Origin of the sequence: Streptomyces achromogenes (assembly GCF_030816715.1) — a bacterium.
Lineage (GTDB): Bacteria > Actinomycetota > Actinomycetes > Streptomycetales > Streptomycetaceae > Streptomyces > Streptomyces achromogenes_A.
In genome coordinates this window covers 2,057,803-2,173,145 of sequence record NZ_JAUSYH010000001.1, presented here as the reverse complement: position 1 = coordinate 2,173,145, position 115,343 = coordinate 2,057,803, and the positions used below count along the sequence as shown (strand labels likewise).

94 protein-coding genes, 3 rRNA genes and 3 pseudogenes (2 of these 100 only partly in view) are annotated in these 115,343 nt (G+C 71.6%); 66 read left to right on the top strand and 34 right to left on the bottom strand.

Features of this window, described 5'->3' with window-relative positions; translation table 11 throughout:
• The 3 genes from QF032_RS09820 to QF032_RS09810 all read right to left on the bottom strand — a co-directional run.
• Positions 1-323, bottom strand: the 5' portion of a protein-coding gene (locus QF032_RS09820) for an SURF1 family cytochrome oxidase biogenesis protein (protein WP_307041599.1). The gene continues 469 nt to the left of window position 1, outside the view; 323 of the gene's 792 nt are visible here — the first part of the coding sequence; its start codon is at positions 321-323; its stop codon lies beyond the left edge, outside the window.
• 97 nt (positions 324-420) lie between these two features.
• Positions 421-654 (bottom strand): hypothetical protein, encoded by a 234-nt coding sequence (locus QF032_RS09815; RefSeq protein WP_307041597.1) that lies wholly within the window; start codon positions 652-654, stop codon positions 421-423.
• Positions 655-790: 136 nt separating this feature from the next.
• Complete coding sequence (locus QF032_RS09810) at positions 791-1,792, bottom strand: DEDDh family exonuclease (protein ID WP_307041595.1); 1,002 nt, start codon at positions 1,790-1,792, stop codon at positions 791-793.
• A gap of 290 nt (positions 1,793-2,082) precedes the next feature.
• Here QF032_RS09810 and QF032_RS09805 point away from each other — a divergent pair, with 290 nt between their 5' ends.
• The 3 genes from QF032_RS09805 to QF032_RS09795 all read left to right on the top strand — a co-directional run bounded on the left by QF032_RS09805 (position 2,083) and on the right by QF032_RS09795 (position 4,594).
• Positions 2,083-2,793 (top strand): VIT1/CCC1 transporter family protein, encoded by a 711-nt coding sequence (locus QF032_RS09805; RefSeq protein WP_307041593.1) that lies wholly within the window; start codon positions 2,083-2,085, stop codon positions 2,791-2,793.
• 194 nt (positions 2,794-2,987) lie between these two features.
• Positions 2,988-3,917: a sterol desaturase family protein gene (locus tag QF032_RS09800; protein ID WP_307041591.1), complete on the top strand. Its 930-nt coding sequence runs from the start codon at positions 2,988-2,990 to the stop codon at positions 3,915-3,917.
• On the top strand, positions 3,914-4,594 hold the full coding sequence (locus QF032_RS09795) for a lysoplasmalogenase (RefSeq protein ID WP_307055764.1): 681 nt from the start codon (positions 3,914-3,916) through the stop codon (positions 4,592-4,594). The genes QF032_RS09800 and QF032_RS09795 overlap by 4 nt, the downstream gene beginning before the upstream one ends.
• Positions 4,595-4,607: 13 nt before the next feature.
• Here the strand turns inward: QF032_RS09795 and QF032_RS09790 are convergent, their stop codons facing one another.
• Positions 4,608-6,020, bottom strand: coding sequence for a CoA transferase (locus QF032_RS09790; RefSeq protein WP_307055762.1), 1,413 nt, complete (start codon positions 6,018-6,020; stop codon positions 4,608-4,610).
• Positions 6,021-6,158: 138 nt separating this feature from the next.
• The gene (locus QF032_RS09785) at positions 6,159-7,688 is read right to left on the bottom strand and encodes a S8 family peptidase (protein ID WP_307055761.1); all 1,530 of its coding nucleotides are present in this window, start codon (positions 7,686-7,688) and stop codon (positions 6,159-6,161) included.
• 294 nt (positions 7,689-7,982) lie between these two features.
• On the opposite strand from QF032_RS09785, the gene QF032_RS09780 reads away from it, so the two are divergent.
• The 3 genes from QF032_RS09780 (at position 7,983) to moaA (ending at position 11,133) form a co-directional block, all read left to right on the top strand.
• Entirely contained in the window at positions 7,983-8,339 is a 357-nt protein-coding gene (locus tag QF032_RS09780; protein ID WP_057582277.1) for a DUF485 domain-containing protein, read from the top strand.
• Positions 8,336-9,961, top strand: coding sequence for a solute symporter family protein (locus QF032_RS09775; RefSeq protein ID WP_307055759.1), 1,626 nt, complete (start codon positions 8,336-8,338; stop codon positions 9,959-9,961). Before QF032_RS09780 ends, QF032_RS09775 begins: the two co-directional genes overlap by 4 nt.
• A 182-nt stretch (positions 9,962-10,143) precedes the next feature.
• Positions 10,144-11,133 (top strand): GTP 3',8-cyclase MoaA, encoded by a 990-nt coding sequence (gene moaA / locus QF032_RS09770; RefSeq protein WP_306953509.1) that lies wholly within the window; start codon positions 10,144-10,146, stop codon positions 11,131-11,133.
• 98 nt (positions 11,134-11,231) lie between these two features.
• Here moaA and QF032_RS09765 read toward each other — a convergent pair whose 3' ends face one another.
• The gene (locus QF032_RS09765) at positions 11,232-11,465 is read right to left on the bottom strand and encodes a hypothetical protein (protein ID WP_307041583.1); all 234 of its coding nucleotides are present in this window, start codon (positions 11,463-11,465) and stop codon (positions 11,232-11,234) included.
• A gap of 186 nt (positions 11,466-11,651) precedes the next feature.
• Positions 11,652-12,059: a DUF3099 domain-containing protein gene (locus tag QF032_RS09760; RefSeq protein ID WP_307041581.1), complete on the bottom strand. Its 408-nt coding sequence runs from the start codon at positions 12,057-12,059 to the stop codon at positions 11,652-11,654.
• A gap of 202 nt (positions 12,060-12,261) precedes the next feature.
• On the opposite strand from QF032_RS09760, the gene QF032_RS09755 reads away from it, so the two are divergent.
• A complete protein-coding gene (locus tag QF032_RS09755) occupies positions 12,262-12,543 on the top strand; it encodes a GlsB/YeaQ/YmgE family stress response membrane protein (protein WP_307055757.1) in 282 nt (93 codons plus the stop codon).
• A gap of 91 nt (positions 12,544-12,634) precedes the next feature.
• On the opposite strand, the gene tyrS is transcribed toward QF032_RS09755, so the two are convergent.
• The 3 genes and pseudogenes from tyrS to QF032_RS09740 all read right to left on the bottom strand — a co-directional run bounded on the left by tyrS (position 12,635) and on the right by QF032_RS09740 (position 16,871).
• Entirely contained in the window at positions 12,635-13,900 is a 1,266-nt protein-coding gene (tyrS, locus tag QF032_RS09750; RefSeq protein ID WP_307041577.1) for a tyrosine--tRNA ligase, read from the bottom strand.
• A gap of 55 nt (positions 13,901-13,955) precedes the next feature.
• Positions 13,956-15,351 (bottom strand): annotated as a pseudogene (locus QF032_RS09745) (metallopeptidase TldD-related protein).
• Complete coding sequence (locus QF032_RS09740; RefSeq protein WP_307041573.1) at positions 15,348-16,871, bottom strand: TldD/PmbA family protein; 1,524 nt, start codon at positions 16,869-16,871, stop codon at positions 15,348-15,350. Before QF032_RS09740 ends, QF032_RS09745 begins: the two are co-directional and overlap by 4 nt.
• A 353-nt stretch (positions 16,872-17,224) precedes the next feature.
• On the opposite strand from QF032_RS09740, the gene QF032_RS09735 reads away from it, so the two are divergent.
• From QF032_RS09735 to QF032_RS09715, 5 genes are all read left to right on the top strand, one after another.
• Positions 17,225-23,113 (top strand): hypothetical protein, encoded by a 5,889-nt coding sequence (locus tag QF032_RS09735; protein WP_307055756.1) that lies wholly within the window; start codon positions 17,225-17,227, stop codon positions 23,111-23,113.
• A 3-nt stretch (positions 23,114-23,116) separates the two neighbouring features.
• Positions 23,117-24,619, top strand: coding sequence for a hypothetical protein (locus QF032_RS09730; RefSeq protein WP_307055755.1), 1,503 nt, complete (start codon positions 23,117-23,119; stop codon positions 24,617-24,619).
• A 189-nt stretch (positions 24,620-24,808) separates the two neighbouring features.
• Positions 24,809-25,528: a 3-oxoacyl-[acyl-carrier-protein] reductase gene (gene fabG / locus QF032_RS09725; protein ID WP_306953517.1), complete on the top strand. Its 720-nt coding sequence runs from the start codon at positions 24,809-24,811 to the stop codon at positions 25,526-25,528.
• 5 nt (positions 25,529-25,533) lie between these two features.
• Positions 25,534-26,301, top strand: coding sequence for an enoyl-ACP reductase FabI (gene fabI / locus QF032_RS09720; protein ID WP_306953518.1), 768 nt, complete (start codon positions 25,534-25,536; stop codon positions 26,299-26,301).
• A 178-nt stretch (positions 26,302-26,479) separates the two neighbouring features.
• The gene (locus QF032_RS09715) at positions 26,480-26,830 is read left to right on the top strand and encodes a hypothetical protein (RefSeq protein WP_307041566.1); all 351 of its coding nucleotides are present in this window, start codon (positions 26,480-26,482) and stop codon (positions 26,828-26,830) included.
• Between the two features lie 25 nt (positions 26,831-26,855).
• Here QF032_RS09715 and QF032_RS09710 read toward each other — a convergent pair whose 3' ends face one another.
• Positions 26,856-27,545: a FadR/GntR family transcriptional regulator gene (locus QF032_RS09710; RefSeq protein WP_307055753.1), complete on the bottom strand. Its 690-nt coding sequence runs from the start codon at positions 27,543-27,545 to the stop codon at positions 26,856-26,858.
• A gap of 70 nt (positions 27,546-27,615) precedes the next feature.
• On the opposite strand from QF032_RS09710, the gene QF032_RS09705 reads away from it, so the two are divergent.
• The 4 genes from QF032_RS09705 to QF032_RS09690 all read left to right on the top strand — a co-directional run bounded on the left by QF032_RS09705 (position 27,616) and on the right by QF032_RS09690 (position 30,361).
• Positions 27,616-29,097 carry a CynX/NimT family MFS transporter gene (locus tag QF032_RS09705; protein WP_307055751.1) on the top strand — a complete coding sequence of 494 codons (1,482 nt, stop codon included), beginning with the start codon at positions 27,616-27,618 and terminating at the stop codon, positions 29,095-29,097.
• Positions 29,098-29,160: 63 nt separating this feature from the next.
• Entirely contained in the window at positions 29,161-29,277 is a 117-nt protein-coding gene (locus QF032_RS09700) for an SGM_5486 family transporter-associated protein (RefSeq protein ID WP_306953524.1), read from the top strand.
• Positions 29,278-29,558: 281 nt separating this feature from the next.
• Positions 29,559-29,765: a hypothetical protein gene (locus QF032_RS09695; protein WP_307055750.1), complete on the top strand. Its 207-nt coding sequence runs from the start codon at positions 29,559-29,561 to the stop codon at positions 29,763-29,765.
• Positions 29,766-29,842: 77 nt separating this feature from the next.
• Positions 29,843-30,361 (top strand): SixA phosphatase family protein, encoded by a 519-nt coding sequence (locus QF032_RS09690; protein ID WP_307055748.1) that lies wholly within the window; start codon positions 29,843-29,845, stop codon positions 30,359-30,361.
• Between the two features lie 139 nt (positions 30,362-30,500).
• Here the strand turns inward: QF032_RS09690 and serB are convergent, their stop codons facing one another.
• Together serB and QF032_RS09680 are read right to left on the bottom strand one after the other, a co-directional pair.
• On the bottom strand, positions 30,501-31,715 hold the full coding sequence (serB, locus tag QF032_RS09685) for a phosphoserine phosphatase SerB (protein WP_306953530.1): 1,215 nt from the start codon (positions 31,713-31,715) through the stop codon (positions 30,501-30,503).
• A gap of 250 nt (positions 31,716-31,965) precedes the next feature.
• Positions 31,966-33,960: a streptophobe family protein gene (locus QF032_RS09680; protein WP_307055746.1), complete on the bottom strand. Its 1,995-nt coding sequence runs from the start codon at positions 33,958-33,960 to the stop codon at positions 31,966-31,968.
• Between the two features lie 245 nt (positions 33,961-34,205).
• On the opposite strand from QF032_RS09680, the gene QF032_RS09675 reads away from it, so the two are divergent.
• Positions 34,206-36,719, top strand: a complete 2,514-nt coding sequence (locus tag QF032_RS09675) for an ABC transporter ATP-binding protein/permease (RefSeq protein ID WP_307055744.1) — start codon at positions 34,206-34,208, stop codon at positions 36,717-36,719.
• 84 nt (positions 36,720-36,803) lie between these two features.
• Here the strand turns inward: QF032_RS09675 and QF032_RS09670 are convergent, their stop codons facing one another.
• From QF032_RS09670 to QF032_RS09660, 3 genes are all read right to left on the bottom strand, one after another.
• Positions 36,804-37,532, bottom strand: a complete 729-nt coding sequence (locus tag QF032_RS09670) for a transglycosylase SLT domain-containing protein (protein ID WP_307041553.1) — start codon at positions 37,530-37,532, stop codon at positions 36,804-36,806.
• 441 nt (positions 37,533-37,973) lie between these two features.
• The gene (locus QF032_RS09665) at positions 37,974-39,083 is read right to left on the bottom strand and encodes an S-adenosylmethionine:tRNA ribosyltransferase-isomerase (RefSeq protein WP_307055742.1); all 1,110 of its coding nucleotides are present in this window, start codon (positions 39,081-39,083) and stop codon (positions 37,974-37,976) included.
• Entirely contained in the window at positions 39,080-39,778 is a 699-nt protein-coding gene (locus QF032_RS09660; protein WP_307055740.1) for an SDR family NAD(P)-dependent oxidoreductase, read from the bottom strand. Before QF032_RS09660 ends, QF032_RS09665 begins: the two co-directional genes overlap by 4 nt.
• Positions 39,779-40,025: 247 nt before the next feature.
• Between QF032_RS09660 and QF032_RS09655 the strand changes: the two genes are divergently transcribed.
• The 4 genes from QF032_RS09655 to QF032_RS09640 all read left to right on the top strand — a co-directional run bounded on the left by QF032_RS09655 (position 40,026) and on the right by QF032_RS09640 (position 42,636).
• Positions 40,026-41,171: a GAF domain-containing sensor histidine kinase gene (locus QF032_RS09655; protein WP_307055738.1), complete on the top strand. Its 1,146-nt coding sequence runs from the start codon at positions 40,026-40,028 to the stop codon at positions 41,169-41,171.
• Positions 41,164-41,805, top strand: coding sequence for a response regulator (locus tag QF032_RS09650; RefSeq protein ID WP_307041548.1), 642 nt, complete (start codon positions 41,164-41,166; stop codon positions 41,803-41,805). The genes QF032_RS09655 and QF032_RS09650 overlap by 8 nt, the downstream gene beginning before the upstream one ends.
• 153 nt (positions 41,806-41,958) lie before the next feature.
• Positions 41,959-42,204, top strand: a complete 246-nt coding sequence (locus QF032_RS09645; RefSeq protein WP_057582301.1) for a chaplin — start codon at positions 41,959-41,961, stop codon at positions 42,202-42,204.
• Between the two features lie 192 nt (positions 42,205-42,396).
• On the top strand, positions 42,397-42,636 hold the full coding sequence (locus QF032_RS09640; RefSeq protein ID WP_307041546.1) for a chaplin: 240 nt from the start codon (positions 42,397-42,399) through the stop codon (positions 42,634-42,636).
• Positions 42,637-42,906: 270 nt separating this feature from the next.
• On the opposite strand, the gene QF032_RS09635 is transcribed toward QF032_RS09640, so the two are convergent.
• Entirely contained in the window at positions 42,907-43,695 is a 789-nt protein-coding gene (locus QF032_RS09635; RefSeq protein ID WP_307055735.1) for a hypothetical protein, read from the bottom strand.
• 153 nt (positions 43,696-43,848) lie between these two features.
• Between QF032_RS09635 and QF032_RS09630 the strand changes: the two are divergent.
• The 3 genes and pseudogenes from QF032_RS09630 to QF032_RS09620 form a co-directional block, all read left to right on the top strand.
• Positions 43,849-44,379, top strand: a pseudogene (locus QF032_RS09630) (ABC transporter ATP-binding protein); the annotation flags it as partial.
• 320 nt (positions 44,380-44,699) lie between these two features.
• Complete coding sequence (locus tag QF032_RS09625; protein WP_306953545.1) at positions 44,700-45,131, top strand: NfeD family protein; 432 nt, start codon at positions 44,700-44,702, stop codon at positions 45,129-45,131.
• 142 nt (positions 45,132-45,273) lie between these two features.
• Positions 45,274-46,233: an SPFH domain-containing protein gene (locus QF032_RS09620; RefSeq protein ID WP_307055734.1), complete on the top strand. Its 960-nt coding sequence runs from the start codon at positions 45,274-45,276 to the stop codon at positions 46,231-46,233.
• A gap of 71 nt (positions 46,234-46,304) precedes the next feature.
• Here QF032_RS09620 and QF032_RS09615 read toward each other — a convergent pair whose 3' ends face one another.
• The 3 genes from QF032_RS09615 to QF032_RS09605 all read right to left on the bottom strand — a co-directional run bounded on the left by QF032_RS09615 (position 46,305) and on the right by QF032_RS09605 (position 48,373).
• On the bottom strand, positions 46,305-46,811 hold the full coding sequence (locus tag QF032_RS09615) for an HNH endonuclease (protein ID WP_057582307.1): 507 nt from the start codon (positions 46,809-46,811) through the stop codon (positions 46,305-46,307).
• A gap of 197 nt (positions 46,812-47,008) precedes the next feature.
• Positions 47,009-47,548 (bottom strand): YbhB/YbcL family Raf kinase inhibitor-like protein, encoded by a 540-nt coding sequence (locus QF032_RS09610; protein ID WP_307041540.1) that lies wholly within the window; start codon positions 47,546-47,548, stop codon positions 47,009-47,011.
• Positions 47,549-47,590: 42 nt separating this feature from the next.
• The gene (locus QF032_RS09605) at positions 47,591-48,373 is read right to left on the bottom strand and encodes a sporulation protein (protein WP_306953551.1); all 783 of its coding nucleotides are present in this window, start codon (positions 48,371-48,373) and stop codon (positions 47,591-47,593) included.
• 155 nt (positions 48,374-48,528) lie between these two features.
• Here QF032_RS09605 and QF032_RS09600 point away from each other — a divergent pair, with 155 nt between their 5' ends.
• The 6 genes and pseudogenes from QF032_RS09600 (at position 48,529) to QF032_RS09575 (ending at position 57,044) form a co-directional block, all read left to right on the top strand.
• Entirely contained in the window at positions 48,529-49,170 is a 642-nt protein-coding gene (locus tag QF032_RS09600) for a DNA-3-methyladenine glycosylase (protein WP_306953553.1), read from the top strand.
• A 530-nt stretch (positions 49,171-49,700) separates the two neighbouring features.
• Positions 49,701-51,226: ribosomal RNA gene (locus QF032_RS09595) — 16S ribosomal RNA — on the top strand.
• Between the two features lie 314 nt (positions 51,227-51,540).
• Positions 51,541-54,662, top strand: a 23S ribosomal RNA gene (locus QF032_RS09590).
• Between the two features lie 101 nt (positions 54,663-54,763).
• Positions 54,764-54,880, top strand: a 5S ribosomal RNA gene (rrf, locus tag QF032_RS09585).
• The 16S, 23S and 5S rRNA genes sit together here, the layout of an rRNA operon.
• Positions 54,881-54,974: 94 nt before the next feature.
• A pseudogene (locus tag QF032_RS40880) lies at positions 54,975-55,814 on the top strand (tetratricopeptide repeat protein); the annotation flags it as partial.
• Positions 55,815-56,279: 465 nt separating this feature from the next.
• Entirely contained in the window at positions 56,280-57,044 is a 765-nt protein-coding gene (locus tag QF032_RS09575; RefSeq protein WP_307050008.1) for a tetratricopeptide repeat protein, read from the top strand.
• An 82-nt stretch (positions 57,045-57,126) separates the two neighbouring features.
• Here QF032_RS09575 and QF032_RS09570 read toward each other — a convergent pair whose 3' ends face one another.
• The gene (locus QF032_RS09570) at positions 57,127-58,410 is read right to left on the bottom strand and encodes a DUF1015 domain-containing protein (protein ID WP_307041537.1); all 1,284 of its coding nucleotides are present in this window, start codon (positions 58,408-58,410) and stop codon (positions 57,127-57,129) included.
• An 83-nt stretch (positions 58,411-58,493) separates the two neighbouring features.
• On the opposite strand from QF032_RS09570, the gene QF032_RS09565 reads away from it, so the two are divergent.
• From QF032_RS09565 to QF032_RS09550, 4 genes are read left to right on the top strand one after another with little or no spacing between them, the layout of a single operon-like run.
• Positions 58,494-59,522 (top strand): HAD hydrolase-like protein, encoded by a 1,029-nt coding sequence (locus tag QF032_RS09565; RefSeq protein ID WP_307041534.1) that lies wholly within the window; start codon positions 58,494-58,496, stop codon positions 59,520-59,522.
• Between the two features lie 44 nt (positions 59,523-59,566).
• Entirely contained in the window at positions 59,567-60,613 is a 1,047-nt protein-coding gene (locus tag QF032_RS09560; RefSeq protein WP_306953562.1) for a FecCD family ABC transporter permease, read from the top strand.
• A 53-nt stretch (positions 60,614-60,666) separates the two neighbouring features.
• Entirely contained in the window at positions 60,667-61,716 is a 1,050-nt protein-coding gene (locus tag QF032_RS09555) for a FecCD family ABC transporter permease (protein WP_307060197.1), read from the top strand.
• Positions 61,713-62,618, top strand: coding sequence for an ABC transporter ATP-binding protein (locus QF032_RS09550; RefSeq protein ID WP_307055731.1), 906 nt, complete (start codon positions 61,713-61,715; stop codon positions 62,616-62,618). The genes QF032_RS09555 and QF032_RS09550 overlap by 4 nt, the downstream gene beginning before the upstream one ends.
• Here QF032_RS09550 and QF032_RS09545 read toward each other — a convergent pair.
• Positions 62,602-62,949, bottom strand: coding sequence for an SCP2 sterol-binding domain-containing protein (locus tag QF032_RS09545; protein ID WP_306953566.1), 348 nt, complete (start codon positions 62,947-62,949; stop codon positions 62,602-62,604). The genes QF032_RS09550 and QF032_RS09545 overlap by 17 nt on opposite strands.
• Before the next feature lie 42 nt (positions 62,950-62,991).
• Between QF032_RS09545 and QF032_RS09540 the strand changes: the two genes are divergently transcribed.
• The 5 genes from QF032_RS09540 (at position 62,992) to QF032_RS09520 (ending at position 68,363) form a co-directional block, all read left to right on the top strand.
• Complete coding sequence (locus tag QF032_RS09540; RefSeq protein WP_307055729.1) at positions 62,992-63,297, top strand: hypothetical protein; 306 nt, start codon at positions 62,992-62,994, stop codon at positions 63,295-63,297.
• A 58-nt stretch (positions 63,298-63,355) separates the two neighbouring features.
• Positions 63,356-64,171, top strand: a complete 816-nt coding sequence (locus tag QF032_RS09535) for a TlyA family RNA methyltransferase (RefSeq protein ID WP_307041527.1) — start codon at positions 63,356-63,358, stop codon at positions 64,169-64,171.
• Positions 64,168-65,073, top strand: a complete 906-nt coding sequence (locus QF032_RS09530) for an NAD kinase (RefSeq protein WP_057579867.1) — start codon at positions 64,168-64,170, stop codon at positions 65,071-65,073. The genes QF032_RS09535 and QF032_RS09530 overlap by 4 nt, the downstream gene beginning before the upstream one ends.
• 164 nt (positions 65,074-65,237) lie before the next feature.
• Positions 65,238-66,956 (top strand): DNA repair protein RecN, encoded by a 1,719-nt coding sequence (gene recN, locus QF032_RS09525; RefSeq protein WP_307060195.1) that lies wholly within the window; start codon positions 65,238-65,240, stop codon positions 66,954-66,956.
• A 276-nt stretch (positions 66,957-67,232) separates the two neighbouring features.
• Entirely contained in the window at positions 67,233-68,363 is a 1,131-nt protein-coding gene (locus QF032_RS09520; protein ID WP_307055728.1) for a glycosyltransferase family 4 protein, read from the top strand.
• A gap of 57 nt (positions 68,364-68,420) precedes the next feature.
• Here QF032_RS09520 and QF032_RS09515 read toward each other — a convergent pair whose 3' ends face one another.
• Positions 68,421-70,064, bottom strand: a complete 1,644-nt coding sequence (locus QF032_RS09515) for a PucR family transcriptional regulator (protein WP_307055725.1) — start codon at positions 70,062-70,064, stop codon at positions 68,421-68,423.
• Positions 70,065-70,199: 135 nt separating this feature from the next.
• Between QF032_RS09515 and QF032_RS09510 the strand changes: the two genes are divergently transcribed.
• On the top strand, positions 70,200-71,159 hold the full coding sequence (locus tag QF032_RS09510; protein WP_307055724.1) for an LLM class F420-dependent oxidoreductase: 960 nt from the start codon (positions 70,200-70,202) through the stop codon (positions 71,157-71,159).
• On the opposite strand, the gene QF032_RS09505 is transcribed toward QF032_RS09510, so the two are convergent.
• Positions 71,146-72,528 (bottom strand): FAD-binding oxidoreductase, encoded by a 1,383-nt coding sequence (locus tag QF032_RS09505; RefSeq protein ID WP_307041520.1) that lies wholly within the window; start codon positions 72,526-72,528, stop codon positions 71,146-71,148. The genes QF032_RS09510 and QF032_RS09505 overlap by 14 nt on opposite strands.
• Before the next feature lie 110 nt (positions 72,529-72,638).
• Positions 72,639-74,441: a glycoside hydrolase family 15 protein gene (locus tag QF032_RS09500; RefSeq protein ID WP_307041518.1), complete on the bottom strand. Its 1,803-nt coding sequence runs from the start codon at positions 74,439-74,441 to the stop codon at positions 72,639-72,641.
• 469 nt (positions 74,442-74,910) lie between these two features.
• On the opposite strand from QF032_RS09500, the gene QF032_RS09495 reads away from it, so the two are divergent.
• The 11 genes from QF032_RS09495 to QF032_RS09445 all read left to right on the top strand — a co-directional run bounded on the left by QF032_RS09495 (position 74,911) and on the right by QF032_RS09445 (position 87,923).
• Complete coding sequence (locus QF032_RS09495; RefSeq protein WP_307041516.1) at positions 74,911-76,560, top strand: CTP synthase; 1,650 nt, start codon at positions 74,911-74,913, stop codon at positions 76,558-76,560.
• A 92-nt stretch (positions 76,561-76,652) separates the two neighbouring features.
• On the top strand, positions 76,653-77,279 hold the full coding sequence (locus tag QF032_RS09490) for an NUDIX domain-containing protein (RefSeq protein ID WP_307041514.1): 627 nt from the start codon (positions 76,653-76,655) through the stop codon (positions 77,277-77,279).
• Between the two features lie 185 nt (positions 77,280-77,464).
• Complete coding sequence (locus tag QF032_RS09485; RefSeq protein WP_307055722.1) at positions 77,465-79,531, top strand: tetratricopeptide repeat protein; 2,067 nt, start codon at positions 77,465-77,467, stop codon at positions 79,529-79,531.
• A 136-nt stretch (positions 79,532-79,667) separates the two neighbouring features.
• Positions 79,668-80,792: an alanine dehydrogenase gene (gene ald / locus QF032_RS09480; protein ID WP_307041509.1), complete on the top strand. Its 1,125-nt coding sequence runs from the start codon at positions 79,668-79,670 to the stop codon at positions 80,790-80,792.
• A 400-nt stretch (positions 80,793-81,192) separates the two neighbouring features.
• Positions 81,193-82,329: a ParA family protein gene (locus QF032_RS09475; protein ID WP_173985691.1), complete on the top strand. Its 1,137-nt coding sequence runs from the start codon at positions 81,193-81,195 to the stop codon at positions 82,327-82,329.
• Positions 82,314-82,892, top strand: coding sequence for a hypothetical protein (locus tag QF032_RS09470; protein WP_306953585.1), 579 nt, complete (start codon positions 82,314-82,316; stop codon positions 82,890-82,892). Before QF032_RS09475 ends, QF032_RS09470 begins: the two co-directional genes overlap by 16 nt.
• Positions 82,893-82,910: 18 nt before the next feature.
• Complete coding sequence (locus tag QF032_RS09465) at positions 82,911-84,251, top strand: segregation and condensation protein A (RefSeq protein WP_307055721.1); 1,341 nt, start codon at positions 82,911-82,913, stop codon at positions 84,249-84,251.
• Between the two features lie 53 nt (positions 84,252-84,304).
• Entirely contained in the window at positions 84,305-84,874 is a 570-nt protein-coding gene (scpB, locus tag QF032_RS09460) for an SMC-Scp complex subunit ScpB (protein ID WP_057579916.1), read from the top strand.
• Positions 84,874-86,040: a pseudouridine synthase gene (locus tag QF032_RS09455; RefSeq protein ID WP_307055720.1), complete on the top strand. Its 1,167-nt coding sequence runs from the start codon at positions 84,874-84,876 to the stop codon at positions 86,038-86,040. The genes scpB and QF032_RS09455 overlap by 1 nt, the downstream gene beginning before the upstream one ends.
• A gap of 84 nt (positions 86,041-86,124) precedes the next feature.
• Complete coding sequence (locus QF032_RS09450) at positions 86,125-86,904, top strand: NUDIX hydrolase (protein ID WP_307055717.1); 780 nt, start codon at positions 86,125-86,127, stop codon at positions 86,902-86,904.
• Positions 86,901-87,923: an ADP-ribosylglycohydrolase family protein gene (locus QF032_RS09445; protein WP_307041499.1), complete on the top strand. Its 1,023-nt coding sequence runs from the start codon at positions 86,901-86,903 to the stop codon at positions 87,921-87,923. Before QF032_RS09450 ends, QF032_RS09445 begins: the two co-directional genes overlap by 4 nt.
• A gap of 41 nt (positions 87,924-87,964) precedes the next feature.
• Here QF032_RS09445 and QF032_RS09440 read toward each other — a convergent pair whose 3' ends face one another.
• Genes QF032_RS09440 through QF032_RS09430 form a run of 3 tightly spaced genes read right to left on the bottom strand, consistent with a single transcriptional unit; the run spans position 87,965 to position 89,656 of the window.
• Positions 87,965-88,384 (bottom strand): Rieske (2Fe-2S) protein, encoded by a 420-nt coding sequence (locus QF032_RS09440; protein ID WP_307041497.1) that lies wholly within the window; start codon positions 88,382-88,384, stop codon positions 87,965-87,967.
• On the bottom strand, positions 88,381-88,965 hold the full coding sequence (locus QF032_RS09435; protein ID WP_307055716.1) for a DUF6529 family protein: 585 nt from the start codon (positions 88,963-88,965) through the stop codon (positions 88,381-88,383). Before QF032_RS09435 ends, QF032_RS09440 begins: the two co-directional genes overlap by 4 nt.
• Before the next feature lie 34 nt (positions 88,966-88,999).
• Positions 89,000-89,656 carry a hypothetical protein gene (locus QF032_RS09430; RefSeq protein WP_307055713.1) on the bottom strand — a complete coding sequence of 219 codons (657 nt, stop codon included), beginning with the start codon at positions 89,654-89,656 and terminating at the stop codon, positions 89,000-89,002.
• Positions 89,657-89,855: 199 nt separating this feature from the next.
• Here QF032_RS09430 and aroH point away from each other — a divergent pair, with 199 nt between their 5' ends.
• The 5 genes from aroH (at position 89,856) to der (ending at position 94,400) form a co-directional block, all read left to right on the top strand.
• Positions 89,856-90,218 (top strand): chorismate mutase, encoded by a 363-nt coding sequence (gene aroH / locus QF032_RS09425; protein WP_307041491.1) that lies wholly within the window; start codon positions 89,856-89,858, stop codon positions 90,216-90,218.
• Positions 90,215-91,300 carry a prephenate dehydrogenase gene (locus QF032_RS09420; RefSeq protein ID WP_307055711.1) on the top strand — a complete coding sequence of 362 codons (1,086 nt, stop codon included), beginning with the start codon at positions 90,215-90,217 and terminating at the stop codon, positions 91,298-91,300. The genes aroH and QF032_RS09420 overlap by 4 nt, the downstream gene beginning before the upstream one ends.
• Positions 91,301-91,493: 193 nt before the next feature.
• A complete protein-coding gene (cmk, locus tag QF032_RS09415; protein WP_307041487.1) occupies positions 91,494-92,180 on the top strand; it encodes a (d)CMP kinase in 687 nt (228 codons plus the stop codon).
• A gap of 62 nt (positions 92,181-92,242) precedes the next feature.
• Positions 92,243-92,830: a lysophospholipid acyltransferase family protein gene (locus QF032_RS09410; RefSeq protein WP_306956159.1), complete on the top strand. Its 588-nt coding sequence runs from the start codon at positions 92,243-92,245 to the stop codon at positions 92,828-92,830.
• 88 nt (positions 92,831-92,918) lie between these two features.
• Positions 92,919-94,400: a ribosome biogenesis GTPase Der gene (gene der / locus QF032_RS09405; protein ID WP_306953606.1), complete on the top strand. Its 1,482-nt coding sequence runs from the start codon at positions 92,919-92,921 to the stop codon at positions 94,398-94,400.
• A gap of 87 nt (positions 94,401-94,487) precedes the next feature.
• On the opposite strand, the gene QF032_RS09400 is transcribed toward der, so the two are convergent.
• Together QF032_RS09400 and QF032_RS09395 are read right to left on the bottom strand one after the other, a co-directional pair.
• Complete coding sequence (locus QF032_RS09400; RefSeq protein ID WP_307050002.1) at positions 94,488-94,895, bottom strand: hypothetical protein; 408 nt, start codon at positions 94,893-94,895, stop codon at positions 94,488-94,490.
• Between the two features lie 195 nt (positions 94,896-95,090).
• On the bottom strand, positions 95,091-95,873 hold the full coding sequence (locus tag QF032_RS09395) for a hypothetical protein (protein WP_306953608.1): 783 nt from the start codon (positions 95,871-95,873) through the stop codon (positions 95,091-95,093).
• Between the two features lie 534 nt (positions 95,874-96,407).
• Here QF032_RS09395 and QF032_RS09390 point away from each other — a divergent pair.
• The 3 genes from QF032_RS09390 to QF032_RS09380 all read left to right on the top strand — a co-directional run bounded on the left by QF032_RS09390 (position 96,408) and on the right by QF032_RS09380 (position 98,916).
• Complete coding sequence (locus QF032_RS09390; protein WP_307041486.1) at positions 96,408-97,169, top strand: LysM peptidoglycan-binding domain-containing protein; 762 nt, start codon at positions 96,408-96,410, stop codon at positions 97,167-97,169.
• 111 nt (positions 97,170-97,280) lie between these two features.
• Entirely contained in the window at positions 97,281-98,294 is a 1,014-nt protein-coding gene (locus tag QF032_RS09385; protein ID WP_307055710.1) for a helix-turn-helix transcriptional regulator, read from the top strand.
• Between the two features lie 406 nt (positions 98,295-98,700).
• The gene (locus QF032_RS09380) at positions 98,701-98,916 is read left to right on the top strand and encodes an I78 family peptidase inhibitor (RefSeq protein ID WP_306953613.1); all 216 of its coding nucleotides are present in this window, start codon (positions 98,701-98,703) and stop codon (positions 98,914-98,916) included.
• 140 nt (positions 98,917-99,056) lie between these two features.
• Here the strand turns inward: QF032_RS09380 and QF032_RS09375 are convergent, their stop codons facing one another.
• Both QF032_RS09375 and QF032_RS09370 read right to left on the bottom strand, forming a co-directional pair.
• Positions 99,057-100,091 (bottom strand): phosphatase PAP2 family protein, encoded by a 1,035-nt coding sequence (locus QF032_RS09375; RefSeq protein ID WP_306953615.1) that lies wholly within the window; start codon positions 100,089-100,091, stop codon positions 99,057-99,059.
• Between the two features lie 207 nt (positions 100,092-100,298).
• Positions 100,299-101,573: a mannosyltransferase family protein gene (locus QF032_RS09370; protein WP_307041482.1), complete on the bottom strand. Its 1,275-nt coding sequence runs from the start codon at positions 101,571-101,573 to the stop codon at positions 100,299-100,301.
• Positions 101,574-101,932: 359 nt separating this feature from the next.
• On the opposite strand from QF032_RS09370, the gene QF032_RS09365 reads away from it, so the two are divergent.
• Together QF032_RS09365 and QF032_RS09360 are read left to right on the top strand one after the other, a co-directional pair.
• Complete coding sequence (locus QF032_RS09365; protein WP_307055708.1) at positions 101,933-103,528, top strand: MFS transporter; 1,596 nt, start codon at positions 101,933-101,935, stop codon at positions 103,526-103,528.
• 122 nt (positions 103,529-103,650) lie between these two features.
• On the top strand, positions 103,651-104,841 hold the full coding sequence (locus QF032_RS09360; protein WP_306953619.1) for an acyl-CoA dehydrogenase family protein: 1,191 nt from the start codon (positions 103,651-103,653) through the stop codon (positions 104,839-104,841).
• Between the two features lie 33 nt (positions 104,842-104,874).
• Here the strand turns inward: QF032_RS09360 and QF032_RS09355 are convergent, their stop codons facing one another.
• Complete coding sequence (locus tag QF032_RS09355) at positions 104,875-105,312, bottom strand: cell division protein SepF (protein ID WP_306953620.1); 438 nt, start codon at positions 105,310-105,312, stop codon at positions 104,875-104,877.
• Positions 105,313-105,584: 272 nt separating this feature from the next.
• Here QF032_RS09355 and QF032_RS09350 point away from each other — a divergent pair, with 272 nt between their 5' ends.
• From QF032_RS09350 to QF032_RS09335, 4 genes are all read left to right on the top strand, one after another.
• Entirely contained in the window at positions 105,585-106,871 is a 1,287-nt protein-coding gene (locus QF032_RS09350) for a DUF5685 family protein (protein ID WP_307055706.1), read from the top strand.
• A gap of 371 nt (positions 106,872-107,242) precedes the next feature.
• Positions 107,243-107,890, top strand: a complete 648-nt coding sequence (locus tag QF032_RS09345; protein ID WP_307055704.1) for a GTP-binding protein — start codon at positions 107,243-107,245, stop codon at positions 107,888-107,890.
• A 491-nt stretch (positions 107,891-108,381) separates the two neighbouring features.
• On the top strand, positions 108,382-109,293 hold the full coding sequence (locus QF032_RS09340; protein WP_306953626.1) for a S1 family peptidase: 912 nt from the start codon (positions 108,382-108,384) through the stop codon (positions 109,291-109,293).
• 513 nt (positions 109,294-109,806) lie between these two features.
• Positions 109,807-110,889 (top strand): S1 family peptidase, encoded by a 1,083-nt coding sequence (locus QF032_RS09335; protein ID WP_307055702.1) that lies wholly within the window; start codon positions 109,807-109,809, stop codon positions 110,887-110,889.
• A 93-nt stretch (positions 110,890-110,982) separates the two neighbouring features.
• Here the strand turns inward: QF032_RS09335 and QF032_RS09330 are convergent, their stop codons facing one another.
• A complete protein-coding gene (locus tag QF032_RS09330; protein WP_307055700.1) occupies positions 110,983-112,032 on the bottom strand; it encodes a DUF3533 domain-containing protein in 1,050 nt (349 codons plus the stop codon).
• 219 nt (positions 112,033-112,251) lie between these two features.
• Here QF032_RS09330 and QF032_RS09325 point away from each other — a divergent pair, with 219 nt between their 5' ends.
• Positions 112,252-115,343 carry the 5' portion of a DNA polymerase III subunit alpha gene (locus tag QF032_RS09325; RefSeq protein ID WP_307055698.1) on the top strand. It continues 364 nt past the right edge of the window, so only the first 3,092 of its 3,456 coding nucleotides appear in the window; the start codon lies at positions 112,252-112,254; its stop codon lies off the right edge, out of view.

Sequence of the window (115,343 nt, the reverse complement as noted above, 5' to 3'; positions counted from 1 at the left end):
ACGAGCGGGGTGAGGACGTGGAAGCCGACCGTGTCGTCGGCGTTGACCCGGCGCCGGACGACGACCTCGTGGCCGGTGTCGAAGACGCCGGTGGCGCTCACGTTGCGGTACCGCTCGCCGCGGGTGACGACGTGGCCGACGGCGGTCAGCCTCTCGACGGGCACCGCGTCGGAGGACAGCGCGTCGGAGACGAGCTGGTTGCGCGCGGTGCGCTCCTCGTAGCGGTGCATCTGCCAGAAGCCCAGCCTGATCATCGTGGGGATGAGGAGGAGGGAGACCAGCGTGAGGATCACCCACTGCCGGGACAACAGGAAGCGGTACACCCCACGACCGTACAACTCGGTCGTGGGGCGCATGCGGCCGGGTGCCGCGGGACGTCCTCGGCGGCCGGCCGCCACGGGCCGCCGGCCGGGCGCGGGCTCAGACCCTGTCGACGATCCCCACCCGGCCCTCCGCGCGGGCGCAGTGCGCGCCGCAGTACCAGTGACCCTCCACCTCGACGCCCTGGCCGATGATCTGCACCCTGCAGTGCTCGCAGATGGGGGCCATGCGATGGATCGCACAGGAGAAGCAGTCGAAGACGTGGACCGCGCCCTGCGCGTGCACCTCGAAGGTCATTCCGTAGTCATTGCCGCAAACTTCGCATCTCGCCATGCGCCACAGGGTGAGCCGTCGCCCCCGCGCGGGCGAGCGGGCGGCGGGCGAGTCGCGCGGCAATCACCCGTACGCACCGGTCGGCGCCGGCGGCTTCGCGCAGCCGTGCCCGCGGGTGCCCAGCCGTCCGCGCCGGTCACTCGTCGGCGGGCTCCACATCCCGCAGGAGCTGCCCGAACGCGGCCTCGTCCACCACGGGCGTGCCGAACTGCCGCGCCTTCACCACCTTCGACGTGCCCGAGTCGGGGTCGTTGGTGACCAGCAGGCTGGTCAGCCGGGACAGGCTGGTGGCGACATGCAGTCCCGCCTCGGCGGCACGGTCCTCCAGCAGCTCGCGCTCGACCGAGGTGTCGCCCGAGAAGGCGACCCGCATGCCCTGCTTGAGCCTCTTGCCGTCCTCGTACCGCCCGGGGTTCGGGTGCGGGCACACCGGCCTCTTGCGGGACGGCCGCCAACTGCTGGGCCGGTAGCCGCCGTAGCCGCCGCCCGGACCGCCCGCCTGCCGCCCGATCAGGGACGCCGGACGGTCGGCCCACTCCGTCAGCGGCCGGCACTCGAGCAGCGGCAGCCGGACTCCGCCCTCCGCCGCGGCCCGCAGGCTCGGCCGGAACGCCTCCGCGAGGACGCGTGCGTCGTCCAGCGCGTGGTGCGCCCGCTGCTGCACGACGCCGAAGTGGGCCGCGAGCGACTCCAGCTTGTGGTTGGGCAGCGGCAGGCCCAACTCCTTGGACAGCGCGATGGTGCACAGCCGCTGCCGCACGGGCGCCTCGCGCTCCGCGCGCGCGTACTCCCGCGCGATCATCTGCCAGTCGAAGACCGCGTTGTGCGCGACGAGCACCCGGCCGTCGAGCCGGGCGGCGAACTCCTCCGCCACCTCGTGGAAGAGGGGCGCGCCCGCCAGCACGTCGCTCGTCAGACCGTGTATCCACACCGGACCCGGGTCGCGTTGCGGGTTGACCAGCGTGTACCAGTGGTCCTCGACCTCACCGCGCGCGTCCAGCCGGTAGACGGCCGCGGAGATGATCCGGTCGTCCCGCGCCAGGCCGGTGGTCTCCACGTCAACGACCGCGTATCCCCGGGGATACGCGGTCGGCCACTCCGTGGGGGACGACGCTGTCGTCGTGTGGTCTTCGAGCATGGTCACTGAGGATACGGGCCCGCACCGACACCCCGCCGCCCCCGCCCCGCGGCACCGGGCGCGGGAAGTCCTCCGGGCCGCACGGGAGTTCGCGGTGCGCACGCACGCGTGCGTCGGAGGGCAGGCCGACGACGGGGCAACTCCGGCCGCGCTCCCTGTCGTTGCGCCTCTCCGTCCCTCGTCCGTCCGTGGCGCCCCTCGTCCACGTCCCGGCCGCTCCGCCCGGACCCTCGCGTGCGGCCCGGCGTCGCAACGCGACCCGCGGCCCGCGAGGTGCCATCCTCCGTCCTGTGACGGAACCCACCCACGCAGAGGCCCACGACGGCTCGCTCGGATCCCGGCTCAACTGGCTGCGCGCCGCGGTCCTCGGCGCCAACGACGGCATCGTCTCCACCGCGGGTCTCGTCGTCGGCGTGGCCGGCGCGACGGACGACCGCTCGGCGCTGCTGACGGCCGGCCTCGCCGGGCTGCTCGCCGGGTCGATGTCCATGGCGGCGGGCGAGTACGTCTCGGTGTCGACCCAGCGGGACTCCGAGAAGGCCGCGCTCGCGCTGGAGCGGCAGGAGCTGCGCGAGCAGCCCGAGGCCGAACTGGAGGAGCTGACGGAGCTGCTGGAGGAGCGGGGCCTGTCCCGGGACGTGGCCCGGGAGGCGGCCGTCCAGCTCACGGAGCGGGACGCCCTGCGGGCGCACGCGCGCGTGGAGCTCGGCATCGACCCCGACGACCTCACCAATCCCTGGCATGCGGCCTGGGCGAGCTTCCTCGCCTTCACGGTGGGCGCCCTGCTGCCGCTGCTGGCCGTCGTGCTGCCCCCGGCCGACCTGCGTCTCCCGGTGACCGTCGTGTCCGTCCTGGTGGCCCTGACCGCCACGGGCTGGTCCGGCGCGCGGCTGGGCGCCGCACCCCCCGGGCGGGCGGTGGTGCGCAATGTGGGCGGCGGGGCCCTCGCCATGGGGGTGACGTACGTGGTCGGATCACTGCTGGGGGCCACGGGGGTGTGAGGCGGCGCGGGCGCGAGGCCGAGGGAGTGCGGGGAGGCGTGCGTGCGGGGCGGCGGGGTGTGAAGGAGGCGTGAAGCGGGCGGGTCCGCCGCCGCGGGTTGGCGGGGATCACCAACAAGCAAGCGCGTACCCCAGGAAATACTTGTCGGTAACACCGTCTAGCCGCAGCCCACCAGCGGTTCTACGGTTCCTGCATGCCGAACCTGCCCGATGTCGTGCTGTGGTCGATACCCGCCTTCGTGCTGCTCACCGTGATCGAGATCATCAGCGTCCGCGTCCATCCCGACGAGGACGCCGCCGGGTACCAGACGAAGGATGCCGTGACCAGCGTCGGCATGGGGCTGGGAAGCCTCGTCCTCGACTTCGTCTGGAAGATCCCGATCGTCGCGATCTACACCGCGATCTACGAGCTCACACCGCTGCGCGTGCCCGTCCTGTGGTGGACGCTCCCGCTGATGCTGCTGGCGCAGGACTTCTTCTACTACTGGTCCCACCGCGGCCACCACGTCATCCGGGTGCTCTGGGCCTGTCACGTGGTCCATCACTCCAGCGAGAAGTTCAACCTCACCACCGCCCTGCGCCAGCCCTGGACCACGCTGACCGTCTGGCCCTTCTACGTTCCGCTCGTCGCCGCCGGCGTCCACCCGGCCGCGCTGGCCTTCTGCTCCTCGGCCAACCTCGTCTACCAGTTCTGGATCCACACCGAGCGGATCGACCGGATGCCCCGGTGGTTCGAGTTCGTGTTCAACACGCCCTCCCACCACCGCGTCCACCACGCCTCCCAGGGCGGCTACCTGGACCGCAACTTCGGCGGCATCCTCATCGTGTGGGACCGGCTGTTCGGCTCCTTCGTACCCGAGACCGACCGGCCCGTGTACGGGTTGACCAAGAACATCAACACGTTCAACCCGATCAAGGTGGCGACCCACGAGTACGTGGCGATCGCCAAGGACGTGAGGGCGGCGTCGGGCTGGCGCGAACGGGCGGGGCGGGTCTTCGCCGGCCCGGGCTGGCAGCCGGCGGCCCCGTCGGAGCCGGCCTCGTCCGAGCCGAACCCGTCCGAGCCGGCCCCGCCCGCGCCCACGCCGCCGGGCGCCCCGGTCGGGGAGACGACCGCCGCGTGACCCGTTCCCGCGTCCCGTCGGCCCTGTTCTGCCTGTTCGCGCTCGCCGCCGTTGTCGACCTGCTCAGCCTCGCCGTCGGCTTCGAGCCCGGACACGCCGTCGTCAAGCCGCTCCTGATGCCTCTCCTCGCCGCCTGGGCGGCCCTGCGCGGCGCGCCCCGGCTCCTCGTCGCCGCCCTGCTGTGCGGCTGGGGCGGCGACACCCTGCTGCTGTTCGACGCCGACGCCGCCTTCCTCGCCGGCATGGCGTGCTTCGCCGCCGGACACGTCTGCTACCTCGTGCTGTTCACCCGCGTCGGCCGGTCCCGCACGGGCGCCCTGCTCCTCGCTCCCTGCTACGCCGTCGCCCTGATCACCACGGTCGTCCTGCTTCGGCCCGATCTGCCCGCCGAGCTGCGCCTTCCCGTCGCCGTCTACAGCACCCTGCTCACGGCCATGGCCTACACCGCCGGCACCCGGCTCGGCCCCGTCGCCGGCGTCGGCGGCGCGCTCTTCCTGCTCTCCGACACGCTCATCGCCACCGGCGTCGCGGACTGGCCGCAGCCGCCGCGCCCCGACCTGTGGATCATGCTCACCTACCTCGCCGCGCAGTTCCTGCTGGTCCGCGGCGCCCTCGGCGAGCGACGCCCGGCGCGGGAACGGGCCGACAGCCTGCCGGTGGCCGCCGGCCCCGGATGACGGGCCCCGCCGTTCAGAGCCAGCGGGCCGGATCGGCTCCCCAGCGGCCCGGCGGGCGCGCCCAGTCGGTCGGCCCGCCGTCGAAGCGCACCGGCGGCAGGGCGTACCGCAGCCGTCCGAGGGGACTGTCGGCGCGCGCGAGCCAGGGCGACAGGTCGACGCCGCCGTCCCCGGTCCGCCGCACGTCGTGTTCCGGGCCCCCTGGCGCGCCGGTCCGGGCGTCCTCGGTCAGCCATGCCGCCGTCCGGGCCAGTGCCAGCCGGACGAGGCGGGAGCCGCCGTCGGCCGACCGGTCGGTCAGCGCCCGCAGCACGCCGGCTGCCAGCAGATAGCCGCTCCCGTGGTCCAGGGCCTGCGCCGGCAGCGCCCCGGGCTGCTCGGCCGAGCCCTCGACGGCCGCGATGCCGGTGGCCGCCTGCACGAGGCTGTCGAAGCCCCGCCGGTCGCCCCAGGGCCCGTACGCCCCCCACGCCGACACCTGCGCGACGACCACTCCGGGCCGGCGTTCGGCCAGCGCCTCGGGGGAGAGCCCGAACCGGTCGAGCGCGCCCGGCCGGTAGCCGGTGACGACAACGTCGGCCGTCGCGAGCAAGTCCTCGAAGGCCCGCCGGTCCGCGGCGAGGTCCAGCAGGGCCGAGCGCTTGCCGAAGCCCGTGTCGGCGTGCTGGTCGGGCAGCTCGGGCAGACCGGGAGCGTCCACACGCAGGACGTCCGCGCCGAGCAGGGCGAGGGTGCGGGTGGCGACCGGCCCGGCGAGGACCCGCGTCAGGTCCAGGACGCGCACTCCGGCGGCCGGCAGCAGGGGGCCGCCGTCCACCGGCGCGAAGGCACGCGCGCGTGCCCCGTCCAGCCTGCCCCGCTCGACCAGGGGCCGGCCGGCGATCGCGGCGGCCTGCTCGTGCGCCGCCCATTGCCGCGGCGTGCGCACCGCGACGGCCAGACCGCCGGCCGCCTGCACCGCGTCCTCGACGTCCTGTGCCCCGCGTCCGGCGAGAACGGCCTCGACGGCGGCGGGCAGGGAGTCCACGCCGTCGGCGTCCGCGGGCAGGCCGAGCGCGCACAGCAGGCGCTCGCGGTGGTGCGGGTAGTTGGCGTGGGTGCGCACCCAGCCGTCGGCGGTCCGCCAGAACCGGGACAGCGGGGCGAAGAGCACCGGAGCCCGGTCGTCGACCAGCGTCTGCCGTTCACTGACGAACGCCGCGGCCACCGCTCCGTCGTCCACCCGCACCTGTGGCGGCTTCGGCAGGCCCGCCCGTCGCGCCCCCAGCTCGGCCGCGGCCAGCGCGCACACGCCCACACAGGCGCTCGCCAGCTGCCGCACGGGCAGACGCGACGGCAGAGCGCCCTCCCGGACGACCGTCGACACATGCGCGAGGAGAGCGGGATCGCCGCCCAGTTCCGACCATGCGAACTTGATGTCAGTCATGACTGTATGATGCATTATTGATTCAATCAATATATGTGGGTCGGTCGAGCCGGCGTCGTCGCACGGGAAAGGGCCGGGCGGATGACCGCCCGGCCCTCGAACCCGTGCGCCGCGGTGACGGCGGCGACGGCGACGCGACTACTTCACGGCGCGCAGCGCGTTCACGACGCCGTGGCCGAAGAAGGCGTTGTACCGCTTTCCGCCCACGCACGTCGCGTCCACGACGCCGTTGCCGTCACCGTCGTACGGCTCGGCCGGGCACGCCGTGCTGTCCGCCTGGAGCTTGAGCAGCGCCCGCAGCTGGGCGGGGCTCGCGTACGGGTGGGTCGACTTCAGCAGCGCGGCCACGCCGGCCACGTGCGGCGACGCCATCGAGGTGCCCTGCAGGTAGCCGTACGTGTTGTTCGGCAGCGTCGACAGGATGCGCCCGTTGGCCGACGGCGTGTCCGGGATCTGGTACTTGTCGCCGCCCGGGGCCGCCACGTCGATCGCGCCCAGACCGTAGGTCGAGTAGTACGACTTGGTGCCCTTGACGCCGGTGGCGCTCACGGTGACGACACCCGGCAGCTGGGTCGGCACGTCGAAGCACTCGTGCGGGTCGATCGTGCGCGGGACCGGCGTGGCGTCGTCGGGGCTGGACTCGTCCACGATGGCGTCGGAGTCGAGGTCGTGGTTGGAGTTGCCCGCCGAGGCCACGTTGAGCGTGCCCTTCTTCTGGGCGTACAACTGGGCCCTGTTGACCGCGTCGACGATGGCCTTCTGGTCCGGGTCGTCCATGCAGTTGTACAGCCACGGGTCGACGTAGTAGCTGTTGTTCGTGACCTCGACGCCGTGGTCGGCGGCGAACACGAAGGCGCAGACGACGTTCTCCGGGTAGAAGAGGCCGTCCTTGGGGTCGCTCACCTTGATGCTCGCGACCTTGACGCCCGGTGCGACGCCGGCGACGCCTACGCCGTTGCGGGCGGCCGCGATCTCACCGGCGACATGGGTGCCGTGGTAGTCCTCCGCGGTGTACGGACGCCAGGCCCCCGCGCTGGTGTCCGCGACGCCGCCGACGCAGTTCGCCGACTGGGACGCGGAGAAGTTCGCGGTGAGGTCCGGGTGGGTGTCGTCGACGCCGGTGTCGATCACCGCGACCGTCACCCTCTTGCTGCCCGGGTTGATCGTGGCGGCCTTGTCGGCGCCTATCGCGCGCAGGTCCCACTGGTCCGCCTCGAGGGGCTCACTCTGGCCCGCCGAGCCGGACGCCTTCGCGACCTTCGCGGCCTCCGCCTTCGACAGGACCTGCACCGCGCCCTCGTCGGTGGTCCCGGCGGCGGTCAGTGGAGTCGTGCGGGTGGCGCCGGCCGACTGCACACCCCGCACCGCGCGTATCCGCGGACCGAAGTCGGGGTTCGCCGAGTGGACGACGAGCACGCCGATCCGCTCGTACGACGCGACGACGGTGCCGCCGACCGAGGCGATCGCCTTCTTCACCGACCCGATCGTGCGGTGGTCCACCCTCGTGTTGACGACGTACGCCAGCGTCGGGGCGTCGGTCGCCCGGGTGGCGGACGTCGTGGCGGGAGCCGCGGAGGCCGCCGTCGGCAGGAAGCCGAGGGAGGCGGTCAGCGACAGCACGACGGGCACCGCGAGTGCGAGGCGGCGTCTGGAAGGCAGATGAGCCATGGGGTCTCCACATCATCCGGAAAGGGGACCTGACCGAGCACAGGTCTGCTCGGCAGGTACATGACGGGTGGTGCTGAGCCGAAGCTATCCAACTGACTCGCCGGCCAGCAACGACCTGGGGCGACGACTTCCGAGCAAGGCCGCCGCCCCGGCCCGCACGGACACGACGGAACCCCGGTCGACAAGTGCCCGATCGAGTTGAACCGCCCCTAGCGCGCCGCCGTGCCCTTGGTCAGGGAGCCCGTGCACGATCGAGCCCCGCCCGACCCGCCGTCCGCAATGCGAGGAGACTCCGTGGCCACCGAGACACCGCCCCCCTCGAAGACCCCCAGCCGGCTCCCCACCACCGAGGAGTTCGTCGCGGTGCAGGAGAGCGCGGAGTTCGGTGAACTGCGCGGCGCCTACCGCGGCTTCGCCTTCCCGCTCACCGTCGCCTTCATCGCCTGGTACCTGCTGTACGTCCTGCTCTCCAACTACGCGGGCGACTTCATGGGCACCAAGCTCTTCGGCAACTTCAACGTGGCGATGACCCTCGGCCTCGCCCAGTTCCTCACCACGTTCCTCATCGCCTGGTGGTACGCGCGGACCGCCGCCGCCAAGTTCGACCCCAAGGCCGACGCGATCAAGTCCCGGATGGAGAGCGGAGAATGAGCACCGCACAGCAGACCCTGCTCGCCGCGGGCGAGGCCAGTGAGCACCGCACACTGATCATCGTCCTGTTCTCGGTGTTCGTCGCCGCGACCCTCGTCATCACCGTATGGGCCGGCCGCCAGACCAAGGACGCCGCCGACTTCTACGCCGGCGGCCGCCAGTTCACCGGCTTCCAGAACGGCCTCGCCGTCTCCGGCGACTACATGTCCGCCGCGTCGTTCCTCGGCATCGCGGGCGCCATCGCCCTCTTCGGCTACGACGGCTTCCTGTACTCCATCGGCTTCCTGGTGGCCTGGCTGGTCGCCCTGCTCCTGGTGGCGGAGCCGCTGCGCAACTCCGGCCGCTACACCATGGGCGACGTCCTCGCGTACCGCATGCGCCAGCGTCCCGTCCGCACCGCCGCCGGCACCTCCACCATCGTGGTCTCGATCTTCTACCTGCTCGCCCAGATGGCGGGCGCGGGCGTCCTGGTCTCGCTCCTGCTGGGCATCACCAGCGACGCCGGCAAGATCGGCATCGTCGCCCTCGTGGGCGTGCTGATGATCGTCTACGTCACCATCGGCGGCATGAAGGGCACCACCTGGGTGCAGATGGTCAAGGCCGTCCTGCTGATCGCCGGGGCCCTGCTGCTCACCTTCCTGGTGCTGCTGAAGTTCGACTTCAACGTCTCCGACCTGCTGGGCTCGGCCGCCGACAACAGCGGCAAGGGCGCGGCCTTCCTGGAGCCGGGCCTCAAGTACGGCGCCAGCGGCACCACCAAGCTGGACTTCATCTCGCTCGGCATCGCCCTCGTCCTGGGCACCGCGGGTTTGCCGCACATCCTGATCCGCTTCTACACGGTGCCCACCGCCAAGGCCGCCCGTAAGTCGGTCCTCTGGGCCATCGGCCTGATCGGCGCCTTCTACCTGATGACCCTCGCCCTCGGCTTCGGCGCCGCCGCGCTCATCAAGCCGGACGAGATCATCGCCTCCAACAAGGCCGGCAACACGGCCGCACCGCTCCTCGCGCTGCATCTGGGCGGCGTCGACTCCAACTGGGGCGCCATCCTGCTGGCCACCATCTCGGCGGTCGCCTTCGCCACCATCCTCGCCGTCGTCGCCGGCCTCACCCTGGCGTCGTCCTCGTCCTTCGCCCACGACATCTACGCCAACGTCATCAAGAAGGGGCAGGCCTCCGAGAAGCAGGAGCTCAACGCGGCCCGCTACGCCACCGTCGGCATCGGCGCGGTCTCCATCCTGCTCGGCGCCCTCGCCCGCGACCTGAACGTCGCCGGCCTGGTCGCCCTCGCCTTCGCGGTCGCCGCCTCCGCCAACCTCCCGACGATCCTCTACAGCCTCTTCTGGAAGCGGTTCACCACGGCCGGGGCCCTGTGGTCGATCTACGGCGGCCTGGTCACCGCGGTCGGCCTGGTGCTGTTCTCGCCGGTCGTCTCCGGCAAGCCCAGCTCGATGTTCCCCGACGTCGACTTCCACTGGTTCCCCCTGGAGAACCCCGGCCTCATCTCGATCCCGGTCGGCTTCCTGCTGGGCGTCGTCGGCACCCTCCTGTCGAAGGAGAAGCCCGACGACGCCAAGTACGCCGAGCTGGAGGTCCGCTCCCTGACCGGCACCGGGGCCCACTGAGGCGACCGGAACCGGGGGCGCGGGCGTCCACCGGTCACGCTCCTCCCGCGGCCGCGTCGTAGGTCCCTACGACGCGGCCGCGTCCCACCTCGTGGGATCGGGCCCTGTCGCTGTCGGCGGCGTCACGTAGGCTCACAAGTGACGGAACAGGCACGCGATCCACCACGAGGGAGGGGGCCCACGTGCTCATCGACACCTACGGCCGAGTGGCCACCGACCTGAGGGTCTCGCTCACCGACCGGTGCAACCTGCGCTGCACCTACTGCATGCCCGAGGAGGGCCTGCAGTGGCTGGCCAAGCCCGACCTCCTCACGGACGACGAGATCGTCCGCCTCATCGACATCGCGGTCACCTCCCTCGGCATCGAGGAGGTCCGCTTCACCGGCGGCGAGCCCCTGCTGCGCCCCGGCCTGGTCGGCATCGTCGAGCGGGTCGCCGCGATGGAGCCCCGCCCCCAGACCTCCCTCACCACCAACGGCATCGGGCTGCGCCGCACCGCCCCGGCCCTCAAGGCGGCCGGCCTGGACCGGGTCAACGTCTCCCTCGACACCCTGCGCCCCGACGTCTTCAAGACCCTGACCCGCCGGGACCGTCACAAGGACGTCCTCGAGGGCCTCGAAGCCGCCCGCGAGGCCGGCCTGACCCCGGTGAAGGTGAACTCGGTGCTGATGCCGGGCCTCAACCAGGACGAAGCGCCCGACCTGCTGGCCTGGGCCGTCGAGAACGACTACGAGCTGCGCTTCATCGAGCAGATGCCGCTGGACGCTCAGCACGGCTGGAAGCGCGAGGGCATGGTGACGGCCGGGGACATCCTGGCCTCCCTGCGCACCCGCTTCGAGCTCACCGCCGAGGGCGAGCAGGAACGTGGCTCGGCCCCGGCCGAACGCTGGCTGGTGGACGGCGGCCCGCACCGCGTGGGCGTCATCGCCTCCGTCACCCGCCCGTTCTGCGCCGCCTGCGACCGCACCCGCCTGACGGCCGACGGCCAGGTCCGCACCTGCCTCTTCGCCCGCGAGGAGACGGACCTGCGGGCGGCCCTGCGCTCCGGCGCCCCCGACGAGGAGATAGCCGGCATCTGGCGCCTGGCGATGTGGGGCAAGAAGGCGGGCTCCGGTCTGGACGACCCGAGTTTCCTGCAGCCGGACCGGCCCATGTCGGCGATCGGCGGCTAGTGCCGTGCCGGGCGTCGCGAGCCGGTGAGCCTTTCCGGTCACGGCACTGGGAGCTCCCTCCGCCCCCGCTCCGGCCGGGTCCGGTGCGCGGGACCGGCTCAGACGGCCCGGTCCCCGGACCCCTCCGGGGGTTCCCACTCGGTCAGCGCGACCACGTCCTTGAGGAAGCCACGGACCTCGAGGAACTGCGACAGATGCTCGCGGTGCTCCTCGCACGCGAGCCACGTCTTGCGTCGCTCCGGCGTATGGAGCTTCGGGTTGTTCCAGGCCAGCACCCACACCGCGGCGACACGGCAGCCCTTGGCAGAACAGATGGGGGTCTCGTCACTCACGGAGTCGTCTCACCACACGCACACAAAGGCGACGCCGAGCAGCCACGGGGGGAGCTGCCCGGCGTCGGTCCGTCGCTCCGACGGGGGATGCGGAGCGCGTACGAAGTATGTCACGGCAGACCACCCCCACGGCACTGGAACAACATGATTGATCTGAGCTTTTCCTGAGCTTGGCGCACAGCCCGCTCACGGCTGCCGCTCAGCCCGACCGGGCGCCGGTTCCTCCCGGCGGGGTTCCGCGAAGCCCTCCTCTTCGGGGGCGGACTGAGCGGAGCCGTCGTCGGCGCGCGGCGGCGTGATCATGGGCCGCACAGGCACGCCGACGAACGTCGAGGGAAGCGAAGGCACGTTCTCCCGGCCGGCGTTGGCGACCACCACCGCGATATAGGGCAGCACCAGGCCCAGGACCAGCGCCACCACGGCCACATGCCGTTCCACGTTCCACAAGGTCGCCGCCAGGATCACCGCCACCGTGCGGACCGACATCGAGATGATGTAGCGCCGCTGGCGGCCCCGCACATCGTCCTGGAGCCCCTGGCGTGCGCCGGTGATCCGGAACACCTGGGCGTTCCCGCCGCCACCCTGCTTCCGCATGACATTCCCCGTCCGCCCGCGTCGTCCTTCCCCCTGCCCTCCACGTTACGCCGCGGCTGCGCAGTCCTGGAGACCGGGGCGTCTGCGGTCCGGGCGACCCTGCTGCGCCGTCCCGCGTACGGCCGTACCCGACATGCGTCGTACGGCGAGCGACCCGAGACTTGAGGCCACTGCTCACGTAGAGCCGGAAAAGGAGACAGCCATGGGCTGGTTGTGGGCGATCATCGTCGGATTCGTGCTGGGCCTGATCGCGAAGGCGATCATCCCGGGCAAGCAGCACAGCCCTCTCTGGCTGACCACCATCTTCGGCATGCTGGGCGCGATCGTGGGCAACGCGGTCGCCCGTGCGGCGGGCGTCGAGTCCACGCCCGGCATCGACTGGAGCCGGCACGTGTTCCAGCTGATCGCCGCCATCATCATCGTCGCTCTCGGCGACATGCTCTACATGGCGACGCTGGGCAAGAGGAAGCACCACCGCGCCTGAGCGCGTACACCGGCGCACACGACGGCGCCCACGGCGACGGGGCGGCCACCCGCGGGAAGCCGCCCCTTCGCCGGTGCTGCCGGTCGGGCGGTCAGCCGGTGACCTCCACGGCGGCGAGGTTCTTCTTCCCGCGACGCAGCACCAGCCACCGCCCGTGGATGAGCTCCTCCGCCGCCGGCACCGCGTCCTCGGCCGTGACCTTGACGTTGTTCACGTAGGCCCCGCCCTCCTTGACGGTCCGCCGCGCCGCCGACTTGCTGGCCACCAGGCCGACCTCGGCGAACAGGTCCACGACCGGTCCGAGCTCCGCGACCTGGATGTGCGGCACCTCGGAGAGGGCCGCGGCCAGCGTCCGCGCGTCGAGGTCGCCCAGCTCGCCCTGACCGAAGAGGGCCCTGGACGCGGCGACCACCGCGGCCGTCTGGTCGGGGCCGTGGACCAGCGTCGTCAGCTCCTCCGCCAGCGCGCGCTGTGCGGCGCGGGCCTGCGGCCGCTCCTCGGTCTGCCGCTCCAGCTCCTCGATCTCGGCACGGGACCGGAAGCTGAAGATGCGCAGGAACTTCGAGACGTCCCGGTCGTCCGCGTTCAGCCAGAACTGGTAGAACGCGTACGGCGTCGTCATCTCGGGGTCCAGCCAGACCGTGCCGGACTCCGTCTTGCCGAACTTCGTGCCGTCCGCCTTGGTGATCAGCGGGGTGCCCAGGGCGTGCACCACGGCGTCGGGCTCGACCCGGTGGATCAGATCGGTGCCCGAGGTGAGGTTGCCCCACTGGTCGCTGCCGCCGGTCTGCAGGGTGCACCCGTACCGCCGGTACAGCTCCAGGAAGTCCATGCCCTGCAGGATCTGGTAGCTGAACTCGGTGAAGCTGATGCCCGCGTCGGAGTTGAGCCGCCGGGAGACGGCCTCCTTGGCGATCATCTTGTTCACCCGGAAGTGCTTGCCGACGTCGCGCAGGAACTCGATGGCCGACAGGCCCTGGGTCCAGTCCAGGTTGTTGACCATGACGGCCGCGTTCGGGCCCTCGAAGTCGAGCAGCGGCGCGATCTGCGCGCGCAGCCGCTCCACCCACTGGGCGACGACCTCGGGCGCGTTCAGCACGCGCTCCGCGTTCGGCTTAGGGTCGCCGATCAGGCCGGTGGCGCCCCCGACCAGGCCCAGCGGACGGTTGCCCGCCTGCTGGATGCGGCGCATCGTCAGGATCTGCACGAGGTTGCCGAGGTGCAGGCTGGGCGCGGTCGGGTCGAAGCCGCAATAGAACGTGACAGGACCGTCCGCGAACGCCTTGCGCAATGCGTCCTCGTCCGTGGAGAGGGCGACCAGCCCTCGCCACGTCAGTTCGTCGACGATGTCCGTCACGGTTCTCGGTCTCCTTGATGATCTTCACGCAGTCGGATGACTGCCGGCTACGAGGTTATACGCCCTGACTGACAGAGCTCATATTGAAGTCCGGCACCCGCAGGGCGGGCATCGCGGCCCTGGTGAACCAGTCGCTCCACTCCCGGGGCAGCGTCTTCTCCGTGCGCCCCGCCTCCGTCGCCCGCCCCAGCAGGTCGACCGGCGACTCGTTGAACCGGAAGTTGTTGACCTCGCCGACGACCTCGCGCGTCCTCGACGAGGTACACGCCGTCCCGGGTCAGGCCGGTCAGCAGCAGGGTCGCCGGGTCGACCTCGCGGATGTACCAGAGACAGGTCAGCAGCAGGCCGCGACCGGTGGCGGCGACCATCTCGTCCAGCGAGCGGTCCGCCCCGCCGTCCAGGATCAGGTTGTCGGCCCCCGGCGCCACCGGCAGCCCGGTCAGCGCCGCGCTGTGCCGGGTGGTCGTCAGGTTCCTCAGCTCGCCCCCGCCGATCCACTCGGTGGACCGCAGCGGCAGCCCGTTGTCGAACACCGACTGGTCGCCGCCGGAGGTGTGCGCGATGACGAACGGCGCCGACTCCAGGCCGGGCGCGTTCGGGTCGCTGCGCAGCGTCAGCGGCAGGTCGGTCAGCTTCTCGCCGAGCCGGGTACCGCCGCCGGGCTTGGAGAACACCGTCCGGCCCTCGGTCGCGTCCCGGCCGGACGCCGACCACAGCTGGTAGATCATCAGGTCGGCCACCGCGGTCGGCGGCAGCAGCGTCTCGTACCGGCCGGCCGGCAGATCGATCCGCCGCTGCGCCCAGCCGAGCCGCACGGCCAGCTCGGCGTCGAGCACCGCCGGGTCGACGTCCTTGAAGTCACGGGTCGACCGCCCCGCCCACGCCGAACGCGTGCGGTCCGGGGATTTGGCGTTCAGCTCGAGCGTCCCGTTCGGCTGGTCGTGCCGCAGCCGCAGACCCGTCGAGGTGCCCACGTACGTCGAGACCAGCTCGTGGTTGGCGAACCCGTACAGCTCGCGGCCGCCCGCACGCGCGCGTGCGAACGCCTCGCCCAGCGCCGGCGCGAAGTCGGCGAACACCGCGGACGAGGTCTCCGCCGGCGCCTCCGTGAACTCGGGAGACGGTGCCACGCCCGTGACCAGGGGCTGGGCGTCCTCGGCGGGGTGCGCACCGCGCGCGGCGGCCTCGGCGGCCCGCACGAGGGGCTCCAGATCGTCCTCGGTCACCGCGGCGCGGGAGACGACGCCGGAGGCGGTGCCCTCCTTGCCGTCGACCGTCGCGATCACGGTGAGCGTGCGCCCGCGCGTCACGCCGTTGGTCGTCAGCGCGTTGCCCGCCCAGCGCAGGTTCGCCGTCGACTGCTCGTCGGCGATGACGACGCAGCCGTCGGCCCGCGACAGCCCGAGGGCGCGCTCGACGACCTCGTGCGGCTTGGTGCTACGGGCGCTCATCGACCGGCCTCCTGCGTGGTGTTCAGAATGTTGACGCCCTTGAACAGGGCCGACGGACAACCGTGCGACACCGCCGCCACCTGGCCCGGCTGGGCCTTGCCGCAGTTGAAGGCGCCGCCGAGGACGTACGTCTGCGGACCGCCCACCGCCGCCATCGAGCCCCAGAAGTCGGTGGTCGTCGCCTGGTAGGCCACGTCCCGCAGCTGCCCGGTGATCCGCCCGTTCTCGATCCGGAAGAACCGCTGCCCGGTGAACTGGAAGTTGTAGCGCTGCATGTCGATGGACCAGGAGCGGTCGCCGACGACGTAGATGCCCCGGTCGACGCTGCCGATGAGGTCCTCGGTGGACATCCCGGCAGGATCCGGCCGCAGCGACACGTTGGCCATGCGCTGCACCGGCACATGTCCGGGGGAGTCGGCGAACGCGCAGCCGTTGGAGCGCTCGAATCCGGTGAGCTTCGCGATCCGCCGGTCCAGCTGGTAGCCGACGAGCGTGCCGTCCTTCACCAGATCCCAGGACTGGCCCGCGACGCCCTCGTCGTCGTACCCGACGGTCGCCAGGCCGTGCTCGGCGGTGCGGTCGCCCGTGACGTTCATCAGCTCCGAGCCGTAGCGCAGCGTGCCGAGCTGGTCGAAGGTGGCGAAGGAGGTGCCGGCGTAGGCGGCCTCGTAGCCGAGGGCGCGGTCCAGCTCGGTGGCGTGCCCGATGGACTCGTGGATGGTCAGCCACAGGTTGGACGGGTCGACGACCAGGTCGTACAGCCCCGGGTCCACGCTCGGCGCGCGCATCTTCTCGGCGAGCAGCTCCGGGATGCGGGCCAGCTCGTCGTCCCAGTCCCAGCCGGTGCCGGTGAGGTACTCCCAGCCGCGTCCCACGGGAGGCGCGACGGTGCGCATCGAGTCGAACTCGCCGCTGGACTCGTCGACCGACACCGCGTTCACCGCCGGGTGCAGCCGCACCCGCTGCTGGGTGGTCACCGTCCCGGCCGTGTCGGCGTAGAACTTGTTCTCGTGGACGGTCAGCAGCGAGGCGTCCACGTGGTTGATGCCGTTCGCCGCCAGCAGCCGCGTGCTCCAGTCCGCGAGCAGCGCCGCCTTCTCCTCGTCCGGCACGGTGAACGGGTCGATCTCGTAGGACGAGATCCACGTCCTGTCCGCGTGCACCGGCTCGTCGGCCAGCTCGACCCGCTCGTCCGAGCCGGCGGCCTTGATCACCTGCGCGGACAGCTTGGCCATCGCCACCGCCTGCGAGGCGACCCGGGCCGCGGCGTCCATCGTCAGATCCACGCCGGACGCGAACCCCCAGGTGCCGCCGTGCACCACCCGCACCGCGTACCCGAGGTCGGTGGTGTCCGAGGACCCGGCGGGCTTGGCGTCCCGCAGCCGCCAGGACGCGCTGCGCACCCGCTCGAACCGGAAGTCCGCGTGCTCCGCACCCAGCGCCCGCGCGCGTGCGAGCGCGGCGTCGGCGAGGGCGTGTAGTGGCAGTGCGAGGAATGACTCGTTGATCTCGTGGGGCACGATGGCCCTCCTCCTCTTCGACCCCGATTCGGCAGGTAACCCGGCCACTCCGGGCAGGGGTACCGAGGTGCAATGATGCGTCACGGCGGCATGCGGCCGTACCGGTTTCCCGGTGGGTGGCGGATGTCGCGTAAAAGACCTCGTCGCCGGGGTGTGTAAGTGCCTCACGGATTGTCAGATGTCCATGGCACTATCTGGACATGGACGGGTGGGGACTCGAATTCCGGACGTGGCTTCTGTCGCTCGACGACTCGCACGTACGACGGTTATTGACGCGCCACGTATGCCTGCGCCAGCGAAGGTGCGCGCACCTGAAGGGGGCCGGGGCGGTTCAGCCCGTCACACGCCAGGAGGTGCAGTCCGGGCGGGTCTGGCTGGCCAAGGCCAAGGAGGCCCAGCTGGTTGAGCTCGCGGTGTGCGCCGTCGCGGGGGCGGCGCAGATGCTGCGGTCGGAGTACGGATTCCCGGAACAGGTGCTGGCTGAGCCGTCCGGCAGTCAGCTCATCAAGATGTTCGAAGTGCTCGATCCCGAGTTCGCACGGTGTGCCGCCTACGGCCTGCTGCATCCACGCCTCGCTGAGATGCCTGCTGCGATCCTCGCCGAACGGAACCCCGAATCGCTCTTCCGCGCCGCGGATCGTGAACCGCCGCGCGACGCGCGGGAGATCGGCCCCGCGCTGTGCGTCACCCTCGCCCGTAACGAGCACGACGAGAAAGGCGAAACCGCCACGATGACGTCGCCAGGGGACCAGAGCTCCAACTCCACAGAGGAAGAGCAGCCGGGAGGCATGCGCAGCGCCGCGAACCGACTGCGCTCAACCGGCGCCGAACTGGCGCGGGCGCTGCGGGAGACGGCGCAGCGGGTCGAGGAGGGGCGTCTGTACGAGGAGGGCGCGTGGACGCCCGGCGAGCTCGCCCAGTGGCGGGAACAGCGGTCCCTGCTGGCCGAGCGGGTGGCCGGGGCCGGTGCGACGTGGCCCTCTGAATCCGGCTTTGCCGAGCTGGAGGCCGAACTCGGACGCCTGGACGCCGAGGCGTACGAGGAGCGCGAGCGCCGGCTCGACGACCTGCGGCGACAGGCCGAACAGCTGAAGTCGATGATCGCCGGCGCCGCGGACGACATCGTCGCCGATCACCTGGGACAGGCCTTGGGCCGGCTGTCGGCACAGCTCGCCGACCTGGAGTCGGCCGGCCGGGACGCCGGGAGCCACTCTGCGGAACCTGAGCTTGCGGAAGACGTCCTCGCCCCACAAGCCGTGGACGAGCCCGAAGCCTTTGCGGCCGGACGCGCCGTTGCCGAGGCCGAGAAGCCGAGCGGCAGAGATTCGGCCACTCCGACTGCGGGTGAGCCGGCTCCCTCGACCATGGAGTCGAACGCCTTCTCCGTACCGGAAATGTCGGAGCACCCGCAGGCAGCGGTGCTGACGGAGGACCCAGCGGCCGCGGGGCCGTCGCGGTCCGCGCCGGCCGTGGTGCCGTCGGAGGCCGAACAGTGCACGGGGCCCAGCCACCCCGCACTCATACCTGCCGCGTTGCTCTCGGATCCCGCGCAGGCGGCCGTACCGCCGGCACCCGCACCGGCGAAGTCCGCCGAGGTTTCGGGGACCCGGCACAGTCACGGGTCCGCCGGCCGGCCGGCGGGCGTGGTGGCCGACACGGAGTCCGCCGAAGTCGGCAGGGGGCCTGCCCTCACGGATGCGAAGCCCGCCGCGGTCGAAGGAGGGCCGGGCGTAGCCGTCCCGGCCCTCGCCGCGGGCGACACGGACCCCGCCGTGGACGAGGCCCTGTCCGCTCCGGAGGACGACGCCGACCCCTGGCCTGTCGGTATGGAGCATGCCGACTGGGCTCCCGCTGCTCCTTGGGAGACCGGGCAGATCCCACCCGTGGCTCAGCTCGTCGCGGCAGGGCGCCTGCCACACGCCTATTGGATGACGGCCGCCTCGCGGGAGCCTGAGATGCGTGCGCAGGTTCTGGCCTTCGCAGCTGCGGCCTTCAGCAGCTTCGGAAGCGACGAGGCCACCCAGGTTCAGATCGACCACGACATCACGCCCGAGCGCGTCGCGGACGACCGAGAGGCCGCCCTCGTGGCCACCACGGCTGCGCTCAGGGCCGGACTGAGCGCCGGCTGGCCGCACGCCCTCATCAGCGACTTCACCCCGCCGCCGGGACTGTCCGCGCCTTGGCAGCAGCTACTGACCGTACTGGTGGCGGCCGTTCGTGACGCCAAGAAGTTCACGCCGGGCGCCATCGAGGACCTCGCAGCCCCCGGCGACGCGCAGACTCTCGAGGAGTTCGGGGAATCCGCGCGTGTGTTGCTGGAGGACCTGCCGCGCCGGAAGATCAAGTATCAGCGGGCTTCGCGTGTGCTGAAGTACCTCGCCGGGCCTTCGGGCGCACTGCACCAGGCGCTCAGGACGGTCCTGGACTGGGTGCAGGGCGGCGATGCCTCGAGGCTGACCCCGCTGAGCGAGAACCTGCGACGGCCGGAGTACGTCGACCGGCTCATCGAGGAGGCGGACAGCCGTTTCCGTACGCCGAAGCAGGCGAAGGAGTCGATCCATTCCGGCGCCCTGCGCCAGCTTCACGCGGCCGTACGCTCGGTGAGCGAGCTGCTGGCCAAGGCCGATGCCGTGGCCGGAGCGATCCGCAACCGCGAGACGGCGAAGGGAACCGAACTGCCGCAGCTGGCGGCAGTCATCAGCGAGCTGGAGGCGTATGAGCCCCCGCCCGGGGTGGGGGGAGCCTCACTGGGGCTGCTGCGGAGCTGGCTCGTAGGCCAGTTCGTCGCCGACACGGCGGCACCGCCCGCCTCGGCGGAGGACCGGCAGCTGAGCCATCGCACCCCCTCCGCCGACTTCCTGCTCCTCGCGCCGTACATCCCAAGGGACACCGACGGGCGGCCTGACCTGCGGGACCCGCGAACCCCGCGCTCGATGGCCGCCCTGCTGGCCCCCGAGTCCCCGGACGTCGCGCTCGGCCTGTATCTGGAGTCGGGGGACCTGAACCTCGCCCGTGCCCTGATCGCGTGGACCGAGCGGAGTCACACCCACGGAACGGACCTCCCGGAGGACTGGGGCGAACTGGCGAGCCGGCGCTGCAGGGAGGCCGAGAAGGCATGGCGGCACCGTACGGCCGAACGTCACCGCGAGGCCGCAGGTCTGCTGGCCCAGATCCGTACCCTCAACCTGATGTCGCCCGACGTCGAGCGGGAGTTCACCGGAAGGCTCCAGGAGTTCGCTGACGGGGACGACGCGGGGCGTTACCGGCACGCGCTTACCCGGCTGGTTCAACTCGTGCGGGATCTTACCGCTCTGGTCGAGGCCTCCACCGAGCGGCTGCGCCAGGATCTGGACCGTCTCCGTCTGGACCCGGAGCGGCCCCTTGCGGAACGCGACCACAACCGCATCCGCGACCTGATCGAAGAGGGCGACACCGTCACGGCGCAGGAGTTCCTGGCTCTGGCCGGCGGCGGGGACGAGCTCCCCGACCGTTCCGAGGACGACGGCGCCGAACTCGTCGAGTTCGTCGCAGGCCTGGTCGGCCCGGGCGTCCCTCAGCCGGGCGGCGATGGCGTCCACGCTTCCTGGTGGGTACGGCGCTACGGCTCCGGCGAACGGCTGACCCAGGCCGAGAAGCAGGCGCTCGACTCCTGGCAGGCGCTGTGCACCAAGTACGGCCGCAGCAGCGAGTGGCAGCAGCACATTCCGCGTGTCCTTCGTCTGCTGGGACTCGAACCGACGGGGCAGCTCAACTCCGACCGGCCCGGCCAGGGCATCAGGCGGCTCAAGGTCCGCGCCACCGTCGCTGAGGGCGCTGGTTACGTGGCGGCGCTCGGCTCCCGGGCTACTTCGTACACGATCCTGCTGGTCTGGGAGGAACAGCGGGCCGGTGGACCGCTGGCCCATTTGGAGGACGCGGACGTCGACGCGAACATAGTGCTGTACCTCCACCCCCTCGGTCTTGCCAGTCGGCACGCGCTCGCCGACGCGGCCTCCGGCCGGGCCCAGCAGGCGCTGGTCATCGACCCGGCGGTCTTCGGGTGGATGGTCGCCCGCGCGCCCCGGTCCTTCCGTTCGCTGCAACGGGTGACGCTGCCGTGGACGTCGTACAACCCGTACACGCCGTTCGTCGCCGGCCTGGTGCCCCCGGAAGTCTTCTTCGGGCGGGACGACGAGATGCGCGAGGTGATGGACGCCAACGGTGGACTCTTCCTCTACGGGGGACGCCAGTTGGGCAAGTCCGCGCTGCTGCAGCGGGTGGCCGAACTGTTTCCCAGCCGTTCGGAGTCCAATGTCGCCGTCTACCTCGACCTGCTCAAGGCCGAGATCGGTCAGGCGGAACCGCCCGAGCAGATCTGGGCCCTGCTGGCGGAAGGGCTCAAGCGGCGTCATGTCTTCGACGCCAAGACGTCCGAGCGCGGCGGCCCGGACGTGGTCGCCAAGCGTATCCGTGACTGGCTCGACGAGGACGACTCACGCCGGCTGCTGATCCTCGCAGACGAGGCGGACGCCTTCCTGACGGCCGACTCCCGCCGGGTCTTCCGCGCGGGCGGCGAGTCGACCTTCCAGAACGTGAAGCGGTTCCAGCAGCTCATGGAGCAGACGAACCGCCGCCTGAAGGTAGTCTTCGCCGGTCTGCACCAGGTCCAACGGTTCGGCGACCTGTCGAACGTCTCCACCGCCCACGGCGGCCCGGACGTCCTGGTGGGCCCCCTCAAGTCGCACGCCGCGGTGCGGCTGGTCACCGAACCCATGGCCGCGCTGGGCTTCGTCTTCGACCGCCCCGAGCTGGTCTGGCGGATCCTCGCCATCACCAACTACCAGGCCAACCTGGTGCAGATCTTCTGCAGCGAACTCGTCCGCACCCTCCAAGGCCGCTCGCGGCCGCAGCCGGGATGGCCCACGCGGATCACCGAGGAGGACGTCCAGGGCGTCGCCGCCTCCGAGACGGTACGGCGGCGGCTCGCGGAGCGGCTGCGCTTCACCATCAACCTGGAGGACCGCTACCGGGTCCTCACTCTGGTCATCGCCCTGCGCAGCATCGCCGACGGCTACCAGGGCGACTACACGGCGGAACAACTGCTCGACCTGGCCCGGGAGGCGTGGCCCGACGGCTTCGACGAACTCGGCGTGAAGCGGGTCGAGATCTACCTCACCGAGATGGTCGGCCTCGGGCTCCTCGTGCAACTCGGCGACCGCTCCCGGTTCGCGGTCCGCAGCCCCAACGTGGTGAACATGCTGGGCACCCGCGAGGAACTTGAACTCGAGCTCAGGGAGAGCGAGTTCAGCCTGCCCTACGACTACGATCCGCGAGCCGCCCGTCGCCTCCTGGGACGTGACACGGGCAATGGCATCCAGCGCTACAGCCCGCTGACCGAGGGACAGTTGCACGAGGCCGCCCAGCCGGGGGTCACCGTGATCGGCACGACGGCCCTGCACCGGCCGCCCTTGATGATCAGGGCGGCCGAAGCGTTCGCGGAGGCTCGCGGGGTGGAGGTGCGCAAGGTCACGGCACCCGACGAACTGCGCCTCGTCCTCAAGGAGGCGTCCCGGCTGCGCCGGAACTACGTCTTGGTCGCCGACCTGTGCGGTCTGGACGCGGCCGAGCTCGGCGCGGCGCTGCAGGCTTGCGTCGAGCACGCGGGACCTGCGGCCGACGTTCGGGTCCGCTCCACCGTGCGCAAACACGCCGGGAACCGTTCCGTGTTCCTGCTGGCCGACGCCGTGCTGGCGGGCAGGCTGGGGGAGGCACGGGAGGGCGCGAGACTTCCTGTGCGCTTCCTGCGTCCCGAGCGGTGGACCGTGGATAGCCTGAGGGCCTGGCCCGAGTGCCCCTTCGTGTCGCGTGTGGAGCGCGGGCGGCTGATGGAGGTCACGGGCGGCTGGGCGCCGTGGGTCGAGCTCGCCATCGCCGAGGTGACGGTCAAGGGTGCCACCCTGGACAGCTCGCTCGACTCGGTGCGACGGGCGATCTCGAAGCCGGGCAACCTGGTCGAGCACTGGCAGCGCTCCGGGCTCGACGCCCAGGACGAGGAGCGCCTTGGCATGTGGAGTTCGTACGTCGACGAGGGCCAGGGGGTCCCGCTCGACGACGTGGCTGCGGCGATCGAGTGCACGCTGAACGAGACGAGACTCTGGCTCGACCGCCTTGATTGGCTCGGGGTGCTGGAGTCGCTGCCCGGCGGCCTGTCCGTGGACCCTGTCACGTTCCAGGCCGCACGCGCCCGTGTCGCCGGGGAGTGACGCGTGGAGCTGAGCGCCCGAACCCTGCTCGAACTGCCGGGGGTACGACGCCAGGTCGACCGGATCACGGCCGATCTGGCGGCCGGGCTGCACTGCCTCTGGCTGCTCCCGGACGACCTGGTCGATGGCGGGTACGCCGAAGAGCTGCACCGGGCCGCGCTGTACTCCTCGCCGGAGCGCCTGGACATTCCCGCCCCGTCCGACGAGGAGACGGCGGCCTCGTCACCGTCACTCGAACCCGGCTCGGTGCCGGCCGGCCGGTCCTGGGACGACCTGCCCGTCCTGGCGGACTACGACGACGGATTCGACATCGGTTGGGCGCCTGAGCTGCCCCGGCAGCGCACCGCACCGCAACAACCCACCGATGTCCCGGAAGGACCCGAGTCCGGTCTGCTCGCCAGACTCGCCAAGGAGCTGTCCGTTACCCCGGGCGAGGCGATCGATACGCTCACCGATCCGGGAGCGCGCTGGCGGCCGGTCATCGGGGTCCGGGCGTGGAAGGAGACGGCGACTGCCGGCGGCCCGGCTGCACCGGAGCGGGACCGTGGCCACGACGTGGCCCGGCTCATCCGTGCGCTCGGCGCCGCCGCCAAACAGGCCGGATTGCCCCCGGAGAACCGGCCACGTCTCCTAGTCACCGCACGCATCGGCGACCTTCCATCGCAGTTGCCCGACGAACTGGAACGCGACCTCGCCTCCTCGGCCGTGCACTGGTGGTGGGACACCCTGGACAGGCTGGACAGTGCCACCGTCGTCGCGGCGGTCGGCGCGCGCGGCGCCCGCCCGGGCAGGCGCCACGGAGAGTTGCTGCGCGACCGCATCCTGCGCGCCGTGCGGGACGAGGTGATCAGCGAGGTCTGCGGACCCGACCTGGTGCTGGGCTGGCGACTGGCCCGACGCTGGGACGGCAGCCAGCGCACGCTTCAGGGCAGCCTTTGGGCCTGCCTCGACGTCGGCGGGGCGGCCCCGGCCGTCCGGCACCAGCCGGTTCACCTGGGCGTCGGCTCGGGCCACCGGCCGCCGGCACGGCTGCGTCCTGTCTGGGCGCGCGGGCTGATCCAGTCCTGGGACGGTCGCGCACGCGTGCACCCGGCGGTCTGGCGCCGGGACGGGAGTGCCCCGGACCAGCTGCGGGTCCTGGTCAGCCAGGCTCAGGCGCGCATCCTCCTGCCGTGGATCGAGGACACCCGCCAGAGACTCGCCCCGCTCGCGCTGGGCGGCGTCACCGGACCGGTGGCGGATCTGGTCGCCCGCTACGTCGGGCGGCTGCCGGCCGAGCATCGCGAGAATCCGGAGGAGGCGTTCCGTACCATTGAGGTAGGGCCCATGCTGACCGCCTGCAGGCAGGGGCATCTGAACCTCGCGCGCGCGGAGCGGCAGCTCCTTGAACAACTGGTCCTGGCCCGGAACGTGCTGTCCCACCGCGGAGTGCTGTTCGACCGCACCCTGCACGCGCTGTGCGACGAGCTGGCCCAAGCGGACCACCGGTGGTCCGGCGACGAGTAGGCGTCGACACGGCGTGCTCGGCGGGTAGGGGACGTGGCCGGTCCTGTAGGGATCCCACAGGACGGGCCGCCTCCCACTGTCGGTGCCCGAATGTCGTCGCGAGGAGGCAGACCGATAGGTTTCGGGGGAAGCCGCCTGCCACCCAGAGTTCGGGCGGGTGCGTCAGACCCCTAGCGAAAGGGTGATCCGTTGAGCCGCTCGGTTCTCGTCACCGGAGGAAACCGGGGCATCGGCCTCGCCATCGCCCGCGCGTTCGCCGACGCCGGCGACAAGGTCGCCATCACCTACCGCACGGGCGAGCCGCCGGCGGCCCTGACGGAATTGGGCTGCCTCGCCGTCAAGTGCGACATCACCGACTCCGAGCAGGTGGAGCAGGCCTACAAGGAGATCGAGGCCGAGCACGGCCCCGTCGAGGTCCTGATCGCCAACGCCGGCGTCACCAAGGACCAGCTGCTGATGCGGATGTCCGAGGAGGACTTCACCTCGGTCGTCGACACCAACCTGACCGGCACCTTCCGCGTGGTCAAGCGCGCCAACCGCGGCATGCTGCGCGCCAAGAAGGGGCGCGTCGTGCTCATCTCCTCGGTGGTCGGACTGTACGGCTCGCCGGGGCAGGCGAACTACGCCGCCTCCAAGGCCGCCCTGGTCGGCTTCGCGCGCTCCCTCGCCCGTGAGCTGGGGTCCCGCAACATCACCTTCAACGTCGTCGCGCCCGGCTTCGTCGACACCGACATGACCAAGGTGCTCAGCGACGAGCAGCGCGCGGGCATCGTCTCGCAGGTCCCGCTCGGCCGGTACGCGCAGCCGCAGGAGATCGCCGCGGCGGTGCGGTTCCTCGCCTCGGACGACGCCTCGTACATCACTGGAGCCGTCATCCCCGTTGACGGCGGACTGGGAATGGGTCACTGATCACCATGAGCGGAATTCTCGAGGGCAAGCGCGTCCTGATCACCGGTGTGCTGATGGAGTCCTCCATCGCCTTCCACACCGCCAAGCTGGCCCAGGAGCAGGGCGCCGAGATCATCCTGACCGCGTTCCCGCGGCCCACGCTGACCGAGCGCATCGCCAAGAAGCTCCCCAAGCCCACCAAGGTCATCGAGCTCGACGTCACCAACGACGAGCACCTCGGCCGTCTCGCGGACATCGTGGGCGAGGAGCTCGGCGGCCTCGACGGCGTCGTGCACTCCATCGGCTTCGCGCCGCAGGACGCCCTCGGCGGCAACTTCCTCAACACGCCGTTCGAGTCGGTCGCCACGGCCATGCACGTCTCGGCGTACTCCCTGAAGTCGCTCACCATGGCCTGCCTGCCGCTGATGCAGAACGGCGGCTCGGTCGTCGGACTCACCTTCGACGCCTCGTTCGCGTGGCCGCAGTACGACTGGATGGGTCCCGCCAAGGCCGCTCTCGAGGCCACCAGCCGCTACATGGCGCGCGACCTGGGCAAGCAGAACATCCGCTGCAACCTGGTCTCCGCAGGCCCGATCGGCTCGATGGCCGCCAAGTCCATCCCGGGCTTCGCCGAGCTGGCGTCCGTCTGGGACGACCGCTCGCCCCTGGAGTGGGACCTCAAGGACCCCGAGCCGGCCGGCCGCGGCGTCGTCGCCCTGCTGAGCGACTGGTTCCCCAAGACGACCGGCGAGATCGTCCACGTGGACGGCGGCCTGCACGCCATCGGAGCCTGATCCCGGGCCTCCCGGTCGGCTTCCCGGCGCCCCGTTCCCCGCATCGCGCGCGGGGGGCGGGGCGTCACTCGTTCGGCGTACCTGTCCGGGCGGCGGAGGACCACGACCGGGCACGCTGGAGTGCGCGCTCCGTACGACGCGCGGTTCCCTCCCCAGCTCGGCCGAGGAGGTATCCCTTGTGCGCCTGTCCCGCAGCCTGGCCCCAGCGACCGTCGTCGCCCTGTGTCTCGTGTTCTCGCTGCCGTACGACGCGTCGCCGCACGCACGCGTGAAGGTGCGCGAAGCCGCCGTGCCGAAGCCGTTCGGCGCGGAGTGCCGCGTCGGCGTCCACGGCTCCCGCGTCGTCGCCCACTGCCACAACCCCTACGCCGACACCGACCGGGTCCGTCTGCACATCGAGTGCGACCGCTGGTGGGACCTCGACACCGACGGCGCCCCCGTCGACGCGGGTCCCGCCCGGACCGTACGGCTCACCGGGCGCTGCTGGAAGGAGGTCCGCTCGGCCTGGGTCAGCCACCAGCGGGTGTGACGGGCGTGACCCCTGCGAGGCGCGGTCAGCCGGGGGGCGAGGTGAACCGGCCGGGCCGGCACGCCAGCGGGTAGCCGGCCGCCTCGACGGCGGCCGCCTCCGCCTCGCCCGCGCGGATCGCGTCCACCAGCCGGGTGTGGTCCATGTACGTCTCCGGCGTGAGCTCGGCGCCCACGTCCTCCCGCAGCCAGTCGCGCAGCACCTCGCCGAGGTCCGCGTACATGGCCGTCATGACGTCGTTGTGGGAGGCCGCCACGACGGCCAGGTGGAAGGTCGTGTCGGCCGTCACGAACGTCTCCGCGTCGCCGGACTCCCACGCTTCCTCGCGCCGCAGCAGGAGCGCGTCCAGCTGCTTGAGGTCCTTCTCGGTGCGCCGTACGGCCGCCAGTTTCGCCGCGCTCGACTCCAGCGTGGCGCGCAGTTCGGCGATGTGCCCGGGGTCGGCGTCGGCGAAGCGGCGGTGCATCACGCCCGCCAGCTCGCTGGTCGCCACGACGTAGGTGCCCGAACCCTGCCGGATGTCCAGCAGCCCGTTGTGCGCCAGCGCCCGGACGGCCTCGCGGACCGTGTTGCGCGCGACGCCCAGCTGCTCGACCAGCTCCGGTTCGGTGGGGATGCGCGCGCCGACCGGCCACTCGCCCGAGGTGATCTGGGCACGCAGTGCGGCGATGACCTGCTCGGACAGCGCCGAGCGACGGGGATGGCTCAGGGGCATGGCACACCTTCGCACGGGCGGGGCGGTCCGGGGACGCCCGGGCATGGACAACCAATCATCCTATGATTCTATGATGGAAGGCATGGCAAGCGAGCAGACACGGCCGACAGCCCCACCGCCCACCCGTGCGCAGCCCACGGACGAGCCGTCGAGCGCCTCCTCGCGCGCGTGGCGGACACGGCTCCTCGTGGTCGGCATCGTGCTCGCCGCCGTCAATCTGCGTCCCGCCATCACCAGCCTCGGCGCGCTCCTCGAAGAGGTCCGCGACGGGCTCGGCATGAGCGGCAGCGTGGCCGGAGTCCTCACCTCCGTGCCCCCGCTCTGCTTCGCCGCCTTCGGCGTCATGGCCCCCCGTCTCGCCCGCCGCTTCGGGGCCGGTGCGGTCGTGTGCGCGGGCATGGCCGCCATCGCCGCCGGACTGCTCGCGCGCCCCTACGTCGGCGGCACCGCCGGCTTCCTCGCCGCCAGCGCCCTCGCCCTCATGGGCATCGCCGTCAGCAACGTCCTGATGCCGGTCATCGTCAAGCGCCGTTTCCCGGACCGGGTCGGCTCCATGACCGGCCTGTACTCGATGGCCCTCGCCCTCGGCACCGCCGTGGCCGCCGCCGTCACGGTGCCCATGACCGGGGCGCTGGGCGGCAGTTGGCAGACCGGCCTCGCGGTGTGGGCGGGCCTGGCGGCGGCGGCCGTCCTGCCGTGGCTGCCACTGGTCCGCGACGGCGACCGCGATCGCGACCACGCCTTCGGCCACGGCCGCGGCACGCTCCCCGGCGGCGCGCGGACGGCTGCGGATCCCGCCCCCGCACCGGCCCCGGCTCCGGAAGGGCAGCAGCCGCCGTCCGGCGAGCACGTGCCGGGTCGGTCCCGGTCCAGGCGGTCGACGGCCGGCAGGGGGTCGTCGGGCGGCCGCTCGTACCGGGGTCTCCCGTCCTCCGGTCTCCCGTCGGCCCGGCCCTCCGCCGCTCCGCTGCGCATCACCCGCAGCCGGACCGCCTGGGCGCTCGCCGTCTTCTTCGGTCTCCAGGCCACCGCCGCCTACATCACCATGGGCTGGATGCCGCAGATCTTCCGGGACGCGGGCGTGCCGGCGAGCACTGCGGGACTGCTGCTCGCCGTCACGATGGCGATGGGCGTGCCGCTGGCCTTCGTCATACCGCGCGTTGCCACCCGGCTGCCGCACCAAGGCCCGATGGTGGTCGCGCTCGGCACCTGCGGTCTCGTCGGATACGCCGGCCTGTACCTGGCTCCCGCCGGCGGCGCCTGGGCCTGGGCCCTGCTGCTCGGCGTCGCCAACTGCGCCTTCCCGCTGGCGCTCACCATGGTCGGGATGCGCGCCAGGACCGGTGCGGGCGTGGCCCAGCTCTCCGCCTTCGCCCAGAGCACCGGCTACCTCATCTCCATCCCGGGTCCGCTGCTGGTCGGAGTGCTCTACCAGCACAGCGGCGGCTGGGGCCTGCCCCTCGCGCTCATGACGGCGCTGATGATCCCGCAGACGGTCGTCGGCGTCCTGGCGGGCCGAGACCGCACGGTGGAGGACGAGGCCGTCCGCTGACCCGGCGGGCCTCCCCGGACCCCCGACGCCACCGCCCGGGCCGCCGGGTGCGAGACTTGCCGCATGCCAGTGCTCGACCCGAACCCGCGCGACGGCCAGAAGAAGATGCTCATCGTCTTCGGCTCGTTCCTCGCCATCTTCGTGATCATCGCCGTCATCGCGACCATCGCCTCCCCCTGACCCCGGGCCTCTCACGTCGGGCTCGCGAGACCTGGCACGCGACGCCGGGTATCCGAGGCCGGGCACGCGAGCCCCGACGTCGGGTGCCTGATGCCGGGTGCCCCGCCGCACCGCCGGGGGTGGGGTTAACCCCCCTGTCCCCTAGGGGGTGAGGGTCAGGGTCAAGTGGGTGGGTCACCGGATGGGTTGACAGCGCTCGTTTCCGTAACTTCGAACTGTGACCGCGCGACGCGGATCACCGGCCACGGCCTGCGGACGACTCGAAGACAGCGGAGGCACCCATGTCGGCCCCTACGCACTCCCGGCCCCACCCGGCCGCCTCGGGCGGCGTCGTCAACCTGCTGCCCTGGTGGGCGCTGGCCCTCCCGACGCTGGCCTTCATCACCCTGCTGGTGCTGATACTGAACCCGGTCGACGCCCACGCCGCGGGCGGCGACCCGGCGATCACTCATCTCGTCGAGCGCGTCCAGCAGCTCATCGCCCGCTAGGGCGGCTCGGGACCGCTGGTGGGACCGCATGTCAACTCCCTGCGCCCCGTGGCCTGTTTCATGCGAAGCTGGGAGTCATGAGCGTCGCAGAACCCCGCAGGATCGTCCTCTTCCGCCATGCGAAAGCCGACTGGCCGCAGGTGATCGACCACGAGCGTCCGCTCGCTGAGCGGGGCCGGAAGGACGCCGCCGTCGCCGGACGCAAGCTGGCCGACACCGGTATCCCCATCGACCTGGCCCTGTGCTCCACCGCGCTCCGCACCCGGGAGACGTGGAAGCTCGCCGTCCAGGAGTTTCCGCACCGGCCGAAAACCGTCTATGAGGAGCGGATCTACGAAGCCTCGCCGGGCGAGCTGATCGCCCTGCTCAACGAAACCCCCGACGACGTGCGCGCCCTCGTCCTCATCGGCCACAACCCCGGAATCCAGGGGCTTGCCGACGTCCTGTCCGGCCAGGTGAACGGCGACGCGGGGGAGCGCATGCACAGCCGGGGCTTCCCGGCCGCCGCCTTCGCCGTCATCTCCTTCGACGGCTCCTGGAAGTCGCTGGAGCCGGGCGTCGCCACGCTGCTCGACTACTGGGCCCCCTCCGAGTAACCCACCCGGCACGCAGGAGGGCCCGGCGCCGTCGCAGCGCCGGGCCCTCCCACGTTCGTCCGCGATCAGGATTCGAACGGATGTGCCCTGGCGAGCGCGGGCTACCTTAGGGCCTCCCGTAGGGCTACCTCCCGTCGGGCTACTTCTCGTCCTGCGTCTCGGCGGCCTCGACCTCTTCGCGCGTGATGCCGAGCAGATACAGGACGGTGTCCAGGAACGGCACGTTCACCGCCGTGTGCGCCGCCTCGCGCACCACCGGCTTCGCGTTGAAGGCGACGCCCAGCCCGGCTGCGTTCAGCATGTCCAGGTCGTTGGCGCCGTCGCCGATCGCCACGGTCTGCGAGAGCGGCACACCGGCCTCGGCGGCGAACCGGCGCAACAGCCGTGCCTTGCCCGCGCGGTCCACGATCTCGCCGGTCACCCGGCCGGTCAGCTTCCCGTCGACGATCTCCAGCGTGTTGGCCTGGGCGAAGTCCAGCCCGAGCCGGTCCTGCAGATCGTCCGTGACCTGGGTGAATCCGCCGGACACGACGCCCACCTGGTAGCCGAGCCGCTTCAGCGTCCGGATCAGCGTCCGCGCGCCCGGGGTCAGCCGCACCTCGGCGCGCACCTTGTCCACGACGGAGACGTCCAGCCCCTCCAGCAGCGCCACGCGCGCGTGCAGCGACTGCTCGAAGTCGAGCTCCCCGCGCATCGCCGCCGCCGTCACCGCGGCGACCTCGTCCTCGCAGCCGGCGTGCGCGGCGAAGAGCTCGATCACCTCGTCCTGGATGAGCGTGGAGTCGACGTCCATGACGACGAGCCGCTGGGCCCGCCGGTACAGACCGGCGTCCACCACGGCCACGTCCACGCCGAGTGCCGCCGCGTCCGTGACCAGCGCGGTGCGCAGCGGCCCGGCCGCCACGCCGGAGACGGCGAACTCGACGGCGGTGACCGGGTACTTGGCGAGCCGGAAGATACGGTCGATGTTGCCGCCGGCCTTCGTGATCTTCGCGGCGATCGACGCCGTGGCCTCCGCGGTGAGCGGGTGCCCGAGCACGGTGACCAACGACCGGCCGATACCGCGAGGACGGTTGTCGCCGGTGCCGGAGATGATCTCGGCCTGCATCTTCATCGACTCGGCCCAGCTGTGCACGGTCGACCGCAGGTCCCCCTCGAGGCCGGCCGACGGCTCGGTCACGAGCGCGCACAGCACCATCCGGCCTCGCGTGACGACCTGCTCGATGTCGACCACGTCGACGGAGTAGGCGGCGAGGGTGTCGAAGAGGCCGGCCGTGATGCCCGGCCGGTCCTTGCCGAAGATCTTGACAAGAAGCGTGGGCACGTCAGAGGACGAAGTCTGCAAAGCGCTCATGGTGTACCCACCGTATCCGGCACCCAGTGCCGCTCGCCGCTCAGGTCCGCCTGACGGACAGCGAACAGCTCGCGTCCCCCGTGCGACGCCCACCCCGACCAACGGTGACGCTCCGCCCGCCCCATGCGGCCCATCCCGCTCCCGCCGCTCCGCCCCGACGCGCCCTCGGCCACCGTGGACGCGGGCCACCCCGCCCCGCCGCGTCGGCCCCGACCGCGCCCTCTCGGCCACCGTGGACGGTCCCCCTTCCTCACCGGGGCCCGCGCGGTGTCCTCGGCCCTCCAGGCCCTCCAGGCCCTCGAGGGCGTCCAGGCCTCCGAGGCGGCGGAGGCGGTGGGGGCGGTGGGGGCGGCGGGGGAGGCGGCGGGCCCTCCTCCGGTTCCGTCGGCGGGCGCTCGCCCGGGCGCGGGCCGGGCCGTGGGCCCGCCGGCCGTCGGGGAGAGCGGGGCGAGGGCCCCAGGGGGCGGACGACGGTCGGGGCGCCGTAGACGTCGTCCGGCCCCGGCGGCGGTTCGTCCCGCCGCGAGCTCCCGCTCGGCCTCGGCGGTTCGGCCCCGCTCTTCCGGGTGGCCCCCGGCCGCGCGTCCTCCGGCTCGCTCACCTCCTGCGGGTCCCTCAACTCCTTCGGAACGCGCAGGTAGGGGTTGGTCGCCGGGTTCGGCGGCCGGTACGACACGCTCGGCGCGTACGGTCCGGCCAGGTCACCCGCGTCCCCCGGAGCCCCGCGGTCCGGGCCGGCCCCGTGCGCCGTCGGCCGGGTGCGCCCCGCGTCACCCCGTGCCGCCTCCGCCGCCCGCCGCCCCGCGGCCCCGGTGAACCGGGCCAGCAGCGCACCGGCGGCGCCGGCCCCCGCGCCCCACGCTCCGCCCAGCAGCAGTGCCGTGCCGGGCCGCCCGTGCAGCTGGACACCGGCCCCGAACGCGTCGAACCCCAGCACGGAGAGCGAGGCGTTCACGGACACCTCCGTCAGCCGGACGAGCAGGAGCAACGCCAGGGCCGCCACGACCCCCAGCCGCAGGGCGCACCGCCCCACGAACCTGCCCACGCCGACCTGCCCCGCCCCCGCGCCGCCCGCCCCCGCGCCGCCCGCCCCCACCACGCCCGCTCCGCCCACCACGCCCGCCGCACCCACGACACCCACCGGCGTCCGCACGGCGGTCAGCACCCCCGCCAGCAGCATCATCAGTGCCGTGGCCACTCCCAGCAGCCACACCCGTCCGTCCAGCTCCGCGAGGCGGCCCAGGGTCACCGGCTGCTCGGTGCCGACGCGCAGGAGGTCGTCCAGGGGGTGCGGGAGCAGGTTCGTCAGCGCACCCGTGGCCCGGCCGTCCCACGGGACGAACAGGCCGAGCGGCACGCCCAGCCAGACCCCGTTCGGCGCGCCGAGCAGAGCCGCACCCGCGATCCGCCGGGGGTGGTCGTCGCCGATCGCCGCGTACGCCGCCGCGGCGAACCCGGCCGCCACGGCCACCAGCAGCACGGTGACGACGGCCGACGCCGCAGGCCGCACCGCCCGGTGCACCGGCTCCCAGCCCCGCGGCAACGGCGTCCGGCGCGAGGCCAGCAGAGCGATCAGCAGGACGCCGAGCGCCCACCCGAGACCGCCGAGCAGCGTCGGTACCGTGTCCACGCTGAAACCGACCGCGGCCCGCGCGTCGACCAGATCCCCGAGCCGGTCCGGCAGCAGACCGCTGATGTCCCCGAGCCCCGGGATCTCCAGGCCGCCACCCCCCCTGCCGCCGGGAAGGTCGTCCAGGCCCAGCGAACCCCCGTCGAACGTGATGACGTCGTGCCCCGCCCAGGCGAGTCCGCCGAGCATCGCCACGAAGAGCGCGACCACCGAGCCCACGCGCGCGAGGAGTTCGGCCGGGGCGACCACCGCTCCGGCCGTGCGCAGGGACCGCAGGAAGACCCACGACAACAGCAGCGCGCCCACCAGGCCCACCCCCAATGGCGTGATCTCGATGGCCGTGGCCGTCTGCGCGCCGGTGAGACCGAAAGCGGACACATCGCCCGACGGAGTCACCGAACCGCCGGCGCCCAGGACCACCACCGCGGCCGTCATCGGGCCCAACGACCCGGCGGAGTCCGCCTCCAGCAGACGCAGCCCGAGCGCCGCCGTGCCCGCCATCCCGATCAACGCCCAGCTCACCGCGGCGATCGCGGCCAGCGACACGTCCAGCCACGGCACGCCCTGGGCGGCCACCGCCTTCCCACGGCCGTCGACATCCGTGCCGGCACCCATGCAGACCCCCCGATCCGCAGCGCGGGGCGGCGAAGACCGCCGCTTCCGTCCCCCTCGCGTGCGTTTACCACTCTCCGGCCCGTTTTCCACCCCGTCAACGTCAACGGCCGATGCGCCCGCGCACGCTCTTCACAAGGCCCGACTTTCGGTCAGGGGGCCGCTACTGAAATAGTTCCCCCCGATGTTCGACATCCCTAGACTCCCCGTTGATGGGGCTACTCGGGGGACAACTCAGTGGGGCTGGAGTGCCGGAACTCGTACTGGAATTGAACGGACGCACCTGGACGCTCGATCCGTCCAGGTCTTACACCCTCGGACGGGATCCGCAGGGGGACATCGTCCTGGAGGACGCCAGGGTCTCCTGGCGTCACGCCACGGTCAGCTTCAACGGCCGCAGTTGGGTCGTCGAGGACCACGGCAGCACCAACGGCACGTTCGCGCAGGGGCAGCGGATCCACCAGCTGGAGATCGGCTCCGGCTCGGCGTTCCACCTGGGCAACGCGACCGACGGGCCGCGCGTGAACCTCTCGGGGGCGCAGGCGCCCGCCGCGCAGCCCCAACAGCAGCCGTACGCCGCGCAGGGGGCGAATCCGGGCTGGGCCCAGCAGTCGCCGCCGCAGGCGGGCTGGCCGCCGCCGCAGCAGGCCGCGCCGCAGGTCCCGCAGCAGCAGGGGGCCGGCGAGCCCCACATGCGGCAGGTGCCCGGTGGTGGCGCGGGGGCGCCGCCGGTCTACGGCGACCGCAGCCCCACCACGTTCCACCAGTTCTCCCTCGGCCGGGTGATGCGCATCGGCCGTGCGCTGGAGAACGAGCTGGTCGTCTCCGACCTCCAGGTCTCGCGTCACCACGCCGAGTTCCACTCGACGCCCGACGGCCGCATGGAGATCCGCGACCTCGGCTCGCACAACGGCACCTACGTCAACGGCCAGCCGATCCCCAAGGGCGGCTCGGTCCAGCTCGGTCCGACCGACGTCGTCGGCGTCGGCCACTCGACGTTCCGGATCATCGCCGACCGGCTCGAGGAGTTCGTCGACACCGGTGAGGTCTCCTTCTCCGCCCGCCACCTGACCGTCACGGTCGACGGCGGCAAGCAGATCCTCAAGGACGTCTCCTTCGGCGTCCCGGAGAAGTCGCTGATCGCGGTCATCGGACCGTCCGGTTCCGGCAAGTCGACGCTGCTCAAGGCGCTGACCGGCTACCGGCCCGCCAACCAGGGCGACGTCCTCTACGACAACCGCAACCTCTACAAGCAGTTCGCCGAGCTGCGCCAGCGCATCGGTCTGGTCCCGCAGGACGACATCCTGCACAAGGAACTGACCGTCAAGAAGGCCCTCAAGTACGCGGCCAAGCTCCGCTTCCCGGCCGACACCACGCCCGCCGAGCGCGAGTCCCGCATCGACGAGGTGCTGCGCGAGCTGAAGCTGGACATCCACAAGGAGAAGAAGGTCACCTCCCTCTCCGGCGGCCAGCGCAAGCGCGTCTCGGTGGCCCTGGAGCTGCTCACCAAGCCGTCGCTGATCTTCCTGGACGAGCCGACCTCCGGCCTCGACCCGGGCATGGACCGCGACGTCATGCAGCTGCTGCGCGGCCTCGCCGACGACGGCCGCACGGTCCTCGTCGTCACGCACTCGGTGGCCGAACTCGCGATCTGCGACAAGCTGCTCGTGATGGCGCCGGGCGGAGCGGTCGCCTACTTCGGACCGCCCGAGGAGGCGCTGAACTTCTTCGGCTACGACACCTGGGCCGACGTCTTCTCCGCCTTCGAGAACTACCGCGACTACGACTGGGCGGGCCGCTGGAAGGGCTCGCAGCACTACCAGATGTACGCCGCCGACATCGACGCCATCGCGCCGCAGTCCGTACAGATGCCGCCGATGCAGGCGATGAAGCCGCCGAAGCCGCAGGGGTGGATGTCCCAGTTCGTCACCCTGGTGCGCCGCTACGCGTCGGTGATCGCCTCCGACAAGGGCTTCCTGGCCCTGACGGTGATCCTGCCGGCCGTCCTCGGCGCGGTGAGCCTGCTCATCGACTCCGGCAACAGCCTGCTGCCCAACGCGGTGAACCCCAAGACCGGCCGCATCATCCCCAACGGCACGGCCACCACCGTCCTGTTGATCCTCGCGGTCGGGGCCTGCTTCGCCGGCGCGGCCAACTCGGTCCGCGAACTCATCAAGGAACGGGTCATCTACGAGCGGGAACGCGCCACCGGCCTGTCCCGCTCCGCGTACCTGATGTCCAAGGTGTTCGTGCTCGGCGTGGTCACGCTGCTCCAGGGCCTGATGGTCGGCGTCATCGGCTTCGCGAGCCGGGAGATCCCCAAGGAGGGCCTGGTCCTCGGCACCGCCACCATGTTCGAGCTCTCCATCCCGATCATGGCGCTGGGCTTCACGTCGATGATGTTCGGGCTGGTCATCTCGTCGCTGGTGAAGACGGCCGAGAAGACCATGCCGCTGCTGGTGATGTTCGCGATCATCCAGGTCGTCTTCACCGGCTGCCTGTTCACCCTGAACGGCGCGGTCGGCGTCAACGAGTTCTCGTACCTGATGCCCTCGCGCTGGGCCGTCGCCGCCGCGGGCGCCACGCTGGACTTCAACAAGATCAGCCCGCCCAAGGACGGCGGCGGGACGGACCCGCTCTGGGAGCACACCGTCGGGGCCTGGAGCCTGGACATGGCGGCGCTCGTCGTCCTCGGTGTGATCTGCGGCTTCTTCGTGGCCCGCTTCCTGCGCCGCCACGAGCCCGAGGTCATGCGCAAGTAGGTCTCCCGCACCGGTTCGGTGCACGCACACGCCGAAGGGCGGCACCCCTGTGTTGAGGGTGCCGCCCTTCGGCGTGCGGGGGTCTCAGTACGCGCTGTCGACGTTGTCGATCGTGCCGTACTTGTCGGCCGCGTAGTTGGCGGCGGCCGTGATGTTGGCGACCGGGTCGTAGATGTTCCACGAGGTGCCGGCGACGTGGTACGCCTTGAAGGTCGGCGGGATCACCTGGAGCAGGCCCTTGGACGGGATGCCGTTGATGGCGTTGATGTCCCAGTTGTTGATCGCGTTCGGGTTGCCCGAGGACTCCCGGATGATGTTGCGGTGCAGCCCGTTGTAGGAACCCGGGATGCCCTTGGACTTCATGATGTCCAGGGAGTGCTTGATCCAGCCGTCGAGGTTGTTGGCGTACCGCTTGACGGACGCCTTCTTGATCGCGGCGCGCTTGGCGGACCGGCTCGCGGCCTCCTTGGCCTTGTGCGCGGCGGCGGCCTTGCGCTTGGCGGCCGCAGCGGCTGCGGCCTTCTTCTTGGCGGCTGCGGCCTTCGCCGCGGCCTTCTTCTTGGCTGCCTCGGCGGCTGCGGCCTTCTTCTTGGCCGCCGCGATGGCGTCGGCCTTCACACTCTTGGCGGCCAGCTGGTCGGTCACGTCGGCCTTGACGTCCTGCACGGGCTTGGAGCTGTAGGCGACCCGGGCCGTGGACACGGCGTCCGTAGTGGTCGTCTGCGCGTCGGCCGGCACCACGGAGAAGGCGAGGGCGGCTGCACCGAGCGTGGCGGCACCGGCGATCGCGATCTTGTGAGTGTTCTTGGGCATGCGGAAGGACCTCTTCGAATAGCGCGGAGGTCGCTCTCTTCGTCCGACGGCCGGACAGGGTGCTTGAGGCACGAGCACCGCGGGGCGAACCCACGGCGCTGAGCGACGAGAGCAATTCTTAGCGGCCGCAAAATGCCCAGGCAAAGGTGTGACGTACGATCCCCGATAGTGGAGCAGGGAAGGGCAAATCGGGACAGATAGAACCATCTGCCCCGTTCATCGGGTGTCCCTTTGTCTCCTAATGTCCCTAGTACGTGATGTGGACCCTATGTGCGGGCTCACATGGCCCGCAGATCGTTCTCACAGTTGGTTGCCGAAGCAATGCTCTGTGTCAGTGCTCCCCATCCCGTGCCCCACGCCCCGCTTCCGGTGCCCTGCTCCCCGTCCCCCTGCTCCCCGTCCCCGTGCCCCCGTGGCCCCTGCCCCGCGCCCGCGCTCCGGTCAGCGCACCGGGCCGGCGCTCTCCGCGGGCAGGACGAGGTGCACGTCCCCGAACTCGTGCCACAGATAGAGCCCGCGCAGCGCCGCGTCGTAGCCGCGGTCGAGCGCCGCGGACCCCGCCACCGCCTCCAGCATCAGCAGATGCGACGCCTGCGGCTCGTGCAGCCCGGTCAGCAGACCGTCCACCGCCCGCACCCCGCGCTCGGGAGTGACGACCAGATCCGTCCACCCCGCACGTGCGCGGACCACCCCGTCGGCCCCGGCCGCCGACTCCACCGCACGCACGGCGGTCGTCCCCACCGCGATCACCCGCCCGCCCCCGGCCCGCACCGCGTTGACCAGCCGCGCCGACGCCCGCGGTACCGCGAACCGCTCCGGGTACGGCGGCTCGTGCGCCTCCGCCGACGACACCCCGGTGTGCAGGACGACCGGCGCGAACTGCACGCCCCGGCTCACCAGCTCCGCCACCAGCCCCGCCGTGAAGGGCCGCGCCGCGCTCGGCATCTCCGCGCTGCCCGCACCGTCCGGCGAGGGCAGCGCGAACACGGTCTGGTAGGCGGACAGCGGCTGGTCCCGCTCCGTGTAGGCGTAACGGATGGGACGCCCGTGCTCCCGCAGCAGCCCGGGCACCCACGACCCGCCGGGCGACACCCGCGCCCACCACAACCGCCCGCCGCCCGGACTCAGCGGCTCCTCCAGCGTCAGCCGCGCGCCCCCGGGCACCCGGACCTCCGCCCCCGCCGGGCCGCCCGCCCGCGCGCGTGTCGTGCCGGCCCCGTCCGGATCCCGCAGCTCGACGGCCCACCGTCCGTCGTCCCCGCGCGTGGAGAAGTGCACCACCACGCGCGCGTGACCGATCCGCCCGTCCACGGCCGCCGCCAGCGTCGTGGAGGTGTTCACCACGAGCAGGTCCCCGGCCCGCAGCACCCCCGGCAGCTCCCGGAACGCGTGATGCGTCACCTCCGCCCCCCGCGACACCAGCAGCCTTACGTCGTCCCGGCCACGCCCCGGCCCGCGCTGCTCGGGCGGCACCCGCGCCGACAGCTCCTCGGGCACCCGCCCCAACCTCCGGACGTGCCGGTACGGGGCGGCCCCCGCCGCAGGCCTCATCGCCGTACCCCCAGGAGTGCCGACGCGCCGTACCGCCCGCTGGCCGGCCGCTCGTCCAGCAGCCGCACGAAGGCCGGCGCCACCTCGCCCGGATCCGGCCGCGGATCACCGTCGTCCGGGACGGCCGCCGCGTACAGATCCGTCGCCATGTCCCCGGGATCCACCGCCCACACCGCGATCCCCGGCTCCTCGACCCCGAGCACCGCCGCGAGCTGGTCCAGGGCCGCCTTGGACGCCCCGTACCCGCCCCACGTCCCGTACGCCTCGGCCGCCGCGTCCGAGCTGACGGTGATCACCGCGCCGGCCCTCGCCCCGCGCAGCAGCGGCAGGGCCTCCTGCACCAGCCCCAGCGCCGCCACCACGTTCACCTCCAGCGCCCGCCGCAGCCCGTCCAGAGGCAGCCTCTCCAGCCGCACCAGCGGCTCGGCCCCCAGCGCGCTCGCGTTGTTCACCAGCAGGTCGCAGCCGCCCAGCCGCCCGGCGGCTGCCACCAGCTCCCCCCGGTGGACCGGATCCGTGACGTCCCCCGTGATCGCCTCGACCCGCGTCCCGTATGACGCCACGGCCGCCGCCGTCTCCTTCAGCGCCTCCGCCGTCCTGGCGTCCAGCACCAGATCCCAGCCCCGCGCGGCGAGCGCCCGCGCGAGCGCCCGGCCCAGCCCCTTCGAAGCCCCCGTGATGATCGCTACCGGCATGACAACCGTCCCCTCGTCCGACCGCCTCACCCGGCGGTGAGCCCACCGTAGGAACGGGCCGGCGGCTCCCGCGTCGGACGCGGGGCGCAGGCGGCCGGGTCCCTTCGACGTACGCCCGCTCGCCCGCTCGCCCGGTCCCCGGACCTCGGCCGCCGTACCGAGGACCTCCGTCCTAGGTCTCCCGCCCGGGGCCGCGGCCGCCACAGGTCCGATCCGCGCTGTCGGACCCCGCCGGTACCGTGAGGGCATGAGTCAAGGCCCCCGGTCCGGCCTCGCCGCCGTGAGCTCCGCGCTGCTGGCCATGAGCAGGCACCTCGAGGTACGCGACGTCCTCAAGACGATCGTGGCCTCCGCCCGCGAGCTGCTCGGCGCCCAGTACGCGGCCCTCGGCGTCCCCGACGACCACGGAGGCTTCGCCCAGTTCGTCGTCGACGGCGTCAGCGACGAGCAGTGGAAGGCCATCGGTCCGCTGCCCCGCCAGCACGGCATCCTGGCGGCCATGCTGCGCGAGGCCCGCCCCGAGCGCCTCGCCGACGTCCGCGAGGACCCGCGCTTCGAGGGCTGGCCCTCCGCCCACCCCGACATGTCGGACTTCCTGGGCCTGCCCGTCCGCGACGGCGACGAGGTCATCGGCGCCCTGTTCCTGGCCAACAAGAACTGCCCCAAGCCCGACGGCGGCTGCGGCTTCACGGAGGACGACGAGGAACTGCTCTCGATCCTCGCCCAGCACGCGGCGATCGCCCTGACCAACGCCCGCCTGTACGAGCGCAGCCGCGAACTGACCATCGCCGAGGAGCGCTCCCGGCTGGCCCACGAGCTGCACGACGCGGTGAGCCAGAAACTGTTCTCCCTGCGCCTGACGGCCCAGGCCGCCGCGGCCCTCGTCGACCGCGACCCCGCGCGCGCGAAGGGGGAGCTGCACCAGGTCGCCGCGCTCGCCGCCGAGGCCGCCGACGAGCTGCGCGCCGCCGTGGTGGAACTGCGCCCGGCCGCCCTCGACGAGGACGGCCTCGTCGCCACCCTGCGCACCCAGATCCAGGTCCTCGACCGCGCCCACTCCGCGCGCGTGACCTTCACCGGCCACGGCGTCCGCGCCCTGCCCGCCGCCCAGGAGGAGGCGCTGCTGCGGGTCGCCCAGGAGGCCCTGCACAACGCCCTGCGCCACTCCGGCGCGGAACACGTCGACGTGACCCTCGGCAAGCGCGGCCCGGACACGGTCCTGCGCGTCACCGACGACGGCGGGGGCTTCGACCCGACGACGGTCCGCCGGGCCGGCCGCCATCTCGGACTCGTGTCCATGCGCGACCGCGCGAGCGGGGTCGGGGGCACGCTCACGGTGGTATCGGCGCCCGGCGAGGGCACCACGATCGAGATGGAGGCCCCCGGTGGCTGACGCAATCAAGGTGCTGCTCGTCGACGACCACCAGGTCGTCCGCCGGGGTCTGCGCACCTTCCTGGAGGTGCAGGACGACATAGAGGTCGTCGGCGAGGCCGCCGACGGCGCGGACGGAGTCGCCCTCACCGAGGAGCTGAGACCCGACGTCGTGCTGATGGACGTCAAGATGCCCGGGATGGACGGCGTCGAGGCGCTGCGCAGGCTCCGCGATCTGGGCAACCCCGCGCGCGTGCTGATCGTCACCAGCTTCACCGAGCGGCGCACGGTGGTCCCGGCCCTGCGCGCGGGCGCCGCCGGATACGTCTACAAGGACGTGGACCCCGACGCCCTGGCCGGCGCCATCCGCTCGGTGCACGCCGGCCACATCCTGCTCCAGCCGGAGGTGGCCGACGCACTCCTCTCGCAGGAGGAGAACGGCTCGGGCCAGGGGAGGGGCGGCTCGCTCACCGAACGCGAACGCCAGGTGCTCGGCCTGATCGCGGACGGCCGCTCCAACCGGGAGATCGCCCGCGCACTGGTGCTCTCCGAGAAGACCGTCAAGACGCACGTCTCCAACATCCTGATGAAGCTCGACCTGGCGGACCGCACCCAGGCCGCGCTGTGGGCCGTACGCCACGGAGTGGCCGGCTGAGGCCCCGGCCGGCGATGCGGAGGGTTAACTTCCGATCCGAGATTCATACCGTCGTGGGAATGTCCCCCGGATGGCGTATCCCCGGGGGGCTTCCCGCCGTTCTCCCGTGCGTGCCGCGGTGACTGCCGCGGCGATCACCAGGAGGGCTCAGAAGTGAAGAACCTGAAGAAGGCAGCGGCCGTGACGATGGTGGCCGGCGGGCTGATGGCCGCCGGCGCCGGCATGGCCTCCGCCGCCGACGGCGCCACCGCCCTCGGCGAGGCCAAGGGCTCGCCGGGCGTCGTCTCGGGCAACCTCGTGCAGGCCCCGGTGCAGGTCCCGGTCAACGTCGTCGGCAACAGCGTCAACGTCATCGGCGTGCTGAACCCGGCCTTCGGCAACCTGGGCCTCAACCACTGAGACCCCTGCCGGTCCCGCAGTGACCTCCGGCCTTCCCCGGCGCCCACCGGGGAAGGCCGGTCTGCTTGTCGCTCTAATCATCCGAACGAGGAGTCTTCCCGGCCCGCCCCGCACCGTCCCGGGAGCTGCCGCGTTGGGCAGCGCACGACCCGCGGCCGGGTCGGACACGCAACCGCAGGAGGAACCCTTTCCATGAAGATCGCCAAGAAGGCCGCCGTCGCCCTCACCGTCGCCGGTATCGCCGCGGGAGCCTCCGCCGGTGCCGCCGTCGCCGACGCGGGTGCCGAGGGCGCGGCCGTGAAGTCGCCGGGCGTCATCTCGGGCAACCTGGTCCAGGTCCCGGTGCACGTCCCCATCAACCTCTGCGGCAACACGATCAACGTGATCGGCGCCCTCAACCCGGCGTTCGCCAACACCTGCTTCAACGACTGACCTCGCGGCCACACCCCGGAGGGCCCACCCGTCGACACCGACGGTTGGGCCCTCTGCACACCCCAGCAAAATCGGCGCCTCCGCACCCCGGCCGCCGAAATCAGCCCGCCCGGCGCTTGAGGACGCGGCCCCTCCGCACGCCGCACCAGGGCCGTCGAAATCAGCCCGTCCGGCGCTTGAGGACGAGGCCCCTTCAGGGCCGAAGGGGGGCCTGGGGGCACAGCCCCCAGACGCCCGCACCAAGTCGCGCCAACCCGTCGGAGGCGCCGCTCACCGCACCCCCCGCTCCCGCTCCTCCACAACGGAGTTGTACGCGGCGACCAGCGCCCGCCGAGCCGTCCGCTCCACCGGCCGCAACGCCTCGGCACGCGCCGCCATCTCACCGGAGGTGACCGCGCCCCCCGGCCCCTTCTCGTACGCCAGGGACACCAGCAGCCCCACCCGCTGCGCCAGCTCCAGCACCCGCACCGCCCGCGGCGGATACCCCGGCGCCAGCACCTCCCGTCCGGCCTCGGCCCGCGCCCGGTACGCGTCGATCGCCGCCTCCGCGACCGGCCCCGACCCTGCCAGGTCCAGCCGCGACAGCACCGCCGTGGCGTCCCGCAACGCCTCCGCCAGCTCCCGCTCCGCCTCGCCCAGCGACGGCACGTCGGCCGGCGGCGCCTCCCGCACCGGCAGGCAGTGCCACATCACCTCGACGTGCACATCGCCCTCGGGGCCGGCCTCGTACACCTGGGGCACCAGCCCGTACCCGGCACCGTGACCGACCACCGCCTCCTCCGCCTCCAGCGCCCGCGCATTGAAGTCCGGCGGGCCGCTCAGCCCCAGCGGATGCCCCGGCACGGGCAGCGCCACCCGCAGTCCGGTGACCCCGAGCGTCCGCAGCCGGCCCAGCGCGAGCGTGAGCCCGACCGGCCCCGTCTCGCCGGGCAGACCCTCCACCCGATGCACGGCGTCCTCCCCGACGACGGCGAGAACGACGTCGTCGGGCGAGACGAATCCGGCCAACAGGGCATTTCCCCAAGCGGCGAGGCGACCAGAGCGCGGTTCCGAAAGCATCCCCCCACCCTAAGGACCGGACCGATGGAACGGGCCGCCCGACCGGTGGCGTAGATTTTCCCGAAGGGGCCGCGCCCACCCACGCGCGGCGGTCCGAGCCACCGGCGCCCGCGACAGACGACCGGCCACACAGCAAGGGGAGACAACGCGCTCATGAGCGATGTTCTGGAGCTTCAGGACGTATCCGTGGTCCGTGAGGGCCGGGCTCTGGTGGACCAGGTCTCCTGGTCGGTCAAGGAGGGCGAGCGCTGGGTCATCCTCGGCCCGAACGGAGCCGGCAAGACGACCCTCCTGAACATCGCCTCCACCTACCTCTTCCCGAGCTCCGGCGACGTCACCGTCCTCGGTGAGCCCCTCGGCAAGCCCGGCACCGACGTCTTCGAACTGCGCCCGCGCGTCGGCATGGCCGGCATCGCCCTCGCCGACAAGCTCCCCAAGCGGCAGACCGTCCTGCAGACCGTCCTGACCGCCGCCTACGGCATGACGGCCGGCTGGCAGGAGGAGTACGAGGACGTCGACGAGCAGCGCGCCCGCGCCTTCCTCGACCGCCTCGGCATGAGCGACTACCTCGACCGGAAGTTCGGCACCCTCTCCGAGGGCGAGCGCAAGCGCACCCTCATCGCCCGCGCCCTGATGACCGACCCCGAACTGCTGCTCCTCGACGAGCCGGCCGCCGGCCTCGACCTCGGGGGCCGCGAGGACCTCGTACGCCGCCTCGGCCGCCTCGCGCGCGACCCCATCGCCCCCTCGATGATCATGGTGACGCACCACGTCGAGGAGATCGCCCCCGGCTTCACGCACGTCCTCATGATCCGCCAGGGCAAGGTCCTCGCCGCGGGCCCCGTCGAGCTCGAGCTCACCTCCCGCAACCTCTCCCTCTGCTTCGGCCTCCCGCTCGTCGTGGAACAGGTCGGCGACCGCTGGACGGCGCAGGGCCTTCCGCTGTCCTGACCGCCCCCTTCGCGCCCTGTCCCCGGCGGGACGTACGGCCCTACCATGGCCGTGTGAACGACATCGACGCGTGGGTGTGGTGGCTCGTCGGCGCGGCAGCACTGGGCATCCCGCTCGTGGTGACCGCGATGCCCGAGTTCGGCATGCTCGCGGTCGGCGCCGTGGCCGCCGCGATCGCCGCGGGCCTCGGTCTCGGCGCCGTGGCACAGGTACTCGTCTTCATCGTCGTCTCCGTCGCCCTCATCGCCGTCGTACGGCCCATCGCGATGCGGCACGACCGGCAGCGTCCCCAACTCGCCACCGGCGTCGACGCCCTGAAGGGCAAGCACGCCGTCGTGCTGGAACGCGTCGACGGCTCGGGTGGCCGTATCAAGCTCGCCGGGGAGATCTGGTCCGCCCGCGCGCTGGACACCGAACGCGCCTACGACGTGGGGCAGGAGGTCGACGTCGTGGACATCGAGGGAGCCACGGCGATCGTCATCTGACCTTGCACAACTCCCGTACGACGTAAGTGAACCGAACACCTCGCGAGCCGCACGACGGTCTGTCAGACTCGACCAGCAAGATCTTCAACAGACATAAGATCTTCCGAAAGCGCCGAGGCGGAGAAAGGTACGGGGAGCCGCGATGGAACCGGTCATCATCGTCCTGGTCATTCTGGTGGTGTTGGTCTTCATCGCCCTGATCAAGACGATCCAGGTCATCCCGCAGGCGAGTGCCGCCATCGTGGAGCGGTTCGGCCGCTACACGAGGACACTCAACGCGGGCCTCAACATCGTCGTCCCGTTCATCGACACCATCCGCAACCGCATCGACCTGCGCGAACAGGTCGTGCCGTTCCCGCCGCAGCCGGTGATCACCCAGGACAACCTGGTCGTGAACATCGACACCGTCATCTACTACCAGGTGACCGACGCCCGGGCGGCGACCTACGAGGTCGCCAGCTACATCCAGGCGATCGAGCAGCTCACCGTCACCACGCTCCGCAACATCATCGGCGGCATGGACCTCGAGCGGACCCTGACCTCCCGCGAGGAGATCAACGCGGCCCTGCGCGGCGTCCTCGACGAGGCGACCGGCAAGTGGGGCATCCGCGTCAACCGCGTGGAACTCAAGGCCATCGAGCCCCCGACCTCCATCCAGGACTCGATGGAGAAGCAGATGCGCGCCGACCGCGACAAGCGCGCCGCGATCCTCACCGCCGAAGGCACCCGCCAGGCCGCGATCCTCACCGCCGAGGGTGAGAAGCAGTCGCAGATCCTGCGGGCCGAGGGCGAGGCCAAGGCCGCCGCCCTGCGCGCCGAGGGCGAGGCCCAGGCCGTGCGCACCGTCTTCGAGGCCATCCACGCGGGCGACCCGGACCAGAAGCTGCTCTCCTACCAGTACCTCCAGATGCTCCCGAAGATCGCCGAAGGCGACGCCAACAAGCTGTGGATCGTGCCCAGCGAGATCGGCGACGCCCTGAAGGGACTGTCCGGCGCCATGGGCAACTTCGGCCCGTTCGGCGGCAACTCCGGCAACGGCAACGGCAACAACGGCAACAACGGCGGCGGCAACGAGCGCCGTGAGAAGCCGTCCCTCGACTGACCACTGACCACCGATGTGGCCGGGGCCCCCCTTCCGACGGAAGGCGGGCCCCGGCCACATCGGGATGCGGGCTACGCGGCGTCCAGCGTCAGCCACTCCGGCAGCGCGGCCAGGTCGTCCTGCCCCAGCGCCAGCAGCATGGCGTCGGCCGGAGTCGGCTCGAACGGCTGCCGCAGCAACGGCATCTGCGCCTGCTCCGGAGTCCGGTCCGCCTTGCGGTGGTTGTCCTCCGCGCACGAGGCGACCGTGTTCAGCCACGCGTCCTGACCACCCTGTGCCCGCGGCACCACGTGGTCCACGGTCGTCGCCCGGCGACCGCAGTACGCGCACCGGTGACGGTCCCTGATCAGCACACCGCGCCTCGACCACGGCGCTTGTCTTCGGAACGGCACCCGTACGTACCTGCACAGTCTGATCACCCGGGGCGCCGGGATGTCGACCTCGGCGCCGCGCATCCGCAGTTCGGGGTGGGCCTGCTCGACGACGGCCTTGTCCTGGAGCACCAGAACGACGGCTCGGTTCAACGTCACCGTCGACAGCGGCTCGAAGCTCGCGTTCAGCACCAGCGTGTCCCGCATACCAGCCCACCTCCTGTGTGCACCGGCCCACCCCCTGGCAGGCTGGGACCAACTCTGGCCGGGCACGCCGAGATGGACAACGCAATATCTGCTGCTCCACGGGAGGTGATCCCCGCGACCCCCGGCAACAAAAATGCCCGCCCCTGATCACTTCCAAGACCAGGGGCGGGCAAACGTTCCATGAACGATGAGCTGAATCATCCCTCCGTGGGATCTTCGTACTCACCGATCAGCTGGGCGCGGGCGAGCGCGTGGAACCGAAGGTTGAAGCCCACGACGGCGGGAGAGACCTCCGCGTCCGGACCGAGCTTCTCCTGGTCCACCGCGTAGACCGTGAAGACGTACCGGTGCGGCCCGTCCCCGGGCGGCGGGGCGGCGCCGCCGAAGTCCTTGCTGCCGTAGTCGTTGCGCACCTGTACGGCGCTCTCCGGCAGCCCCTCGAACGTGCCGCTGCCCGCACCCGCCGGCAGCTCGGTCACCGAGGCCGGGATGTCGAACACGACCCAGTGCCAGAACCCGCTGCCGGTCGGGGCGTCGGGGTCGAAGCAGGTCACGGCGAAGCTCTTGGTCCCGGAGGGGAAACCCTCCCACCGCAGATGCGGCGAGGTGTTGCCCTTGGCCTGGACCTGGTCGGCCTTGAGCGTGGCTCCCTCCTCGACGTCCTCGCTCGTCACCGTGAACGACGGCACGGGAGGATGGAAGTCATGGGGGAGCGGCCGCCTCTTGAGCTCGGTCACCTCGGTACCTCCTGAACGGTTCTGGAGTCTGTGGTTCCGAGCCTAGAACCAGTTGCGCCTGCTGCCGACCTCGGACAGCCACTGGTTGAGGTACCCGGCCCAGTCCGTCCCGTGGTAATCCTGCAGACCCACCTGGAAGGAGCGGAAGGTGTCGCTGCCCTCGCTGAACAGCCCGGGCTTCTTGTCCATCTCCAGCACGACGTCCATCGTGTGCTCGTCGGCCACGAAGCTCAGCTCGACCTGGTTCAGCCCCCGGTACTGCGACGGCGGGAAGAACTCGATCTCCTGGTAGAACGGCAGCTTCTGCCGGGTGCCCCGGATGTGCCCGCGCTCCATGTCCGCGTTCTTGAACCGGAAGCCCAGCTGGACGAAGGCGTCCAGGATGGCCTTCTGCGCCGGCAGCGGGTGCACGTTGACCGGGTCCAGGTCACCGGAGTCCACGGCCCGGGCGATCGCCAGCTCGGTCGTCACACCGATGTTCATCCCGCGCAGCGCCTGCCCGTCGATCATCGTGATCGGCGTCTCCCACGGGATCTCCAGCCCGAACGGCACCGCGTGCACCGCGCCGGCCTGGAGCTCGAACGCGCCGCCGAGCCGCTGCTTGGTGAACTCGATGTCCTGCTTGTACTCCTGGTCCCCGCTCTCGACCTCGACCTTGGCCTGGAGCCCGACGGACAGTCCCTCGATCTCCTGGTTGACGGATCCGCCCTGAATCCGCACCTCGCCCTGGACCACACCGCCCGGAACGACGTTGACCTCGGTCAGCACGGTCTCGACCGAAGCCCCGCCGGCCCCCAGACTCGCGAGCAGCTTCTTGAACGCCATGACTCTCCCTCTACCTACGACCTTCTGCGGACGGGATCCCTCGATCCCTACAAACGCGATCCGGACGAGGCCGGTTCCGCGTTCCTCACCCTGGCAAGCCGAGTGCCCGCTGACCACCCCGACGCACCCACCGGTCTGCACTACGCTCGGAGGGCATGATCGCGACCCCCGACCGTACGCCCCTGCCCAGGACCTTCTTCGGCCGCCCCGTCCTGGAGGTGGCGCCCGATCTCCTCGGCCGGCTCCTGGTCCGCACGACCCCCGACGGTCCGATCACCCTGCGTCTCACGGAGGTCGAGGCCTACGACGGCCCGAACGACCCCGGCTCCCACGCCTATCGCGGCCCCACGCCCCGCAACAGCGTGATGTTCGGCCCACCCGGCCACGTGTACGTCTACTTCACCTACGGCATGTGGCACTGCATGAACCTCGTCTGCGGCCCGGAGGGCAGGGCGAGTGCCGTCCTGCTCCGCGCCGGGGAGATCGTCGAGGGAGCCGAAGCGGCACGCAAACGTCGACTCTCGGCCCGAAATGACAAGGAACTGGCCAAAGGCCCTGCCCGCCTGGCCACTGCCCTGGGCGTGGACCGAACGCTCGACGGGACGGACGCCTGTGCCTCCGGGGACACCCCTCTACGCATCCTGGCCGGCGCCCCCGTCCCCTCCGACCAGGTACGCAGCGGTCCACGCACGGGAGTCTCCGGCGACGGAGCCGTACACCCCTGGCGTTACTGGGTAGCTGACGACCCGACGGTGAGCCCTTACAGGGCCCATGCCCCAAGGCGTCGCCCGAGTTGACTCGCTGTTGGCCGGCGCGTAACGTGGCCCGAGCCGCTTGAACCGGGTACGGCGATCGCCTGCAGCCGGAAGCGGCCAACCCACTACCTACAACATCCCTCAGCGGGAGCGATTTCGGCATGCCTGCATGCCTGAATTCGAACCCTGTGGAACTCGATTATGAGTTGCGGGGGGAATCGGCTAGCGTAGTGAATGTCGAAAGGCCGCAGGGCGAAAGCCCAAAGCCTTGAAGCATATCCAGCCGACAGGGAATCGGATCGGGAAACGGTCTGATAGAGTCGGAAACGCAAGACCGAAGGGAAACTGCCCGGAGGAAAGCCCGAGAGGGTGAGTACGAAGGAAGCGTCCGTTCCTTGAGAACTCAACAGCGTGCCAAAAATCAACGCCAGATATGTTGATACCCCGTCCCCGGCAGTGATAGCCGAGGATGAGGTTCCTTTGAAACAAACACAGCGAGGACGTTGTGAACGCCGAGCTTATTCCGCTCGACGTTCCGCTCTCGTGTGTGCGATCCCGATCACGGGAAAACATTCACGGAGAGTTTGATCCTGGCTCAGGACGAACGCTGGCGGCGTGCTTAACACATGCAAGTCGAACGATGAACCACTTCGGTGGGGATTAGTGGCGAACGGGTGAGTAACACGTGGGCAATCTGCCCTTCACTCTGGGACAAGCCCTGGAAACGGGGTCTAATACCGGATATCACTTCTGCAGGCATCTGTAGGGGTTGAAAGCTCCGGCGGTGAAGGATGAGCCCGCGGCCTATCAGCTTGTTGGTGAGGTAATGGCTCACCAAGGCGACGACGGGTAGCCGGCCTGAGAGGGCGACCGGCCACACTGGGACTGAGACACGGCCCAGACTCCTACGGGAGGCAGCAGTGGGGAATATTGCACAATGGGCGAAAGCCTGATGCAGCGACGCCGCGTGAGGGATGACGGCCTTCGGGTTGTAAACCTCTTTCAGCAGGGAAGAAGCGAAAGTGACGGTACCTGCAGAAGAAGCGCCGGCTAACTACGTGCCAGCAGCCGCGGTAATACGTAGGGCGCAAGCGTTGTCCGGAATTATTGGGCGTAAAGAGCTCGTAGGCGGTCTGTCGCGTCGGATGTGAAAGCCCGGGGCTTAACCCCGGGTCTGCATTCGATACGGGCAGACTAGAGTGTGGTAGGGGAGATCGGAATTCCTGGTGTAGCGGTGAAATGCGCAGATATCAGGAGGAACACCGGTGGCGAAGGCGGATCTCTGGGCCATTACTGACGCTGAGGAGCGAAAGCGTGGGGAGCGAACAGGATTAGATACCCTGGTAGTCCACGCCGTAAACGGTGGGAACTAGGTGTTGGCGACATTCCACGTCGTCGGTGCCGCAGCTAACGCATTAAGTTCCCCGCCTGGGGAGTACGGCCGCAAGGCTAAAACTCAAAGGAATTGACGGGGGCCCGCACAAGCAGCGGAGCATGTGGCTTAATTCGACGCAACGCGAAGAACCTTACCAAGGCTTGACATACACCGGAAACGGCCAGAGATGGTCGCCCCCTTGTGGTCGGTGTACAGGTGGTGCATGGCTGTCGTCAGCTCGTGTCGTGAGATGTTGGGTTAAGTCCCGCAACGAGCGCAACCCTTGTTCTGTGTTGCCAGCATGCCCTTCGGGGTGATGGGGACTCACAGGAGACTGCCGGGGTCAACTCGGAGGAAGGTGGGGACGACGTCAAGTCATCATGCCCCTTATGTCTTGGGCTGCACACGTGCTACAATGGCCGGTACAAAGAGCTGCGAAACCGTGAGGTGGAGCGAATCTCAAAAAGCCGGTCTCAGTTCGGATTGGGGTCTGCAACTCGACCCCATGAAGTCGGAGTTGCTAGTAATCGCAGATCAGCATTGCTGCGGTGAATACGTTCCCGGGCCTTGTACACACCGCCCGTCACGTCACGAAAGTCGGTAACACCCGAAGCCGGTGGCCCAACCCCTTGTGGGAGGGAGCTGTCGAAGGTGGGACTGGCGATTGGGACGAAGTCGTAACAAGGTAGCCGTACCGGAAGGTGCGGCTGGATCACCTCCTTTCTAAGGAGCACTTCTAGGCGACCGCAAGGTTGTCCAGAGGCCAGTTCATCGGCGAACGTCCGGTGCTGGTTGCTCATGGGTGGAACGTTGATTATTCGGCATTCTCAGTCATCTCGGGCTGCAAGTACTGCTCTTCGGAGCGTGGAAAGCTGATCACGAGTGGCGGGGGTGCCGGGCACGCTGTTGGGTGTCTGAGGGTGCGAGCGTTATGCGCTTGCCCTTCTGATGCCGGCCCCAGTGAACTCCAGCTCAGGTTGGGGGTGATGGGTGGCTGGTCGTTGTTTGAGAACTGCACAGTGGACGCGAGCATCTGTGGCCAAGTTTTTAAGGGCGCACGGTGGATGCCTTGGCACCAGGAACCGATGAAGGACGTGGGAGGCCACGATAGTCCCCGGGGAGCCGTCAACCAGGCTTTGATCCGGGGGTTTCCGAATGGGGAAACCCGGCAGTCGTCATGGGCTGTCACCCATACCTGAACACATAGGGTATGTGGAGGGAACGCGGGGAAGTGAAACATCTCAGTACCCGCAGGAAGAGAAAACAACCGTGATTCCGGGAGTAGTGGCGAGCGAAACCGGATGAGGCCAAACCGTATGCGTGTGAGACCCGGCAGGGGTTGCGCATTCGGGGTTGTGGGATCTCTCTTTCACAGTCTGCCGGCTGTGAGGCGAGTCAGAAACCGTTGATGTAGGCGAAGGACATGCGAAAGGTCCGGCGTAGAGGGTAAGACCCCCGTAGTCGAAACATCAACGGCTCGTTTGAGAGACACCCAAGTAGCACGGGGCCCGAGAAATCCCGTGTGAATCTGGCGGGACCACCCGCTAAGCCTAAATATTCCCTGGTGACCGATAGCGGATAGTACCGTGAGGGAATGGTGAAAAGTACCGCGGGAGCGGAGTGAAATAGTACCTGAAACCGTGTGCCTACAAGCCGTGGGAGCGTCGGGCAAGCACTTGTGCTTGCCTCGTGACTGCGTGCCTTTTGAAGAATGAGCCTGCGAGTTTGCGGTGTGTTGCGAGGTTAACCCGAGTGGGGTAGCCGTAGCGAAAGCGAGTCCGAACAGGGCGTTTCAGTAGCACGCTCAAGACCCGAAGCGGAGTGATCTAGCCATGGGCAGGTTGAAGCGGAGGTAAGACTTCGTGGAGGACCGAACCCACCAGGGTTGAAAACCTGGGGGATGACCTGTGGTTAGGGGTGAAAGGCCAATCAAACTCCGTGATAGCTGGTTCTCCCCGAAATGCATTTAGGTGCAGCGTCGTGTGTTTCTTGCCGGAGGTAGAGCACTGGATAGGCGATGGGCCCTACCGGGTTACTGACCTTAGCCAAACTCCGAATGCCGGTAAGTGAGAGCGCGGCAGTGAGACTGTGGGGGATAAGCTCCATGGTCGAGAGGGAAACAGCCCAGAGCATCGACTAAGGCCCCTAAGCGTACGCTAAGTGGGAAAGGATGTGGAGTCGCAGAGACAACCAGGAGGTTGGCTTAGAAGCAGCCACCCTTGAAAGAGTGCGTAATAGCTCACTGGTCTAGTGATTCCGCGCCGACAATGTAGCGGGGCTCAAGCGTACCGCCGAAGTCGTGTCATTGCGATATATACCCCCAACGGGGATCGTGATGGGTAGGGGAGCGTCGTGTGCCGGGTGAAGCAGCACCGGAAGGTAGTTGTGGACGGTTCACGAGTGAGAATGCAGGCATGAGTAGCGATTCACACGTGAGAAACGTGTGCGCCGATTGACTAAGGGTTCCTGGGTCAAGCTGATCTGCCCAGGGTAAGTCGGGACCTAAGGCGAGGCCGACAGGCGTAGTCGATGGATAACCGGTTGATATTCCGGTACCCGCTGTGAAGCGTCAAACATCGAACCAGGCGATGCTAAGTCCGTGAAGCCGTTCCGGACCCTTCGGGGAATGGAAAGTGGTGGAGCCGACGGACCAGACTTGCAGTAGGTGAGTGATGGGGTGACGCAGGAAGGTAGTCCATCCCGGGCGGTGGTTGTCCCGGGGTAAGGGTGTAGGACGGTGTGTAGGCAAATCCGCACACCACATAGTCTGAGACCTGATGCCGAGCCGATTGTGGCGAAGTGGATGATCCTATGCTGTCGAGAAAAGCCTCTAGCGAGTTTCATGGCGGCCCGTACCCTAAACCGACTCAGGTGGTCAGGTAGAGAATACCGAGGCGTTCGGGTGAACTATGGTTAAGGAACTCGGCAAAATGCCCCCGTAACTTCGGGAGAAGGGGGGCCACGCTTGGTGAGAGGACTTGCTCCTCGAGCTGGGGGTGGCCGCAGAGACCAGCGAGAAGCGACTGTTTACTAAAAACACAGGTCCGTGCGAAGCCGTAAGGCGATGTATACGGACTGACGCCTGCCCGGTGCTGGAACGTTAAGGGGACCGGTTAGTCACTCTTCGGGGTGGCGAAGCTGAGAACTTAAGCGCCAGTAAACGGCGGTGGTAACTATAACCATCCTAAGGTAGCGAAATTCCTTGTCGGGTAAGTTCCGACCTGCACGAATGGCGTAACGACTTCTCGACTGTCTCAACCATAGGCCCGGTGAAATTGCACTACGAGTAAAGATGCTCGTTTCGCGCAGCAGGACGGAAAGACCCCGGGACCTTTACTACAGTTTGATATTGGTGTTCGGTTCGGCTTGTGTAGGATAGCTGGGAGACTGTGAAGCTTGGACGCCAGTTCGAGTGGAGTCGTCGTTGAAATACCAGTCTGGTCGTGCTGGATGTCTAACCTGGGTCCGTGATCCGGATCAGGGACAGTGTCTGATGGGTAGTTTAACTGGGGCGGTTGCCTCCTAAAGAGTAACGGAGGCGCCCAAAGGTTCCCTCAGCCTGGTTGGCAATCAGGTGTTGAGTGTAAGTGCACAAGGGAGCTTGACTGTGAGACCGACGGGTCGAGCAGGGACGAAAGTCGGGACTAGTGATCCGGCGGTGGCTTGTGGAAGCGCCGTCGCTCAACGGATAAAAGGTACCCCGGGGATAACAGGCTGATCTTCCCCAAGAGTCCATATCGACGGGATGGTTTGGCACCTCGATGTCGGCTCGTCGCATCCTGGGGCTGGAGTCGGTCCCAAGGGTTGGGCTGTTCGCCCATTAAAGCGGTACGCGAGCTGGGTTTAGAACGTCGTGAGACAGTTCGGTCCCTATCCGCTGCGCGCGCAGGAATATTGAGAAGGGCTGTCCCTAGTACGAGAGGACCGGGACGGACGAACCTCTGGTGTGCCAGTTGTTCTGCCAAGGGCATGGCTGGTTGGCTACGTTCGGGAGGGATAACCGCTGAAAGCATCTAAGCGGGAAGCCTGCTTCGAGATGAGTATTCCCACCCACTTGATGGGGTAAGGCTCCCAGTAGACGACTGGGTTGATAGGCCGGATGTGGAAGCCCAGTAATGGGTGAAGCTGACTGGTACTAATAGGCCGAGGGCTTGTCCTCAGTTGCTCGCGTCCACTGTGTTAGTTCTGAGGCAACGACTGTTGCCGGTAAGAGCTCGAAACAAGTGAAAAGTGTGCTTGTTCGCTCGAAACCATTAGGGTTTCGGTGGTCATAGCGTGAGGGAAACGCCCGGTTACATTCCGAACCCGGAAGCTAAGCCTTACAGCGCCGATGGTACTGCAGGGGGGACCCTGTGGGAGAGTAGGACACCGCCGAACAATCTTTGGAAGGACCCCTGGTCCCAGCGTTCAGCTGGGACCAGGGGTCCTTTTGTTTTTACAATGTTTGCGGTACCGAAGACAGGAGTCACCGATGTCCACCAACTCTCCCGACGACCGACCGGAGCGCGACCAGCGGCGACGGGACAGTGGGGACCGCGGCGCCAACCGTGGTGAGCGTGGCGGTTTCCGCCGCGACGACGACCGTCGTGACAACGACCGTGGGGGCAACGGCCGTCGCGACGACCGGAGTTCCGCCGGCCGCGGCGAGCGTGGCGGTTTCCGCCGTGACGACGACCGCCGTGACGACAACCGTGGTGGCTTCCGTCGCGACGACAACCGCGGTGGCGGCGGTTTCGGCCGTCGGGACGACCGGCGTGAAGGCGACCGGGGGCCGCGTCGGGACGACCGTGGAGACCGTCCGGCGTTCCGCCGGGACGACCGCGGTGACCGGCCGGCCCCGCGTCGCGACGACCGCGGCGGCGACCGACCCGCGTTCCGCCGCGACGACCGCGGTGACCGGCCGGCCCCGCTTCGCGACGACCGCGGCGGCGACCGACCCGCGTTCCGCCGCGACGACCGTCGAGACAGCCCCCGCGAGGGCGATCGTGACCGTGGCGGCTTCCGCCGTGACAACGATCGGCGGGACGACAACCGTGGTGGCTTCCGCCGGGACGACAACCGCGGTGGCGGCGGATTCGGTCGCCGGGACGACAGCGGTGGGGGCTTCCGTCGCGACGACAACCGCGGTGGCGGCGGTTTCGGCCGTCGGGACGACCGGCGTGAAGGCGACCGGGGGCCGCGTCGGGACGACCGTGGTGACCGTCCGGCGTTCCGCCGGGACGACCGTGGTGACCGGCCGGCCCCGCGTCGCGACGACCGCGGCGGCGACCGACCCGCGTTCCGCCGCGACGACCGTGCTGACCGTCCCGCCTTCCGTCGGGACGACCGCCGCGACGAGCGTCGGGATGACCGTGGTGACCGTCCGGCGTTCCGGCGGGACGACCGGCGGGACGACCGGCGGGACGATCGCGGGGACCGCCCGGCGTTCCGTCGGGACGACCGCCGCGATGACCGGCGTGACGATCGCGGCGACCGTCCGGCGTTCCGGCGCGACGACCGCCGCGATGACCGTCGGGATGACCGTGGCGACCGTCCGGCGTTCCGGCGGGACGAGCGGCGGGACGACCGTGGTGGGGAGCGCGGTGGGTTCCGTGGGCGGGACGACCGGGGTCCCCGTCGAGACGACCGCGGTGGGCGGCCGGGTGGCGGTTTCCGCGGCCGGGACGACCGGCAGGGCGGCGGAAGCCGTTTCCGTGACGACCGGGACCGGGACCGGGAGCCGATCAAGCGGCTGCCGATTCCGGAGGACGTCACCGGTGAGGAGATCGACAAGGACGTGCGGCAGGAGCTGCTGAGCCTGCCCAAGACACTTGCCGAAGACGTCGCGAAGAACCTGGTGATGGTCGCGCGGCTGATCGACGAGGACCCCGAGCGGGCCTACGCGTACTCCAAGATCGCCTTGCGCCTGGCGTCGCGGGTCGCCGCCGTACGGGAGGCGGGCGGGTTCGCCGCGTACGCCAACCAGAAGTACAGCGAGGCGCTCGCCGAGTTCCGGGCCGCACGGCGGATGACCGGCAGCGCGGAGCTGTGGCCGGTCATGGCCGACTGCGAGCGTGGGCTCGGAAGGCCGGAGAAGGCCCTGGACATGGCCGGTGCTCCCGAGGTGCACAAGCTCGACAAGGCCGGACAGGTGGAGATGCGGCTCGTCGCGGCCGGAGCCCGCCGTGACATGGGGCAGTTGGACGCGGCCATCGTGACGCTGCAGAGCCCCGAGCTGGCCTCCAGTGCCGTCCAGCCGTGGACCGCGCGGCTGCGGTACGCGTACGCCGACGCGCTGCTCGCCGCAGGGCGTGAGGGCGAGGCGCGCGAGTGGTTCGCCAAGGCCGTGGAAGCGGACCGGGACGGCAGCACCGACGCCTCCGACCGGCTCGCCGAGCTGGACGGGGTGGACTTTGTCGACGCTCTCGACGAGAGCGAGGGCGAGGGCGACACCGACGAGGTGGTCGTCGAGGCGGACGAGGCCGAGGCCGAGGCCGATGACGCGGGCACGGATGGGGCCGCGGAGAAGGCGGACCGAGGGGACGACCGCGACGAGGACTGACGTGTACGCGCGTCCGTGACGGCGAAAAGGGGCGGGATCCGGGTCACCGGGTCCCGCCCCTTCGTGCGTTCAGGGCACGTCCTCAGATGTCCAGGGCGCGCAGGACCAGGCCAGAGGCCGGTTTGGGGCCGAAGGACGTGGACTTGCGGGGCATCATGACGCCCTGCCGGGCCAGGTCGCGGACGACCTCCTCGCGGACGGGGTGGAGCAGGACGGCCGTACCGCCGTCGCGGCGGGCCTTGCGCACGGTGGCCGCCGTGTCGTGGATGTAGGCGACGCGGGCCGGGTCGTCCTCGGGGACGTGCCAGATGTGCGCCAGGAGCGTGGCGTGCAGGACCGTCGCGTCCAGGGTGCGCCAGGCCTCGGGGCGGTCCGCCGGTACCGTGCTGTCGAGGAGGGCGCGGTCCGGGCGGTCGACGAGGTGGAAGGCGTCGTCGCCCGCCAGCAGGAACGCGTTGCCCGCGGCCGTGGCGTCCGCCAGGGCGTCGAGGGCCTCCGGCAGCGGGACGTCCAGGCGGCGGACGCGGAACCGGCCCTCGAGCGCGGACAGGGCGTCGGCGACCGGCAGGCCGTGCAGGAGACGGTGGATGGCGCGGACGCGCAAGGGGTAACGGGCGGTGTCGACCAGAAGGACCAGGCCCTGGTCCCAGGGGCCGGGCGAGGGGTGCTCCGCGCGGAGTCGGAGGTAGGTCGCCCAGCGGTGGTGGCCGTCGGCGATGAGGGCCTGACGGTGTGCGAGGTCCGCCTGGACGCGGGCCGTCTCGGTGGGGTCCGTGATCGCCCAGAGGCGGTGGCTGTAGCCGTCGTCCGTGGTGGTGGACAGCAGCGGGGGGCTGGCGGCCGTGCGGTCGACCGTCTCCGTCGCGGCGCCGCCGCCCCGGTACGTGAGCAGGAGAGGCTCGAGGTTCGCGTGCGTGGCGCGCATCAGCGCCGCGCGGTCCGCGACGACGTGCGGCATGACGTCCTCATGGGGGAGGACGGTCCCCTCCGACGGGTCCGAGAGGCGCAGGTTGCCGATGAGGCCGCGCTGGAGCATGCCGTCGGCGTGCCGCTGCTCGTAGACGTACAGGGAGGGCTCGGCGTCCGCCGCGAGGACGCCCTCGGCCAGCCAGCGCCGCAGGGTGCCGGCGGCCTGTTCGTTGCGGACGTCGGGGGTGGTGGCCTGAGGGAGGATCAGCCGGACGATGTTGTACGGGTCCGCGTCCTGGAGGTGGTGCAGGCCGTCGGGGCGGACCACGACGTCGTACGGCGGGGAGGTGACGGCGGCGAGACTGCCGACCCGGTCGGGGTCGTAGCGCAGGCCTCGGAACGGGGTGAGTTCCAGGCCTCGGGGCGCCGTCGCTTCCGAGTGACCTGCTGAGTTCATCCCGGCATCGTACGTCTGTCGGTGTCTGTCAGCGCCATGCGGGATGATCGGGGGAAAGCGGAGCGAACGAGGAGCGATGCGGAATGAGCCGAAGCGTCAGGACGAGGCCCGAGGCCAGTGGGCAGGCCCTGAGCGAGGCGTACGACACGGCGCTGCTCGATCTCGACGGGGTGGTGTACGCGGGCGGGAACGCGATCGTGCACGCGGTCGAGTCGTTGGCCACCGCGCGCGCGGGGGGCATGCGGCTCGCGTACGTCACCAACAACGCGCTGCGCACGCCTGACGCGGTGGCGGGCCATCTCACGGAGCTGGGGATACCGACGGGCGCGGAGGACGTCATCACCTCGGCGCAGGCGGTGGCGCGGCTGATCAGTGAGCAGGTGCCGGCGGGGGCGCGGGTGCTGGTGATCGGCGGGGAGGGCCTGCGGGTCGCGCTGCGGGAGCGCGGGCTCGTGCCCGTGGAGTCGGCGGACGACGATCCGGCGGCCGTGGTGCAGGGTTTCGGCGGGCCCGATCTGGCGTGGGGGCGGTTCGCGGAGGCGTCGTACGCGGTCGCGCGCGGGGTGCCGTGGTTCGCGTCCAACACGGATCTGACGATTCCCAGCGGGCGGGGGATCGCGCCGGGCAACGGTGCGGCGGTCGAGGTCGTGCGGATCGCGACCGGCGCCGAGCCGCAGGTGGCCGGGAAGCCGTTGCCCCCGATGCACCGGGAGACGATCCTGCGGACGGGCGCGGAGCGGCCGTTGGTCGTCGGGGACCGGCTCGACACGGACATCGAGGGGGCGTTCAACGGGGAGGTCGACTCGTTGCTCGTCCTCACCGGAGTCACCGACGGGGCGCAACTGCTGGCCGCGCCGCCGCAGCACCGGCCGACGTATGTCGACGCCGACCTGCGCGGGATGCTCACCGGGCAGCCGGAGGTCACCGCGGACGGCGGGGGGTTCCGCTGCGGCGGCTGGACGGCGGGTGCCGGCGCCGAGCGGCTGGAGCTGTCGGGGGAGGGCGAAAACCTGGACGGGCTGCGGGCGTTGTGCGCGGCGGCCTGGGCGGCAGGCGGCGAGGGGGTCTGCGAGCTGGACGCGGGGAAGGCGCTGGCACGGCTGGGGTTGTGACACCGGCCTCCTGCGAGTAAGGGAGGGTAGGCTAACCTAACCGGATGTTGGTCGACAGTGTTCCCGAACAGCGCGCGGAGACCGCCCCCGCGCCCCCGAGCCGTCGGGCGGCGTTGCGGGCCGTGGGGCTCCTCGCCGCCCTGGTGCTTCTCCTGCTGGTGGCGGTGGCGAGCATCGCCGTCGGCGCCAAGGAGTTGTCCGTCGCGCAGGTCTGGCACGGGCTGTTCGCGGATTCGGGGACGTACGCTGACGTCGTCGTGGACGAGCGGCTGTCGCGGACCGTGCTGGGGCTGCTCGTGGGGGCCGCCCTCGGTCTGTCCGGGGCCGTGCTGCAGGCGCTGACGCGCAATCCGCTGGCCGACCCCGGGCTGCTCGGCATCAACGCCGGCGCGTCGGCGGCCGTTGTCACCGCCATCACCTTCTTCGGCGTCACGAGCCTCAGCGGCTATGTGTGGTTCGCGTTCTTCGGCGCGGCGGCGGTCGGTGCGCTGGTCTGGTTCCTCGGCGGCAGCCGCGGGGCCACACCGGTGCGGCTCGCGCTCGCCGGCACCGCGATCAGCGCCGCGCTCTACGGCTACCTCCAGGCCGTGATGATCATGGACGACGCGGCGCTCGCCCGGATGCGTTTCTGGACGGTGGGCTCGCTGTCCTCGGCGACCGAAGGGACCGTCCGGCAGGTGCTGCCCTTCCTGGTGGTGGGCACGCTGCTCGCGTTCGTGCTCGCCCGGCCGCTGAACGCCGTGGCCATGGGCGACGACACGGCGAGGGCGCTCGGCGCCGACCTCACCCGCACCCGGGCGCTGTCGATGCTCGCCGCGACCGTGCTCAGCGGCGCCGCGACCGCCGCCTGCGGGCCGATCGTGTTCGTCGGCCTGATGGTCCCGCACGTCGTCCGCTCGTTCACCGGCCCCGACCTGCGCTGGATCATGCCGTACGCGGCGGTCCTGTCGCCGGTGCTGCTGCTCGGCTCGGACGTCGTCGGCCGGGTCGTGGCCCGCCCGTCGGAGGTCCAGGTCGGCATCGTGACCGCGATCATCGGTGGCCCGGTCTTCATCTTTCTCGTACGACGGCGGAGGACGGCCCAGCTGTGAAGACCGCGCAGAAGACCGCGCAGAAGACCGCGCAGAAGACCGCGCAGCACTCCGTGCAGCAGACCTCTCGCGGCCCCCGTGCGCTGCGTGGGCCGGGCGGGCTGTCCGTCCGGCTGGACGTGCGGGCGCTCGTCGTCGTCGTGCTGCTGGTGGCGGCCGCGCTCGCCGCGAGTGTGGTGCTGATCGGCACCGGGGACTTCCCGATCCCGCCGGGTGACGTCGTGCGGACGCTGCTCGGCGACGGCGACGCCGGGCAGGAGTTCATCGTCGACGAACTGCGGTTGCCGCGGGTCCTCGTGGGGCTGCTCGTCGGTGCCTCGCTCGGGCTCGGCGGCGCGCTGTTCCAGGCAGTCTCGCGCAATCCGCTGGGCAGTCCGGACGTGCTGGGGCTCGGGCAGGGCGCGACGGCCGGCGCGCTCGTGATGATCGTGCTGTTCTCCGGGAGCGCCACCCAGGTGACCGTCGGCGCGCTGGTGGGCGGCCTGGTGACCGGGGCCCTCATCTACCTGCTGGCGTGGCGGCGGGGGGTGCACGGGTACCGGCTGGTGCTCGTCGGCATCGGTGTCTCGGCCGTCGCGACGGCGGTCAACGGCTACCTGATGACCAAGGCCGACTTCGTCGACGCGGCGCGCGCCCTCGTGTGGATGACCGGGACCCTCGACGGCCGTGACTGGAAGCAGGTGTGGCCACTGCTCGCGCTGACCTGCGTGCTCGTGCCGCTCGTCCTCGCCCATGCGCGCGGGCTGCGGATGACGGAGATGGGCGACGACGTGTCCCACGCCTTGGGGGTGCGGGTGGAACGGGTGCGGCTGGTGGTGATGGTCACGGCCGTGCTGCTCACCGCCGCCGCCACCGCGGCCGCGGGCCCCGTCAGCTTCGTGGCGCTCACCGCGCCGCAGCTCGCCCGGCGCCTGACCCGCTCGCCCGGGCCGAACCTCGTGCCGTCCCTGTGCATGGGCGCCGCCCTGCTGGTCACCGCCGACCTGGCCGCGCAGCGGCTCTTCGGTGCGGGGCAGCTGCCCGTGGGCGTCGTCACCGGCGTGCTGGGCGGGGTGTACCTGCTGTGGCTCCTCGTCACCGAGCGCAGGGCGGGCCGGATATGAGCGCCCCCGCCCCGGAGAACCGTGGGCCGGACAACCGAAGGAGCATCGTGAACCGCCTGTCCGCCGAGAACGTCACCCTCGCCTACGACCAGCGGGTCATCGCCGAAGAGCTGTCCGTGCAGATACCGGACCGTTCCTTCACGGTGATCGTCGGTCCGAACGCCTGCGGCAAGTCGACGCTGCTGCGGGCGCTGTCGCGGATGCTGAAGCCGCAGCAGGGGCGGGTGCTGCTCGACGGGCAGGTCATCCAGTCGATGCCCGCGAAGAAGGTCGCGCGGACGCTGGGGCTGCTGCCGCAGTCGTCCGTCGCACCCGACGGGATCACCGTCGCCGACCTCGTCGCGCGGGGCCGCTACCCCCACCAGGGGATCCTGCGCCAGTGGTCGTCCGAGGACGAGCGGGTCGTGCGCGAGTCCATGGCGCGGACCGGGGTCGGCGAGCTCGCCGACCGGTATGTCGACGAGCTGTCCGGCGGGCAGCGCCAGCGGGTGTGGATCGCGATGGCCCTTGCCCAGCAGACCCCGTTGCTGCTGCTCGACGAGCCGACCACGTTTCTCGACATCCAGCACCAGATCGACGTCCTCGACCTGTGCGCGGAGCTGCACGAGGAGCACGGGCGCACGCTCGTGGCCGTGCTGCACGACCTCAACCACGCGGCCCGGTACGCCACCCATCTGATCGCGCTGAAGGGCGGCGAGGTCATCGCGCAGGGTCCGCCGGACGAGGTTGTCACGGCCGACCTGGTGGAGGAGGTCTTCGGGCTGCGCTGCCAGGTCATCGACGATCCGGAGACGGGGACGCCGCTGGTGGTGCCGGCGGCACGCAAGGCACGGGCGCAGGCCGGGCGGGCGGTCGCGGCGGTCGCCGCACCGGCTTCGGCGGTCGCTACAGAAGCTTCCTGAGCTGGAACAGGTCGCGTAGGCCGGCTTCGAGCCTGACCCGCCCGGAGCCCCACGCCTTGGCGAAGTTCAGTTCGCCGGCGACCAGTGCGACCAGGTCGTCGCCGGTCATGGCCAGCCGGATCTCGGCCTTGTCCCGAGGGGGACCCTGAAGGGTGTCCTGGACGGTGATCCGGCCGGCCGTCATCCGGCCGACGAACGTGACGTCGAGGTCGGTGATCCGGCAGCTCACCGAGCGGTCCAGGGCCGCGGCCGCCCGGACGTCCCCTTCGGCGCGGCTCATGTTGTCCGAGAGCTTCTCGAGTGCGGCGCGGCACTCCTCGATCGTGGCCATGGCGACCGACGGTACCCCAGACGTTCGAGGTAGCGTCTGGGCATGAGCGACACAGGGCCGCAGACGGGGACGGAGCCGCAGGCACAGGCCGCGCCCGAGGAGCGGGAGCCGGAGTCCGAGCACGACCCGGCCGCCCCCGCCCCGCTGGGCGTGCCGCGCATCCCCACCGGCCACGCCGAGGCGGACGCGCACCTGGAACGGCTGGCCGACGCCGACCACCTCGCCACCGACGGACACCTCGAGGTGTACGAGGATGTACACCGGGGGCTGCGCGACGCGCTCACCGCGCTCGACGCCCGCCCGGGGCCCGCGGGTCCCGTCGGTCGTCCGACCGTCACCCCCGGATGAGACCCTCCGGTCTCGCCCCCTGAATCGCCGTACGGACAACACAGGAGCTGAACCGAACGTGGCAGGAGTCGCACGTCGCCGTCTGGACGCGGAGCTGGTGCGCCGCAAGCTCGCGCGTTCGCGTGAGCACGCCGGGCAGCTGATCGCCGCCGGGCGGGTCACCGTCGGCAAGACCGTCGCGACCAAACCGGCCACGCAGGTGGAGACGGCGGCCGCGATCGTCGTCTCCGTCGACGCCGACGACCCCGACTACGTGTCCCGCGGCGGCCACAAGCTGGCCGGCGCGCTGGAGGCCTTCGTGCCGCGCGGACTGGTGGTGAAGGGGCGGCGGGCGCTGGACGCCGGAGCCTCGACCGGCGGGTTCACGGACGTGCTGCTGCGGGCCGGGGCCGCGCACGTGGTCGCCGTCGACGTCGGATACGGACAACTCGCCTGGTCTCTGCAGAGCGATGAACGCGTCACCGTCAAGGACCGTACGAACGTACGCGAGTTGACGCTTGAAGCGATCGATGGGGAGCCTGTGGATCTTGTCGTGGGGGACTTGTCCTTCATCCCGCTGGGGCTGGTGCTGCCGGCTCTGGCACGGTGCACCGGGCCGGACGCGGACCTGGTGATGATGGTCAAGCCGCAGTTCGAGGTGGGGAAGGAACGGCTCGGCAGCGGGGGCGTCGTGCGCAGTCCGCAGCTGCGGGCTGAGGCCGTGCGGGGGGTCGCCGGGAAGGCGTGGGACCTGGGGCTCGGGGTGCGGGGCGTCACCGCCAGTCCGCTGCCCGGGCCGTCGGGCAATGTCGAGTATTTTCTGTGGCTTCGGGCCGGGGCTCCTGTCCTCGACCCGGCCGACGTCGACCGTGCAGTTGCGGAGGGGCCGCGGTGACTCTGAACCGAGCTCGTACTGTTTTCCTGCTCGCCCACACCGGGCGGCCGGCGGCCATCCGCAGTGCCGAACTGGTCGTCAAGGGGCTGCTGCGGGAGGGCATCGGGGTGCGCGTCCTCGAGTACGAGGCCGCCGACCTGCCGCTGCCGGACGAGGTGGAGCTGGTCTCCGAGGCCACCCCGCAGTGCCTCGAGGGCTGCGAGCTGCTGATCGTGCTGGGCGGCGACGGCACACTGCTGCGCGGTGCGGAGTTCGCCCGGGCCTCCGGGGTGCCGATGCTCGGCGTCAACCTCGGCTCCGTCGGCTTCCTGGCGGAGGCCGAGCGCGACGACCTGGACAAGGTCGTCGACCGGGTGGTGACGAAGTCGTACGAGGTCGAGGAGCGGATGACCGTCGACGTCATCGTGCACCGCAACGGCGACATCGTGCACACCGACTGGGCGCTGAACGAGGCGGCGGTGCAGAAGGCCGGCGCCGAGAAGCTGCTGGAGGTCGTGCTGGAGATCGACGGGCGGCCGGTCACCGGGTTCGGCTGCGACGGCATCGTCCTGTCGACCCCGACCGGCTCCACGGCGTACGCGTTCTCGGCCGGCGGGCCTGTGGTGTGGCCCGAGGTCGAGGCCCTGCTGATGGTGCCGATCAGCGCGCACGCGCTGTTCGCCAAGCCCCTGGTGACCTCGCCGAACTCGGTGCTCGCGGTGGAGCTGCTGCCGCACATCCCGCCCGGCGTCCTGTGGTGCGACGGGCGGCGGACCTTCGAGCTGCCTCCGGGCGCCCGGGTCGAGGTGCGGCGGGGCAGTGTGCCGGTGCGGCTGGCGCGGCTGCACCACGCCTCCTTCACGGACCGTCTCGTGGCGAAGTTCGCGCTGCCGGTGTCCGGGTGGCGCGGGGCGCGGCACTGAAGGCGCCGCAGGTCCGCGGGGGTCGCGGGGCCGGCGGTGACTGCGGAGGGTGAGCGGCCGGTCGCGCGGACCGCGTGCTGCGGGACATCTCCACTCGCGCGGGTGACAGGGTGCCTCGCACTTCTGCCGCCGGACCTCGTAAGGTCTTCTCCGTGTTGGAGGAGATGCGGATACGGTCGCTCGGAGTCATCGACGACGCGGTCGTCGAGCTGTCGCCGGGGTTCACCGCGGTCACGGGCGAGACGGGCGCGGGCAAGACCATGGTCGTCACCAGCCTCGGGCTGCTGCTGGGCGGGCGTGCCGATCCCGCGCTCGTGCGGATCGGCGCGGAGAAGGCGGTGGTCGAGGGGCGGATCGCCCTGCCCGCCGACTCCTCGGTGGTCGTCCGGGCCGAGGAGGCCGGGGCCGAGCTCGACGACGGGGCGCTGCTCATCAGCCGTACCGTTTCCGCTGAAGGGCGGTCGCGGGCGCACGTGGGCGGGCGGAGCGTGCCCATGGGCGTGCTCGCCGAGCTCGCGGACGAGCTGGTGGCCGTGCACGGGCAGACGGACCAGCAGGGGCTGCTGAAGCTGTCCCGGCAGCGGCAGGCGCTCGACCGGTACGCGGGCGACGCGGTGACCGTGCCGCTCGCCAAGTACACGGAGGCCTACCGGCGGCTGCGAGCGGTGGCCGGCGAGCTGGAGGAGATCGTCACGCGCGCGCGTGAGCGGGCCCAGGAGGCCGACATGCTGCGCTTCGGCCTCGACGAGATCGCCGGCGTCGAGCCGCGCGCCGGTGAGGACGTGGAGCTCGCGGAGGAGGCCGAGCGGCTCGGGCACGCGGAGGCGCTGTCCTCGGCCGCCACGGCCGCCCACGCCGCTCTCGCCGCCAACCCCGAGGACCCCGAGGGCATCGACGCGGCCACGCTCGTCGCGGGCGCACAGCGGGCCCTGGAGGCCGTCAGGTCGCACGACCCGGCGCTGGCGGCGCTCGCCGACCGGATCGGGGAGATCGGGATTCTGCTGGGCGACGTGGCCGGGGAACTGGCCGGGTACGCGGACGACCTCGACGCCGATCCGCTGCGGCTGTCGGCCGTGGAGGAGCGGCGGGCCGCGCTCACCGCGCTCACCCGCAAGTACGGGCAGGACGTGAACTCCGTCCTCGCGTGGGCCGAGCAGAGCGCCTCGCGGCTCACCGAACTGGACGGCGACGACGAACGGATCGACGAGCTGACCGCCGAGCGGGACGCCCTGCGAGCCGAACTGGGCGGGCTGGCGCAGGCGCTGACGGACGCGCGCACGGAGGCCGCGGAGCAGTTCGCCGCCGCGGTGACCGCCGAGCTGGCGTCGCTGGCTATGCCGCACGCGCGCGTGTCCTTCGCGATCCGGCAGACCGAGGACCCGGAGGGTGTCGAGGTCGGCGGACGTCCGGTCGCCTACGGGCCGGCCGGCGTGGACGAGGTGGAGCTGCTGCTCGCCCCGCACCCCGGCGCGCCGCCGCGGCCCATCGCCAAGGGCGCGTCCGGCGGTGAGCTGTCACGGGTGATGCTGGCCGTGGAGGTCGTGTTCGCGGGGACGGACCCGGTTCCGACGTATCTCTTCGACGAGGTGGACGCGGGCGTAGGCGGCAAGGCGGCCGTGGAGATCGGCCGGCGGCTGGCGCGGCTCGCGAGGACGGCGCAGGTCGTGGTCGTCACCCACCTTCCGCAGGTCGCGGCGTTCGCCGACCGGCAGTTGCTGGTGGAGAAGACCAGCGACGGCACGGTGACCCGGTCCGGGGTGAAGGTCCTGGAGGGCGAGGAGCGCATCCGCGAGCTGTCCCGCATGCTCGCCGGCCAGGAGGACTCCGAGACGGCCAGGGCCCACGCGGAGGAGCTCCTCGCCACCGCTCGGGGGGACGGGTAGCGGCGGGGCTGCGGGGCCCGCCGAAGAGCGATCGGCGGGGTCCGATCGCCGTGCGGGCCCGCGATGCGAACGGACTTGCGGCTCCATTCACCCGTGTGGGTGACAGGGAGGGGTGTGTGGCCCCTCGTCGTGAGGCTCCAGGGCACGGAACACCGGTGCGTGCTGGCATCCTTGGGCGGAGTACGTGGAGGAACGTCAGCGGTCCACCCCTCCGCCCGCGGTCCCTCCGTACGTTTCCCCGTGACCGTCCGACGCCGAACCAGGAGCCCCGGCCACGTGAGCAGCCCCTCACCGCGCGGCCAGTCGTCGCTGCGCACCGTCCAGGTGCTCGGCGGAGGCAACGCCGGCAGCAGCGCACACGTGCGCTCCCTGGCAGCGGGGCTCGTCGCGCGGGGCGTGCGGGTGACGGTGTGCGCCCCCGTCGAAGCCGATCACGCCTACGGCTTCACCGGTGCCGGCGCCGAACACGTGCACGTGCCGCGCAGGAGCGATCCGGGGTCCGTGGCGGCACTCCGCGCGGCCTGCACGGGCGCCGACCTCGTCCACGCGCACGGACTGCACGCCTCCTTCCGCGCCGTCCTCGCGCTCAGCGGCCGCGCCACCCCGCTCGTCGTCACCTGGCACAACCGCGCGCACGCCGAGGGCGCCCGCGCCCACCTGCTGCGGCTGCTGGAGCGCCGGGTCGCGAGGACGGCCGCCGTCGTCCTCGGCACCACCTCCGACCTCGTCGACCGCGCCCGGCGCACGGGAGCCCGTGACGCGCGGCTCGCCGCCGTGGCGCTGCCCGGCCCCCGCCGGGACGAGGGCCGGGAGGAGGACGCCGAGCTGTCGGCCTCCAAGCTGCGAGCCGAACTGGGCGCCGTGGGCCGCCCTTTGCTCATGGCGGTCGGCTCCCTGGACCGTCACCGCGGCCACGGCCTCCTGCTGGACGCCGCCCGCGCATGGCGCCGGCTCGACTGCGCGCCCCTGGTGGTGATCGCGGGCGAGGGCCCGCAGTGGGCGGAGCTCCAAGGCCGCATCGAGGACGAGCGACTGCCGGTCCGGCTGCTCGGCCGGCGGGACGACGCGAGCGAGCTGCTCGCCGCCGCCGACCTCGCCCTCCTGCCCGGCGGCGGGGAGTCGCGGTCCGTCCTGGCGCAGGAGGCCCTCCACGCGCGCGTGCCGCTCGTCGCGGCGCTGACCGGCGGTGTCCGCGAACTCGTCGGGGACGCGGCAGAACTGGTGCCCGCCGGCGACGCGGACGCCTTCTCCGCCGCCGTCGTACGCCTCCTCGACGATCCCGGACGGTGCGAGCGGCTGCGGGACCTCGGCACCCGGCAGACCGCCACCTGGCCCACCGAGGACGAGACCGTCGCCCAGGTCCTCAGCGTCTACGACGAGTTGACGCAGCCCCGGCCCATGATCTGACACCGGTCACGCCACCGGTCACCGGCACCGGTCACGCCACCGGTCACCCGCGGACCGTCAGGGCAGGTGCCTGCGCGCCCGCAGGGCCAGGCTCAACGCCAGGACCGTCTGCGGGTCGTCCAGATCGGTGCCGAGCAGCTCGCCGATGCGGGCGAGGCGGTTGTAGAGCGTCTGGCGGTTCAGATGCAGTTCGCGGGCCGTCTCCGCCTTGCGTCCGGCATGGGCCAGGTAGGTCTCCAGGGTCGGCAGCAGCGCGGGCTTGGAGCGGCGGTCGTGGTCGCGGACCGGGCCGATCGCCCGGTCGACGAAGGCCGCGAGGTCCGGATGGCCGCGCAACCGCCACAGCAGCAGGTCGATGTCCAGGCGGCGGGCGTCGTACCAGGGCCGGTCCGGCAGACCCTGCGCGGCCGTCGCCGTCTCCGCCGCGTGCCGCAGTCCCGCCGACGCGGCAGCCCACCCGCCCGCCATCCCGACGACGACCACCGGCGGCTGGGCGCCCGGCCGCTGCATCCCGGCCCGCTCCACGCCCGCCCGCAGCGCCGCCGCTACCCGGTCCGCCACCGTCGGGCGCTCCTGCTCCGCGCGCAGGCCCAGCAGCACCGGCACCCGGCCCTCCACCGGCCGCACGCCCAGCAGCACCGGCACGCCCACCGACGCCAGCTCCTCGGCGACCGCCCGGGCCAGTACCGCCCAGCCCGCACCAGGCGAGATCCCCTCGCCCAGCCGCATGACGACCGGCAGCAACGGGCCGGCGCCGGGCCGGAACCCGAGAACCCGTGCCTGCGCCGGAGCGTCCTGCTCGGCGATCCGCCCCTCGGCGAGGTCCGTCAGGAAGTCGCCCCGGCCGCGCGCGGCGAGCTCCTCCTCCTGACGGGCCTGCATCAGCACCACGGCCAGGATCCCGGCCGTCCGGTCGGCGGCGATCCGGTGCACCGGTGCGAGAGGGGCGCGCACAGGCAGCAGCACGAGCCGGGCGCGTACCGAACCCGCCCCCGGCCCGCCCCCGGGCACGTCCACCAGCACCGAGCCGACGGGCGGCGGGGCGTCCTTGTGCGGGCCGCGCAGCCCCTCCCACACCTGGAGCGGATCGGCTCCCTGCGGTCCCTCGCCGGCCGCGTACAGCAGCTGGCCGTCGGGAGTCTCCAGGAACACCGGATTGCCGGCGAAGTCCGCCAGGATGCCCAGCACCTGCGGGATCCCGCCGCCGCCGAGCAGGGCCTGAGTGCAGCGCCGGTGCACCTCCTCGGCGCGTTGGAGCAGTGCGTGGTGGCCGTTGACGATCTCGGTGTGGATCTCCTCCGTGACCGTCACGAACGCCACCTCCCGGTGCAGTTGGACGAGGGGGAGGCCGGTGGCCCGCGCGGTCTCCACCAGGGCCGAGGGCAGCCGGGTGAAGCGCGGGCCCAGCTCGATCACCAGGGCCGCGATGCCCCGCTCGGCCAGGGTCCGCACGAACGCCCGCTGCTCGGCCGGGCGGGTGCCGAGGCTGTAGCCGGTGGTCAGCAGCAGCTCGCCGCCCTTGAGCAGGGAGGCGATGTGCGGGACCTCGCCGGCGTGCACCCAGCGCACCGTGCGCTCCAGCCGGTCCCCGCCCGCGACGATCTCCGGGAGCCCGCTGCGCAGGCCGGGCAGTTCCAGAGCGCGCTGCACGGTGATGCCGGCGCTGCGGCTGTCGAAACGGTAGTCCGTGCGGCTGTCCATGCAGCGGACGCTACCTGCGCGGACGCCCCGGCAACATCCGCGGGCCCCGCGGCGGACGGGGTGAGTGGTGCCGGTGGGACGGCCCCTGGGGCGGGCGGGCCGATTGGGCGGCCCGGGACCGGGTAGCGGCGGCCCATGGACTTCAGTGTGGTTGCCGTGGCACGTGAGGACGACAGCCCCGTCGACGAGCCGCTGCGGGTGGCGGCGCTCGCCGACCGGCTCGGCTACCGGGAGGTGTGGGCCGGCGAAGGACCGACCTGGGACGCCTTCGTGCTGGCCGCCGCCCTCGGCCGGGTCACCGGACGGGCGACGCTGACGGCGGGACCGGTCCCGGTGTCCGTGCGCGACCCGTACAGCCTCGCCCGGGGCGCCGCCTCCGTCGCCGCCGTCACCGGCGGACGGCCGGTCGGCGTGGCGCTGGGCACCTCCAGCAGGCGGGTGGTCGAAGGCGTGCACGGGCTGCCCCGGACGCGTCCCGCCGCCGTGCTCGAGGAGACGGCCGGGACCGTCCGGGCCCTGCTGCACGCCGAGCCCGGTGAGCCGGTGGTGGTCGGCAGCCCCTTCCGGCGTCGGCTCCCGCCGCCCGGCGGCCCGCTCACCGTGGCCGCGTTCGGAGACCGTGCGATCGCGACGGCCGCCGCACACGCCGACAGGATGCTGCTGGACGTCGTCTCACCCGAACAGGTGCGCGAGCTGCGTGGCAAGCTGGACGCGGCGGCAGAGCGGGCGGGGCGGCCGCGGCCCGCGCTCGCCGCCTGGCTGCCCGCGGCCGTCGACCCGGCGCCCGAGTCGCTCACCCAGGTCCTCGGCGGCATCGCCGGCTATCTGACGGTGCCCGGGTACCGCGAGGTGTTCGCCGAGGCCGGTTTCGGCGCGGCCGTGGACCTCGCGGCGGCCGGCGCCGACCGTGCCGCCCTGGTCCGGGCTCTGCCGGCGGCGGCCGCCGCCACCGTCGGCCTGGTCGGCGACCTGGACGCCGTGCGCGCCCGGATCGACGACTACGCCCGGGCGGGCCTCGACGAGATCGCGCTCGTCCCGGCCACCGACGGCGACCCGGCGGGGGAGCGGACCCTGACGGCGCTCAGGCCGGCCTGATGTTGTGGTTGAAGCGGAACACGTTGTCCGGGTCGTAGCGCCGCTTCAGGTCCGCGAGCCGCCGGGCGTTCTCGGCGCCGACCCCGGCCACGACCCGGTCGGCGCCCTCGTCGCCGATGAAGTTCAGGTAGACCGCGCCCGTGCTCCACGGCTGCACCCCGGCCCGCACGTCCCGGACCCACTGCTCGCACCGGGCGTCGTCCGCCGGGTCCGCCCAGAGCCCGAAGGGGTGCACGCCCCAGGGCGCGTCACGGTAGGGCACGGGGTATTCGTGCGGGCCGGCGCCGATCGCGCCGCCCTGCGGGAACAGCGCGTGCATGGTGCCCGTCGGCACTGGCAGGGACTCCCCGAGTCCGCAGTAGACGTCCACGAAGTCGTCCGGCGCGCCCGTCAGGTACTCCGCGGACCAGTAGTTCCGCATGCCGGGCGGGTCGTCGATCATGCACTGGAGGTCGGCGTACGGCATGGCCCCGACGACCTCCGACTCGTGCGGCAGCGCCAGCAGCGGTTCGGCCAGTTTGCGCAGGTCCTCCTCCGCCCCGGCGTACGTCAGCAGCACCCCGCACAGCAGTGAGCCCACCAGGTGCGGCGGGACGAACTCCTCGGGCGGGCCGGTGAGGTACAGCACCGCGCCGCTCGCCTCGTCGGGGCCTGCGGCGATCACGTCCCGGTAGGTGCGGGTGGTCTCGGGGCCGAATTCGGGCCGGTACAGCAGCAGGGCGATGGAGAACTCGGGCAGTTCGTGCAGCCTCAGGGTGAGGGAGGCGGCGATGCCGAAGTTGCCTCCGCCGCCGTGCAGGGCCCAGAAGAGGTCGGGGTGCTCGTCGGCGCTCGCCCGCACCCGCCGGCCGTCCGCGGTCACCAAGTCGGCGCTCAGCAGGTTGTCCACGGCCAGCCCGTGGCACCGGTCCAGCCAGCCCGTGCCGCCGCCGAGGACGAAGCCGCCGACGCCGGTGGTGGAGGCCCGGCCGCCGGTCGTGGCCAGACCGTGGGGCTCGCAGGCGCGGTCCAGGTCGCTCATGGTGGCCCCGCCCGCGACGCGTACCGTCCGGGCGGCGGGATCGACGTCGACGGCGCGCAGATGGCGCAGGTCCACCACCACGGCCCCGTCGCCCAGGGCCATGCCGGCGACGCTGTGACCGCCGCCGCGCACCGCGACCGGCAGGTCCAGGTCGCGGGCGAAGCGGACGGTGCGGACGATGTCGTCCTCGTCGACGCACTGGGCGATCACCGCCGGCCGCCGGTCGATCATCGCGTTGAAGACGGTCCGGGCGTCGTCGTAGCCCGGGTCCCGCGGGGCGAACACGTCGCCGACCAGATCCTCGCGGAGCGCGGCGAGAGCCGTGCCCGCCTTCGATGGGGAGGCCATGGGGGCGCCCCCTTCCGTGCAGGGGCAGATGACTTCCAGCGTAGGCGGGCGCGGTCCGGCGGTCCTGTTCAGCCGCCCGACCGCGCCCCCATGTCATCGAACCGAAAGGCTCAGCCGCCGTACGCCCCCGACGCCGTCAGGCGCAGCGCGGTGTCGATCAGCGGGACGTGGCTGAAGGCCTGCGGGAAGTTGCCGACCTGGCGCTGCAGGCGAGGGTCCCACTCCTCGGCGAGCAGACCGAGGTCGTTGCGCAGCGACAGGAGCTTCTCGAACAGCTTGCGGGCCTCGTCGACGCGGCCGATCATCGCGAGGTCGTCGGCCATCCAGAACGAGCAGGCCAGGAAGGCGCCCTCGTCTCCGGGCAGGCCGTCGACGCCCTCGTCGCCGCCCGAGGTCGGGTAGCGCAGGATGAAGCCGTCCGGGGTGGACAGCTCGCGCTGGATCGCCTCGATGGTGCCGATGACCCGCTTGTCGTCCGGCGGCAGGAAGCCCATCTGCGGGATGAGCAGCAACGACGCGTCCAGCTCCTTGGAGCCGTAGGACTGGGTGAAGGTGTTGCGCTCCTTGTCGTAGCCCTTCTCGCAGACGTCCCGGTGGATGTCGTCGCGCAGTTCGCGCCACTTCTCCAGCGGACCGTCGGCGTCGCCGGACTCGATCAGCTTGATCGTCCGGTCGACGGCGACCCAGGCCATGACCTTGGAGTGCACGAAGTGGCGGCGCGGGCCGCGCACCTCCCAGATGCCCTCGTCCGGCTCGTCCCAGTGCTGCTCGAGGTAGCGGATCAGCTTCAGCTGGAGGAGGGAGGCGTAGTCGTTGCGGGCCAGGCCCGTCATGTGGCCGAGGTGCAGGGCCTCGGTGACCTCGCCGTACACGTCCAGCTGGAGCTGGTGCGCCGCGCCGTTGCCGACCCGGACCGGGGCGGAGTTCTCGTAGCCCGGCAGCCAGTCCAGCTCGGCCTCGCCCAGCTCGCGCTCGCCCGCGATGCCGTACATGATCTGCAGGTTCTCGGGGTCGCCGGCGACCGCGCGCAGCAGCCACTCGCGCCAGGCGCGGGCCTCCTCGCGGTAGCCGGTGCGCAGCAGCGAGGACAGCGTGATGGCCGCGTCGCGCAGCCAGGTGTAGCGGTAGTCCCAGTTGCGGACACCGCCGATGTCCTCGGGCAGGGAGGTGGTGGGCGCGGCGACGATACCGCCGGTCGGCCCGTACGTCAGCGCCTTCAGCGTGATCAGCGAGCGGATCACGGCCTCGCGGTAGGGGCCGTGGTACGTGCAGTGCTCGACCCACTCGCGCCAGAAGTCCTCGGTGGCCTGGAGCGACTGCTCGGGTTCCGGGAGCGGCGGCGGCTGCTTGTGCGAGGGCTCCCAGGAGATCGTGAACGCGATCCGGTCACCCGGCGCGACCGTGAAGTCGGCGTACGTCGTCAGCGCCTTGCCGTAGGTCTCGCAGTCGGTGTCGAACCACACCGAGTCGGGGCCCGCGACGGCCACCGTGCGGCCCTCGTGCTTGTGCACCCACGGCACGACCCGCCCGTAGGAGAACCGCATGCGCAGCGCGGAGCGCATGGGGACGCGGCCCGAGACGCCCTCGACGATCCGGATGAGCTGGGGGGCGCCGTCGCGAGGGGGCATGAAATCGGTCACGCGGACCGTCCCGCGGGGGGTGTCCCACTCCGACTCCAGGATGAGCGAGTCGCTCCGGTAGGTGCGCCGGGCCGCGCGGGGCGGGGGCGCGTCGGAGGCGTGCGCGGGGCCGAGGCGCCAGAAGCCGTGTTCCTCGGTGCCGAGCAGACCTGCGAAGATCGCGTGCGAGTCGAAGCGGGGCAGGCACAGCCAGTCCACTGTGCCGTCCCGGCAGACCAATGCCGCGGTCTGCATGTCTCCGATGAGTGCGTAGTCTTCGATGCGCCCGGCCACGTGCAACTCCAGTCGAACGGCCACGTCACCCCCAGGGGAAATGGGGGCTGTCGCTAGTGCGGTCAAGGGGTCGTTGGTAATGCGTCGTTGAGCGTTGAAGCAAAGCAGCCGCTCGGCCCTGGGGGCAAAACGCCGATCACTGTTCAACGAACTGACGAGCTCTCGTTGTTCCGGTGGGATACGGGCTGGGGTGTGCCGTCTTGCCGGCCGGGCTCGGCAGCGAGTGTCCGAGCAGGATACGACGCACGTAGATGATCTGCGTGCCGCTCCCGGCAACGCGGGTGGGCCGAACGGGTGAGCAGCGGGTGAGGAACCGGTGCGTGGGCGGCGGTCCGTGTCGACCCGTGCGCGGAGCGTGGCCGGAGGCCATCTCTCCGAGGCGCTGATACCCTGGTAGCCCGTGGACCGGTGGTCTCGAAGCCCCCGAACCGCACCCTCGAATCGCGACCACGGGAGCCCCCTCTTGGCCATGACGCCCAAATCCACGACGACCAAGCACATCTTCGTCACCGGGGGTGTCGCCTCCTCGCTCGGCAAGGGTCTGACGGCCTCCAGCCTCGGCATGCTGCTCAAGGCGCGCGGTCTTCGCGTGGTCATGCAGAAGCTCGACCCGTACCTGAACGTCGACCCTGGCACGATGAACCCCTTCCAGCACGGTGAGGTGTTCGTCACGAACGACGGCGCCGAGACGGACCTGGACATCGGACACTACGAGCGCTTCCTCGACCGTGACTTGGACGGCTCCGCCAACGTCACCACGGGCCAGGTCTACAACACGGTGATCGCCAAGGAGCGGCGCGGCGAGTACCTGGGCGACACCGTGCAGGTCATCCCGCACATCACCAACGAGATCAAGCACCGCATCCGCCGTATGGCGACGGACGAGGTGGACGTCGTGATCACCGAGGTGGGCGGCACGGTCGGCGACATCGAGTCGCTGCCGTTCCTCGAGACGGTCCGCCAGGTCCGGCACGAGGTCGGCCGGGACAACGTCTTCGTGGTGCACATCTCGCTCCTGCCGTACATCGGTCCCTCGGGTGAGCTGAAGACCAAGCCGACCCAGCACTCGGTAGCGGCGCTGCGCAACATCGGTATCCAGCCGGACGCGATCGTGCTGCGCTGCGACCGCGAGGTGCCGACCGCGATCAAGCGCAAGATCTCGCTGATGTGCGACGTCGACGAGGACGCGGTCGTGGCCTGCCCGGACGCCCGCTCGATCTACGACATCCCGAAGACCGTGCACGGCGAGGGCCTCGACGCCTACGTCGTCCGCAAGCTGGACCTGCCGTTCCGCGACGTGGACTGGACGACCTGGGACGACCTGCTCGACCGCGTCCACAACCCCGACCACGAGATCACGCTCGCCCTGGTCGGCAAGTACATCGACCTGCCCGACGCCTACCTCTCGGTCACCGAGGCGCTGCGCGCCGGCGGCTTCGCCAACAAGGCCCGCGTGAAGATCAAGTGGGTCACTTCGGACGACTGCAAGACCCCGTCCGGCGCCAAGGCACAGCTCGCCGACGTGGACGGCGTCTGCATCCCGGGCGGCTTCGGCGACCGCGGCGTGCTCGGCAAGGTCGGCGCGATCCGCTACGCCCGCGAGAACAGGATCCCGCTGCTCGGCCTCTGCCTGGGCCTGCAGTGCATCGTGATCGAGGCCGCGCGCAACCTGGCCGACATCGGCGACGCGAACTCCACCGAGTTCGACCCGGCCACCGCCCACCCGGTCATCTCCACCATGGCCGAGCAGCTCGACATCGTCGCGGGCGAGGGCGACATGGGCGGCACGATGCGCCTGGGCATGTATCCGGCCAAGCTGGCCGAAGGGTCCATCGTCCGCGAGGTGTACGACGGCAAGGAGTACGTGGAGGAGCGGCACCGGCACCGCTACGAGGTGAACAACGCCTACCGGGCCGAGCTCGAGAAGCAGGCGGGCATCCTGTTCTCCGGCACCTCCCCGGACGGCAAGCTGGTCGAGTACGTCGAGTACCCGCGTGACGTCCACCCCTACCTGGTCGCCACGCAGGCGCACCCCGAGCTGCGCTCCAGGCCCACGCGTCCGCACCCGCTGTTCGCCGGCCTGGTGAAGGCGGCCGTCGAGCGGAAGACTTCGAAGTAACACACCAGTTGTACGGTGGCCGGGGTGCAAACCTTCAAGGGTGGGCGCCCCGGTTTTCGTTTGCGCAGGTGGCACGTGGGAGGACGCACGGCATGACGATCAAGGACACCCCCGAGGCGTGGGAGATCCGGGCGACGACGACCCCGTTCACGGGCGCCAAGACCTCCGTCCGCACCGACGAGGTGGTCATGCCCGACGGGTCGGTGGTCCGCCGGGACTACCAGGTGCACCCCGGGTCCGTGGCCGTCCTCGCCGTCGACGACGAGGGCCGGGTGCTGCTCATCAAGCAGTACCGGCACCCGGTGCGGCACAAGCTGTGGGAGATCCCGGCCGGCCTGCTCGACGTGCCGGGCGAGAACCCGCTGCACGCGGCGCAGCGCGAGCTGTACGAGGAGGCGCACGTCAAGGCGGAGGACTGGCGGGTCCTCACCGACGTGTACACGACCCCCGGCGGCTGCGACGAGTCCGTGCGGATCTTCCTGGCCCGCAACCTCTCCGAGGTGCAGGGGCGGCGTTTCGAGGTGGAGGACGAGGAGGCCGACATGGAGCACGCGCGCGTGCCGGTCGCCGAACTCGTCCGAGCCGTGCTGGCGGGCGACGTGCACAACACCTGCCTCGTCGTCGGCGTCCTGTCGCTGGTCGCCGCGGAGAACGGCGACGGGCTCGACGCGCTGCGCCCGGCGGAGGCGCCGTGGCCGGCGCGGCCGTTCGAGGCCTGAGGCACGCCCTCGGGCCCTCTCCCGCACCCCCCGCGGTGTGACGATCGGCTGATCCGATCGGGGGACCTCCGGGCCCTGCCCGACGTGCTCCTCCCGGAACGTCGCAGAGCGTGAACTAGGCTCGGGAACAGCTCGAACCGGAGTCCCGGCGGGCTGGCGCGTGCGGTGGGACGGGAGTGTGGCCCGTGACGGATCAGGCAGTGGACACAGGCGGCGTGCAGCTGTCCGGACACGCTGCGACAGAGGGCCATTTCCTGGGCCGTACCCGGGAGTTGAAGGAACTGCGCGCCGACATCGAGCGCACCGGTCTGGACACCATCTCCGGGCGCAAGGCGCCCCGCGCGCGGGTCCTGCTCATCGCCGGCCGGCCCGGCTCGGGCCGCTCCGCGCTCGCCGGGGAACTCGTACGCCAGGTCGCCGGCCGCTACCCGGACGGCGTCCTGTGCGCCCGCCTCGCCGAGCCCGACGGCACACCCGTGCCGGTCGAGCGCGCCGCCCGTGAACTGCTCGCCGCGCTGGACGTGCCCACCCCGCCCGGCGCGGACCAGGACGACCTCGCGGCCCTGCTGCGGGAAACCCTCGCGGAGCGCCGCGCGCTGCTCCTGCTGGACGACGCGGCCGGCGCCGAACAGGTCGACGCCCTGCTCCCGGACGCCCCGCAGTGCCTGCTCGTCGCCGTGTCCGCCGGCCCCCTCACCGGCATCGCGGACGTCCGTCCCTGCACCCTCGGCGGCCTGGACACCAAGTCCGCCCTCGAACTGCTGACCCGGTACACCGGCTCGGTCCGCATCACCGTGGACCCGCGCTCCGCCGAACAGCTCGTGGAGGCGTGCCAGGGCCAGCCCGCCGCGCTGAAGCTGGCCGGCGGCTGGCTCGCCGCCCGCCCCAAGGCGGCCGTCGCCGACCTCGCCAAGCAGCTCCACGCGGAGGGCGACGAGGGCACCCCGCTCAGCCGCGTCTTCCGCCTCGTGCACACCGCGCTGCCCGCCCCCGCCGCCCGGATACTGCGACTGCTCTCCCTGGCGCCGGCCGGCCTCGCCGACCCGCACACCGCCTCCGCGCTGGCCGGCTGCTCGGTGGGCGCCGCCCGCACCACCCTGGACGACCTCGTCGCCCTCGGCCTGCTGCGGGCCCTGGACTCCCCGTTGCCCCAGTACGAGGTGCCCGGCTGCCTGCACTCCCTGCTGCGGACCGCCGCCGAGGCCTACGAGCGCCCCGCCGAGCTCCAGCTCGCCCGCGCCCGCATGCTGGAGCGCACGGTGCGGCTGCTGCAGTCCTGCCGGGCCATCACCGAGACCGACAGCCCCCAGGCCCGCGAGAAGCTCCAGGTCATGCCCCGGGCGCTGCGCTTCCCCACACCGCGGGCGGCCGCCGACTGGCTGCAGGCCCGTCGCCCGGCCCTGCTCGCCTCGGCCCGCCTCGCGGTCGCCGACGGCGAGCTGGACACCCTCGCCCGCCGCCTGATGTCCCAGCTGGTCAGGGCGATGGTCGCGCATCTCGGCACCCAGGCCGCCGCGCCGGACCTGTACGGGATCCACCAGCTCGTCCTCGACGTCGCCGAGCGTCGCCGGCTGCCCCGGGAGAAGGCCGCCGCGCTGCTGAACCTGGCCGACGTCGACGCGAGGACCGGGCGCACGGCGGAGGCGCTGGTGCGCTACCGGGCCGCCCTTGACGCCGGACGCGAGGCGAACGACCCGTATGCGATCGGCCGCGCGATGGAATCCGTAGGGGGCGCGCATCTCGAGCTCGGGGACTACGACCGGGCCGCGGACTGGTTCGGCCGGGCCCTGGCCCAGCGCCTGGCCCGCGACGAGCGCGCCGACGCCGCCCGCCTCTACGGCCGCATCGCCACCGCGCACACCTACGCGGCCCGCTACGGCGAGGCGCAGCGGGCCTGGCGGGCCGCGGTCGCCGGACACCGCAAGAACGACGATGTGGGGGCGCACGCACGGGCGTTGAGCGAGCTGGCCAGGGTCCAGGAGTACGCGGGCCGGCCCGAGGAGTCGCTGCGCACCTGCCAGGAAGCGGCCGAGTGGGCCGGGCGCGCCGAGGACACGCGCCTGCAGGCCGCGCTGCAGCTGAGGCTGGCCGACACCCTGGAGCGCCTCGGCGACGCGGCGGCGGCCCGCCTGCACCGCGGCGCGGCCGAGCGCATCCTGGGAGAGGAGCCGTCGGACGGCGCCGAAGAGCCCGATCGACCGGAGAACACCGAGGATGCCTGCGAAATCCGTAGCGCATCTCCGAAGGATTGATCCAATGAAAGGCTAGACAGCGGGAACGCCTTCATTAAACTGGCTCTGCCGCACGTTCTCCTGCGGTGCGTCCCGGTGCGTCCTGTATCTCCGGGAATGTCATTGCTGTGCCCCCACACCCTCTGAGCCAAGGACCGTGATCGACGTGAAGGTCGGCATCCCCCGCGAGGTCAAGAACAACGAGTTCCGGGTGGCCATCACCCCCGCCGGTGTGCACGAGCTCGTGCGCCACGGTCACCAGGTCGTCGTCGAACGGGGCGCCGGCGTCGGTTCGTCCATCACGGACGAGGAGTACGTGTCGGCCGGGGCGCGCATCCTGGAGACCGCCGACGAGGTGTGGGCCACGGCGGACCTGCTGTTGAAGGTCAAGGAGCCCATCGCCGAGGAGTACCACCGCCTCCGCAAGGACCAGACGCTCTTCACCTACCTGCACCTGGCCGCTTCCAAGGAGTGCACGGACGCCCTCGTCGCGTCCGGGACCACCGCGATCGCCTACGAGACCGTCGAGCTGCCGAGCCGCGCGCTCCCGCTGCTCGCCCCGATGTCCGAGGTCGCGGGCCGGCTCGCCCCCCAGGTCGGCGCCTATCACCTGATGCGCGCCAACGGGGGCCGCGGCGTGCTGCCGGGCGGCGTCCCGGGTGTGCTGGCCGCCAAGGCGGTCGTCATCGGCGGCGGCGTCTCCGGCTGGAACGCCGCGCAGATCGCCATCGGCATGGGCTTCCACGTCACCCTGCTCGACAAGGACATCAACAAGCTCAAGGAAGCCGACAAGGTCTTCGGCACGAAGATCCAGACCGTCGTCTCCAACGCCTTCGAGCTGGAGAAGGCCTGCCTCGAGGCGGACCTCGTGATCGGCGCTGTCCTCATCCCGGGCGCCAAGGCCCCGAAACTGGTCACCAACGAGCTGGTCTCCCGGATGAAGCCCGGGAGTGTCCTTGTCGACATCGCGATCGACCAGGGCGGCTGCTTCGAGGACTCCCGCCCGACCACCCACGCCGAGCCGACCTTCCCGGTCCACGACTCGGTCTTCTACTGCGTCGCCAACATGCCCGGCGCGGTCCCCAACACCTCCACCTACGCCCTCACCAACGCCACGCTGCCCTACATCGTCGAACTCGCCGACAAGGGCTGGGTCGAGGCGCTGCGCCGCGACGCCGCGCTGGCGAAGGGCCTCAACGCCCATGACGGCAAGGTCGTTTACCGCGAGGTCGCGGAGGCGCACGGACTGGAGCACGTGGACCTGGACACCCTGCTCGGCTGAGCCCGGAGCCAAGTCACCTTTTCGTAAAGGCGATACGTCAACAAGGCGCGTCAACCGCGCTCACGAGGCCGGACCTTGCCCGACAAGGTCCGGCCGGATGTGTGTATGGTCACTTTGCGGCTCTCGGCCAACTCGCCTCGAACGTAACGCTTCGACCGATTCGCACACCGGTGAAACCTGCCGTGCGACGGCCGTACGCCCTTGACAGCGTGATGTTTCATTGCCGACACATCGGGCCGGGTCCGGCGGATTGTGTTGCTGCGGACGCCCGACACGCCATAGAGTCGCCAACCGTCGGCATGGTGCCACGCTGACCTTGTCTAGAAGTTTCCTGGTCACCAAGGAGGTAAGACGACTTGTGAATGAGTCGACATTTGCTCCCGGGGGTGGTCAACCAGGAATGCGTACGCGGGGCCCGGGTTCCGCGGGGCTCGAGGCTGTCGGCTCCGTCGCTGTCCGAACCTTCGCAGCCCACCAGAGCCAGAGCAGCCCCCAGTTGGCTCTGTCAGCACTCCAGAGCATGGATGGCCATTACGTGAACGCCATGGCCGGCGACGGAAGTGGCGCGCCCCACAACCACTTCGCCGACTACGACGAACTGCCCGACGGGCACTTCTACGACCCCGACGCCGAATACGAGCCGGATCCGGAGTACGCGGCCACGCTCGCGCCCGACGCGGCCCGACAGCGCCGTGAGCGCGTCGGTCCGACCGGACGCCCGCTGCCGTACTTCCCGATCCCGGGCCCGCTGACCGAACACGGCCCCGCGAAGATCATCGCGATGTGCAACCAGAAGGGCGGCGTGGGCAAGACCACGTCGACCATCAACCTGGGTGCCGCGCTTGCGGAGTACGGACGGCGCGTGCTGCTCGTGGACTTCGACCCGCAGGGCGCGCTGTCGGTGGGACTCGGCGTCAATCCGATGGAGCTCGACCTCACCGTCTACAACCTGCTCATGGAGCGGGGCATGGCGGCGGACGAGGTGCTCCTGAAGACCGCGGTCCCCAACATGGACCTGCTGCCCAGCAACATCGACCTGTCGGCCGCCGAGGTGCAGCTGGTCTCCGAGGTCGCGCGCGAGTCCACGCTCCAGCGTGCGCTCAAGCCGCTGATGGACGACTACGACTACATCGTCATCGACTGCCAGCCCTCGCTCGGCCTGCTCACCGTCAACGCCCTGACGGCCGCCCACAAGGTGATCGTGCCGCTGGAGTGCGAGTTCTTCGCGCTGCGCGGTGTGGCCCTGCTGACCGAGACCATCGAGAAGGTCCAGGAGCGGCTCAACCCAGAGCTGGAGCTCGACGGGATCCTGGCGACCATGTACGACTCGCGCACCGTGCACAGCCGCGAGGTGCTCGCGCGGGTCGTCGAGGCCTTCGACGACCACGTCTACCACACGGTCATCGGGCGCACGGTCCGCTTCCCGGAGACCACGGTCGCCGGTGAGCCGATCACCACGTACGCGTCCAACTCCGTCGGCGCCGCCGCCTACCGTCAGCTCGCCAGGGAGGTGCTCGCCCGGTGTCACGCCGAGTGAGTCTGCCGGGGGCCGACGAACTCTTCCGTACGACAGGGGGAACGGCGCTTCAGCCGTCCGCGCCCCGGCGCAACGCCAACGGCGAGGCCCGGGTGCCCGCGCCGGCCGGCGAGAGCGACGGGGTGGCGGCCGGCGGTGCGCAGGACGCGCCGCAGGCCGTGCCCGCGCAGGGCGGCGACGGCGAGGGCGCCGAGCACGTGGCGGCCGACGCCGGACCGGCGGACGCCGGGGAGTCCCGTACCAGGGGCGCCCCCGGGGAGCGGGCCGAGCGCCGCCAGGGTGTGCAGGAAGGTTCTGCCTCCGCCGACGACCAGCCGCGCAAGCGCGGACGGCAGGCCTCCCGCCGGCCCAGTGGCCGCGAGCGGCACGACGAGAAGATCACCGTCTACGTCTCCGCCGAGGAGCTCATGGATCTGGAGCACGCCCGTCTGGTGCTCCGGGGAGAGCACGGGCTGGCCGTGGACCGGGGGCGCATCGTCCGCGAGGCGGTCGCCGTGGTCCTCGCCGACCTGGAGAGCCGCGGGGACGCCAGCATTCTCGTACGACGACTTCGCGGGCGGTAGCGGTAGCCTGCGGAGGCCATGACCTCGAACAACGCCTCCGTCCCCGGCCCCGGCGCAGCAGCCGGCCGTCGGCGAGCGCTGGGGCGGGGACCGGGCACGGCATCCGCCGGTCCGGAGCCCGGGCCCGAGCCCGCCGTGACGGATCCGGCCGCAGCGGAAACGGTTCCGGAGCCGGTCACCACGGCGGCGAGCCCGGGACCGGTTGCCGCGGAACCCGTCGCCGGGGAGCCGGAAACGGGCGGGCAACCGGTTGCAGCAGCCCCCTCCACGCCGGAACCGGAAACGGGCCGGGAAGCGGTTTCCCCGCATGCGCTCGTCCGGGATCCGGAAAAAGGCGCGGAACCGGTTGCCCAAGGAGCCACCGCCCCAGGACCCGCTGTCCCGGGGACTGCCGTTTCAGGCACCCCTGCCTCGGGAGCCGCCGCCCCGGGAACCGCCGCTTCACGAGCCGCCGCCCCGCGGGGGGCTGTTCCTGGCGCCGCTGCCGCCGAAACCGCTGCTCCGGGAGCTGTTCCCGGGAGTTCCGTGGCCGTTGTGGAGGGGGTGCCCGACGGTGTCTTCAAGGTCCGGCTCGCCAACTTCGAGGGGCCCTTCGACCTGTTGCTCCAGCTGATCTCCAAGCACAAGCTGGACGTCACCGAGGTCGCGCTGTCGAAGGTCACCGACGAGTTCATGGCGCACATCAGGGCGATGGGCCCCGACTGGGACCTGGACCAGACGACCGAGTTCCTGGTCGTCGCCGCCACCCTGCTCGATCTGAAGGCGGCGCGGCTGCTGCCCGCCGCCGAGGTCGAGGACGAGGCCGACCTGGCGCTGCTGGAGGCCCGGGACCTGCTCTTCGCCCGTCTGCTGCAGTACCGCGCCTACAAGCAGATCGCCGACATCTTCACGCACCGGCTGGAGAGCGAGGGCCGCCGCTACCCCCGCACCGTCGGACTGGAACCGCATCACGCCGAGCTGCTGCCCGAGGTGGTCATCAGCATCGGCGCGGAAGGGTTCGCGAGACTCGCCGTCAAGGCGATGCAGCCGAGGGCCAAGCCGCAGGTGTACGTCGACCACATCCACGCGCCGCTGGTGAGCGTGCAGGAGCAGGCCGGGATCGTCGTCGCACGGCTGCGTGAGCTCGGCGAGGCCAGCTTCCGGGCGCTGGTGGCGGACACCGACGACACCCTCACCGTCGTCGCCCGTTTTCTCGCGCTGCTGGAGCTGTACCGGGAGAAGGCCGTCGCCCTCGACCAGGAGACCGCGCTCGGTGAGCTTCTGGTGCGCTGGACCGGCGGGGACGGGGAAGCGCAGCCCAGGGTCACCGACGAGTTCGACCGGCCTCCCGAGGAGCCCGGGAAGGAGACGAAGACGTGAGCGAGGAGACCGTCGCCGCACTGGATCTCAAGCCGGCTCTCGAGGCCGTCCTGATGGTCGTCGACGAGCCCGCGACCGAGGAGCATCTCGCGAAGATCCTCCAGCGGCCACGGCGCAGCGTAGCGGACGCGCTGCGCGAGCTGGCCGACGAGTACACCGTGCAGGGGCGCGGATTCGAGCTCCGGCTCGTCGCGGGCGGCTGGCGGTTCTACACCCGGCCGGAGTTCGCGGCGGCCGTCGAGGGGTTCGTCCTGGACGGCCAGCAGGCCCGGCTCACCCAGGCGGCGCTGGAGACCCTGGCGGTCGTCGCCTACCGCCAGCCGGTCAGCCGCAGCAGGGTCTCCGCGGTGCGCGGAGTGAACTGTGACGGTGTGATGCGCACCCTGCTCCAGCGCGGTCTGGTGGAGGAGGCGGGCGCGGAACCCGAAACAGGTGCGATCCTGTACGTGACGACGAACTACTTTCTGGAGCGGATGGGCCTGCGCGGCCTGGACGAGCTCCCGGAACTCGCGCCCTTCCTGCCTGAGGCGGAGGCGATCGAGGCCGAGACCCAGGAGGGCGTGCCGTCGTTCGATCCGGACGCTCCGGATTCCGAGGACGCAGACGACAAGACGGAACTTTGATGCGAAGCAGCAGCGGCAGGAACAGCAGCGGAAACAACGGCGGGAGCCGTGGTGGCAACAGCGGCGGCCGCGGCGGGAGCGGCGGCGGTCGCGGCGGGAGCAGCGGCGGTGGTCGCGGCGGAAGTGGCGGCGGCCGCGGTGATCACCGCGGCGCCGGGAACGCCCGCGACGACCAGCAGGGCGCCAGGCCGAAGAACCCGCGCCCGGAGGAGCGCCGCTACGACGTGGGTCCCGGCGGCACCCACGAGGGCCCGAAGTCGGGGCGCGGCGCGTCCGCGCGCGGCGGCGCCAAGGGCGGCCCCAAGCAGGGGCAGGGCACCGGGCGCGGCCGTTGGGTCCCGGCGACCTCGCGGGAGTACGAGGCGCGGGCCGAGGAGCGCAACCGCGAGCGGTACGCGGGCAAGAAGGACGTCAAGACGCCCAAGACCTTCCCGGGCGCCGAGCAGGAGGGCGAGCGGCTGCAGAAGGTCCTCGCGCGCGCGGGCTACGGCTCCCGGCGCTCCTGCGAGGAGCTGATCGAGCAGGCCAGGGTCGAGGTCAACGGCGAGATCGTCCTGGAGCAGGGCAAGCGGGTCGACCCGGAGAAGGACGAGGTCAAGGTCGACGGTCTGACCGTCGCCACGCAGACGTACCAGTTCTTCTCGCTGAACAAGCCGGCCGGCGTCGTCTCCACGATGGAGGACAACGAGGGCCGGCAGTGCCTCGGCGACTACGTGACCAACCGCGAGACGCGGCTGTTCCACGTCGGTCGGCTCGACACCGAGACCGAGGGCGTCATCCTGCTGACCAACCACGGTGAGCTGGCGCACCGGCTGACCCACCCCAAGTACGGCGTGAAGAAGGTCTACCTCGCGCACATCGTGGGCCCCATCCCGCGTGACCTGGGCAAGAAGCTCAAGGACGGCATCCAGTTGGAGGACGGGTACGCGAAGGCGGACCACTTCCGGGTCGTCGAGCAGACCGGCAAGAACTACCTGGTCGAGGTGACCCTGCACGAGGGCCGCAAGCACATCGTGCGCCGGATGCTGGCCGAGGCCGGCTTCCCCGTCGACAAGCTGGTGCGCGTCGCCTTCGGCCCGATCACCCTGGGCGACCAGAAGTCGGGCTGGCTGCGCCGGCTGTCCAACACCGAGGTCGGCATGCTGATGCAGGAAGTCGACCTCTAGGACGCGAATCCCGGACCCCGGGGCTTGTGCGGGACGACACCCCCTTTTTATAGTCGTGATGACTATTAAAAGGGGGTGTTCGTCATGCGGGGCCACGACGAGGACGCCACCAACGGGGACGCCGATGACCGGGACGCCGGCGACCGGCGCGCCTACGACAAGCACGCCTACGAGCCCTTCGCGGTCACCGTCGATCTCGCCGTCCTCACGCTCCGCGCGGGCGCCCTGCACGTGCTGCTCGTCGAGCGCGGCCAGGAGCCGTACGCCGGCCGGTGGGCGCTGCCCGGCGGTTTCGTGCTGCCGGACGAGTCCGCGGAGACGGCCGCCCGCCGCGAACTCGCCGAGGAGACCGGCCTGAAGGACGTCTCCGGACTGCACCTGGAGCAGCTGCGCACCTACAGCGAGCCCGGCCGCGACCCCCGTATGCGGGTCGTCTCCGTCGCCTTCGCGGCCCTGCTGCCCCACGCGCCCGAGCCGACGGGCGGCGGCGACGCGGCACAGGCGCGCTGGCAGCCGTACGACGACGCCCGGCCGCTCGCCTTCGACCACGACCGGATCCTGGCGGACGCCCACGACCGGGTCGGTGCCAAGTTCGAGTACACCTGTCTCGCGACGGCCTTCTGCCCGCCCGAGTTCACCCTCGGGGAGCTCCAGCAGGTCTACGAGACGGTGTGGGGGACCGGCCTCGACCGGCCCAACTTCCGCCGCAAGGTGCTCGCCACCCCGGGCTTCGTCGAGCCCGTCCCCGGCGGCGTGCGCCTCACCGGCGGCCGCGGCAAACCCGCCGCCCTCTACCGGGCGGGGTCCGCCACCGCGCTCCACCCGCCCCTGCTGCGACCGCCCCGGGAAGGACGTTCCGCATGACCACCTCGACCACCGTCCGAAAGCGCGCCACCGGATCCCTGCTGGGACTCGCCCTGGGGGACGCGCTCGGGTTCCCGACCGAGTTCAACGACGTCCCGTCGATCCTCGCCAAGTGCGGGCCCTGGCGGGAGATGGAACTCCCGGGGCGCGCCTTCGTCTCCGACGACACCCAGATGACCCTGGCGGTCGGGCGCGCCCTGCGGACCGCCATGGACCGCGGGCTGCTCGTGCCGGTCTCCCTGGTGCCGCAGCTGCGGAAGGAGTTCGTGGCCTGGTACCGGTCACCGGACAACAACCGGGCCCCGGGGCGCACCTGCCTGACCGCTTGCGACCTCCTCGAGGACGACACGCGGCTGTGGCAGGACGCCACTCAGATCGGCTCCAAGGGCTGCGGCGCCAACATGCGCGTCGCGCCGCTCGGCCTCGTCCCCGGGCTCAGCGACGAGCAGCGGGCCGGCGCCGCCCAGCTCCAGTCCGCCCTCACCCACGGGCATCCCACCGCGCTCGCCGCCTCCGACCTCACCGCGCACGCCGTCCGGCTGCTCGCGCAGGGCTCCGACCCCGCCGCGCTGGTCGGGCTGTTGCGCTCGTACGCCCTCGACAACCGCTCCCGCTACCACCACCGCTGGCTCGGCGACCTGTGGACCCGCAGCCAGGACCCGAGCCCGGAGCACTTCATCACGCGCGGCTGGGACGAGTGCCTCGCCGTCCTGGAGCGCCTCCAGGAGACGCTGCGCCGCCCCTCGCCCGAGACCGACCCGTGCCTGGCGGCGGGGGAGGGGTGGATCGCCGAAGAGGCCATGGCCGCCGGTCTGCTGTGCTTCCTGCTCTTCCCCGACGAACCGGTCACCGTGCTGCGCCGGGCCGCCTGCTCGTCCGGCGACTCCGACTCCATCGCCTGCCTCGCGGGCGCCTTCGCGGGCGCGCACGCCGGCGCCGACGCCTGGCCCACGGCGTGGGCGGACCGGATCGAGTACCACGGCGAACTGATGACGCTCGGGGCGCTCTGGGACCAGTGAGCAGCCTCGGGCCGCCGGCGCAACCCGGGGCCGCCCGGGGTTCAGGCCAGCCGGATCGCGCCGCCCGCGACGGTGATCTGCTCGGGGGGCAGCGGCTTCGGCGCCGGGCCGCGGGCCACCGAGCCGTCCGCGATGCGGAACTCGCTCTGGTGACAGGGGCAGTGGATCAGACCGTCGGCGATGGTGGCGACCGTGCAGCCCTGATGGGTGCAGACCGCGGAGAACGCCTTGAAGTCGTCCTTCGTCGGCTGCGTGACGACGACCTTCTCGTCGGCGAAGATCTTGCCGCCGCCGACGGGGATGTCGCTCGTCTTCGTGAGCTCCTGGCCGGCGGAGGCGTTCGGGGACTTCTTCGACGAGGACGAGCTGTCGTCGCCGTATTCGCTGCAGCCGACCGTGAGCGCAGCTGCCGCGCCGCCCGTCGCCAGGAGGACCGTGCGTCGTGTCGCGGGGGAAGTCATGTCGTCACTCCGAACGTGCGGAAGAACCAGAGGGCCGAGGTCAGCCAGACGACCGTCAGCACGGCGAAGACGAGTCCGCCGACGAGCGGCAGCAGCCATCCCGGGAGTCGCTCCCAGCGGAGCAGCAGCATCTTGGCACTGAAAGCGCCGAAGAAGAAGCAACCCAGGACGGAGTGCCACATCACGCGCGTTTCGTACGTCTGCCAGCCAAGCGCGTACAGGCAGTGCACCGCAACCGGGACCGCGATCAGGAAGGCCGCGCGGCCCGACCAGCGGTGCAGCCCGCCGGCCCAGGCGGGGCCCGGCAGCTTCCCGTACAGCATCAGTGCCGAGACCGGCTGCGCCAGCGCGAGGAGCATCGCGGCCGACGCCAGCCAGGACTTCACCGCGCCCGTGCTGCTGAAGCCGGCCAGGTTGAAGGCCGTCCCGGCCGGGTCGTGGACACGGCCGTACGCGCCCAGCCCGAGCGCCACCGCGGCGGCGACGAGCGCCGGGACCAGATAGCGCGCCGGACGCGGGCCGCGCGGTGCGGGCCCGGGCCCCGGGAAGCCCTGGGTGGCGGCGTTCGGGTCCACGGTCATGGTCGCTCCCTGCGCGTAGGGGGTCAGCGGGTTGTCAGGGCGTCACGGGGCGGGCCGTGAGCCGCTGTCCGTCGACCGTCACCGCGCCGGTCTCCGGGTCGATGCGGGGAGCGGGCGAGGGCTCGCCGTCCCGGGTGACGACGCCGACCTGACTGCCGTCCTTCAGGACGATCCACCCGCCGTCGATCTTCGCGGAGCGTACGGTGGCGGTCGCCCGCCACAGCCCCGACGGCTTCTTCGCCCGGTCCGCGGCGAAGGCGTGACGCGTTCCGTCCACCTCGACCGTGCCGTCGATCCCCTTGCCGTCCTCGAGGGTGCCCTCCAGCTTCGCGCCGTGCTCGCCGGTGAGCCGCAGGGTCCCGTCGTCCTCCACGTCGCCCTTCAGCCACGACTCCCGGGTGCGGCCGTCGCAGAAGTACGCGATCGCCCGGCCGCCGCGGACGGAGACGGCGATCGCCGCCGCGTCGTCGTCCGTGCGCCCGGCGTAGTCGGCGTCGGCGGCCCCGGAACGGGAGGGGGTGGGCGCAGGCGTGGGGGAGGCCTGGCTGCTGCGGACGGGGGCCGGGCTCGGCGACTGCTCCTGGTACGAGGAGGAGGCCGACCTCGTCCCCGTCGTCGCGTTGAGCGTCAGCAGGAACGCCGCGAGCACCAGTCCCGCGAGAAGGGTGAGCAGGGGTCCGGGACGCTTCATGTCAGGCCTTCCCCCGATGCGGGTGTCCTGCCGTCAGAGTGCCATGACAGCGCAGGCGGCACCCGCCGTAAAGGGCGTACGGGGGTGCGGCCGTCTCGGCACGCGGGCTGCGCGCACCGCGCTCACGCGGTCTGACTACGCTGGATGTGGCAGGAGCCGTAGTCAGCCGTAGTCCAGCACTTCAGCAAGGAGCAGCGCCGTGGCGGTACGAGCGGTCCGGGGAGCCGTCCAACTCGAGCGGGACGACGCCGGCCACATGGACGAGCAGGTCGGCGCCCTCCTCACCGCCGTCATGGAACGCAACGCGCTCGGCGCCGACGACCTGATCAGCATCTGGTTCACGGCAACGCCGGACCTGCACAGCGACTTCCCGGCGGCGGCCGCCCGCAAGCTGGGCATCGTCGACGTGCCGCTGATCTGCGCCCAGGAACTCGACATCGCGGGCGCCATGCCGCGGGTGGTGCGGATACTCGCGCACGTCGAGTCGGACACCCCGCGCGCCGAGATCAGCCACGTCTACCTCGGCGCCGCGGCAGCCCTGCGCAAGGACATCGCCCAGTGAGGACCGCGCTCGTCATCGGAACGGGGCTGATCGGCACGTCCGCGGCCCTGGCCCTCGCCCAGCGGGGCGTCGGCGTCCACCTCGCCGACCACGATCCCGAGCAGGCCCGTACGGCGGCGGCGCTCGGCGCCGGCACCGACGAGGAGCCGCAGGGGCCGGTCGACCTCGCGATCATCGCCGCCCCGCCCGCCCACGTGGCCGGCGTGCTCGCCGACGCGATGCGCCGGGGGGTGGCCCGCGGCTACCTCGACGTGGCCAGCGTCAAGGGCGGGCCGCGCCGCGAACTGCAGGCGCTCGGCCTCGACCTGTCGGCGTACATCGGCAGCCACCCCATGTCGGGCCGGGAGAAGTCCGGACCGCTGGCCGCGACCGGCGACCTCTTCGAGGGGCGCCCCTGGGTGCTGACGCCGACCCGGGACACCGACACCGAGGTGCTGAACCTCGCCCTGGAGCTGGTCTCGCACTGCCGGGCCGTCCCCGTGGTCATGGACGCGGACGCCCACGACCGCGCCGTCGCCCTCGTCTCCCACATGCCGCACCTCGTCTCCAGCATGGTCGCGGCGCGGCTGGAGAACGCCGAGGAGGCCGCCGTACGGCTGTGCGGGCAGGGCATCCGGGACGTCACCCGGATCGCCGCCTCCGACCCCCGGATGTGGATCGACATCCTGTCCGCGAACCCCGGGCCGGTCGCCGACCTGCTCACCGACGTCGCCGCCGACCTGGCGGAGACGGTGCAGGCGCTGCGGGCCCTGCAGTCCTCCGACGACGCCGAGCGCCGGGCGGGCGCCGACGGCGTGGCGAACGTGCTGCGCCGCGGCAACGCGGGCCAGGTACGGGTCCCCGGCAAGCACGGGGCCGCTCCGCGTGCCTACGAGATCGTCGCCGTGCTGATCGACGACCAGCCGGGGCAGCTGGCCCGCATCTTCGCCGACGCCGGGCAGGCGGGCGTGAACATCGAGGACGTCCGCATCGAGCACGCGACGGGGCAGCAGGCGGGTCTCGTGCAGTTGATGGTGGAGCCGAAGTCGGCGGTGGTGCTGTCGTCGGCGTTGCGGGAGAAGGGCTGGGCCATCCGTCAGTAGCCGGCGGTCCGCCGGAGCGGCCGGGTGATGCGGGCCCGGCGCCGTGAAGCGGGGCTTGGCCGGCGCCGTGGGGCGGTGGCGCCGGCGGCGTGGCGAAGGCGCGGCCGGACGAGTGACCCGCGGCCGGTAACCTGGTACGGGGCACAGTCGCGCCCCGTACCTCCACCGCCTCGCACCAGGAAGGTGTCCCCCCGTGGAAAACGGCGCCGCCCAGCCCGTGATTGTCGCCATAGACGGCCCCTCCGGCACGGGCAAGTCGAGCACGTCCAAGGCCGTGGCCGCCCGGCTCGGGCTGAGCTACCTGGACACCGGCGCCCAGTACCGGGCGATCACGTGGTGGATGGTGACCAACGGGATCGACGTCGAGGACCCCACGGCGATCGCCGCGGTCGCGGGCAAGCCCGAGATCCTCTCCGGCACCGACCCGGCCGCCCCGACCATCATGGTCGACGGCGTCGACGTCGCCGGACCGATCCGCACCCAGGAGGTCACCTCCAAGGTCAGCGCGGTGAGCGCCGTGCCGGAGGTGCGGTCCCGGATCACCGAGCTGCAGCGCTCGCTGGCGGCCGGCGCCGAGCAGGGCATCGTCGTGGAGGGGCGCGACATCGGCACGACCGTGCTGCCCGACGCCGATCTGAAGGTCTTCCTCACCGCCTCCCCGGAGGCCCGCGCGGCCCGCCGCAGCGGCGAACTGAAGGGCGCGGACCTGCACAGCACCCGTGAGGCGCTGATCAAGCGGGACGCGGCCGACTCCTCCCGCAAGACCTCCCCGCTCGCCAAGGCCGGCGACGCCGTCGAGGTGGACACCACCGAGCTGACGCTCACCCAGGTCATCGAGCGCGTGGTGACTCTCGTCGAGGAGAATCGGGCCGCGAAGTGACTCAGCCGTCCGTGCCCTCCGAGAAGGGCGCCGAGGTCGGCCGGCGCATCGGCGTCGGCCTGATGTACGGGCTGTGGAAGCCGCGCGTGCTGGGCGCCTGGAAGGTGCCGGCGAGCGGCCCGCTGATCTTCGCGATCAACCACTCCCACAACATCGACGGACCGATGGTGATGGGCGTGGCCCCGCGGCCCACACACTTCCTGATCAAGAAGGAGGCGTTCATCGGCCCGCTGGACCCCTTCCTGACCGGCATCGGCCAGCTCAAGGTCGACCGGGACACCACCGACCGCACGGCCATCACCCGTGCGCTGGGCGTGCTCGACAACGGCGGGGTCCTCGGGATCTTCCCTGAAGGCACCCGGGGCGAGGGAGACTTCGCCGCCCTGCGCGCCGGGCTCGCCTACTTCGCGGTGCGCGGCGGGGCGCCGATCGTGCCCGTCGCCGTGCTGGGAAGCACGGAGCGCCGCGGACGGTTGATCAAGGCGCTGCCCCCGCTGCGCTCCCGCGTCGACGTCGTCTTCGGAGACCCGTTCGACGCCGGCGACGGAAGCGGCCGCAGGACCCGCAAGGCACTGGACGAGGCGACCGAACGCATCCAGAAGCAGCTGGCCGCCCACCTGGAAAACGCCAGGCGCCTGACCGGGCGCTGAGCGACACTGAATGACCGAGTAGTGGATCAACCCGGACGAACGGGGCGCTCCACCGATCACCACGATGGAACGACGAGGTACGCACTTCATGAACGACCACAGCCAGCCCGACGGCTCGGACGCCTTCGAGCACGATCACGGGGCGCTCGGCGACGCCGAGTACGCGGAGTTCATGGAGCTCGCCGCCGTCGAGGGCTTCGACATCGAGGACGTCGAGGGGGCCATCGAGGAGGCCGGACACGGGCCGCTGCCCGTGCTCGCCGTCGTCGGCCGCCCCAATGTCGGCAAGTCGACCCTGGTGAACCGGATCATCGGCCGCCGCGAGGCCGTCGTCGAGGACAAGCCGGGCGTCACCCGCGACCGTGTCACCTACGAGGCGGAGTGGTCGGGCCGTCGCTTCAAGCTCGTCGACACCGGCGGCTGGGAGCAGGACGTCCTCGGCATCGACGCCTCCGTGGCCGCGCAGGCCGAGTACGCGATCGAGGCCGCCGACGCCGTCGTCTTCGTCGTGGACGCCAAGGTCGGCGCCACCGACACCGACGAGGCGGTGGTACGGCTGTTGCGCAAGGCCGGCAAGCCCGTCGTCCTGGCCGCCAACAAGGTCGACGGCCCGAGCGCCGAGGCCGACGCGGCCTACCTGTGGTCCCTGGGCCTCGGCGAGCCGCACCCGATCTCCGCACTGCACGGCCGTGGCACCGGCGACATGCTGGACGCCGTCCTGGAGGCCCTGCCGGAGGCCCCCGCGCAGACCTTCGGCACCGCGGTCGGCGGCCCTCGCCGGATCGCGCTCATCGGCCGCCCGAACGTCGGCAAGTCCTCGCTGCTGAACAAGGTGGCGAACGAGGAGCGGGTCGTCGTCAACGAGGTCGCGGGGACCACCCGGGACCCGGTCGACGAGCTGATCGAACTCGGCGGCGTCATCTGGAAGTTCGTCGACACGGCCGGCATCCGCAAGCGCGTCCACCTCCAGCAGGGCGCCGACTACTACGCCTCGCTGCGCACCGCCGCCGCCGTCGAGAAGGCCGAGGTGGCGGTCATCCTCATCGACGCCTCCGAGTCGATCTCGGTCCAGGACCAGCGCATCGTCACCATGGCCGTCGACGCGGGCCGCGCCCTCGTCATCGCCTACAACAAGTGGGACACCCTCGACGAGGAGCGCCGCTACTACCTGGAGCGGGAGATCGAGACCGAGTTCGCCCAGGTGGCGTGGGCCCCGAGGGTGAACGTCTCGGCGCGCACCGGCCGCCACATGGAGAAGCTGGTCCCGGCGATCGAGACCGCGCTGGCCGGCTGGGAGACCCGTGTCCCCACCGGCCGCCTGAACGCCTTCCTCGGCGAGCTGGTCGCCGCGCACCCGCACCCGGTGCGGGGCGGCAAGCAGCCGCGCATCCTCTTCGGCACCCAGGCAGGCACCAAGCCGCCGCGGTTCGTCCTCTTCGCCTCCGGCTTCATCGAGGCGGGCTACCGGCGCTTCATCGAGCGCCGGCTGCGCGAGGAGTTCGGCTTCGAGGGCACCCCGATCCACATCTCGGTGCGGGTGCGCGAGAAGCGCGGCACGAAGAAGAAGTAGCCCCAGCCCGCCGGATGCGGCTGGGCAGGACCGAGCGGAGGGCGGCGCCTGTGACGGGCGCCGCCCTCCGGCCGTGCCGGGCCCCGGTCAGAAGGTCCTGCGGGGGGCCGGCGGCAGCGCCGGGACGTGGTGCGTCGCGGTGGGCTGGTGCTGCTGGCCGCCGATCTGCCCGACCCGCTGCCACTGCGACTGCTGCCCGTTCCCGTGCCGCGCGCTCTGCGCCCCGGCGCTGTAGGCGCTGTACGAGCTGCTGAACGACCCCGGGCGGGGCGCCGGGTACGAGCTTGTGTGGCGCGGGATGTTGCCGAAGGCGGTGAACCCCAGCTGGTCCTCGCCGCTGCGGTCACCCGGCAGCGAGCGGAACGTCTTGACGTACTCGGCGTAGAGCGCGTCGTAGATCGGCGTGGCCGATGGGCCGCCCTGCGCGTCCTGAGCCGGTCGCGCGGACGGGATCGACGGGAAGGACGGGCGGCGGGGAACGTCGTAGGTGTGCACGTATGTCCAAACGAGGTCGGACATCTGGGGATGCGGCCGGGTGACGTGCCGTCGGGCGCGCGGGCCCCGCACGGACACACGGCCGCACGCCCGACGCACATCCGCACGCCCGCCGTACGGGGCGCGGGACGTGTGTGCGGCGCTGGGCGTGCGTGCGGCGCGGGACGGTGTGCGGGGTCCCGCGCCCTGGGGATCTCAGGTACCGGCGAGCGGCAGGGCCGCCCCGACCAACTGACCGCCCGCGGCGGCCTTGTCGAGCGCGTCGCGCAGCAGGTCCTCACGGGGCTGACGGCCGATCGACCCGACCGGGGCGGCGAACATCAGCACCTGCTGGTGCTTGTTGGCGGCGGCGCGCCACCCCTCCGTCACCTGCAGCGGCTGGTGCGCCTGCCACCAGGCCACCGGCTGGCCGCCGTTCGCCGAGGGCTGCAGCACCGCGTGCAGCTGACCCATGGCCAGCAGCACGGACCAGCCGTGCTGCACCGGCGGCACCTCGGACAGCTGGGAGAGCGGCATGAAGCCCTGCTCGATGAGCAGCGGCAGGAAGTCGTCGCCGGCGCCGGTGGTGCCGGGCCGCACGATCGGCGCGGTCGGCTCGACGACCAGGGCCGGGTGCAGCTCCCCCGCGATCAGGACGAGCCCGCTGGTCACGCCGAGCACCGCCTGCTCGGGGACGACCTTGCCGGCGTCCAGGTCGGCCGAGTCGCCGTTGATGGAGCGGACCGCGCCCTGCAGCTGCTCCTCGGTGACCTGGACGACCTGCGAGGGCAGGCAGGTGGAGTGGGCGAAGGCGAGGACGGCGGTCTCGTCCCCGATGAACAGGACGGTGCTGGTGCGCTCGTTGTCGGAGTCGCCCGGGGTGCGGCAGGACGTGCAGTCGTAACTGCCCGGGGCGTTGTCTCCGGCGAGCAGCCGGTCGGCTTCTTCGTCGCCGATCTCGGCGCGAACCTCGTCGCTGACGTCGAGCATGCGCGGCACGGGGGCTCCCTCGGATGCGGTGCTGGGGCGAGTCCGGGTGTCCCCGGCTCGTGGTCCGGGCGGGTCCCCGGCTCATGAAGAAGACAACGGGTGATCTGTGGCGGGAGTCACGCTGCAGGGCGAACGGAATCGAACCGTCCTGCGCACACGGTCACCCTGGGTGCGGAATCGGACACTCCTTGTCAAGTAACGGGGAGGTCACGGAAGTTGATTCGGTGAGCTGGCTCACAGTCGGCCGGGGGTGCTGGTCGACAAAGCGGGAAATGAAGGGATGAAATAGGTGGCCGAAAATCGCCGCTACCCAAGGTAACCGGCAAGTGGCCTGCAACGGAGGGGAGTTGGTTGATAACGACTCGTCAGCATCCCTAGATTGCTCCGCCGTGTGCAACGAGCACCACTCGGGAACGTCCGCCGGCCGCGCACCGGACAACGCGCAGCACGACCGCCGGCGGACGGGACGGAGCACGACGGCCGCGCCCTGTGCGGCAGACGTGCCCGTCCCGGGGGAGCCCGGGTTCGTGGAGAGGGATCTACATGTCCGAATGTGCCGATATCCGCACCCGCACGTCGTCGCGCAAGACGGCGGTCCTCGCCGGGGCGGTACTTCTCGCCCCTCTCGGACTGCTGTCCGCGACCGGCGAGGCCGCAGCGGCCGACAGCGGGGTGTGGGACCGCATCGCCCAGTGCGAGAGCGGCGGCAACTGGCACATCAACACCGGCAACGGGTACTACGGCGGGCTGCAGTTCTCCGCGGGCACCTGGCGCGCGTTCGGCGGCGGCGCCTACGCGTCCACCGCCGACAAGGCCAGTAAGGCACAGCAGATCTCCGTCGCGGCGAAGGTGCAGAACGCCCAGGGGTGGGGCGCGTGGCCGACCTGCTCGGCGCGCGCCGGAGCCTCCGGCAGCGCACCGGGCGCCGGTTCGTCCGAGGGCGGCTCGGGCTCCTCCTCCGGTTCCTCGAAGTCCTCGAAGTCGTCGAAGTCCTCGAAGTCGTCCGGTTCGTCGAAGTCCGCCGGGGCGTCGGGCTTCTCGAAGAAGGCGAGCTCCTGGAAGTCCGGTTCGGGCCCGGGTGCGCCGGCATCGGGTCCGGGTTCGTCGGGTTCGGGTTCTTCCGACTCCGGGGACCGCGCGGGGAAGCAGGCCTCCCGCGGTGACTACACCGTCCGCGAGGGCGACACCCTCAGCACCATCGGGGCCCGGCACGGCATGACCTGGCAGCGTGTCTACGCCGCCAACAAGACCGTCGTGGGCGGCGACCCCGACCTGATCGTGCCCGGACAGCGCCTCGTGCTCTGAGCCGCTCCCCCTCCGGGACACGGCGGCCCCGTCCGGTCCGACGACGGGACGGGGCCGTTCCCCGTGGTCCGGGCGGCGTCCGGCGCATCCGCCGTGAGACAGACTGGGCGCATGCTGGAGACCTCCGCCCGACTGCTGCGTCTGCTCTCCCTGTTGCAGGCCCACCGCGAATGGTCCGGTACGCAGCTCGCCGACCGGCTCGGCGTCACCGCGCGCACGGTGCGCCGGGACGTGGAGAGGCTGCGCGAACTGGGTTACCCGGTCAACGCGACTCCCGGCACCGGCGGCGGGTACCAGCTGGGCGCCGGCGCCGAGTTGCCGCCGCTGCTGCTGGACGACGACGAGGCCGTCGCCGTCGCCGTGGGGCTGCGGACGGCGGCAGGGCAGGGCATCGAGGGCATCGGCGAGACCTCGGTACGGGCGCTGGCCAAGCTGGAGCAGGTGCTGCCGTACCGGTTGCGGCGGCGGGTGGGCGCCCTGAACGCCTTCACCGTGCCGATGCTGCGCGGCCCGCAGTCCTCCGCCGTGGACCCGGCCCTGCTCACCGAGCTGGCCCATCTCTGCCGGGACGCGGAACGGCTGCGCTTCGACTACCGGGGGCACGACGGCGGCGAGACCCGCCGCACGGTCGAACCCCACCGCCTGGTGTGCACCGAGCGCCGCTGGTACCTGGTCGCCTGGGATCTCGACCGGGCGGACTGGCGCACGTTCCGGGTGGACCGTCTCATCCCGAGGCCACCGCACGGCCCGCGCTTCGACCCGCGCGAGCCACCCGCCGAGGACCTCGCCGGGTACGTCTCCGAGGGCGTGTCCACCCACGCGTACGCCGTGCGGGCTACCGTCCGGCTGCTGGCGCCCCTGGCCGTGGCCGCCGAACGCGTCTCGCCCTCGGCGGGCACGCTGGAGCCGGACGGGGACGAGGCCTGCGTGCTGCGCACGGGAGCCGCGAGCCTCGACGTGATGGTGATCCACGTGATGATGGCGGGCCTCGAGTTCGAGGTGCTGGAACCCGTGGAGCTGATCGACGCGATCAGGACCGCCCGCGACCGGCTCGACGGTGCTCTGACCCGGGCCTCGGGGCCCCGCACGCCGGCCGGCGACCGGGCGCAGGCGCCGCGCGCCTGACGGCCGCCCGACCCGCCGTGTGCCGGTTCGGACCCTCCGGACTGCCTCAGCCGGCCCGCCGCCCCGGCCGGGGGACCGGCCGGCCGCACCGGGAGGATGTGTGGAGGGCCCGTGTATTTCCTACGGGCAGTCAGCTCCGCAGGGCGCGCCGGAAAACAGAACGGAACGGGTTCCGACGGTTTCGGAAACGGCGTAGCGGACGCTTTTCGCAGGGTTTTTCGAAGAGCTCGGACGCCGTACGGAAATGACGTTCGAATGCGTGAACAAGTTGTACGAAATCGCTCGTACGTGTGACGGGGTTAGGCCGAAACGCGTGTCGTGATCCTGTGACAGAAGTGTGACCGGGGTGATCCGCGCCTCCCGTACGGGGTTCCCGGGGGCCCGGCGAGCGGCCTAGCGTGGCGGCATGGCACCGAATCCCACTCCGCCAGCGGAGCCGCAGGACAGCCCGGACGGATACGTCGGCCTGGAGGTCGCGCAGGCCGAGCGGCTCGCGCGCGAACGGGGGTGGTCGACGGTGCGCTCGCTGGCCCCGGGGACGATCATCACCATGGAGTACCGCTTCGGCCGGTTGAACTTCGAGGTACGGCAGGGGCGGGTGGCCCGCGCCTGGAAGGGCTGAGCCGTCCGGCGCCGTCGCGCGCGGGAGGTCCCGCCGCACGAACACAGGCCCCGCTTCCCGACGCCGGGAAGCGGGGCCTGGTGGGTGCGGGACCGGGGGTGCGTACCGGGCCCCGCCGTCGTGAGGCGGATCCGCGCAGGTCAGCCTCCGGTCAGAGGGCGGGCCGTCGAGGTCGTGGCGCCGCGGGGGAGCCGGTCGGCGTGCGGGGGCCGGCGGCTGCCGGCCGGGGTGACCGGCGTGCGTTCCGAGCGCGTGGTGTGCGGGCCGGGGGCCAGGTAGACCGGTGCGCGCGGCGGACGGGCCGCAGTGGCCGTCTCGCGGGGTGCGGCGGCCTCGTCCTGGGAGGAGGCCGCGGCGCCCGCCGCGACCGAGACCGGAACGGCCACCGGGGCGGCCGGAACCGGGAACGTGCCGCTGCGACGTTCGCGCAGACGGTCGCGCAGGGCGAAGATCGAGACCTCGGCGCGGGCGATCAGGGGCTCGCACCACGGGAGTGCCAGCAGGACGAGCAGACCCGCGGCCCAGCCCAGCACGACGTCGCTCAGCCAGTGCGTACCGAGGTAGACGGTGGTCAGGCCGACGCCGAGCGAGACCACCGCGGAGACGGCGGACAGCCAGCGGCGGGCCCTCGGCGTGGAGGCCAGATACGCGAGGATTCCCCAGGTCACGACGGCGTTGGCGGTGTGGCCGCTGGGAAATATATCGCCGCCCAGGCCCATCTCGTTCGAGCCGATGGTGGTCGCGTAGTGCGGTCCGAGCCGGCCCATGCCGAGCTTGGCGGCCCCGACGGTGATGTTCAGCAGCAACAGCGAGGCGCCCAGGGTGAGCAGTGGGCGCAGGGTGTGCTGCCGCCAGGATCTCCAGCCGAGCCACGCGGCGACCATCACGGCGGTCGGGCCGCGCTGGCCGAGGACCACGTAGTAGTCGAGGAAGGCGTGGATCTCCGGCCACTGCTGGTACGGCCGGAAGAACATGACCTGCCAGTCGAAACGGACCAGCCACGACGTGACCACCACGAGCCACACGATCGCCAGATAGAAGGCCAGGGTCGCGACCAGCAGCGCGACCCTGTGCCTGCTCATCTTCGGCACATCGATGTGGGCCGGTCGTTCCGGCTCACGGTCGAGCCTGGCGAACACCCGGTCCAGACGGGTGAGGTTTTGTTCGGTACGCACCTAAACGACGTTACAGCGAGTGAGCTCGAGACCCGGCCGATTCCGCGGGTTTGTGATGACGATGTGATGTGGGATTGCTCTCAGAACGGTGACAATTCCCGAGGAATCCGCAATCCATCGACTCTTCTTCCCGCAATTCCTTTGATCATTCCAGGGGATAGCTTTAGGGAAGTTATGAAAGGCTGCACGGAAAAGCCCGTTCCGTGTCTACGGGGGACCGGAGCCGTTCAGCCACCACGCTCCGTACACGGCCGACGCGACCGCGAGGCACCCCGCCACCAGCACCGCCCTCGTGGTCCGCAGCCGGGCCAGGGCCAGCGCGAGCGGGAGCAGCAGCGGGAACGCGGGCAGCAGCAGCCGCGGCTTCGAGCCGAAGTAGCTCGACGCGCACAGGGCGAGCGCGAGCACCGCGCCCCCGTACACCAGCAGCGGCAGCGGCTGGCGCTGCCGCACGCAGACCACGTACAGCCACACCAGCAGGGCGACGCCGACGATCAGCCCGACGCCGGCCAGGGCCGACGGGAACGCCGTGAACTTGTCGGCGACGAAGCGGGCGAACGCGTACCCGCCGTCGAAGCCGTTGCGCCAGCCCGCCTGGACGTCGAGATAGCCGAGGGGGCCGCGGCCGGTGCGGTGGCCGACCCACAGGACGTAGCCGGCGGCGCCGAGGGGCGCGAGCAGCATGCCGAGGGCGCGCGGTGCGACACGGGGTCCGTGGGCGGTGGCCTCGCGCCCCGAGGAGTCCTCGGCGGACGGCCGGGAGGCGTGCTCGGGATCGTGCACGCCGGGCACGAGCGCCGTGCCGCGGGTTCGCACGAACGGGCCCGTCCCCGGGGCCCGGCGGTCACGAAGGAGGGACGTCGATCCTGCCGCCCAGACCGCCGCGACCACCGCGAGTCCCACCGGACGGGTCAGACCGGACAACGACGCCAGTACCCCCGCGGTCACCCACCGGCCGGTGAGCACCGCGTACAGCGACCAGGCGGCCAGCGCGGTGAAGAGCGACTCGCTGTACGCCATCGACTGCACGATCCCGACGGGGAGCACGGCCCACACCAGCACCGCGCAGACCCCGGCCCGCCGCCCGTACACGTGGTCGGCGACGGCGAAGATCCCCCAGGCCGCCGCGAGCGAGGCGACCACGGAGACCGTGAAGCCGGCGCCGGCGTACGACAACGGGGTCGTCGCGTGGAGCAGCCTCTCCAGCCAGGGCAGCAGCGGGAAGAAGGCCAGATTGGAGTGGACGTCGCCGTTCGGCAGGCGGACCTCGTAGCCGTATCCCAGCTCGGCGACCCTCGTGTACCAGAGGGCGTCCCAGCGGGCGGTGAGCAGGGTGTACGCGCTCTTGTCGCGCGCCGCGCTCCACAGCGCGAGGGCGAGCAGGCCCAGGGCGCGCACGGCCGCGTACCCGAGGAGGGCGGGGGCCGCCCGGCGCAGGGCCGCGGAGCCGGGGAGCGTCGCGCGCACGTCAAGATCGGTCACGGGCCCGATTATCGACGGCATGCCCGGCGGCCGGGATCGGCGGGGCGCACGGGCCCGGGCGGGAGCGGCCCGGAGGCGGACGGGAGCGGGTGCGGAAGGGGGTGCGGAGGGGGTGCGGAGGGGGTGCGAGGGACCCTCGCGGGCAGTGTGGCGAAACCCGTCGCGAGTGGCGTACGCCACAGGGTTGCCCCGGAACGGTGAGAGGTCCGCCACGCGGCCCCGGCGTGAACTCGCGTACGCTGCGTGTCACTCGTGTTCGTCTGCGCGGGCCGGAGACCACCGCTCCTCTCCGGCCGAGCCACGGGGAGTCCCCACCTCGTGAGCCCGCCGAACCGAGGGATCACCTGGGAGGTACGTACATGTCCGGGACGACCACGGCCGCCGTCGGGCTGCGCCGTCGGGCGGCCGGGGCCGGTGCCAACCGCTGGGTCGTCCTGGTGGTGCTGTGCGTCAGCCTGCTTCTGGTCGCCGTCGACGCGACGGTGCTGCACGTGGCGGTGCCCGCCGTCACCGAGGACCTGCGCCCCGGCGCCATCGAACTGCTTTGGATCGTCGACACCTATCCGCTGGTCTGCGCCTCGCTGCTGATCCTGTTCGGCACGCTCGGCGACAAGGTGGGGCGAAGACGAATCCTGCTGCTCGGGTACGCCCTGTTCGGCGTCGCCTCCGCGCTGGCCGCCTTCGCGGGCACCGCCGAGGTGCTGATCGTGGCGCGGGCGCTGCTCGGCGTCGGCGGAGCGATGATCATGCCGGCGACGCTGTCGATCCTGCGGCAGGTGTTCCCCGACCGCCGCGAGCGGGCGCTGGCCATAGGCATCTGGAGCGCGGTGGCCGCGGTGGGCGCGGCCGTGGGCCCACTGCTCGGCGGCTTTCTGCTGGAGCACTTCTGGTGGGGCTCGGTCTTCCTGGTCAACATCCCGTTGATGCTGGTCAGCCTGCCGGTGGGGCGACTGCTCCTGCCCGAGTCGAAGGGCGCGGGGGACGGTCCCTGGGACGTGGTCGGTGCGCTGATGGCGGCGGCGGGACTGTTCGGCGCCGTGTTCGGCGTGAAGCGGCTGGGCGGCGGGGAGGCCGGTCCGCTCACCGTGCTCCCGCTGGCGGCCGGAGCCGTGCTGCTCGTGATGTTCGTCCGCCGTCAGCGGCGGCGGTCTCATCCGCTGGTGGATCTCCGGATGTTCGGGCGGCCGCCGTTCAGCACGTCGGTGGGGTGCATCGTGCTGGCGATGCTGGCGCTGGTCGGCCTCGAGCTGATCGCGGCGCAGTACCTCCAGCTGGTGCTGGGGCTGTCCCCTCTGGAGACGGGTCTGCGTCTGCTGCCCCTGACCTTCGCCGCGATGGCGGCGGGGCTGGCCGGGGCGCGGCTGCTGCGGCGGTTCGGGCCGCGGCGGATGGTGTGCGGCGGGTTCGTCCTGACGGCCGCGGCGGTGCTGACGCTGACCGCGATGGGCGAGTCGGACAACACGGGGCTGCTGCTGTGCGGCTTTCTGCTGCTGGGCTTCGGCCTGGAGACGACCCTCTTCGCGGCGTACGAGTCGATGCTGAGCGAGGCCCCGCCGGAACAGGCGGGCGGGGCGGCGGCCATCGGAGAGACCTCGTACCAGCTGGGCGCGGGCATCGGCATAGCGCTGCTCGGCAGCGTGATGAACGCGGCGTACGCGCCCGGGCTCAGCTCCGTCCCCGGGGTTCCCGCGTCGGCGTCGGCCGCGGCGGGGCATTCGCTGGGCGAGGCCTACGAGGTCGCCGGGCGGCTCGGAGGACCTGCCGGAGCGGCCCTGCGCGCCACCGCCCGGGACTGCTTCGTCCACGGACTGCATGTGACGTTGCTGGTCAGCGCCGGGTTGCTGCTGCTCGGGGCGGTGATGGCGCTGCGCCTGCCGCGGACCATGCAGTGCGAGTCGGCTCCGGTGGAGCTGCCCGCTCCCAGAGAGGTCGCTCCGTCCCGCGTCTCGGTGTGAGGGGTCGGCGGGTGGACGTGCGGGGCGTCGCGTCGTAACGTCACCCGGGACATCGTGACTAGCGGTGCTAGTTTTCCATGGCTGGCGTGCTGGTCTTCTTGGTTCCTGCCGGAGGCTGCCGTATGTCCGCGTCCTCGAAGTTGCCGCCCTTCGACCCCGCCGACCCGCTCGGGCTCGACGACCTGCTGGAGCCGGAGGACCTCGCGGTCCGCGACACGGTGCGCGGCTGGGCGGCGGACCGGGTACTGCCGAACGTCGCCGAGTGGTACGAGCGCGGGGAGCTGCCCGTCATCCGGGAGCTCGCGCGGGAACTCGGCGGGATCGGCGCGCTCGGCATGTCGCTCGACGGCTACGGCTGCGCGGGGGCGAGCGCCGTGCAGTACGGGCTCGCCTGCCTGGAGCTGGAGGCCGCCGACTCCGGGATCCGCTCGCTCGTCTCCGTGCAGGGCTCCCTCGCCATGTACGCCGTCCACCGGTTCGGGAGCGAGGAGCAGAAGCAGGAGTGGCTGCCCCGGATGGCGGCCGGCGAGGTCATCGGCTGCTTCGGCCTCACCGAGCCGGACCACGGCTCCGACCCCGCCGGCATGCGGACGCACGCCAAGCGCGACGGCTCCGACTGGGTGCTCAACGGGCGCAAGATGTGGATCACCAACGGCTCCGTCGCGGGCGTCGCCGTGGTGTGGGCGCAGAGCGACGACGGGATCCGGGGGTTCGTCGTGCCGACCGACAGCCCGGGGTTCTCCGCCCCGGAGATCCGGCACAAGTGGTCCCTGCGGGCCAGCGTGACCAGCGAGCTGGTCCTCGACGACGTGCGGCTGCCCGCCGAGGCCGTGCTGCCGGAGGTCACCGGCCTGAAGGGACCGCTCAGCTGCCTGAACCACGCCCGCTACGGCATCGTGTGGGGAGCGATGGGGGCGGCCCGCTCCTGTTTCGAGGCCGCCGTCGGATACGCGAAGACCCGTGAGCAGTTCGGGCGGCCCATCGGGGGCTTCCAGCTCACCCAGGCCAAGCTCGCCGACATGGCGGTCGAACTGCACAAGGGGATTCTGCTCGCCCACCATCTGGGGCGGCGCATGGACGCCGGCCGCCTGCGTCCCGAGCAGGTCAGCTTCGGCAAGCTCAACAACGTGCGGGAGGCGATCGAGATCTGCCGGACCGCCCGTACCGTCCTCGGGGCCAACGGGATCTCGCTCGAGTACCCGGTCATGCGGCACGCGACGAACCTCGAGTCGGTGCTCACCTACGAGGGCACCGTCGAGATGCACCAGCTCGTGCTGGGCAAGGCGCTCACCGGACTCGACGCCTTCCGCTGACCCGAGGGGGCAGGGCCGGCGAGCGGCCCTGCCTCAGCTCTGGTTGAAGAAACCGTCCGTCCGGCGCGCGGACGGGTCCCCGTTCACGATCTCCGTGTTGGCGGGGGTCAGCAGGAACACCCGGGTGGACACCCGCTCGATCGAACCCCGCAGGCCGAAGATCAGCCCGGCCGCGAAGTCGACGACGCGCTTGGCGTCGGCGGGCTCCATGGCGGTGAGGTTCATGATGACCGGCACGCCCTCGCGGAACAGCTCACCGATCGCCCGCGCGTCCCGGAAGCTGTCCGGGGTGACCGTGCCGATCCGGCGGCCCTTCTCCTCGGCCGTGTCCGTGGCCACCTTCACGCGGGGGTCGGTGACCCAGGCGTCGCCGGAGTCGGTCCCCTCGGAATAGTCGTCGTCGTAGTAACGCTCGTCATCGTTGTCGTCGACGAGGCCAAGCCAGGCACTCGCCTTGCGCACCGATCCCATGGACGCCTCCTCTCACAGCGGTCATTCTGCTTTCCGCATTCCCCATGGTCGTCCATGATGCGGATGTCGCGCCAAGTGGATAGACGCCGCGCGGGGGGTTTGTGACGGTACTGGTGCACAGCGCATCCGTCGAGAGCCCGCGTCTCCCAAGGGTCGTACCGGATACGGCTGCTGACTGTGAGTGAAATATGATTCTTCGTGGCGGATGGGTGACGCTCGGTGCGTCCGGGTGAACGAGTGCCCCCGATCCGGCGCGACAATCAGCCGATAACATGCGGCAGCTCAATGTCCCAGGGACGACGGGGGTTGTCGTGTTCGGAATCGTCAGACCGTGCTCTCACCGGCTCGGTGAGAGCCTCAAGACCCAGTGGATGGCGCACCTGTGCGGGCTGTGCCTCGCGCTGCGCGGCGACCACGGGCAGTTCGCGCGGGTCGTCACCAACTACGACGGCCTGCTCATATCGGTTCTGACGGAGGCTCAGGCCGAACGCGCGACGGCCGGCGGGTGGCGGCGCACCGCGGGTCCGTGCCCGCTGCGCGGCATGCGCACCGCATCCGTCGCCCAGGGCGAGGGCGCCCGGCTCGCGGCCGCCGTCTCGCTGGTGCTCGCCTCCGCCAAGGTGCGCGACCACGTCGCCGACGGGGACGGCCTGCTCGCGCGGCGGCCGGTCGCCGTCGCCGCGCGCCGGGTCGCCGCCGGCTGGGGACGGGCCGGCGAACGGAGCGGGGCCGCCGTCGGGTTCGACACCGCCGTCCTGGTCGACGCCGTGGACCGGCAGGTCGGCATCGAGGCGCTCGCGGGGCCGGGCACCCCGCTGCTGACCGTCACCGAGCCGACCGAGACCGCCACCGCCGCCGCCTTCGCGCACACCGCGATCCTGGCGGGCCGGCCGGGCAACACCGCGCCGCTCGCCGAGGCCGGCCGCCTCTTCGGACGTCTCGCGCATCTGCTGGACGCGGTCGAGGACCGGGAGGCGGACGCCGCGGCCGGCGCCTGGAACCCGCTCACGGCCACCGGGACCCCGCTCACCGAGGCCCGCCGGCTCGCCGACGACGCCCTGCACGGCATCCGGCTCGCCCTGAAGGACGTGCGGTTCGAGGAGGGCCGACTGGCGCATCTGCTGCTCGCCCACGAGCTGGAACGGTCGGTGGAACGGGCCTTCGGCACCCGGTCGTGCGGTCACGCGCACGGACCTGAAGGCGCGCACGAAGGCGCGTTCGGCCCCGAGGGCGCGTTCGGGCCGCCCACCGGACCGTACGCCCCGCGGAACCCGGTGGATCCGCACGCGCCCGGCAACCCCTACGGCAACCCCTACGGGGGTGAGCCGCCCCGGCCCGGCAAGCGGGGCTTCCTGGCCGGCTGCGCGGTCGCGCTCGGACTGTGCTGCACCTGCAAGGTGTGCTGCGCCGACGAGTTCGAGGGCCCCTGGTCGCGGAAGAAACGCGAGGGCCTGTGCAACGACTGCGGTGACTGCGGCAACTGTTGCGATTGCGGCAACTGCTGTGACTGCGGTTGCTGTGACGGGTGCGACTGCTGTTCCTGCGACTGCTCCTGCTGACGCGGCCGGCCGCTTTTTGCTGACCCGGCGTCATCCGCGAGGCGGGCGGAGGGCGCAGCGGGGCGTATCGGGCGGGCGGAGCGGGGTGGGGTGGGGTCCTGGGCTCGGGTTACGCCTGCGGCTGCGGCTTCGCCGTGACCGCGACCGCGGCTTCGACCGGCGCGGCGGGTGAGTCCTGTCGGTTCGTGACGGCGCTTCCTGTCACCGGTCCGGCGGGGCCGCCGCTGAGCGGCTCGCCGCCCGCACACGTATCCCTGGGCGAGGACGCGGATCTCGTGCGGCCGGTCCGTCGTCGCCGGCGGGCCGCCCGAGCCGCTCCGGGCGGACCCGCACCGGGGCGCCGCGCCCGCTGCGCGAAAGGATCAGGGACCATGCCCGGGCGCTCCCGCTCCGCCAAGACCGTGCCGCTCGCTGTGAAGATCGTGGTGAGCGGGGGGCTCGGGGTCGGCAAGACCACCTTCATCGGGGCCGTCTCCGAGATCGAGCCGCTCGACACGGACGCGGCGATCACCCAGGTGTCGGTCGGGATCGACTCGCTCGAGGGCGTGGAGTCCAAGACGACGACCACGGTCGCCCTCGACTTCGGGCGGATCACCCTCGACACCGCCATCGCGCTGTACCTCTTCGGCACGCCCGGGCAGAACCGCTTCACGTTCCTGTGGGACGACCTGGCCGAGGGCGCGCTCGGGACGGTGGTCCTCGCGGACACCCGGCGGATCAAGGACTGCTTCCCGGCCGTCGACTACTTCGAGGCCCGGGGAGCGCCGTTCGTGCTCGCCGTGAACCGGTTCGAGGGGGCGGTGCCCGTCGAACTGGAGGAGGTCCGGGACGCCTTGGGCCTGAGCGCGGACGTGCCGGTGCTCGAGTGCGACGCCCGGGAACGGGGTTCCGTGCGGGACGTCCTGGAGGCGCTGATGGACCGGGTGATCGGCTTCCGAGCGGCCCCGAGGACGCGGAACGGGAAGCTGCCGCCCCCGGCCCCGGCTGCGCCCCCGGCCGCGGAGGAGGCGCGCGTGTGACGAGGGAGCCGGGCGAGGCCGCGGAGCCGGCGGGGACGCGGACGGGGCCGGACGTGGAGGTGAGCCGCCAGGGGCGGACGGGACGCGGCCGGGAGCGGGCCGTGGAGGTGAGCCGCGTACGGCGTGGGTCCGGGGCGTGACGGCGGACCCGATCGGCCCTTACTGCCTCCGTGCGCCTTGTCGGCCGTTTCCTCCACACCGCCCCCTCGGCGGGGAACACATGGGGCGTGGAGGTCGAGGCAGCACGGCACAACCTGGTCTGAGCTGGGGCAAGAGGGCTGCAAGAGGGCTCAACTCACGCAGTCCGTTCACCGTCTGACGGCCGAAAGGCGCCCTTGCGCCTACCGGCCGTTCGGCCGAATACTCCCCCTCAGCGCTTGTCAGGGTCACGGCGTGTCCGGAAAGCGGACGAACGTCGACCCTGGCTGCGCCTCACCCGGGCCCCGACCCCACACCACGGGCCCCCGACTTCCCCTGGGAGGGAACGAAACGTGAGGATCAAGCGCACCACCCCCACCATCCCCACGCACGGCATCTCGAGACGGGCCCGGCTGACCGCCGTCGCCACCGGACTCGTGGCCGCGGCCGCCATCGCGATCCCCCATGCGAACGCGGCCGACGACGCCGTCTACAGCAGCGCCGAACTCAAGAGCGCCGGCGACTCGGTGCTCCGGGCGGACATCCCGGGCACCGCCTGGGCCGTCGACAGCAAGACCAACCGGTTGATGGTCACCGTCGACAGCACCGTGTCGGACGCCGAGATCGCGAAGATCAAGGAGCAGGCGGGCGACAACGCCGGCGCGCTCACGATCAAGCACACGCCGGGCAAGTTCAACAAGCTCATCGGCGGCGGCGACGCCATCTACGGCGGCGGCTACCGCTGCTCGCTCGGCTTCAACGTGCGCAGTGGCAGCACCTACTACTTCCTGACCGCCGGGCACTGCGGCGAGGTCGCCTCGACCTGGTACTCGAACTCCGGCCAGACGGCCGTGCTGGGCACCAACAGCAACTACAGCTTCCCGACCAACGACTACGCGCTGGTCCGGTACACCAACACCTCGGTCGCCAAGGCCGGCACCGCGGGCAACACCGACATCACCAGCGCAGGCAACGCCACCGTGGGCCAGTCGGTGATCCGGGACGGCTCCACGACCGGCATCCACACCGGCCGGGTGACCGCCCTCAACGCCACGGTGAACTACGGCGGCGGCGACGTGGTCTACCAGATGATCCAGACCAACGTCTGCGCCGAGGGCGGCGACTCCGGCGGCGCGCTCTACACCTCCGGCGGCGTGGCGCTCGGTCTGACCTCCGGCGGCAGCGGCAACTGCTCGTCCGGCGGCACGACCTTCTTCCAGCCCGTGACCGAGGCCCTGAGCCGCTACGGCGTCAGCGTCTTCTAGCTCCTGGTTCCCGGCCGGGTCCTGCGGCCGGCCGCAGGCGAGCCCCCGCACGCAACCGGCGTGCGGGGGCTCGCCCTTGTCCGCGGGGCGGTCGCCGTTCCCGGCGTGTCGCTGCGCTTCACAGGGCGTGCGGGAATGCGGGTGCGCCGAAGCACGGCGGCAACCGCTTCCCCCGACGTCCTCCACACCCTCGACGGTTTCACCACCTGTGCCGCCCGCCGCGGCGGCGGATTCCGGCCAGGATCACCCCCGTCGGAGGTAGGCGCGGCGTGAGGGGTTACTCACCCGTAGCGTTTGCTGTGCGAATTCCCCTGCGGTCGCCCGCCGGTGACCTGCCGAGGTGCGGGGGCGGTGGAGGTGCGGAGGGCGCCCGGTGCCCACCCTGTGCGCGTCCTGAAGTCGACCTTGTGTGCTCCCTGTGAGGTTCGGAAGAGTGAGCGGCCGTCAACCAGCCTTTCGGTGCGTCACGGTCCCCACGACCACCCGCACCGACCCCCCACAGGAGGACCCGAGTTGCAGCACCGACGCATACCCCGGCGACGGGCGGCCATGGCGGGAGCGGGCGTCGTCGCGCTCGTCGCGGCAGGAGTGACCTTCCAGACTGCGAACGCCAGCGAACCTGCGAAGACCTCGCAGCCCGCCCCGCTCTCGGCCCTCGCGGCCGGAAAACTCGCCTCGTCGCTCGGCCGGGACCTCGGCGCCGACGCGGCGGGCACGTACTACGACGCGAAGAGCAAGAGCCTGGTGGTGAACGTTCTCGACAAGGCCGCGGCGAAGACCGTCGAGGCGGCCGGCGCCAAGGCCAGACTCGTCGAGAACTCGCTCGCCGAGCTGACCGGCGCCCGCACCACGCTGACGTCGGACGCGAGCATCCCGGGTACCGCCTGGGTGACCGACCCGACCGCCAACAAGGTCGTCGTCACCGCCGACCGCACCGTCTCCGAGGCCGAGTGGGCGACCCTCGCCAAGGTCGTCGGCGGGCTCGGCGGGACGGTGGAACTCCAGCGCACGAAGGGGGAGTTCACGCCCTTCGTGGCCGGCGGCGACGCCATCACCGGCGGCACCGGGCGCTGCTCGCTCGGCTTCAACGTGGTCAAGGGCGGCGAGCCGTACTTCCTGACCGCCGGACACTGCACCGACGCCATCTCCACGTGGTCGGACTCCTCCGGCGCGCAGATCGGCGCCAACGAGGTCTCCAGCTTCCCGGACAACGACTACGGCCTGGTCAAGTACACCGCCGAGGTCGACCACCCGAGTGAGGTGAACCTCTACAACGGCTCCGCGCAGGCCATCACCGGCGCCGCCGAGGCCACCGTCGGCATGAAGGTCACCCGCAGCGGGTCGACCACCCAGGTCCACTCCGGCACGGTCACGGGCCTCGACGCCACGGTGAACTACGGCAACGGCGACGTCGTCAACGGCCTCATCCAGACCGACGTCTGCGCCGAGCCCGGCGACAGTGGCGGCTCCCTCTTCTCGGGCAGCAGCGCCGTCGGCCTGACCTCGGGCGGCAGCGGCGACTGCACGGCCGGCGGGGAGACGTTCTTCCAGCCGGTGACGGAGGCGCTGTCGGCCACCGGAACACAGATCGGCTGACCCGGCCCGACCCGGTGTGAGGTCCCGGCCCGGCCAGGTGTGAGCCCGCCCCGGCGTGAGGTTCCGCTCCCCGCGCACGCGAGGGGCGGGGCCTCACGCCGTTTTCCGCCGGGTGCGCAGCATCGCCGCGAGCAGCGTGACGCCGACCCCCGCGACCGCCCACGCCGACAGCGCCAGCAGCGCCGCGGTCATGTCGTTGCCCTCGAAGTAGGCGATCGAGCGCGCCGCCCAGGTTCCCGCGCCCGGCGGCAGCGCCGGGCCGATCGCCCGCCAGAACGGCGGGAGCAGCGGGGGCGGCAGCGCGCCGCCCGCGCTCGGGTTGCCGAGGATCACCACGAGCAGGATGACCAGCCCGACGCCGGCGAGCCCGAAGACGCCCTGGAAGGCCAGGGTGGCCGCGCCGACGGCGAAGATGATCAACGCGCCGAGTCCCCAGTAGGCCGCGAGGCCGCCCGGCAGCGCGCCCAGGACCGGACCGACGATCAGGGCGCCGCCGAGTCCGCCGACGATCCCGACGACGGCCATGGCGAGCAGCCGGATCACCGCGCGCCGTGGGGTCGAGCTCCCGGCGCCCGAACTGATCACCATGATCGACGCGCACAGATAGCCGCCCACGCACCAGCCGACGGCCAGATAGAACGACGACAGCCCGTTGGCGTCCTCCCGGTCGGCCGGGACCACGTCGAGGGTCCGCAGGGTGCGCGCCTGCGACTTCTCCAGGGTGGTGGTGAGTGTCACCAGGGTGGCGGCCAGGACCTTTCCGCCGCCGGTGGCCACCAGCAGGGTGTCGGTGGCGCCCGTGGGGGAGACGATCAGGGCCCCGTCGATCTCCCGGTTCATGATCTGCTTCCGGGCGGTCGCGGCGTCGGTCACCGCGCGGGGGTCCAGGGGGCTGCCGGGCAGCTTCTCCAGCCGGGCCACGGTCTGCCGGGCGGCCGCCCCGGGCGCGACGACCCCGAAGGGCACGTCCTTCGGCTTCGGGTCGTGCAGCGCCCCCACGTAGGAGGCGATGAAGAGCAGATGGAGGGCGACCACACCGACGACCAGCAGCGTGGCCCGCGGGGTGACGGCGTCCTTGACCTCGTCGAGAAAGGAGCCGTGGGGGGAGGCGCGGGGTGCGTCGGGCCCGGTCGTCTGGGTCATGTCCCCACGGTCCGGGGTCGAAGGCGTTTCCGCAGGTGGGAGGCGTCCGAACGGCTATCGTACTGATGTTCGAAAATGTGGTCTAGGGTGAGGGTGGGGGGGATGAACTGATGTTCGAATCTAGTCGGCCGAGGTTGATGGGGTTAGAGTAATCGAACGAGCGTACGATGGATGTATCGGGCTTTTGGGTTAAAAGGGGTGGAGTGATGGAGGTGCGGCATGACGGGCTTCGCCCATCTGCACGTCGCGTCCGGTTACTCCGCCCGCTACGGCGCCGCCCACCCCGAGCACCTCGTCCGGCGGGCGGCCGAGCGGGGCGTGGCGGCGCTCGCGCTCACCGACCGGGACACGGTCACCGGCGCCGTCCGGTTCGCGCGGGCATGCGCCGGGGCCGGGGTCCGACCGGTCTTCGGGGTCGACCTCGCGGTGGAGGCCGTCGCGCCACCGCCGCCCGCCCTGCGCCGCCGCACTCCGGCGCGCGGCGGTGCGTACGTCGTCGAGCCACCGCTGCGGTTCGTCCTGCTCGCGCAGGACCGGGCGGGATGGGCGCGGCTGTGCCGCATCACCTCGGCCGCCCACGCCGGCACCGCGTCCGGCGCGGCACCGGTGGTGGTGCCGTGGGAGGCGCTGCGTGAGCACGGCGGCCCCGGCCTGACCGTGCTGCTCGGACCGCTCTCGGAACCGGTGCGGGCCCTGTCGGTGGGCCGGGAGGACGTCGCGATGAAGCTGCTGGCGCCCTGGAAGGAGATCTTCGGGAGGGGAGTCCGACTGGAAGTCGTTGCGCAGAAACGTTCCGGCACCGGCCCGGGGTCCTTGCGTCTGGCCGCCCGCACCCTGGCCCTGGCCGATCGCACCCACACCACCGCGATCCTCTCCAACGCCGTCCGCTACGCCGACCCCGAGCAGCACCGCCTCGCCGATGTGCTGGACGCCGCGCGGCTGCTGCGCCCCATCGACCGGCGTCACCTGGACAGCGGGCAGCGCTGGCTCAAGGACGAGAGAGGAATGGCGAGCGTGGCGCGGATGATCGCCGAGTGCGCGGGGGTGGACGTTCGCCGGGCCCGGCGCCTGATGGCGGACACCGTCGCCACGGCGACCGAGTGCGCCGTCGACCCGGCGGCGGACCTCGGACTCGGTACGCCGCACTTTCCGGAGCCGTCGCTCTTCGGGGCTGAGCCAAGAGCGGGAGGAGCTGCCCGACTGCTGCGCAGACAGTGCGAGGCCGGTCTGGCCCGACGCGGTCTCGACCGGGACGGCGCGGCGCTCGAGCGGATGACCGAAGAGCTGAAAGTGATCTCCACGCTGTCCTACGACTCGTACTTCCTCGCCGTCGGCCAGGTCGTGGCCGACATCCGGGCCAAGGGCATCCGGGTCGCGGCCCGCGGCTCCGGCGCCGGGTCGATGGTCTGCCACGCGCTGGACATCGCCACCGCCAACCCACTCGACCACCGTCTGCTGTTCGAACGCTTCCTGAGCGAGCGCCGGGCCTCGCTGCCCGACATCGACATCGACGTGGAATCCGCCAGACGGCTGGAGTGCTACGACACGATCTTCGAGCGGTTCGGCAAGGAACGGGTCGCGGTCACCGCGATGCCCGAGACCTACCGGGCCCGCCGCGCCCTGCGCGACACCGGTCTCGCGCTCGGGATCGCCCCGGCCGAGGTCGACCGGATCGCCAAGAGCTTCCCCCACCTGCGCGCCTGCGACATCACCGGCGCGCTCGCCGAACTGCCCGAACTGCGGCAACTGGCCGCCGAGGCCCACCGCTACGGACCGCTGTGGGAGCTGGCCGAGGGCCTCGACTCCCTGGTGCACGGCATGGCCATGCACCCCTGCGGCGTGGTGATCAGCGACGCCACGCTCCTGGACCGGCTGCCGGTGCAGCCCACACCGCAGGGCGACTACCCCATGGCGATGGCCGCGAAGGAGGAGATCGAGGCGCTCGGCAACATCAAACTCGACGTCCTGGGCGTACGGATGCAGTCCGCGATGGCCCACGCCGTCACCGAGATCGAACGCGCCACCGGCACGGCCATCGACCTCGACGACCCCGGGCAGGTGCCGCTCGACGACGTCTTCGCCTTCAAGCTCATCCAGGAGAGCCGGACCCTGGGCCTGTTCCAGCTGGAGTCGCCCGGCCAGCAGGATCTCCTGTCCCGGCTGCAGCCCCGCGACGTGCAGGACGTCATCGCCGACATCAGCCTCTTCCGCCCCGGGCCGGTCGCCGGCGGCATGCCCGAGCGGTACATCGCTGCCCGGCACGGGGGTGCGCCGTCGTACGCGCATCCGGACCTGGAGCCGGTGCTCGCCGACACCTACGGCGTGACCATCTGGCACGAGCAGATCATCGAGACCCTGCGTGTGACGACCGGCTGTGACCGGGCCTTCGCGGAGATCACCCGGCGGGCCCTCGGCGACAGGGAGCAACTGCCCAGGATCAGGGACTGGTTCCACCGACGGGCACGCGCGCGGGGTTACAGCGCGGCCGTCCGGGACGAGGTGTGGAAGACCGTCGAGGCCTTCGGCGCGTACGGCTTCTGCCGTGCTCACGCGGTCGCCTTCGCCGTACCGGCCCTGCAGAGCGCCTGGCTCAAGGCGCACTATCCGGCGTTCCTGCTGGCCGGTCTGCTCGAACACGACCCGGGCATGTGGCCGAAGCGGGTCCTGGTCGCCGACGCCCGCCGGAGCGGCGTACAGATCCTGCCCGTCGACGTCAACCGTTCCCGCAGGAGGCACACCGCGGAGAAGACCGACGGAGACCAGTGGGGTGTACGTCTCGCCCTGTCGGCGGTGCACGGCATCAGCGAAGCGGAGTGCGGACGCATGGAGGAGGGGCAGCCGTACGGATCGTTGTCGGACTTCTGGCAGCGGGCCCGCCCCAGCCGGCCGGTGGCCGAACGCCTCGCGGAAATAGGCGCGTTGACCTGCCTTCACGACGGCCGCCTCACCCGGCGTGATCTCCTGCTGCAGATATCGGAGTTGCACCGGCAGTCCCGCACCCGTCATGCGCACGAGGGCCAACTGCCCATCGACGCGGGCGCTGTCGGCGGCGCGGAGCCGAGCGGGCTGCCGGAGATGACCGGACGCGAAGCGCTGAGCGCCGAGTTGAGCACTCTCGGCATCGACGTCTCCAAGCACCTCATGGAGCACCACCACAGGCTGCTGCGCGAGATCGGCGCGACCGACGCGGCCCACCTGTCCGGCTTCCGCGCGGGACAGCAGGTCCTGGTCGCCGGCGTACGCGCCTCCACCCAGACCCCACCGATCGCCAGCGGCAAGCGGATCATCTTCGTCACCCTGGAGGACGGCTC

What these genes read in the sequence shown, in the direction of transcription:
- QF032_RS09445 (WP_307041499.1), top strand. Translation starts at nt 86,901, where the DNA reads ATGACCACCTCGACCACCGTCCGAAAGCGCGCCACCGGATCCCTGCTG.
- QF032_RS09360 (WP_306953619.1), top strand. Translation starts at nt 103,651, where the DNA reads ATGTCCGCGTCCTCGAAGTTGCCGCCCTTCGACCCCGCCGACCCGCTC.
- QF032_RS09760 (WP_307041581.1), bottom strand. Translation starts at nt 12,059, where the DNA reads ATGCGGAAGCAGGGTGGCGGCGGGAACGCCCAGGTGTTCCGGATCACC.
- QF032_RS09755 (WP_307055757.1), top strand. Translation starts at nt 12,262, where the DNA reads ATGGGCTGGTTGTGGGCGATCATCGTCGGATTCGTGCTGGGCCTGATC.
- fabI (WP_306953518.1), top strand. Translation starts at nt 25,534, where the DNA reads ATGAGCGGAATTCTCGAGGGCAAGCGCGTCCTGATCACCGGTGTGCTG.
- QF032_RS09515 (WP_307055725.1), bottom strand. Translation starts at nt 70,064, where the DNA reads ATGGACAGCCGCACGGACTACCGTTTCGACAGCCGCAGCGCCGGCATC.
- QF032_RS09380 (WP_306953613.1), top strand. Translation starts at nt 98,701, where the DNA reads ATGGCACCGAATCCCACTCCGCCAGCGGAGCCGCAGGACAGCCCGGAC.
- QF032_RS09560 (WP_306953562.1), top strand. Translation starts at nt 59,567, where the DNA reads ATGTTGGTCGACAGTGTTCCCGAACAGCGCGCGGAGACCGCCCCCGCG.
- serB (WP_306953530.1), bottom strand. Translation starts at nt 31,715, where the DNA reads ATGAGCGCTTTGCAGACTTCGTCCTCTGACGTGCCCACGCTTCTTGTC.
- QF032_RS09495 (WP_307041516.1), top strand. Translation starts at nt 74,911, where the DNA reads ATGACGCCCAAATCCACGACGACCAAGCACATCTTCGTCACCGGGGGT.
- QF032_RS09390 (WP_307041486.1), top strand. Translation starts at nt 96,408, where the DNA reads ATGTCCGAATGTGCCGATATCCGCACCCGCACGTCGTCGCGCAAGACG.
- QF032_RS09355 (WP_306953620.1), bottom strand. Translation starts at nt 105,312, where the DNA reads ATGGGATCGGTGCGCAAGGCGAGTGCCTGGCTTGGCCTCGTCGACGAC.
- der (WP_306953606.1), top strand. Translation starts at nt 92,919, where the DNA reads ATGAACGACCACAGCCAGCCCGACGGCTCGGACGCCTTCGAGCACGAT.
- QF032_RS09385 (WP_307055710.1), top strand. Translation starts at nt 97,281, where the DNA reads ATGCTGGAGACCTCCGCCCGACTGCTGCGTCTGCTCTCCCTGTTGCAG.
- QF032_RS09790 (WP_307055762.1), bottom strand. Translation starts at nt 6,020, where the DNA reads ATGACTGACATCAAGTTCGCATGGTCGGAACTGGGCGGCGATCCCGCT.
- QF032_RS09510 (WP_307055724.1), top strand. Translation starts at nt 70,200, where the DNA reads ATGGACTTCAGTGTGGTTGCCGTGGCACGTGAGGACGACAGCCCCGTC.
- recN (WP_307060195.1), top strand. Translation starts at nt 65,238, where the DNA reads ATGCGGATACGGTCGCTCGGAGTCATCGACGACGCGGTCGTCGAGCTG.
- QF032_RS09505 (WP_307041520.1), bottom strand. Translation starts at nt 72,528, where the DNA reads ATGGCCTCCCCATCGAAGGCGGGCACGGCTCTCGCCGCGCTCCGCGAG.
- QF032_RS09655 (WP_307055738.1), top strand. Translation starts at nt 40,026, where the DNA reads ATGAGTCAAGGCCCCCGGTCCGGCCTCGCCGCCGTGAGCTCCGCGCTG.
- QF032_RS09665 (WP_307055742.1), bottom strand. Translation starts at nt 39,083, where the DNA reads ATGAGGCCTGCGGCGGGGGCCGCCCCGTACCGGCACGTCCGGAGGTTG.
- QF032_RS09695 (WP_307055750.1), top strand. Translation starts at nt 29,559, where the DNA reads ATGTCGGCCCCTACGCACTCCCGGCCCCACCCGGCCGCCTCGGGCGGC.
- QF032_RS09600 (WP_306953553.1), top strand. Translation starts at nt 48,529, where the DNA reads ATGATCGCGACCCCCGACCGTACGCCCCTGCCCAGGACCTTCTTCGGC.
- QF032_RS09365 (WP_307055708.1), top strand. Translation starts at nt 101,933, where the DNA reads ATGTCCGGGACGACCACGGCCGCCGTCGGGCTGCGCCGTCGGGCGGCC.
- QF032_RS09545 (WP_306953566.1), bottom strand. Translation starts at nt 62,949, where the DNA reads ATGGCCACGATCGAGGAGTGCCGCGCCGCACTCGAGAAGCTCTCGGAC.
- QF032_RS09330 (WP_307055700.1), bottom strand. Translation starts at nt 112,032, where the DNA reads ATGACCCAGACGACCGGGCCCGACGCACCCCGCGCCTCCCCCCACGGC.
- QF032_RS09635 (WP_307055735.1), bottom strand. Translation starts at nt 43,695, where the DNA reads ATGCTTTCGGAACCGCGCTCTGGTCGCCTCGCCGCTTGGGGAAATGCC.
- QF032_RS09670 (WP_307041553.1), bottom strand. Translation starts at nt 37,532, where the DNA reads ATGCCCAAGAACACTCACAAGATCGCGATCGCCGGTGCCGCCACGCTC.
- QF032_RS09350 (WP_307055706.1), top strand. Translation starts at nt 105,585, where the DNA reads ATGCGGCAGCTCAATGTCCCAGGGACGACGGGGGTTGTCGTGTTCGGA.
- QF032_RS09690 (WP_307055748.1), top strand. Translation starts at nt 29,843, where the DNA reads ATGAGCGTCGCAGAACCCCGCAGGATCGTCCTCTTCCGCCATGCGAAA.
- QF032_RS09800 (WP_307041591.1), top strand. Translation starts at nt 2,988, where the DNA reads ATGCCGAACCTGCCCGATGTCGTGCTGTGGTCGATACCCGCCTTCGTG.
- QF032_RS09620 (WP_307055734.1), top strand. Translation starts at nt 45,274, where the DNA reads ATGGAACCGGTCATCATCGTCCTGGTCATTCTGGTGGTGTTGGTCTTC.
- QF032_RS09345 (WP_307055704.1), top strand. Translation starts at nt 107,243, where the DNA reads ATGCCCGGGCGCTCCCGCTCCGCCAAGACCGTGCCGCTCGCTGTGAAG.
- QF032_RS09465 (WP_307055721.1), top strand. Translation starts at nt 82,911, where the DNA reads ATGACCTCGAACAACGCCTCCGTCCCCGGCCCCGGCGCAGCAGCCGGC.
- QF032_RS09455 (WP_307055720.1), top strand. Translation starts at nt 84,874, where the DNA reads ATGCGAAGCAGCAGCGGCAGGAACAGCAGCGGAAACAACGGCGGGAGC.
- QF032_RS09550 (WP_307055731.1), top strand. Translation starts at nt 61,713, where the DNA reads ATGAGCGCCCCCGCCCCGGAGAACCGTGGGCCGGACAACCGAAGGAGC.
- QF032_RS09660 (WP_307055740.1), bottom strand. Translation starts at nt 39,778, where the DNA reads ATGCCGGTAGCGATCATCACGGGGGCTTCGAAGGGGCTGGGCCGGGCG.
- QF032_RS09680 (WP_307055746.1), bottom strand. Translation starts at nt 33,960, where the DNA reads ATGGGTGCCGGCACGGATGTCGACGGCCGTGGGAAGGCGGTGGCCGCC.
- QF032_RS09540 (WP_307055729.1), top strand. Translation starts at nt 62,992, where the DNA reads ATGAGCGACACAGGGCCGCAGACGGGGACGGAGCCGCAGGCACAGGCC.
- QF032_RS09430 (WP_307055713.1), bottom strand. Translation starts at nt 89,656, where the DNA reads ATGAAGCGTCCCGGACCCCTGCTCACCCTTCTCGCGGGACTGGTGCTC.
- QF032_RS09570 (WP_307041537.1), bottom strand. Translation starts at nt 58,410, where the DNA reads ATGAACTCAGCAGGTCACTCGGAAGCGACGGCGCCCCGAGGCCTGGAA.
- QF032_RS09810 (WP_307041595.1), bottom strand. Translation starts at nt 1,792, where the DNA reads ATGCTCGAAGACCACACGACGACAGCGTCGTCCCCCACGGAGTGGCCG.
- QF032_RS09565 (WP_307041534.1), top strand. Translation starts at nt 58,494, where the DNA reads ATGAGCCGAAGCGTCAGGACGAGGCCCGAGGCCAGTGGGCAGGCCCTG.
- QF032_RS09410 (WP_306956159.1), top strand. Translation starts at nt 92,243, where the DNA reads ATGTACGGGCTGTGGAAGCCGCGCGTGCTGGGCGCCTGGAAGGTGCCG.
- QF032_RS09785 (WP_307055761.1), bottom strand. Translation starts at nt 7,688, where the DNA reads ATGGCTCATCTGCCTTCCAGACGCCGCCTCGCACTCGCGGTGCCCGTC.
- QF032_RS09435 (WP_307055716.1), bottom strand. Translation starts at nt 88,965, where the DNA reads ATGACCGTGGACCCGAACGCCGCCACCCAGGGCTTCCCGGGGCCCGGG.
- QF032_RS09705 (WP_307055751.1), top strand. Translation starts at nt 27,616, where the DNA reads ATGATGGAAGGCATGGCAAGCGAGCAGACACGGCCGACAGCCCCACCG.
- QF032_RS09710 (WP_307055753.1), bottom strand. Translation starts at nt 27,545, where the DNA reads ATGCCCCTGAGCCATCCCCGTCGCTCGGCGCTGTCCGAGCAGGTCATC.
- QF032_RS09700 (WP_306953524.1), top strand. Translation starts at nt 29,161, where the DNA reads ATGCCAGTGCTCGACCCGAACCCGCGCGACGGCCAGAAGAAGATGCTC.
- QF032_RS09490 (WP_307041514.1), top strand. Translation starts at nt 76,653, where the DNA reads ATGACGATCAAGGACACCCCCGAGGCGTGGGAGATCCGGGCGACGACG.
- QF032_RS09450 (WP_307055717.1), top strand. Translation starts at nt 86,125, where the DNA reads ATGCGGGGCCACGACGAGGACGCCACCAACGGGGACGCCGATGACCGG.
- scpB (WP_057579916.1), top strand. Translation starts at nt 84,305, where the DNA reads ATGGTCGTCGACGAGCCCGCGACCGAGGAGCATCTCGCGAAGATCCTC.
- QF032_RS09615 (WP_057582307.1), bottom strand. Translation starts at nt 46,811, where the DNA reads ATGCGGGACACGCTGGTGCTGAACGCGAGCTTCGAGCCGCTGTCGACG.
- QF032_RS09815 (WP_307041597.1), bottom strand. Translation starts at nt 654, where the DNA reads ATGGCGAGATGCGAAGTTTGCGGCAATGACTACGGAATGACCTTCGAG.
- QF032_RS09775 (WP_307055759.1), top strand. Translation starts at nt 8,336, where the DNA reads ATGAGCACCGCACAGCAGACCCTGCTCGCCGCGGGCGAGGCCAGTGAG.
- QF032_RS09640 (WP_307041546.1), top strand. Translation starts at nt 42,397, where the DNA reads ATGAAGATCGCCAAGAAGGCCGCCGTCGCCCTCACCGTCGCCGGTATC.
- QF032_RS09440 (WP_307041497.1), bottom strand. Translation starts at nt 88,384, where the DNA reads ATGACTTCCCCCGCGACACGACGCACGGTCCTCCTGGCGACGGGCGGC.
- QF032_RS09605 (WP_306953551.1), bottom strand. Translation starts at nt 48,373, where the DNA reads ATGGCGTTCAAGAAGCTGCTCGCGAGTCTGGGGGCCGGCGGGGCTTCG.
- QF032_RS09475 (WP_173985691.1), top strand. Translation starts at nt 81,193, where the DNA reads ATGCGTACGCGGGGCCCGGGTTCCGCGGGGCTCGAGGCTGTCGGCTCC.